Annotated in this window: 84 protein-coding genes, 4 tRNA genes, 2 pseudogenes and 1 riboswitch; of the genes and pseudogenes, 61 read left to right on the forward strand and 29 right to left on the reverse strand. The window is 73.5% G+C overall.

All coding sequences use genetic code 11. The features are described from left to right. Positions 1-136 precede the first annotated feature (136 nt). Genes ACFY2K_RS28120 through ACFY2K_RS28130 form a run of 3 tightly spaced genes read right to left on the reverse strand, consistent with a single transcriptional unit; the run spans position 137 to position 3,476 of the window. Positions 137-1,117 carry an ABC transporter permease gene (locus ACFY2K_RS28120; RefSeq protein ID WP_387715081.1) on the reverse strand — a complete coding sequence of 327 codons (981 nt, stop codon included), beginning with the start codon at positions 1,115-1,117 and terminating at the stop codon, positions 137-139. Beyond that, positions 1,104-2,147 (reverse strand): ABC transporter ATP-binding protein, encoded by a 1,044-nt coding sequence (locus tag ACFY2K_RS28125; RefSeq protein WP_375889061.1) that lies wholly within the window; start codon positions 2,145-2,147, stop codon positions 1,104-1,106. Before ACFY2K_RS28125 ends, ACFY2K_RS28120 begins: the two co-directional genes overlap by 14 nt. A 3-nt stretch (positions 2,148-2,150) precedes the next feature. Further along, positions 2,151-3,476, reverse strand: a complete 1,326-nt coding sequence (locus ACFY2K_RS28130; RefSeq protein WP_380588786.1) for an outer membrane lipoprotein carrier protein LolA — start codon at positions 3,474-3,476, stop codon at positions 2,151-2,153. Between the two features lie 181 nt (positions 3,477-3,657). Here ACFY2K_RS28130 and ACFY2K_RS28135 point away from each other — a divergent pair, with 181 nt between their 5' ends. Together ACFY2K_RS28135 and ACFY2K_RS28140 are read left to right on the forward strand one after the other, a co-directional pair. After that, positions 3,658-6,264 (forward strand): bifunctional FO biosynthesis protein CofGH, encoded by a 2,607-nt coding sequence (locus ACFY2K_RS28135; protein ID WP_387715085.1) that lies wholly within the window; start codon positions 3,658-3,660, stop codon positions 6,262-6,264. A 281-nt stretch (positions 6,265-6,545) separates the two neighbouring features. Beyond that, complete coding sequence (locus ACFY2K_RS28140) at positions 6,546-7,661, forward strand: ADP-ribosylglycohydrolase family protein (protein ID WP_375889069.1); 1,116 nt, start codon at positions 6,546-6,548, stop codon at positions 7,659-7,661. 188 nt (positions 7,662-7,849) lie between these two features. Here ACFY2K_RS28140 and ACFY2K_RS28145 read toward each other — a convergent pair whose 3' ends face one another. The 3 genes from ACFY2K_RS28145 to ACFY2K_RS28155 form a co-directional block, all read right to left on the reverse strand. Further along, complete coding sequence (locus ACFY2K_RS28145) at positions 7,850-8,059, reverse strand: DUF397 domain-containing protein (protein ID WP_350505095.1); 210 nt, start codon at positions 8,057-8,059, stop codon at positions 7,850-7,852. Then, positions 8,056-8,919 (reverse strand): helix-turn-helix domain-containing protein, encoded by an 864-nt coding sequence (locus tag ACFY2K_RS28150; RefSeq protein ID WP_375889071.1) that lies wholly within the window; start codon positions 8,917-8,919, stop codon positions 8,056-8,058. The genes ACFY2K_RS28145 and ACFY2K_RS28150 overlap by 4 nt, the downstream gene beginning before the upstream one ends. 596 nt (positions 8,920-9,515) lie before the next feature. Beyond that, positions 9,516-10,268 carry a GPP34 family phosphoprotein gene (locus ACFY2K_RS28155; protein ID WP_375889073.1) on the reverse strand — a complete coding sequence of 251 codons (753 nt, stop codon included), beginning with the start codon at positions 10,266-10,268 and terminating at the stop codon, positions 9,516-9,518. Between the two features lie 297 nt (positions 10,269-10,565). On the opposite strand from ACFY2K_RS28155, the gene ACFY2K_RS28160 reads away from it, so the two are divergent. Both ACFY2K_RS28160 and ACFY2K_RS28165 read left to right on the forward strand, forming a co-directional pair. Further along, entirely contained in the window at positions 10,566-12,983 is a 2,418-nt protein-coding gene (locus ACFY2K_RS28160; RefSeq protein WP_387715090.1) for a D-alanyl-D-alanine carboxypeptidase family protein, read from the forward strand. A 146-nt stretch (positions 12,984-13,129) separates the two neighbouring features. After that, a tRNA-Arg gene (locus tag ACFY2K_RS28165) sits at positions 13,130-13,202 on the forward strand. Positions 13,203-13,311: 109 nt separating this feature from the next. On the opposite strand, the gene ACFY2K_RS28170 is transcribed toward ACFY2K_RS28165, so the two are convergent. Further along, positions 13,312-14,115, reverse strand: coding sequence for a phosphatase PAP2 family protein (locus ACFY2K_RS28170; protein ID WP_375892772.1), 804 nt, complete (start codon positions 14,113-14,115; stop codon positions 13,312-13,314). Positions 14,116-14,540: 425 nt separating this feature from the next. On the opposite strand from ACFY2K_RS28170, the gene ACFY2K_RS28175 reads away from it, so the two are divergent. After that, positions 14,541-15,527, forward strand: coding sequence for a sigma-70 family RNA polymerase sigma factor (locus tag ACFY2K_RS28175; RefSeq protein ID WP_375892770.1), 987 nt, complete (start codon positions 14,541-14,543; stop codon positions 15,525-15,527). Between the two features lie 136 nt (positions 15,528-15,663). Continuing rightward, positions 15,664-15,993, forward strand: coding sequence for a hypothetical protein (locus ACFY2K_RS28180; RefSeq protein ID WP_387715094.1), 330 nt, complete (start codon positions 15,664-15,666; stop codon positions 15,991-15,993). Positions 15,994-16,001: 8 nt separating this feature from the next. On the opposite strand, the gene mscL is transcribed toward ACFY2K_RS28180, so the two are convergent. The 4 genes from mscL to ACFY2K_RS28200 form a co-directional block, all read right to left on the reverse strand. After that, on the reverse strand, positions 16,002-16,418 hold the full coding sequence (gene mscL, locus ACFY2K_RS28185) for a large conductance mechanosensitive channel protein MscL (RefSeq protein WP_375892768.1): 417 nt from the start codon (positions 16,416-16,418) through the stop codon (positions 16,002-16,004). A 571-nt stretch (positions 16,419-16,989) separates the two neighbouring features. Beyond that, positions 16,990-17,331, reverse strand: coding sequence for an FmdB family zinc ribbon protein (locus ACFY2K_RS28190; protein ID WP_380524055.1), 342 nt, complete (start codon positions 17,329-17,331; stop codon positions 16,990-16,992). A 126-nt stretch (positions 17,332-17,457) separates the two neighbouring features. Further along, on the reverse strand, positions 17,458-18,834 hold the full coding sequence (locus tag ACFY2K_RS28195; protein WP_387715098.1) for an MFS transporter: 1,377 nt from the start codon (positions 18,832-18,834) through the stop codon (positions 17,458-17,460). A gap of 316 nt (positions 18,835-19,150) precedes the next feature. Then, positions 19,151-20,635, reverse strand: coding sequence for a potassium/proton antiporter (locus ACFY2K_RS28200; protein WP_375892764.1), 1,485 nt, complete (start codon positions 20,633-20,635; stop codon positions 19,151-19,153). 357 nt (positions 20,636-20,992) lie between these two features. Here ACFY2K_RS28200 and ACFY2K_RS28205 point away from each other — a divergent pair, with 357 nt between their 5' ends. Then, positions 20,993-23,713: a penicillin acylase family protein gene (locus ACFY2K_RS28205; protein WP_380524051.1), complete on the forward strand. Its 2,721-nt coding sequence runs from the start codon at positions 20,993-20,995 to the stop codon at positions 23,711-23,713. 73 nt (positions 23,714-23,786) lie between these two features. On the opposite strand, the gene ACFY2K_RS28210 is transcribed toward ACFY2K_RS28205, so the two are convergent. Further along, complete coding sequence (locus ACFY2K_RS28210; RefSeq protein WP_380397549.1) at positions 23,787-24,377, reverse strand: 5-formyltetrahydrofolate cyclo-ligase; 591 nt, start codon at positions 24,375-24,377, stop codon at positions 23,787-23,789. Positions 24,378-24,438: 61 nt separating this feature from the next. On the opposite strand from ACFY2K_RS28210, the gene ACFY2K_RS28215 reads away from it, so the two are divergent. The 10 genes from ACFY2K_RS28215 to ACFY2K_RS28260 all read left to right on the forward strand — a co-directional run bounded on the left by ACFY2K_RS28215 (position 24,439) and on the right by ACFY2K_RS28260 (position 34,073). Then, the gene (locus ACFY2K_RS28215) at positions 24,439-25,344 is read left to right on the forward strand and encodes a GGDEF domain-containing protein (protein WP_375892758.1); all 906 of its coding nucleotides are present in this window, start codon (positions 24,439-24,441) and stop codon (positions 25,342-25,344) included. 51 nt (positions 25,345-25,395) lie between these two features. Beyond that, positions 25,396-26,316 carry a UTP--glucose-1-phosphate uridylyltransferase GalU gene (gene galU, locus ACFY2K_RS28220; protein WP_270144670.1) on the forward strand — a complete coding sequence of 307 codons (921 nt, stop codon included), beginning with the start codon at positions 25,396-25,398 and terminating at the stop codon, positions 26,314-26,316. Between the two features lie 27 nt (positions 26,317-26,343). Further along, positions 26,344-27,678, forward strand: a complete 1,335-nt coding sequence (gene glp, locus ACFY2K_RS28225; protein WP_387715104.1) for a gephyrin-like molybdotransferase Glp — start codon at positions 26,344-26,346, stop codon at positions 27,676-27,678. A gap of 161 nt (positions 27,679-27,839) precedes the next feature. Next, entirely contained in the window at positions 27,840-28,280 is a 441-nt protein-coding gene (gene moaC, locus ACFY2K_RS28230) for a cyclic pyranopterin monophosphate synthase MoaC (RefSeq protein WP_380524111.1), read from the forward strand. A gap of 73 nt (positions 28,281-28,353) precedes the next feature. Then, the gene (locus ACFY2K_RS28235) at positions 28,354-28,872 is read left to right on the forward strand and encodes a molybdenum cofactor biosynthesis protein B (RefSeq protein ID WP_375892755.1); all 519 of its coding nucleotides are present in this window, start codon (positions 28,354-28,356) and stop codon (positions 28,870-28,872) included. Positions 28,873-28,910: 38 nt separating this feature from the next. Beyond that, a complete protein-coding gene (locus tag ACFY2K_RS28240) occupies positions 28,911-29,495 on the forward strand; it encodes a GNAT family N-acetyltransferase (RefSeq protein WP_387715108.1) in 585 nt (194 codons plus the stop codon). A gap of 150 nt (positions 29,496-29,645) precedes the next feature. Next, complete coding sequence (locus ACFY2K_RS28245) at positions 29,646-30,650, forward strand: hypothetical protein (RefSeq protein WP_387715111.1); 1,005 nt, start codon at positions 29,646-29,648, stop codon at positions 30,648-30,650. Between the two features lie 72 nt (positions 30,651-30,722). Next, a tRNA-Ala gene (locus ACFY2K_RS28250) sits at positions 30,723-30,796 on the forward strand. Positions 30,797-31,150: 354 nt separating this feature from the next. Next, positions 31,151-32,410 (forward strand): glycosyltransferase 87 family protein, encoded by a 1,260-nt coding sequence (locus tag ACFY2K_RS28255; protein ID WP_387715114.1) that lies wholly within the window; start codon positions 31,151-31,153, stop codon positions 32,408-32,410. A 40-nt stretch (positions 32,411-32,450) separates the two neighbouring features. Beyond that, complete coding sequence (locus ACFY2K_RS28260; RefSeq protein ID WP_380524040.1) at positions 32,451-34,073, forward strand: DUF2079 domain-containing protein; 1,623 nt, start codon at positions 32,451-32,453, stop codon at positions 34,071-34,073. Between the two features lie 11 nt (positions 34,074-34,084). On the opposite strand, the gene ACFY2K_RS28265 is transcribed toward ACFY2K_RS28260, so the two are convergent. From ACFY2K_RS28265 to ACFY2K_RS28275, 3 genes are all read right to left on the reverse strand, one after another. Continuing rightward, on the reverse strand, positions 34,085-34,561 hold the full coding sequence (locus ACFY2K_RS28265; RefSeq protein WP_387715117.1) for a universal stress protein: 477 nt from the start codon (positions 34,559-34,561) through the stop codon (positions 34,085-34,087). 71 nt (positions 34,562-34,632) lie between these two features. Then, positions 34,633-35,502, reverse strand: coding sequence for a peptidase (locus ACFY2K_RS28270; RefSeq protein ID WP_375892745.1), 870 nt, complete (start codon positions 35,500-35,502; stop codon positions 34,633-34,635). Positions 35,503-35,504: 2 nt separating this feature from the next. Next, complete coding sequence (locus tag ACFY2K_RS28275; RefSeq protein WP_380524034.1) at positions 35,505-36,827, reverse strand: VWA domain-containing protein; 1,323 nt, start codon at positions 36,825-36,827, stop codon at positions 35,505-35,507. A 173-nt stretch (positions 36,828-37,000) separates the two neighbouring features. On the opposite strand from ACFY2K_RS28275, the gene ACFY2K_RS28280 reads away from it, so the two are divergent. From ACFY2K_RS28280 to ACFY2K_RS28305, 6 genes are all read left to right on the forward strand, one after another. After that, the gene (locus ACFY2K_RS28280; RefSeq protein WP_387715121.1) at positions 37,001-37,843 is read left to right on the forward strand and encodes an ATP-binding cassette domain-containing protein; all 843 of its coding nucleotides are present in this window, start codon (positions 37,001-37,003) and stop codon (positions 37,841-37,843) included. Further along, the gene (locus ACFY2K_RS28285) at positions 37,843-38,526 is read left to right on the forward strand and encodes an ABC transporter (protein WP_380397567.1); all 684 of its coding nucleotides are present in this window, start codon (positions 37,843-37,845) and stop codon (positions 38,524-38,526) included. The genes ACFY2K_RS28280 and ACFY2K_RS28285 overlap by 1 nt, the downstream gene beginning before the upstream one ends. A 165-nt stretch (positions 38,527-38,691) precedes the next feature. Further along, positions 38,692-40,101: an FtsW/RodA/SpoVE family cell cycle protein gene (locus ACFY2K_RS28290; protein WP_387715124.1), complete on the forward strand. Its 1,410-nt coding sequence runs from the start codon at positions 38,692-38,694 to the stop codon at positions 40,099-40,101. After that, positions 40,101-41,609, forward strand: a complete 1,509-nt coding sequence (locus ACFY2K_RS28295; RefSeq protein WP_380588743.1) for a penicillin-binding transpeptidase domain-containing protein — start codon at positions 40,101-40,103, stop codon at positions 41,607-41,609. The genes ACFY2K_RS28290 and ACFY2K_RS28295 overlap by 1 nt, the downstream gene beginning before the upstream one ends. A 247-nt stretch (positions 41,610-41,856) precedes the next feature. Then, positions 41,857-43,344, forward strand: coding sequence for an amino acid permease (locus tag ACFY2K_RS28300; RefSeq protein WP_380524027.1), 1,488 nt, complete (start codon positions 41,857-41,859; stop codon positions 43,342-43,344). A 143-nt stretch (positions 43,345-43,487) separates the two neighbouring features. Further along, positions 43,488-44,912 carry a glycosyltransferase 87 family protein gene (locus ACFY2K_RS28305; RefSeq protein ID WP_375892736.1) on the forward strand — a complete coding sequence of 475 codons (1,425 nt, stop codon included), beginning with the start codon at positions 43,488-43,490 and terminating at the stop codon, positions 44,910-44,912. 69 nt (positions 44,913-44,981) lie between these two features. Here ACFY2K_RS28305 and ACFY2K_RS28310 read toward each other — a convergent pair whose 3' ends face one another. Both ACFY2K_RS28310 and ACFY2K_RS28315 read right to left on the reverse strand, forming a co-directional pair. Then, positions 44,982-46,748 (reverse strand): penicillin-binding transpeptidase domain-containing protein, encoded by a 1,767-nt coding sequence (locus tag ACFY2K_RS28310; RefSeq protein WP_380524025.1) that lies wholly within the window; start codon positions 46,746-46,748, stop codon positions 44,982-44,984. Positions 46,749-46,955: 207 nt separating this feature from the next. Continuing rightward, positions 46,956-48,761, reverse strand: a complete 1,806-nt coding sequence (locus tag ACFY2K_RS28315; protein WP_387715129.1) for a dolichyl-phosphate-mannose--protein mannosyltransferase — start codon at positions 48,759-48,761, stop codon at positions 46,956-46,958. Between the two features lie 105 nt (positions 48,762-48,866). On the opposite strand from ACFY2K_RS28315, the gene rsmI reads away from it, so the two are divergent. The 8 genes from rsmI to ACFY2K_RS28355 all read left to right on the forward strand — a co-directional run bounded on the left by rsmI (position 48,867) and on the right by ACFY2K_RS28355 (position 57,629). Continuing rightward, complete coding sequence (rsmI, locus tag ACFY2K_RS28320) at positions 48,867-49,736, forward strand: 16S rRNA (cytidine(1402)-2'-O)-methyltransferase (RefSeq protein WP_375892733.1); 870 nt, start codon at positions 48,867-48,869, stop codon at positions 49,734-49,736. A 229-nt stretch (positions 49,737-49,965) separates the two neighbouring features. Next, on the forward strand, positions 49,966-50,397 hold the full coding sequence (locus tag ACFY2K_RS28325; protein WP_387715132.1) for a hypothetical protein: 432 nt from the start codon (positions 49,966-49,968) through the stop codon (positions 50,395-50,397). A gap of 153 nt (positions 50,398-50,550) precedes the next feature. Beyond that, complete coding sequence (metG, locus tag ACFY2K_RS28330; RefSeq protein WP_375892731.1) at positions 50,551-52,170, forward strand: methionine--tRNA ligase; 1,620 nt, start codon at positions 50,551-50,553, stop codon at positions 52,168-52,170. Continuing rightward, positions 52,170-53,048 carry a TatD family hydrolase gene (locus ACFY2K_RS28335; RefSeq protein ID WP_380524016.1) on the forward strand — a complete coding sequence of 293 codons (879 nt, stop codon included), beginning with the start codon at positions 52,170-52,172 and terminating at the stop codon, positions 53,046-53,048. The genes metG and ACFY2K_RS28335 overlap by 1 nt, the downstream gene beginning before the upstream one ends. A 94-nt stretch (positions 53,049-53,142) precedes the next feature. After that, positions 53,143-53,742, forward strand: coding sequence for a Uma2 family endonuclease (locus tag ACFY2K_RS28340; RefSeq protein ID WP_387715136.1), 600 nt, complete (start codon positions 53,143-53,145; stop codon positions 53,740-53,742). A gap of 28 nt (positions 53,743-53,770) precedes the next feature. Then, entirely contained in the window at positions 53,771-54,697 is a 927-nt protein-coding gene (rsmA, locus tag ACFY2K_RS28345; RefSeq protein WP_387715139.1) for a 16S rRNA (adenine(1518)-N(6)/adenine(1519)-N(6))-dimethyltransferase RsmA, read from the forward strand. Further along, complete coding sequence (locus tag ACFY2K_RS28350) at positions 54,694-55,608, forward strand: 4-(cytidine 5'-diphospho)-2-C-methyl-D-erythritol kinase (protein ID WP_375892727.1); 915 nt, start codon at positions 54,694-54,696, stop codon at positions 55,606-55,608. The genes rsmA and ACFY2K_RS28350 overlap by 4 nt, the downstream gene beginning before the upstream one ends. Positions 55,609-55,814: 206 nt before the next feature. Further along, positions 55,815-57,629, forward strand: coding sequence for an ABC-F family ATP-binding cassette domain-containing protein (locus tag ACFY2K_RS28355; protein ID WP_387715142.1), 1,815 nt, complete (start codon positions 55,815-55,817; stop codon positions 57,627-57,629). 115 nt (positions 57,630-57,744) lie between these two features. Here ACFY2K_RS28355 and ACFY2K_RS28360 read toward each other — a convergent pair whose 3' ends face one another. Continuing rightward, positions 57,745-59,601, reverse strand: coding sequence for an FUSC family protein (locus tag ACFY2K_RS28360; RefSeq protein WP_380588731.1), 1,857 nt, complete (start codon positions 59,599-59,601; stop codon positions 57,745-57,747). Between the two features lie 321 nt (positions 59,602-59,922). Here ACFY2K_RS28360 and ACFY2K_RS28365 point away from each other — a divergent pair, with 321 nt between their 5' ends. The 4 genes from ACFY2K_RS28365 (at position 59,923) to ACFY2K_RS28380 (ending at position 65,050) form a co-directional block, all read left to right on the forward strand. Next, positions 59,923-60,495 (forward strand): hypothetical protein, encoded by a 573-nt coding sequence (locus ACFY2K_RS28365; RefSeq protein ID WP_387715145.1) that lies wholly within the window; start codon positions 59,923-59,925, stop codon positions 60,493-60,495. Positions 60,496-60,537: 42 nt separating this feature from the next. After that, positions 60,538-62,184, forward strand: a complete 1,647-nt coding sequence (locus ACFY2K_RS28370) for a WXG100 family type VII secretion target (protein WP_387715148.1) — start codon at positions 60,538-60,540, stop codon at positions 62,182-62,184. Between the two features lie 98 nt (positions 62,185-62,282). Continuing rightward, on the forward strand, positions 62,283-63,578 hold the full coding sequence (locus ACFY2K_RS28375; RefSeq protein WP_387715151.1) for a S8 family serine peptidase: 1,296 nt from the start codon (positions 62,283-62,285) through the stop codon (positions 63,576-63,578). Between the two features lie 137 nt (positions 63,579-63,715). Beyond that, positions 63,716-65,050, forward strand: coding sequence for an MFS transporter (locus ACFY2K_RS28380; RefSeq protein ID WP_387715154.1), 1,335 nt, complete (start codon positions 63,716-63,718; stop codon positions 65,048-65,050). A gap of 80 nt (positions 65,051-65,130) precedes the next feature. Here ACFY2K_RS28380 and ACFY2K_RS28385 read toward each other — a convergent pair whose 3' ends face one another. After that, positions 65,131-65,727: a flavodoxin family protein gene (locus ACFY2K_RS28385; RefSeq protein WP_360231180.1), complete on the reverse strand. Its 597-nt coding sequence runs from the start codon at positions 65,725-65,727 to the stop codon at positions 65,131-65,133. 151 nt (positions 65,728-65,878) lie between these two features. Here ACFY2K_RS28385 and ACFY2K_RS28390 point away from each other — a divergent pair, with 151 nt between their 5' ends. From ACFY2K_RS28390 to ACFY2K_RS28410, 5 genes are all read left to right on the forward strand, one after another. Next, positions 65,879-66,382: a winged helix-turn-helix transcriptional regulator gene (locus ACFY2K_RS28390; protein ID WP_387715157.1), complete on the forward strand. Its 504-nt coding sequence runs from the start codon at positions 65,879-65,881 to the stop codon at positions 66,380-66,382. Positions 66,383-66,480: 98 nt separating this feature from the next. Further along, positions 66,481-66,556: transfer RNA gene (locus tag ACFY2K_RS28395), tRNA-Thr, on the forward strand. Between the two features lie 188 nt (positions 66,557-66,744). Next, complete coding sequence (locus ACFY2K_RS28400; RefSeq protein WP_380397605.1) at positions 66,745-67,431, forward strand: LuxR C-terminal-related transcriptional regulator; 687 nt, start codon at positions 66,745-66,747, stop codon at positions 67,429-67,431. 206 nt (positions 67,432-67,637) lie between these two features. Then, positions 67,638-68,600 carry a UDP-glucose 4-epimerase GalE gene (gene galE, locus ACFY2K_RS28405; protein WP_375892711.1) on the forward strand — a complete coding sequence of 321 codons (963 nt, stop codon included), beginning with the start codon at positions 67,638-67,640 and terminating at the stop codon, positions 68,598-68,600. A gap of 365 nt (positions 68,601-68,965) precedes the next feature. Further along, positions 68,966-69,865: a LuxR C-terminal-related transcriptional regulator gene (locus ACFY2K_RS28410; protein ID WP_380523996.1), complete on the forward strand. Its 900-nt coding sequence runs from the start codon at positions 68,966-68,968 to the stop codon at positions 69,863-69,865. A 48-nt stretch (positions 69,866-69,913) separates the two neighbouring features. Here the strand turns inward: ACFY2K_RS28410 and ACFY2K_RS28415 are convergent, their stop codons facing one another. After that, on the reverse strand, positions 69,914-70,411 hold the full coding sequence (locus ACFY2K_RS28415) for a MarR family transcriptional regulator (RefSeq protein ID WP_360231165.1): 498 nt from the start codon (positions 70,409-70,411) through the stop codon (positions 69,914-69,916). Between the two features lie 110 nt (positions 70,412-70,521). On the opposite strand from ACFY2K_RS28415, the gene ACFY2K_RS28420 reads away from it, so the two are divergent. Then, a complete protein-coding gene (locus ACFY2K_RS28420; protein ID WP_387715162.1) occupies positions 70,522-71,313 on the forward strand; it encodes a methyltransferase domain-containing protein in 792 nt (263 codons plus the stop codon). Positions 71,314-71,368: 55 nt separating this feature from the next. Here ACFY2K_RS28420 and ACFY2K_RS28425 read toward each other — a convergent pair whose 3' ends face one another. Together ACFY2K_RS28425 and ACFY2K_RS28430 are read right to left on the reverse strand one after the other, a co-directional pair. Next, positions 71,369-71,971 (reverse strand): TetR/AcrR family transcriptional regulator, encoded by a 603-nt coding sequence (locus ACFY2K_RS28425; protein WP_375892821.1) that lies wholly within the window; start codon positions 71,969-71,971, stop codon positions 71,369-71,371. 227 nt (positions 71,972-72,198) lie between these two features. Then, positions 72,199-73,191 (reverse strand): acyl-CoA desaturase, encoded by a 993-nt coding sequence (locus tag ACFY2K_RS28430; RefSeq protein ID WP_387715165.1) that lies wholly within the window; start codon positions 73,189-73,191, stop codon positions 72,199-72,201. 267 nt (positions 73,192-73,458) lie between these two features. Here ACFY2K_RS28430 and ACFY2K_RS28435 point away from each other — a divergent pair. From ACFY2K_RS28435 to ACFY2K_RS28460, 6 genes are all read left to right on the forward strand, one after another. Beyond that, positions 73,459-73,529, forward strand: a tRNA-Gln gene (locus tag ACFY2K_RS28435). A gap of 153 nt (positions 73,530-73,682) precedes the next feature. Beyond that, entirely contained in the window at positions 73,683-75,137 is a 1,455-nt protein-coding gene (gene glmU, locus ACFY2K_RS28440) for a bifunctional UDP-N-acetylglucosamine diphosphorylase/glucosamine-1-phosphate N-acetyltransferase GlmU (RefSeq protein ID WP_375892705.1), read from the forward strand. 202 nt (positions 75,138-75,339) lie between these two features. Beyond that, complete coding sequence (locus ACFY2K_RS28445) at positions 75,340-76,317, forward strand: ribose-phosphate diphosphokinase (protein WP_375892703.1); 978 nt, start codon at positions 75,340-75,342, stop codon at positions 76,315-76,317. 346 nt (positions 76,318-76,663) lie between these two features. Continuing rightward, complete coding sequence (locus tag ACFY2K_RS28450) at positions 76,664-77,257, forward strand: 50S ribosomal protein L25/general stress protein Ctc (RefSeq protein WP_375892701.1); 594 nt, start codon at positions 76,664-76,666, stop codon at positions 77,255-77,257. 130 nt (positions 77,258-77,387) lie between these two features. Next, complete coding sequence (pth, locus tag ACFY2K_RS28455; RefSeq protein ID WP_375892700.1) at positions 77,388-77,966, forward strand: aminoacyl-tRNA hydrolase; 579 nt, start codon at positions 77,388-77,390, stop codon at positions 77,964-77,966. 154 nt (positions 77,967-78,120) lie between these two features. Further along, a complete protein-coding gene (locus ACFY2K_RS28460) occupies positions 78,121-78,444 on the forward strand; it encodes a hypothetical protein (RefSeq protein ID WP_375892699.1) in 324 nt (107 codons plus the stop codon). A gap of 63 nt (positions 78,445-78,507) precedes the next feature. Here ACFY2K_RS28460 and ppc read toward each other — a convergent pair whose 3' ends face one another. Beyond that, complete coding sequence (gene ppc / locus ACFY2K_RS28465) at positions 78,508-81,318, reverse strand: phosphoenolpyruvate carboxylase (protein ID WP_380643363.1); 2,811 nt, start codon at positions 81,316-81,318, stop codon at positions 78,508-78,510. Positions 81,319-81,578: 260 nt separating this feature from the next. Between ppc and ACFY2K_RS28470 the strand changes: the two genes are divergently transcribed. Further along, a complete protein-coding gene (locus ACFY2K_RS28470) occupies positions 81,579-82,874 on the forward strand; it encodes a sensor histidine kinase (protein WP_375892695.1) in 1,296 nt (431 codons plus the stop codon). Between the two features lie 15 nt (positions 82,875-82,889). Here ACFY2K_RS28470 and ACFY2K_RS28475 read toward each other — a convergent pair whose 3' ends face one another. Next, a complete protein-coding gene (locus ACFY2K_RS28475) occupies positions 82,890-83,498 on the reverse strand; it encodes an SUKH-3 domain-containing protein (RefSeq protein ID WP_387715198.1) in 609 nt (202 codons plus the stop codon). A gap of 83 nt (positions 83,499-83,581) precedes the next feature. Next, on the reverse strand, positions 83,582-84,043 hold the full coding sequence (locus ACFY2K_RS28480) for a YwqJ-related putative deaminase (RefSeq protein WP_387715173.1): 462 nt from the start codon (positions 84,041-84,043) through the stop codon (positions 83,582-83,584). Between the two features lie 527 nt (positions 84,044-84,570). On the opposite strand from ACFY2K_RS28480, the gene ACFY2K_RS28485 reads away from it, so the two are divergent. The 3 genes from ACFY2K_RS28485 (at position 84,571) to ACFY2K_RS28495 (ending at position 90,013) form a co-directional block, all read left to right on the forward strand. Then, positions 84,571-85,572, forward strand: coding sequence for an SMI1/KNR4 family protein (locus ACFY2K_RS28485; protein ID WP_375892692.1), 1,002 nt, complete (start codon positions 84,571-84,573; stop codon positions 85,570-85,572). Positions 85,573-85,635: 63 nt separating this feature from the next. Continuing rightward, on the forward strand, positions 85,636-88,269 hold the full coding sequence (locus tag ACFY2K_RS28490; protein WP_387715177.1) for an SUKH-4 family immunity protein: 2,634 nt from the start codon (positions 85,636-85,638) through the stop codon (positions 88,267-88,269). 265 nt (positions 88,270-88,534) lie between these two features. After that, complete coding sequence (locus ACFY2K_RS28495) at positions 88,535-90,013, forward strand: hypothetical protein (protein WP_387715180.1); 1,479 nt, start codon at positions 88,535-88,537, stop codon at positions 90,011-90,013. A gap of 3 nt (positions 90,014-90,016) precedes the next feature. Here ACFY2K_RS28495 and ACFY2K_RS28500 read toward each other — a convergent pair whose 3' ends face one another. Beyond that, on the reverse strand, positions 90,017-90,733 hold the full coding sequence (locus ACFY2K_RS28500) for a hypothetical protein (protein WP_387715183.1): 717 nt from the start codon (positions 90,731-90,733) through the stop codon (positions 90,017-90,019). Between the two features lie 353 nt (positions 90,734-91,086). Here ACFY2K_RS28500 and ACFY2K_RS28505 point away from each other — a divergent pair, with 353 nt between their 5' ends. From ACFY2K_RS28505 to ACFY2K_RS28515, 3 genes are all read left to right on the forward strand, one after another. Beyond that, positions 91,087-91,479, forward strand: a complete 393-nt coding sequence (locus ACFY2K_RS28505; RefSeq protein ID WP_380531560.1) for a beta/gamma crystallin domain-containing protein — start codon at positions 91,087-91,089, stop codon at positions 91,477-91,479. A 556-nt stretch (positions 91,480-92,035) separates the two neighbouring features. Continuing rightward, complete coding sequence (gene mfd / locus ACFY2K_RS28510) at positions 92,036-95,665, forward strand: transcription-repair coupling factor (protein WP_387715187.1); 3,630 nt, start codon at positions 92,036-92,038, stop codon at positions 95,663-95,665. Between the two features lie 136 nt (positions 95,666-95,801). Next, positions 95,802-96,839 carry a MazG family protein gene (locus tag ACFY2K_RS28515; protein ID WP_375884502.1) on the forward strand — a complete coding sequence of 346 codons (1,038 nt, stop codon included), beginning with the start codon at positions 95,802-95,804 and terminating at the stop codon, positions 96,837-96,839. 19 nt (positions 96,840-96,858) lie between these two features. Here ACFY2K_RS28515 and ACFY2K_RS28520 read toward each other — a convergent pair whose 3' ends face one another. Further along, positions 96,859-97,284 (reverse strand): SDR family NAD(P)-dependent oxidoreductase, encoded by a 426-nt coding sequence (locus ACFY2K_RS28520; protein ID WP_375884505.1) that lies wholly within the window; start codon positions 97,282-97,284, stop codon positions 96,859-96,861. A 302-nt stretch (positions 97,285-97,586) separates the two neighbouring features. Between ACFY2K_RS28520 and ACFY2K_RS28525 the strand changes: the two genes are divergently transcribed. From ACFY2K_RS28525 to ACFY2K_RS28555, 7 genes and pseudogenes are all read left to right on the forward strand, one after another. Continuing rightward, on the forward strand, positions 97,587-98,888 hold the full coding sequence (locus ACFY2K_RS28525; RefSeq protein WP_387715191.1) for a cytochrome P450: 1,302 nt from the start codon (positions 97,587-97,589) through the stop codon (positions 98,886-98,888). Positions 98,889-99,097: 209 nt separating this feature from the next. Beyond that, positions 99,098-99,268, forward strand: a riboswitch (cyclic di-AMP (ydaO/yuaA leader). 1 nt (position 99,269) lies between these two features. Next, on the forward strand, positions 99,270-100,052 hold the full coding sequence (locus ACFY2K_RS28530) for a transglycosylase family protein (protein ID WP_380588701.1): 783 nt from the start codon (positions 99,270-99,272) through the stop codon (positions 100,050-100,052). Positions 100,053-100,332: 280 nt separating this feature from the next. Beyond that, a complete protein-coding gene (gene eno, locus ACFY2K_RS28535) occupies positions 100,333-101,619 on the forward strand; it encodes a phosphopyruvate hydratase (protein WP_375884514.1) in 1,287 nt (428 codons plus the stop codon). 163 nt (positions 101,620-101,782) lie between these two features. After that, positions 101,783-102,265: a septum formation initiator family protein gene (locus tag ACFY2K_RS28540; RefSeq protein ID WP_375884516.1), complete on the forward strand. Its 483-nt coding sequence runs from the start codon at positions 101,783-101,785 to the stop codon at positions 102,263-102,265. Next, a pseudogene (locus tag ACFY2K_RS28545) lies at positions 102,237-102,773 on the forward strand (DUF501 domain-containing protein); the annotation flags it as partial. The gene ACFY2K_RS28540 and the pseudogene ACFY2K_RS28545, both read left to right, overlap by 29 nt. Before the next feature lie 149 nt (positions 102,774-102,922). Then, positions 102,923-103,864, forward strand: coding sequence for an exopolyphosphatase (locus ACFY2K_RS28550; protein ID WP_380397637.1), 942 nt, complete (start codon positions 102,923-102,925; stop codon positions 103,862-103,864). 428 nt (positions 103,865-104,292) lie between these two features. Beyond that, the gene (locus ACFY2K_RS28555) at positions 104,293-105,660 is read left to right on the forward strand and encodes an NAD(P)/FAD-dependent oxidoreductase (RefSeq protein WP_350509113.1); all 1,368 of its coding nucleotides are present in this window, start codon (positions 104,293-104,295) and stop codon (positions 105,658-105,660) included. Between the two features lie 238 nt (positions 105,661-105,898). Here ACFY2K_RS28555 and ACFY2K_RS28560 read toward each other — a convergent pair whose 3' ends face one another. After that, positions 105,899-108,454 carry an ABC transporter permease gene (locus tag ACFY2K_RS28560; RefSeq protein ID WP_375884521.1) on the reverse strand — a complete coding sequence of 852 codons (2,556 nt, stop codon included), beginning with the start codon at positions 108,452-108,454 and terminating at the stop codon, positions 105,899-105,901. Positions 108,455-108,498: 44 nt separating this feature from the next. Next, positions 108,499-108,590: pseudogene (locus tag ACFY2K_RS28565) on the reverse strand (ABC transporter ATP-binding protein); the annotation flags it as partial.

A 108,590-nucleotide genomic window follows, 5' to 3' on the forward strand; every position in this document is an offset into this window, starting at 1 on the left:
GGCCGCGGCTCTGGGCCCCGGGGGGGGGGGGGGGGGGGCCGCCGGGGGGCGGGGGGGGGGGGGGGGGGGGGGGGGGGGGGGGGGGGGCCCGGGGGCGCCCCCCCCCCCCCCCCGGCGGGGGCGGCGAAGGAACCCGTCAGGCGCTGATGTCGCGGCTGGTGAACCGGGCCCAGGCCGCCGAGCCGAACACGGCGACGTAGGCGGCCTGGAGGCCGAGGTCCTTCCACACGCCGTCCCAGTACATCGGCTCGCGCAGCAGGTCCGAGAAGCTCGTCCAGTAGTGGGTGAACAGGAACGGCCGGACCGCGTCCAGCTGCGGGAAGGCGTCCAGGATCTGCACCGTGATCACCAGCCCGACGGTCGCGGCCATCGCCGCGATGCCGCTGCCGGTGAGGGTGGAGACGAACAGCCCGATCGCCACCAGCCCGGCCAGCGAGGCGGCGACCACCCCGGCCACCAGCACCGCCCGCAGCAGGGCGTCGCCGAAGCCGATGGTGTCCCCGGAGATCAGGGTGACCTCGCCGAGCGGGAACAGGGCGGCGCCGGCGGCCAGCGCCGTCACCGCGACCGCCGCGGTGGCGGCCAGGCAGAACACCAGCGCGGCGGTGAACTTGGCGGCCAGCAGCCTGGTCCGCCCGGCGGGGGCGACCAGCAGGTAGCGCAGCGTCCCGGTGGCCGCCTCGCCCGCCACCGAGTCCCCGGCGACCACGCCGACCGTCATCGGCAGGAAGACCGGCAGCGCCACCGCCAGCGCGGTGAACACCAGGAACAGGCCGTTCTGGGTGGTCTGCGCGATGAAGCTCGGCGCGCCGCCGCCACCGCCGTGCGGACTGTCGGTGTTGAGCTTGACGATCACCCCGATCAGGACCGGCAGCGCCGCCAGGATGCCCAGCAGCACCTTGGTGCGCATCCGGCGGAAGGTCAGGTGCAGTTCGTTGCGGAACAGCGCCAGGAACCCGGACGCGGTCTGCGGCCGCCGCCCGGCCACCAGCACCGTCCCGCCCACCGTCGTCCCGCCCGCCGTCGACCGGCCCGCCGTCGACCCGCCCGCGGCCGCTCCGCCCGTGGCGGCTCCGGCCGTAGCCGTCCCGCCCGCCGAAGCCTCAGCCCGCGACATCGAAACCCTCCCCGGTCAGCGCCACGAAGGCGTCCTCCAACGTGCCCCGCTCCAGCCCGAACCCGTGCACCCGGACCCCGGCCTCCACCAGCGCCGCGCACAGCTTGGGCAGCGCCTCGTCGCCGCTCGCGCCCAGCTCGCCGTCGACCCGGCCCTCGCCGGGCACCAGCGCGCCCACCTGGTGGGCGGCCAGCACCTCGGCGGCCTGCGCCACGTCGGGGGTGCGGACCACCAGCCGGCCCTGGGCCCGGGCGGCCAGCTCGGCCACGGTGCCCTGGACGACCAGCCGGCCCCGGGACATCACGGCCGCGTGGGTGCAGACCTGCTCGATCTCGTCCAGCAGGTGCGAGGAGAGGAACACCGTGGTGCCCTCCGCCGCGACCTCCCGCACCAGCGCCCGGATCTCCCGCATGCCCTGCGGGTCCAGCCCGTTGGTCGGCTCGTCCAGCACCAGCAGCTCGCGCGGCTGCAACAGCGCCGCGGCCAGGCCCAGCCGCTGCTTCATGCCGAGCGAGTAGGCGCGGGCCTTCTTCCCGGCGGCGGCGCTCAGGCCGACCCGCTCCAGCGCCGTCCCGACCCGCTGCCGGCGGGTGCGCGGGTCGGCGGTCGGGTCGGCGGCGTCGAAGCGGACCAGGTTGTCCCGGCCGGAGAGGAAGCCGTACAGCGCCGGGCCCTCGATCAGCGCGCCCACCCGGGGCAGCACGGTGGCGACGGACTGCGGCATCGACTCGCCGAGCACGGTGGCCGTGCCGGAGGTGGGGGCGATCAGGCCCATCAGCATCCGGATGGTGGTGGTCTTGCCGGAGCCGTTGGGGCCGAGGAAGCCGAACACGGAGCCGCGCGGCACGGCCAGGTCCAGGCCGTCGACGGCGAGTTGGCCGCCGCGGAAGCGCTTGGTCAGGCCGCGGGTCCTGATCACGTCGTCGGTACGGGGGGCCTCGGGAGCGGAAGGAACGGGGGCCGGGCGCGACGCGGCGCCCGGACCCCCGGCCGACTCCGTAACGTCCCCCGTTACGGGAGCCTCGGTCATCCGTCAGTTCACCCCGGCGGCGTGCTGGAGGACCGGCAGGGTCACCGCACCGGCGAAGACCCGGCCGTCGTCGGTGAGCAGGACGTTGACGACCTTGGTGCTGATCAGGGTGCCGCCGCCGACCGGCTTGCCGAGCGACTTCACCAGCGCCTGCGGGTTCATCGACCGGCTCTGGTGCTTGCCCTGCTTGCCGTCGCCCTGCTTGCCGTCGCTCTGCGGGCCGCCGAAGGGCGCCCCGGTGCTGCTGGGCAGCTGGGTGGAGACCACGGCCGTCCAGCCCTCGCCGATCACGTTCACGCCGTCGTGGCCCTTGGCCCGCTCGCCCGCCGGGCCCTGCCCGCCGGCGGCGCCCTGGGCGCCCTGGTCGCGGGAGCCGTGCGCGCCCTGGGCCGCCGCGTCCGCCTTCTGCTCCGTCACCTTGGCGCCCTTGGGCACGGTGAAGTCGAAGGTCTTGGCGGCGGGCTTGGCGAAGGACACGTCGGTGAAGTGCACGTCCAGCACGGTGGAGCCGTCGGTGGACTTCACCACCACCGCGAGCGGCACCCCGTTGTCGGCCGCCACCGAGATCCGCACCTCGGAGATCGTCGAGCCGGCCTGGGTCGGCTTGACGCTCAGCCGGTAGGCCTTCTGCCCGGCCACGTCGGCCGTTCCGTCGACGGTGACGGAAGTGGTGCCGGCGCTCCCGGTCAGGAACTGCTTCGCGGCCTCCTGCGGGGTGGTCGGCACCCCGGTGAGCGGGCCCTTCGGCTTCCCGGCGGGATCGGCGTGATCGGCGGGACCGGCGTGCCCGCCCGGACGCCCGGTCAGGTGCAGGGCGGTGTTGGTCGAGCTGTCCCAGGCCCAGCTCTGGTCGCCGTTGCGGACCAGGGTGTAGCCGGCCATGTTCTCCATCAGGTCGACCCGCTGACGGTCCGGGCCGTCCACCGCGACCCGCAGCGTCCGGTCCCCGCCGAGCAGGCCGAGCAGCTTGGCCTGCGGGTCCGCGCCCGCGCCGCCCCCGTCGCTCCCGCCGCCGTGTCCGGCCGCCGCGCCGAGGCCGCCCGCGGCCGCGCCCAGCAGCTGGCTGGGCACCCCGAGGTCGGTGGAGACGGAGACCGTCCCGGACAGGGTCTGGGCGTCCGAGCCGAGCACCTTGGCCACCACCTGCTCGGCGGACAGCTGCGGCAGGTCCGGTGGCGAGTCGGCGGCCAGCGCCGGCACCAGCCCGACCCCGGCGGCGATCGCCGCGACCACCGCCACCGGCACCCCGACCCGCACCAGGGTGCGCCGCCGTGAGCGGTACGGCACCCCGCCGTCCGAACGGTCTTCCCCCGCCGTCCCATTGGTCATGGCGTCCTCAACTCCTCTACGAACCCGTGCGATTGGCCCTGCACCTCCATTAGAGGCCGGTACCGCCGCCACGTCATCGCCCTGCAGGGGCACTTCGAGGTGAACCTGGCGGGTACGCCGACCCTGAGACGGCCTCAGGGTTGGGTCATCCCGTCGTACCACCCTGGCGTAGGGTCGCGCCATGGACGGAACCGCAACGGACGCAAGCAACCCTCCGACCGCGAACGCCATGCGGCGCGCCCTGCGCCGCGCCCGGGACGGCGTGGCCCTCGACCCGACCGAGGCCGCCGTCCTGCTCCAGGCCAGAGGCGAGGACCTGCGCGACCTGTGCGCGAGCGCCGCCCGGGTGCGCGACGCCGGCCTGGAGGCGGCCGGCCGTCCCGGCGTCATCACCTACTCCAAGAGCGTGTTCATCCCGCTCACCCGGCTCTGCCGCGACAAGTGCCACTACTGCACCTTCGCCACCGTCCCCGGCAAGCTGCGCCGGGCCGGGCACGGGATGTTCATGTCCCCGGACGAGGTGCTGGAGGTGGCCCGGCGCGGAGCCGAACTCGGGTGCAAGGAAGCCCTGATCACCCTCGGCGACAAGCCCGAGGACCGCTGGCCCGAGGCCCGCGAGTGGCTGGACGCGCACGGCTACGACGACACCATCGCCTACGTCCGGGCCATGTCCATCCGGATCCTGGAGGAGACCGGCCTGCTGCCGCACCTCAACCCCGGGGTGCTGAGCTGGACGGACTTCCAGCGCCTCAAGCCCGTCTCCGCCTCGATGGGCATGATGCTGGAGACCACCGCCACCCGGCTGTGGAGCGAGCCCGGCGGCCCGCACTTCGGGTCCCCGGACAAGGAACCCGCCGTCCGGCTGCGGGTGCTGGAGGACGCGGGCCGCAGCTCCGTCCCCTTCACCAGCGGCCTGCTGATCGGCATCGGCGAGACCCACCAGGAGCGCGCCGAGGGGCTGTTCGCGCTGCGCAAGGTCTCCCGGGCCTACCACGGCGTCCAGGAACTGATCCTGCAGAACTTCCGGGCCAAGCCGGACACCGCGATGCGCGGCATGCCCGACGCCGAACTGGACGAACTGGTCGCCACGGTGGCCGTCGCCCGGCACCTGCTCGGCCCGACCGCCTGCCTCCAGGCGCCGCCGAACCTGGTCGACGGCGAGTACGAGCGGCTGATCGCCGCGGGCATCGACGACTGGGGCGGCGTCTCCCCGCTCACCCCGGACCACGTCAACCCCGAGCGCCCCTGGCCGCAGATCGACCGCCTCGCCGAGCGCTCCGCCGCGGCCGGCTTCGAACTGCGTGAGCGCCTCGCCGTCTACCCCGAGTACGTGCTGCGCGGCGAACCCTGGCTGGACCCGCGGGTGCTGCCGCACGTCCGCGCCCTGGCCGACCCGGCCACCGGCCTGGCCGACCCGGACGCGGCCGTCCTGGGCCGCCCCTGGCAGGAGCCCGAGGACCTGCCCGAGTCGTACGGCCGGACCGACCTGCACACCGCCGTCGACACCGAGGGCCGCACCGGCGACCGCCGGGCCGACTTCGAGGACGTGTACGGCGACTGGGAGGTGCTGCGCGAGCAGGTGCTGGCCAAGGGCGCGCCCGAGCGCCTCGCCGGGGACCTGCGCGAGGCGCTGGCGGTGGCCGCCGACGACCCGACGAAGCTCACCGACGACCACGCGCTGGCGCTCTTCCACGCCGACGGCCCGGCCCTGGACGCCCTGTGCCGGATCGCCGACGACGTCCGCAAGGCGGCGGTCGGCGAGGAGGTCACCTACTGCGTCACCCGGAACATCAACTTCACCAACGTCTGCTACACCGGCTGCCGCTTCTGCGCCTTCGCCCAGCGCCGCACCGACGCCGACGCCTACACCCTCTCCCTGGAACAGGTCGCCGAACGGGCCGCCCAGGCCTGGGAGGTGGGCGCCACCGAGGTGTGCATGCAGGGCGGCATCCACCCGGACCTGCCCGGCACCGCCTACTTCGACATCGCCCGCGCGGTGAAGGAGCGGGTCCCCGGCATCCACGTGCACGCCTTCTCCCCGATGGAGGTGGTCAACGGGGCCACCAGGACGGGCCTGTCGATCCGCGACTGGCTGCAGCGGGCCAAGGAGTCCGGCCTGGACACCATCCCCGGCACCGCCGCCGAGATCCTCGACGACGAGGTCCGCTGGGTGCTCACCAAGGGCAAGCTGCCGGCCGCGACCTGGGTCGAGGTGGTCAGCACCGCGCACGAGCTGGGCATCCGCTCCTCGTCCACCATGATGTACGGGCACGTGGACACCCCCGCGCACTGGCTCGGGCACCTGCGGCTGCTCGCCGAGATCCAGCAACGCTCGCTCGAATCCAACAGCGGTGGCGGCTTCACCGAGTTCGTCACCCTCCCGTTCATCCACACCAACGCCCCGGTCTACCTGGCCGGCATCGCCCGCCCCGGCCCGACCGCCCGGGACAACCGCGCCGTGGTCGCGATGGCCCGGCTGCTGCTGCACCCGCACATCCCCAACATCCAGACCAGCTGGGTCAAGCTGGGCGCCGAGGGCGCGGCCGAGATGCTCCGCTCCGGTGCCAACGACCTCGGCGGCACGCTGATGGAGGAGACCATCTCGCGGATGGCCGGCTCGGCGTACGGCAGCTACAAGTCGGTGCGCGACCTCCAGGCGATCGCCGAGGCCGCCGGCCGCCCGCACCGCCAGCGCACCACCCTCTACGGCGAGGTGCCCGCCGAGCGGCGGGCGGCGGCGCTCGCCTCGGACGGGCACCTGCCGGAGCTGCTGCCGGTCCTGGACTGAGGCCGGGCGCCGGGAACCCCGACCCCCGGCCGCCGTACGGGCGGCGGCCGGGCGGGACCGTACGGTCGGGGGACCGGGCGCGGCAGGGGCCGTGCGGGTAGGGACCGTACCGGCGGGGGCCGGGCAGTGGCCGGGCGGGGGCCGGGCGGGGCCGGGCAGGGGCGGCGGACTCCGTGGGACGCCGTCCTTCCGTTCGAACCTTCGAAGTACAGTGCCAGGGCGCGTCGGCGGCCGTGGTGTCGCACGCGGCCCCCGACCCCGACGAAAGGCGCCCCGTCGTGATGCCACTGTGGTCACGAGCCCAGCAGCAGGACTTCCGCAGCCGGGTGCGCGGCTGCCTGCTCGGCGGTGCCATCGGTGACGCGCTCGGCGCCGGCGTCGAGTTCGAGCACCTGGAGAAGATCCGGGCCCAGCACGGCCCGCAGGGCGTCACCGGCTACCTCCCCGCCTACGGGCGCACCGGCGCCGTCACCGACGACACCCAGCTCAGCCTGTTCACCGTGGACGGCCTGATCCGCGCCCACATCCGGCGCGACACCGGCAGCTGGCACCCGCCCACCGACCTGCACCTGGCCTACCTGCGCTGGGCCGCCACCCAGCGCGACTGGGGCCCGGACGAGCGCCGCCCCGACCTCGGCTGGCTCGGCCGCGAGGAGTGGCTGTACGCCCAGCGCGCCCCCGGCCAGGGCTGCCTGACCGGCCTCACCGGCCCGGACGGCGAGCGCCTCGGCACCCTGGACCGGCCCAAGAACCCGCACTCCAAGGGCTGCGGCACGGTGGTGCGGGCGGCGCCCTTCGGGCTGCTCACCACCTGGGAGCCGGGCCTGGTGTTCCAACTCGCGGTGGAGTGCTCGGTGCTCACCCACGGCCACCCCACCGGCTACCTCGCGGCGGGCGCCTTCGCGGTGATCGTCCAGGCCGTCGCCCGCGGCGGCACCCTGGAGGAGGGCGTGCACCTGGCACTGGCCCTGCTCTCCGAGCGGCACGCCCACGAGGAGACCACCGCCGCGCTGCGCGCCGCACTGGACGCGGTCCGGGCCGGCGAGCCGTCCGCCGAGCGGGTCGAGGCCCTGGGGGAGGGCTGGGTCGCCGAGGAGGCGCTGGCCATCGGGGTCTACTGCGCGCTGGTCGCCCACGACGTCCGCTCGGGCCTGCTGCTGGCCGTCAACCACTCCGGGGACAGCGACTCCACCGGTTCGATATGCGGCAACCTGCTCGGGGTGCTGCACGGCGACACCGCGCTGCCGCCGGGCCTGGTGGCCGGGCTGGAGGGGCGCGGCGCGATCCTCGAACTCGCCGACGACTTCGCCCTGGAGCTGATGCACGGCACCGAACTGCACGACCGGCAGAGCCCGGAGGGGGCCGACTGGGCGGTCCGCTACCCGGTGGCGCACTGAACGGCGGCGCTCCGGCCGCCGCCTTCGTGTAGGGCGCCTTGGTGAAGGGCGCGTTGGTGAAGGGCGCCTTCGTGAAGGGCGCCTTCGTGAAGGACGGCCCCCGGAACGGCAGTTGCCCGTAGCGCCGACCGCCGCCGCTCGGGGCGACGCACAGCGCTACGGGCAACTGGGCCGAGCACGGATCCCGTTCAGACCTCGCCGAAGGCCCCCGCCGCCGCAGCGGACGCGAAGGCGTTCCAGGCCTGGGTGGAGAAGCGCAGCTGCGGACCGGCCGGGTCCTTGGAGTCCCGGACCGCGACCGCTCCCGCAGCCGGTCCGGCGATCTCCACGCAGGCGCCCTGGCCTCCGCTGTGACTGCTCTTGCGCCAACGGGTTCCGTGCTCGGCGGGGGTGCTCATTCGTGGTATCCCTTTTCGATGTCGGCTATCAGCGACCGGCTCTCCGCGACACCGAGTGCGGCCGCTCTCAGGTAGTCGTACAGACCGGTATAGCGGCGCACATCGGTCTCCTTCTCCAGGTAGAGATCGCTCGTCACACCTTCGAAGTAGACAACCGTGGAATCGGCTGACTCCGGGAACTCCAGCAGGGAGAATGTCCCGGTCATACCGGGGTGGGCGCCGTGCGAGAACGGGATCACCTGGATGGTGATGTTCGGGCGCAGGCTCAGCTCCAGCATCTGCCGCAGCTGGCGGGCCATGATCTCGCGACTGCCGACCTCGCGGCGCAGCGCCGCCTCGTCTATGACGGTCCACAGGCTGCCGAGCTGGTTCTCGCCGTGGACGCGCTCCTGGCGCTTCATCCGCACCTGGACCCGGCGCTGCACCGCGATCGCGTCGGTGTCCGGCTGGGTGCCCTCGACCACCGCCTGCGCGTACTGCTCGGTCTGCAACAGGCCGGGGATGAAGGAGGACTCGTAGGCACGGATCGAGGAGGCCTCGGCCTCCAGCCCGATGTAGACGCTGTACGGGGTCGGCATGTCGTTGAAGTCGTGCCACCAGCCGCGCTGGCGGGACTCCTTGGCCATCTCCATCAGGCTGCCGCGCATCTGCTCGTCGGCCACGTTGTACACGTCGCAGAGGTCGCGCACGTCGCGCTGGCTGATGCTGCGGCGGCCGTTCTCCAGGCGGCTGATCTTCGACTGGGAGACCATCAGGCGGCCGGCCACCTCCTCCGCCGTCATCCCCAGGCCCTCGCGGAGTTTGCGCAGCTCGGAGCCGAGGCGTCGGCGGCGCACGGTGGGATTGATGTTCGCGGACACGTCGACCTCCGGCCGAACCTCTGGTGATCGTTGGAACGGCAGCCCTCGGAACACTTCGGACATTGGGACCAACCCCCCTGACTTGGAGCAGCATGTCACCTTGGGCCAGGTCGGCGCCGGGGAATCACAGCAGCGCGGTAGAACAGATCATCGGAAAAGCGCGTCTGTGAGACAGCGGAAGCCCCCAGGTGGTAATGCGGCTCGGCGACTCGAACCGGTAGTTGCGGCGGGCCCCCACGGGCCTGCGGGAACGGCAGAGGGGCGGTCGCCGGGCGACTTGCGTCGCGGGGCGACCGCCCCTCTGTGCTCCTGGTGCTTCTCGTGCTTCCGGTGTGCCCGATGCCTCCGGCGGTGGCGGTGGTGCGGGTGGAACCGGTCGTCCTGGTGGTGCGGAGAAGTGCGAAAGGTCGTTCAGCGCCGCCGAGGGGCGCGAACGGTGCGCCGTGCGCTGCCGGGCGTTCCCTCGGACCTTCCGTCGGACGTGCCGTCGGACGTGCCGTCGGACGTGCCGTCGGATGTGCCGTCCTCCGGGGCGTCGTCAGGGTCGTCGGACGTGCCGCCCGGGTCGTCGCCCGGTACGGGTCCGGCGGCCCGGGTCAGCGCACCCCGACCCGCGGCGCGGGGACCCGCCCGCCCGGGGACCGGCCCGTGGCACGGGCACCGGAGCGACCGGAAGCGGCCCCGGAACCGGCCCCAGGGCCCTGGGATGAACGGTTCTGCTGCGCCGGCAGGCCGTTCTGCACGTCCATCACGGCATGCGCGACCATCCCGCCCAACGGGTCGTACCGGATCAGGTCGCGCAGCCGCGACCGTGAGGACCGGCCCTCGTTGCCCGGGTACAGGTGCTTGCCCAGCCCCACCGAGTGGGCGAGGGCCGCCAGCGCGGCCGTCCGCGGGTCCGGCGGCACGCCGGTGCGGATCGCGGTGTCCAGCCGCTGCTTGATCGCGGCGTTGGTGCAGTCGTCGGACGCCTGGTACCGGGTCGTCGGCAGCACCCCGCACACCTGCCCCGGCACGGCCGTGACCATGCCGCAGCGCTCCAGGTGCGCCAGGTACGTCTGCCGCAGCCCCAGCCGGGGCCCGCCGATCCAGTGCGCCGCGCGGACCGGACTGCCGCGTCGGCGCAGCAGTTCCAGTGCGTGGTCGAGGGTCGGGTCACCGGTCGGTCGTGCGAGCACGACGGCGATCCGGTCACCCTCCGGTACGATCCGTCCGGCCAGGGACAGCTCGACGAGCTGGGCCCCGGCGAGTCCGAGGTCGAGGGTCTGCGGCTGCGCCGTGGTACCCGTGGTCGGGTCCAAAGCGAGCAGCAAGAGTTCCTCGGGAACAGTTCTGCGGCTCTTGCCCATCCAAGCCTCCCCGCGTGGATGAGAGACAGGGTGACGCCTCTCACACGGGCTTGTCGAGTACGCCTCCGAATCGTGACCTTGCGGTGAAGGCGCGGAACCGGCGGCCTCGGGCCCGGCGTCTGACCCTTGAACAGACCGCGTTGCGGCCGTGCGGCGGCAATAAGCCCCGGTCGGGCGGGGTGTGCGCGGCCGGACGGCCGTCGGTGGCGGAGACTGTACAGGTACACGGGGCGGGGCGTCGGCTTCCCGAAATCGGGTCTGCCGGTGCCCCGCCGGGCGTTGAGGAGGCTGGGATACGTGGGCGAGTCCCCCGACAGGGTGCTGAGGGACGGCGAGCGGGAGCGGGACCGCGAGCGCGAACGGAAGGGCGAACGGGAGGGTGCGGCGGCTGCCGGGGCGTCAGCCGGGGCCGTCCGGTCCTCGGCCGACGCCTCGACCGAGGCCTCGACCGAGGCCGCCGCCGACGCGTCCGCTGACGCCTCGCCCGCCGCTGGCACCGCTGCCGACACCGCCGCCGGCACCTCGGCCGACTCCTCCGTGGACGGGCCGAAGGCGGGCACCAAGGGCGGCCCGACGGTGGAGCTCCGTGTCCGGGATGTGGACAGTCGGACGACCATGCTGCGGCTGCCGACGGACGACCGCACCACCGCCCTGCGGCTGCCGGTGGACAACCGGACCACCGCGCTGCGCCTGCCGGAAGAGCTGCGCAAGCGCGCGGACGAGGGCGGTTCCGGCGGCGGCGCGCAGAAGGAGAAGGACGCGCCGGAGACCGACGGTGAGAAGGGGAGCGCCGAGCGGACGCCCGTCGCCGACCCGCGTCTCGCCATCCGGACCACCGCGGCGGCGGAGCCGGTCGGCAAGGTCGGCAAGGCCGACGAGGCCGGCACGGCGGACGAAGCCGACGAGGCCGACGAAGCCGACGGGCCCGATGAGGCGGCGAAGGCCGAGAAGCCGGCGGAGGCCGAGAAGCCGGAGAAGGCCGACGCGCCCGAGACCCCCGGGGCTTCCGAGACCTCCAAGGCCTCCGAGACCCCCGACGCCACCGCGCCCGTCGCACTGACCGGGAACGGGCAGCCCGGTCAGCGCTCGGGCGGGGCGGGGCAGTCGGGCCGGTCCGAGAATCTGGAGAAGCCCGCCCCGCTCCGCACCCCCGCGGCCCCGGCGGCGCCGCCCGCCGCCGGCAGCGTCCCCGAGCCCCCGGAGCCCGCTCCGCTGCCGGAGCCGGACCCGGCCCCCGAACCGCTGCCCCGGCCGGCCCCGAAGCCGGCCCCCACCCCCGCCCCCGCGCCGACACCGCTGCCCGAGCCGGACCGGCGGCCGGTGCCGCCCGTCCCGCCGCTGCCCCGGCCCGAGCCGCTGCCCTCCCAGCAGGTGCCGCCGCGGCCGGAGCCCCGGCCGACTCCGGAGCCCCAGCCCCAGCCCCAGCCCTCGCCGGAGAACACCGCCGAGGCGATGGAGGTGCTCGCCACCCTCAACGCCCGCCCGGTCTCGCCGCTGCGCCGCGCGCTCAAGCGGGTCACCATCTGGACGGCCTTCCTGGCCGTGGTGCTCGGCGTGCTCGTGGTGGGCCAGCTGCTGCGCCCGCTGCCGGACCCGAAGCTGCGGATGACGACCGCGGGCAGTTTCAGCTTCGCCGGCGACCAGTTGGACCTCGCCTGGCCGGCCAAGGGCCAGTCCGCCGCCGAGGTGGTCGGCGTCGGAAGCCTGGGCACCTCGGGTCAGGAGGCGCCGGCCTCGATCGCCAGCGTCACCAAGGTGATGAACGCCTACCTGATCCTGCAGAAGTTCCCGCTCAAGAAGGGGGAGAGCGGCCCCAAGATCAAGGTGGACAAGCAGGCCGCCCAGGAGTCCGGCAACGCCGACGAGTCCCGCGTGACGCTCGTCGAGAACCAGGAGCTCACCGAGTACCAGGCGCTGGAACTGCTGATGCTGCCGTCCGCCAACAACGTGGCCCGGCTGCTCGCCCGCTTCCACTCCGGCTCCGAGGACGCGTTCGTCAAGCAGATGAACGACACCGCGGCCAAGTTCGGCATGACCAACACCACCTACGCCGACCCGGCGGGCTACAACGCGGACACCAAGTCCACCGCGAAGGACCAGCTCAAGCTGGCCGAGCAGGTCATGCAGGACGACATCTTCCGGCAGATCGTCTCCACCCCGGACACCACGTTCAACAACGTGAAGATCTCCAACACCAACAACCTGATCAACCCGAAGACCGGCGTCATCGGCGTCAAGACCGGTTCCAGCACCCCGGCCGGCGGCTGCCTGATGTGGGCCGCCTACAAGGAGATCGGCGGTGTGAAGCGGCTGATCCTCGGCGTCACCCTGGGCCAGCAGGCCACCAGCCCGAACCCCGGTGACGGCATCCTGCCGACCGTGCTCAAGGTCAGCGGCAAGCAGATCCAGGCCGCCCAGAACGGGCTGACCGGCCAGACCGTGGTGAAGAAGGGCGACGTGGTCGCCAGCGTGGACGACGGCCTCGGCGGCAAGGTCTCGGTCGTCGCCACCAACGACCTCGTGGTGCCCGGCTTCCCGGGCGTCACCGGCACCGTCACCCTGGACCCGTCCGCCCTGGGCCACAACGAGAAGGCGGGCAAGGAGGTCGGCACGCTGCGCGTGGGCGCGGGCGACAGCCGGACGGAGGTCCGGGTGGCCCTCCAGAGCGACCTGAACCCGCCGTCCATCGAGTCCCGCCTGCTGCGCCTGCTCTGACCGTCCCGGCGCGGGGGGAGCCGGCCCGCCCGGCTCCCCCCGCGCTGTCCCCCCGTCAGACCCCGGCACCCCCGCCTCCCGGTCCGCCACCCCCGGCCGACCCCTGATCCGGTACGCTGTGAACGGCCTGGTCACCGACCGGCCACGCCTCAGTAGCTCAGGGGATAGAGCACGGCTCTCCTAAAGCCGGTGTCGCAGGTTCGAATCCTGCCTGGGGCACATTCAGAACCGCAGTTCGCAGGCCCTCCGCCCACCCCGGGCGGAGGGCCTGCGGCGTTCCCGTCCCTCCGCTCCCTCGGTCCTCCGGCACCGCCCCCTCGGGGCCGGGTCAGCGGAGCGGACCGTCCAACTCGCTCTCCTCCAGCGGCTCGTCGGCCCGCGGCATGCGGACGGACGGCACGATGACCCGCTGGACCCTGGGCCTGGTGCGCCAGTTGACCCGTCGGACGTCCCGGGCCAGGGCTCCCGGCCGCCAGAGTTCGATCACGGCCGTCACGACGCCCAGCACGGCGCCGGCGGCCAGCCAGCCGGCCAGTACGTCGCTGGGCCAGTGCACCCCGAGGGCGGTCCTGGTCCAGCCGATGGTCAGCACCGTCACCGCGGCCACCGCGCAGGCGGCGGTCCGGCCGCGTCGGCCGACCCGGTACCAGACCAGGCCGACCAGGACGGCACAGGTGATCGCCGAGGCCATGGCGTGCCCGGAGGGGAAGGCCGGGCCGCCCGCGTGCGACACCGGGTCGGAGAAGGCGGGCCGCTGCCGGCCGACGGCCAGCTTGAGCGCCCACTGGGCCGCCCAGCCCACCAGCGCCTGGGCGGCCACCCAGCCGGCCAGCACCCGGGCACCGATCAGCAGGAGCCAGGCGGCCGCACAGCCCAGCAGGATACGCATCGTGACCGGGCCGCCGATGTCGGAGAGGGTCTGCACCGCGGCGGTCCAGATCCGGTGATCGCGTGCGTAGGAGTGCAGTCCGCCGATCCAGTCCTGGTCGAACTCGTGCAGGGGGTGCCAGCGGCCCGTCACCAGCGCCGCCAGGAGGCCGAACAGCGCGGCGCAGCCCAGCGCGACCGACGCGTCCCGGAGGAGGCGGCGATGACGCACGGTGACGGGTCTCGTGCTGTTGGTCAGGTGCATGCCTGACACCTTCCCAGTGCGCTGTGCCGATCGGGAGCTGGAGTGATAGCGATTCGGCATCTTTTGTGCGGAGGACCTGCGTGCGCCGGGGGGCGGGCGCGGGCGGAAGTCGAGGGCGCGCGGGAACGTCCACAAGCGTTCGCCTGTTCAACCCATGGGCGACGGTTGCGTGTGCGGTCGGTGAAGAGGCGTTCCACGGGCGGTCGCGAACGGGCACCCGAGGTGCCCGGGCGGTCACCGAGTGTCCAGGACCGGGGTGAAAACCGGCAGGATACTGCATCACGAGGAAGAATCTGAACGACTTGGGAATGTTGTCCGGAATCTGTTCGTTGGATCGTTACGTGTGAGCCCCTGGGGGCCCGCACTTCTTGCCCTCCAGGGGGGCAGGCAGGCAGACCTCGGCAACACCAGCAAAGGGAGCAAGCATGGCCACCCGTGCCGTCGTTCGCGACAGGGCCGACCGGACTCGCGCGGCCCGCCCGACCAACCTTGAGGCCGACCGCGACCTGGTCGGTATGTACCTCGACGAGATCGCCAGGACGCCCCTGCTCGATGCCGCCGAGGAGGTCGAGCTCTCGCTGCGGATCGAGGCCGGTGTGTACGCCCAGCACCTGCTGGAGGAGAGCGAACTCCCCGACGGCCGGCTCCCCGACGGCATCACGCGCGAGGAGCTGGAGACGATAGCCGCCGACGCCGAGCGCGCCAAGGACGTCTTCATCCGCTCGAACCTGCGCCTGGTGGTGGCCGTCGCCCGGCGCTACCCGCGCAGCGGCCTGCCCCTGCTGGACCTCATCCAGGAGGGCAACGCCGGTCTGGTGCGCGCCGTCGAGAAGTTCGACTACGCCAAGGGCTTCAAGTTCTCCACCTACGCGACGTGGTGGATCCGGCAGGCGATCACCCGCTCGATCGCCGACCAGTCCCGCACCATCCGGCTGCCCGTGCACCTGGTCGAGGAACTCGGCCGGATCCGCCGGGTGCAGCGGGAGAAGTCCAAGGAGCTGGGCCGTGAGGCGGAGCCGGCCGAGATCGCGGCCGAGCTGGACACCACCGAGGCCCGGATCAAGGACGTGCTGGACTGGGCGCGGGACCCGGTCAGCCTCAACATGTCGGTCGACGACGAGGGCGAGACCCAGTTCGGCGACCTGGTGGAGGACACCGGGGCGACGTCCCCCGAGGACGCCGTGATGGTGATGCTCCGCCGCGAGGAGCTGGACGGCCTGATCGGGCGGCTGGACGACCGCACCGCCTCGATCATCCGCTCCCGCTACGGCATGGAGGACGGCCGCGAGCGCACCCTCACCGAGGTGGGCAAGCAGCACGGCCTCACCCGTGAGCGGATCCGGCAGATCGAGAAGCACGCCCTGGCCGAGCTCAAGAAGATCGCCGACCACGCGGGCTTCGAGGCCGCCTGACGGCCGGCGGCCGAGGCCGACCACCCGGGCCCGGGTGCGGAGTGCTCCGCACCCGGGTCGGCGCGTGTCGTCGGGAGCCTCGCGAGGCTTCTACGCTGAAAGGACAGGTCGGACCGCGAGCAGGGGAGTGGACGAGATGAGCGAGCAGGAACAAGGGCAGGCGCAGGAACCGGGGCGCGAACAGGGCCAGGGCCGGGCGCGGGGGGGCACCCCCGCCCCTCCCTCCCCCTCCCTCCCACCCTCCGCCTCCACCCCACCCTCCGCCTCCACCCCACCCACCACCACCCCTCCCGCCTCCACCACCTCCACCTCCGCCAAGGCCCGCCTGGTCTTCCGCGACCCGCTGGACCAGCAGTCCAGGGACGACACCGACGCCGGCTGGGGCGATCGCCCCGGGGCGGGTGCCGGCGGTGGGCGGGGGCTGGACTGGTACCTGAGCCAGCGCCCGCCGCACCACGGCGACTGAGGGACTTCCTAGCGCGCCACGACCAGCGCGTCGCGGATCTCGGTCAGCAGTTGGACCTCCTTGGCCTCGGCCTCGGCCGCCACCTCGGCGGCGCTCTTCCGCTTGGCCGCCATCCGGTTCATCGGCACGATCAGCACGAAGTAGACGACGGCGGCGGTGATCAGGAACTGCAGGAGGGCGCTGAGCACCGACCCCCACAGGATGAGGATCCCGGACGTGACCTCACCGGTGGCGCTCACCTCGCAGGGCCCCTTGAGGCAGGAACTGTAGGACGCCAGGTCCTTCGTCCCGAACACGCCGACGATCGGATTGATCACGCCTTTGACGAAGGCGTTGACGATGTTGGTGAAGGCCGCGCCGATGACCACGGCGACGGCGAGTTCGACGACATTTCCACGCAGCAGGAATTCCTTGAAGCCTTTCATGCCGCCTCGAACGACGAAGTCGTCGCCGGGTTACGGGTGATCTTCCGGAAGCCCGGATTGACAACCCGTACGGCCCACGCCGCCGCCCGGGGGCGGTGGCAGCCCGGCCCGCGCGGGCCCGGAGGCGAATGCCGCGGCCGCCGCGAGCAGCACCAGCGCGGGCACCCCGCCCCGCCGTCGGACGGCCCGGCGCCAGCGGTGCCACCCGCCGCAGCCGCGCCGGATCGGCGGGAAGCTCGGCACCTCCCGCCGGGGCGGTACGGAGGGGGCGGGCAGCGGGAGGGGCAAGGTCGTGGTCGTCATCGGGACACCTCCGGAATTAGGTGGGTCTTGCTCGGTGTCCCCTACCTTGCGCGGATGCGCCGTGCCCCGGAAGTCGATTCCCACAGCCTGTGGACAAACCCGCCCCTGTGGACAACTTCGTACACCCGCACGAGTTGTTTCGATTCCGGAAGTTGACGGCGGTGCGCGGAAAGGCCCGCCCGGCGCGCGAAAGACCTGCCGCGACACGCGAAAAGGCCCGCCGTCCCCGCGTGGAGCGGGGCCGACGGGCCTTCCCGTGAGACCGGGGTCAGCCGGCGGCCGGAGCCGGGCTGCTGGACGAGCTGGACGAACTCGACGTGCTCGACGTGCTCGAAGAACCGGACGACGAGCCGGCCGAGCCGGAGCCCGACGACGTCGAGGAGCCGGTCGACGAGCCGGAGGACGATCCGGAGCTCACCGAGCTGCTGGAGGACGAACGGCTGTCGGTCCGGTAGAAGCCCGAGCCCTTGAACACGACGCCCACGGCCGAGAAGACCTTGCGGAGCCGTCCCTGGCAGTCGGGGCACGTGGTCAGCGCCTCGTCGGTGAACTTCTGCACCGCCTCCAGGCCGTTGCCGCACTCGGTGCACTGGTACTGGTACGTGGGCACTTGTCTTCCTCCTGGCACTCTCGCCTGATGAGTGCTAACGATGGTCAATGATGCGGTATTCCGTTGGATCAGTCCAGCGAATCCGGTGTGAGATGAGCCGGTACCGAGTCACCGACGACCGCGCGTTCAGCCCTTCGCGGCACCGACCAGCTGTGCCGCGCCGCCGAGGTCGGCCGAGGAGGCCACCACGCGGCCCGCCCCGCCCGGGGCCACCAGCAGGTGCCGCAGCGACACCAGTGCGATCACACCCAGCCCGGCGCCGACCAGCGGCACCAGGAACCCGGCGGACGGCCCGTGGGCGTCGATCAGCCGCCCGGCCACCATCGAGCCGACCGCCAGGCCCAGGCCGATGGCGCCGGTCAGCCAGGTGAAGGCCTCGGTCTTGGCCCCGTCCTCGACCAGGGTCTCGACGAGGGTGTAGCCGCTGATCAGGGTCGGCGCGATGGCCAGGCCGCAGACCAGCGCGGCGATCGAGAGCGTGACCAGGTTCGGCATCGCCCACAGCGTGGAGCAGCCCGCCACCAGCAGCGCGTAGCTGACCACCATCCGCTGCTGGACGGCCCGCCGCCAGGCGATGACGCCGTAGAGCACGCCCGCGACCATCGAGCCGCCGGCGAAGATTCCGTACACGGTGCCGGCCGCGTCGTGCTGGCCGACCGAGTCGGCGAAGGCGTTCACCGAGACCTGCATGCCGCCGAACACGGCCCCGACCCCGAGGATCACCCCGGCCAGCAGCCGGACGCCGGGGGAGGACAGTGCGGAGGCGCGCCGGACGCCGGGCTCCGGGGTGATCCGGGCGGGTGCGGTGCGGCGCTGGGCGGCGAAGACCAGGCCGCCGACGAAGGTCAGCGCGGCCTCGACGACCAGGGCGGTGGCCGGGTTCACCGAGGTGGCGATGTTGGCGGCCAGGATCGGGCCGATCACGAACGTGAACTCGTCCGTCACGGACTCGAAGGCGAAGGCGGTGCTCACCTTGGCCGACGCGGAGGCGGACGCGCCCTCGGCGCCGATGGTGGCGATCCAGCGGGCCCGGACCATCGCGCCGATCTGCGGAACGCTCGCGCCGGCCGGGACGGCGGCCAGGAACAGGCTCCAGGCGGGCGCGTGGCCGAGCGCCAGCGCGATCAGCAGGCCGACCGAGGCCGCGTGCACCACGACGGTCGGGACGAGGACGGCGGCCTGCCCGTACCGGTCGGCGAGCCGTCCGGTCTGCGGGCCGAGCAGGGCCTGGGCGACGGCGGCGATGGCCGTGACGGTGCCCGCGGTGCCGTAGGAGCCGTGGGTGTCCTTGACCAGGAGCAGGATGCCCATGCTGAGCATCGCGTAGGGCATGCGCGCGATGAAGGCGGGGGCCAGGAAGGTCCAGGCTCCGGGCGTGCGCAGCAGCGCGCCGTACCCGACCTTGGCCGGTGTCGCGGCGTCGGTGGTCGCGCTGTTCGGGGTGCTGTCCGCGGTGTCCGGAGCGCTGTCCGCGGTGGTCTCGACCGTTCGGCGGGCCGTCACGGTCGGTCCTTCCTGCTGCCTGGTAGCGCGGCAGGGCATGGGGTGGCCCCGACGGCGCCGAGAGTCGTCCTCTCGCGCGTCGACCGGGGTAGATACCGGGCCGGCCGGGCCTGGTGGGCCGGGGCCGGACCGCGGCCGCCGAGCGGTCGCGCCAACTCTGCGTCAGGCAGATGCTGGGGGTGTTCTAACGGTAGTCATACGGCGTGGTCGTACCACCATACAGTTACGCGCGTAGATCCCGCCAGACCACCCAGGCCACCCGAGCCACCCGGGCCCCTCAGGCCTTTCAGGTCACCCGAGCCACCCCGGCGGCGCCTCAGCGCCCGTTCAGCCACCCCGCCAGCTTGCCGCCCTTGTCCACGGCCCGCAGCCGCCGCTCGGCCGCCTCGCCGACCTCGTCCGTGGTGACCACCAGCAGCTCGTCCCCGCCGCGCAGCATCGTCGCCTTGTCCGGCACGAAGGAGCTGCCGTCCCGTACGACCAGGGTGACCGCCGCCCCCTTGGGCAGCCGCAGCTCGCTGACCTCCACGCCGGACATCTTGGAGGTCGGCGACAGCGTGACCGAGAGCAGGTGCCCGTGCAGCTTCTCCAGTGGCGCGGACTCGATGTCGAGGTCCTGGCCCATGGCGCCCTCGCCGATCCGCAGCCGCTTGGCCATCCAGGGCAGGGTCGGGCCCTGGAGCAGGGTGAAGACCACGACCAGGATGAAGACGATGTTGAACACGTCGTCGGCCTTGTGCGCCCCGGAGACCACCGGGATGGTGGCGAGGACGATGGGCACCGCCCCGCGCAGTCCGGCCCAGCTCAGCAGTGCCTGCTCGCGGACGGGCACCTTGAACGGGGTGAGCGTGAGCACCACGGACAGCGGCCGGGCGAGGAAGACCAGCACCCCGCCGACCACCAGCGCGGGGACCACCGCGTCGCCCATGGTCTCGGGCGAGGCGAGCAGTCCGAGCAGCACGAACATCCCGATCTGCCCGATCCAGGCGAGCCCGTCGGCGAAGCCGCGGACGGCCGGGCCGTGCGGCAGCTTGGAGTTCCCGAGGATCACCGCGCTGATGTAGACGGCGAGGAAGCCGGAGCCGTGCAGCAGCGCGCCGCCGGCGTAGGCGAGCACGGTCAGGGCGACCACGGCGATCGGGTACAGGCCGGAGGACGGCAGGGCGACGTGCTTGACGGCGAACGCGCCGAGCTTGCCGACGGCCAGGCCCACCGCGGCGCCGATCGCCAGTTCGGCGGCGATCGTGGCGAGCAGCATGTACCAGGAGTCCAGCTCGCCGGTGGAGGCGAAGGCGACGACCAGGATGACCACGGGCGCGTCGTTGAAGCCGGACTCGGCCTCCAGCAGGCCGGTGAGCCGGTGCGGCAGCGGGACCATCCGCAGCACCGAGAAGACGGCGGCGGCGTCGGTGGAGGAGACGATCGCGCCGAGCAGCAGCGAGGTGCGCCAGTCCAGGCCGACCAGCCAGTGCGCGCCGGCCGCGGTGACGAAGACGCTGACACCGACGCCGACGGTGGCCAGGACGGTGGCCGCCGGCATGGCGGGTCTGACCTCGCGCCAACTGGTCTTGAGGCCGCCCTCGGCGAGGATCACCACGAGTGCCGCGTAGCCGAGCACCTGGGTCAGTTCGGCGTTGTTGAAGGTGACGCCGATCCCGTTCTGGCCCAGTGCCACGCCGATCCCGAGGTAGATCAGCAGACTGGGCAGCCCTGATCGGGTCGAGAACCGGACGGCGACCACTGCGAAGAGCAGGATCACGGAGGCTTCGAGCAGGAGCTGGTTCAGGTGGGCGACGTTCACGCAGTGGCACCTCGGGCAGGCATGGGCGGGCGGGGTGTCAGGTGGTGCCGGGCCGGGCGGTGCCGGACCGTCGACCCGTTAAGAAGTCGTCAATGCTCCTGTTGCGGATCGTTACTCAGTCTAACATTTTGCCATATCTTTAGTTTCATTGCCTACTTCCTTCCTCGTCGCGCCCGCCGTGCGTGCCCTCGGGGCGCCCACCGGCCCCTTCCGGGCCGCCCGTTGACCGCCTCCGATCCCGCCGGGAGCGTCCCCCGTGCACGCCGGCCGTCCGACTCGGCCTAATGTGGTGCCCTGTCACGGCCCCAGGCCCTGGACACGCCCGCCCGCCCCGAAGTCAGGACCGCAAGGACCCAGATGCCCCGCTCGAAGAAGTTCCGGCGCGCCCGTCTGATCGTGATCGTGCTGGTCGTGCTGCTGGTGGCCGGTGTCGGCTACGGCGGCTACCGCGGGGTCACCGCGGTCCGCGCCTCCTTCCCGGAGGTGGACGGCACGGTCAAGGTGGCGGGCCTGAGCGCGCCGGTCGACGTCAAGCGCGACGCCAACGGCATCCCGCAGCTGTACGCGGACACCAGCGAGGACCTGTTCCGCGCCCAGGGCTACGTCCAGGCCCAGGACCGCTTCTGGGAGATGGACGTCCGGCGGCACATCACCGCGGGCCGGCTGTCCGAGATGTTCGGCGACGGCCAGGTCGACACCGACTCCTTCATCCGCACCATGGGCTGGCGGCAGGTGGCGCAGAAGGAGTACGACACCAAGCTCTCGCCGGAGACCAAGAAGTACCTCCAGGCCTACGCGGACGGCGTGAACGCCTGGCTCGCCGAGCACCCCGGCGGGGAGAAGGCCTCGCTGGAGTACGCCATGCTCGGCGCGGTCAACAGCGGCTACAAGCCCGAGCAGTGGACCCCGGTCGACTCGGTGGCCTGGCTCAAGGCGATGGCCTGGAACCTCTCCGGGAACCTCCAGGAGGAGATCGACCGCTCGCTGCTGGCCCAGGACTTCGGCCCGGACAAGATCGCCGAGCTGTACCCGGACTACCCGTACGCCCGCAACGGCACGATCGTGAAGACCGGCACCGTCAACGGCGACACCTACCGCCCGGCCGACGGCTCGGCCCCGTCCGGCGCCGCCCCCGGCGCGGGCACCGCCCAGGGCGCGGCCACCACCAAGGCGCTGCTGCAGGGCCTCACCGACCGGATCGACGGGATGCCGCAGCTGCTCGGCCGCCCCGGCCAGGGCATCGGTTCCAACTCCTGGGTGGTCGCCGGCTCGCACACCACCACCGGCAAGCCGCTGCTGGCCAACGACCCGCACCTCGGCCCCGGCCTGCCCTCGGTCTGGTACCAGATGGGCCTGCACTGCCGGACCGCCTCGCCGGCCTGCCAGTTCGACGTCACCGGGTTCACCTTCGCCGGCATGCCCGGCGTGGTGATCGGCCACAACAAGGACGTCTCCTGGGGCTTCACCAACCTGGGCGCCGACGTGACCGACCTCTACCTGGAGAAGGTCACCGGCCCGGACACCTACCAGGTGGACGGTAAGGACGAGAAGTTCGACCTCCGCAAGGAGACCATCAAGGTCGCCGGCGGCGAGGACCGCACCATCACCGTCCGCACCACCCGCACCGGCGCCCCGCTCATCTCGGACGTCAGCACCGAGCAGCAGAACGTCGGCAAGTACGCCCCCAACGGCAGCTCCGCCCCCGACCGCGGCACCGGCGGCTACGGCGTCGCCCTGCAGTGGACGGCGCTGAGCCCGGGCAGGACCATGGACGCGGTCTTCGAACTGGACCGGGCCCGCAACTGGGACGAGTTCCGCGCCGCCGCCAAGGACTTCGCCGTCCCCGCGCAGAACCTGATCTACGCCGACAGCAAGAACATCGGCTACCAGGCCCCGGGCGTCATCCCGGTGCGCGGCAAGGGCGACGGCTCGATGCCGGCCCCGGGCTGGGACTCCTCGTACCAGTGGAAGCCGGACCCGGTCCCCTTCACCGCCCTGCCGTACAGCCTCAACCCGGCGGCCGGCTACATCGTCACCGCCAACCAGGCCGTGGTGGACCCGAGCTACAAGTACAGCCTCACCAAGGACTGGGAGTACGGCACCCGGGCCAAGGAGATCACCGACCAGATCGAGGGCCTGCTCAAGAACAACGGCAAGATCTCGCCGGACGACATGCAGACCCTCCAGCTGGACAACACCAGCATCATGGCCAAGACGCTGGTCCCGCTGCTGCTCAAGCAGCGGATCGACGACCCCTACGTGCGCGAGGCCCAGGACCTGCTCAAGGACTGGAACTTCCACCAGGACGCCGACTCGGCCGCCGCCGCCTACTACAACGGCGTCTGGCGCAACCTGCTCAGCCTGGCCTTCGGGCAGAAGTTCCCGGCCGACATCCGGGCCAAGGACAACTGCCTGCTGGTGCGCCAGCAGGACGACCCGACCAAGCCGGACAGCTCCAGCAAGATCGTCACCCAGTGCGGCACCCGCGACCCGAGCAAGGCCCAGCCGGACGGCGGCGACCGCTGGACCGAGGTCGTGCGCACCCAGCTCGACAAGCCCGACAGCTCCTGGTGGACGTACATCGACTCCGACCACAAGGAGCAGAAGGGCCTGGACAACCTGCTCAAGGAGGCGATGAAGAACGCCCGGCAGGACCTGACCTCGCTGCTCGGCAAGGACATCTCCACCTGGAGCTGGGGCCGCCTGCACAAGCTGGAGCTGCGCGAGCAGACCCTCGGCACCGACAACTCCTCGATCGCCTCCGGCCTCGTCCACAAGCTGCTCAACCGCGGCCCGTACCGCCTCTCCGGCGGCTCGGCGGCGGTCGACGCGGCCGGCTGGAACGCGGCGGCGGGCTACCAGGTGGACTGGATCCCGTCGATGCGGATGGTGGTCGACCTGAACGACCTGGACTCCTCGCGCTGGGTCAACGTCGGCGGCGCCTCGGGCCACGCCTTCCACCAGAACTACAACGACCAGACCGACCTCTGGCTCAAGGGCAAGCTGCTGACCTGGGCCTACACGCCGGACGCGGTCGAGAAGGCCACCAAGCACAAGCTGGTGCTCACCACGGGCTGAGGCCCGTCCCGAGCCCGCGCGGCCCCGCCCTCCTCCCCGGGAGAGCGGGGCCGCCGCCGTCCCGGCCGCCGCCTCAGCCGCCGCCGTCCCGGCCGAGCGCCCGCACCCCGGAGGGCGTGACCGCGAGGTCCACCGGCAGGTCGTGCGGCTCGGCCGGCACCCGCTCCAGCAGCTCGTGCTCGTACAGCAGCACCGCCAGGACCGGCCGCGCCCCGGCCCGCTCCAGCCGGGCCAGCACCCGGTCGTAGCTGCCCCCGCCGCGGCCCAGCCGCAGCCCGGCGGCGTCCACCGCCAGGCCCGGCAGCAGCACCACCGAGGCCCCCGTGACGGCCTCCGGCCCGAGCCGCGGCCCGACCGGCTCCAGCAGCCCGCGCCCGGCCGCGGCCAGCGCCGCCGGCCCCGCGTACTCGGCCCAGTCCAGGTCGTTGTCGGGCAGCAGCACCGGCAGCAGCACCCGGACGCCGCTCTCCCGCAGCGCGTCCAGCAGCGGACGCGTCCCGGGCTCCGCGCCCACCGACACGTACGCGGCCACCGTGCTGCCCGGCGCGGCCAGTTCCCGCGCGTGTCCGGCCAGCGCGAGTGCCGCCCGCGCGCGCCCCTCGGCGGTGAGTGCGCGGCGCCGCGTCAACAGCCGTGTCCTCAGGTCGCTCTTCTCGTTGTGCACCGGATCCTCCACGTCCGAAAACCGTGACGCGCAGAGCCTGACACGCGAAAGGGCGCCCCGATTGTCCACCCCGTTGCTGGTCCAGGCCCTGGCCGCGCTGAGCGCCCCCGCGCTGGCCGGCGCCACCGTGCTCGGACTGCGCGCGCGCCGGGAGCGGGCCGGGGCGGCCGCCGACCGGGAACGGCTGACCGGCCGGATCGCCGAACTGGAGGAGCGCTGCGCCGAGCTGGAGCGGACCGCCTCCTGCGACCCGCTCACCGGCGTCTGGAACTACCGCCACCTGCAGCTCACCCTGGACCGGGAGATCGAACGGGCCCGCCGCGCCGAGCACACCGGCCAGGCCGAGGGCCCGCGCCCGCTGGCCGTCCTGCTGCTGGAGATCGCCGGCTTCGACGCGGTGCTCGCCGAGCACGGCCGGGCCCGCGGCAACGCGATACTGCGCGACCTCGCCCAGCGGCTCGCCATGGAGATCCGCCGCGCCGACACCCTGGGCCGCTACAGCGGCGAGGAGTTCCTGGTGGTGCTCCCGGACACCGGCGCCGAGGGCGCCGCGCAGGTCGCCGAGCGGCTGGTCTGGTCGGTGCGCCGGCACCTGCTGCTCGACTGGTCCTCCGGCACCCGGGCGCCCCGTCCGGCAGGGGGCAACGGCCTGACCGCCGCCGTCGGCATCGCCGTGCTCCCCGAGGACGGCGCCCACGCGGCCGTCCTGCTGCGCTCCGCCGACGGGGCCCTGGCCGCCGCCCGCCGCGCCGGCGGCGACTGCTGGCGGCTGGCGCCGGGCCCCGGCCGCCCCGCCGGGCCCCGTGAGCAGCCCGCATCCGGGCCGGAGCGGGCGCCGACTCCCGAACGTGACCGTTCGGAAAAGCCGGGTAGTCTGTCGGCCTGTACCGGAGGGGACCCCCTGGCCCAGCCGGTCGCTTCCCATACGCCCGCCACCGTGGCCGTGCCCCGGGACGTGCTGTCCTAGCCGCCCGACCGCGCTCGGCCGGGCGAAAACGTGCCTGAGTAAGGTAAACGCATGACGACGACCACCTCCCGTATTCCGGTAACCAAGGCCGTGGTACCCGCGGCCGGACTGGGCACCCGCTTCCTCCCGGCGACCAAGGCCACCCCGAAGGAGATGCTGCCCGTCGTCGACAAGCCGGCCATCCAGTACGTCGTCGAGGAGGCCTCCGCCGCCGGCCTCTCCGACATACTGATGGTCACCGGCCGCAACAAGCGCGCGCTGGAGGACCACTTCGACCGCGCCTACGAGCTGGAGGAGCTCCTCGTCCGCAAGGGCGACGAGGACCGCCTGCGCCGGGTCCGCGAGTCCGTCGAGCTGGCCAACATGCACTACGTCCGCCAGGGCGACCCGAAGGGCCTCGGCCACGCCGTCTCCGTCGCGGAGCAGCACGTCGCCGGCCAGCCCTTCGCCGTCCTGCTCGGCGACGACCTGATCGACCCGCGCGACCCGCTGCTCGCCCGCATGATCGAGGTGCAGCAGGAGCTCGGCGGCTCGGTCGTCGCCCTCATGGAGGTCGACCCCTCCCAGATCCACCTCTACGGCTGCGCGGCCGTCAAGGCGAACGGCTTCGGCGAGGACGTCTTCCAGGTGACCGACCTGGTCGAGAAGCCCGAGCCGGGCGAGGCGCCCTCCAACTACGCCGTCATCGGCCGCTACGTCCTCGACCCGCTGGTCTTCGACGTGCTGCGCGAGACCCCGCCCGGCCGCGGCGGCGAGATCCAGCTCACCGACGCCCTGCGCGAGCTGACCACCCGCGACGCCGAGGCCGGCGGCCAGGTGCACGGCGTGCTCTTCAAGGGCCGCCGCTACGACACCGGCGACCGCGCCGACTACCTGCGCGCTATCGTCCGACTGGCCGCCGAACGCGAGGACCTGGGCCCGGAGTTCCGCTCCTGGCTGCGGGAGTTCGTCGGTTCCGAGCTGCAGGACTGATCTCACGACACAGAGAGCGAGCCGCCGATGACCCGGTCCACGGAGCACACCACCACCCCCGCAGCCTGCTGCGACGGGTCCGCGGACCGGGCACCGGCGGCTCCTCGCTTCTGGACGGTGGACGAGCACCGCGCCGACGTCCTGGCCGCGGTCGGCCCGCTGCCCGCGATCGAGCTCCAGCTGCTCGACGCCCAGGGCTGCCGACTGGAGGAGGACGTGGTCGCCGAGGGCGACCTGCCGCCCTTCGACAACAGCTCGATGGACGGCTACGCCGTCCGCACCGCCGACACCCGGGGCGCCACCGAGGCCTACCCCTCGGTGCTCGCCGTGGTCGGCGACATCGCGGCCGGCGCGGGCGACCTGCCCAAGGTCGGCCCCGGCCGGGCCGCCCGGATCATGACCGGCGCCCCGGTGCCGCCCGGCGCCCAGGCGGTCGCCCCGGTCGAGTGGACCGACGGCGGCACCGGCACCGGGACGGCCGCCGCCGCGATGACCGCGCCGGTGCCGGACGAGGAGGTCCGGGTGCTGCGCCCGGTCGCCGAGGGCGCCCACATCCGCCGCCGCGGCAGCGACGTCGCCGCCGGCACCACCGTCCTGGAGGCCGGCACCCGGCTCGGCCCCACCCAGCTCGGCCTGCTCGCCGCGATCGGCCGGGCCACCGTGAAGGTCCGCCCGCGGCCCCGGGTCGTGGTGCTCTCCACCGGCAGCGAGCTGGTCCAGCCCGGCGAGCCGGTCGGGCCCGGGCAGATCTCCGACTCCAACAGCTTCACCCTCACCGCGGCCGCCCAGGAGGCCGGCGCCATCGCCTTCCGGGTCGGTGCCGTCCCCGACGACGCCGACCGGCTGCGCGCCGTGCTGGAGGAGCAGCTCGGCCGGGCCGACCTGATCGTCACCAGCGGCGGGGTCAGCGTCGGCGCGTACGACGTGGTCAAGGAGGTCTTCGAGTCCTACGGGGGAGTCGACTTCCGCAAGCTGCGGATGCAGCCCGGCAAGCCCCAGGGCTTCGGCCGGATCGGCGGCGCGGCCGGGGTGCCGCTGCTCGCCCTGCCGGGCAACCCGGTGAGCGCCTACATCTCCTTCGAGCTCTTCGTCCGCCCGGTGATCCGCACCATGCTGGGCGCGACCGACGTCCACCGCCCGGTGGTGCGCGCGCTCTGCCCGTCCGCGCTGCGCTCCCCGGCCGGGCGCCGGCAGTTCCTGCGCGGCCGGTACGCGGCGGACGGCACCGTGCGGCCGGTGGGCGCCGCCGACTCGCACCTGGTCGGGGCGCTGGCCCGGGCGAACTGCCTGATCACCGTTCCCGAGGAGGTCACCGAGCTGCCCGCCGGCAGCGAGGTCGACGTGGTGCTGCTGGACTCCTGAGCGTTCCGCGGGCGGCGGGTCAGCAGCGCCCCGGGGCGAGCGGGCGGCGGCAGAGCGGTACGGTAGCGCGGTATTCGACCTGCGCGCCCCTGGAGTTACCCGTGACGACACCGAATCCCGGCGACCGCCTCACCCACGTCGACGACCGGGGCGCCGCCCGGATGGTCGACGTCTCCGAGAAGGCCGCCACCGCGCGCACCGCCGTCGCGGCCGGGCGGGTCAGGGTCTCGCCGCGGGTGGTGGCGCTGCTGCGCGGCGAGGGCGTGCCCAAGGGCGACGCCCTCGCGGTGGCCCGGATCGCCGGGATCATGGGCGCCAAGCGGACCCCGGACCTGATCCCGCTCTGCCACCCGATCGCGGTCTCCGGCGTCGAGGTCGACCTCACCGTCGGCGACGACGCGGTCGAGATCACCGCCACCGTGCGCACCGCCGACCGCACCGGTGTCGAGATGGAGGCGCTGACCTCGGTGACGGTCGCCGCGCTGACCGTGATCGACATGGTCAAGGCGGTCGACAAGGGCGCGAGCATCGAGTCCGTCCGGGTGCTCAGCAAGACCGGCGGCAAGAGCGGCGACTGGTTCGCGCCGGAGGTTTCGGCGTGAGCGAGCGGAGCGAGCGAGCCGTCAAGAGGTGCGGATGGGCGAATGCCCCTGCCGAGCGAAGCGAGGTGGGCGCATGAAGGCGCTCGCGGTGACGGTCTCCAACCGGGCCTCGGCCGGGGTGTACGAGGACAAGGGCGGCCCGCTGCTGGTGGCGGGTCTGACCGCGATGGGCTTCACCGTCGACGGCCCGCGGGTCGTCCCGGACGGCGAGCCGGTCGAGGCCGTCCTGCGCGAGGCCGTCGCCGCCGGCTACGACGTGGTGCTGACCACCGGCGGCACCGGCATCTCGCCGATGGACCTCACCCCCGAGATGACCGCCCGGGTGATCGACCGGCAGGTCCCCGGCATCGCCGAGGCCGTCCGCGCGTACGGCCGCGACAAGGTGCCGACCGCGGCGCTCTCCCGCGGGCTGTCCGGGCTCGCCGGACGTACCCTGATCGTCAACCTGCCGGGTTCGACCGGCGGCGTCAAGGACGGTCTGGCCGTCCTGGAGCCGCTGCTCGCGCACGCCGTCGACCAGCTCGGCGGCGGGGACCACCCCCGGCCCGACGCACCGGCTTCCGGGACCGAAGCATCGAGGAGAGGGCACTGAACGCCGGCTGGCCGGTAGAACTCCACGAGGGGGAGGTCGTGCTGCGCCCGATCCGGGCCCGCGACCAGCGCGAGTGGCAGGAGGTGAGCCGCCGCAACCGGGACTGGCTGCGGCGCTGGGAGGCCACCGTGCCGCCCGGCCCGGCCGGCCAGGCCGCCGGGCCCCGCCCGACCTACCGGCAGATGGTCCGCTTCCTGCGCGGCGAGGCCTCGGCGGGCCGGATGCTGCCCTTCGTGGTGCTCCACAAGGGCCAGCTGGTCGGCCAGTTGACCGTCGGCGGGATCACCTGGGGCTCGATGTGCTCGGCCAACGTCGGCTACTGGATCGACGAGGCGGTGGCCGGCCGGGGCATCATGCCGACGGCCGTGGCGCTGTCGGTGGACCACTGCTTCCACACCCTCGGACTGCACCGGATCGAGGTCTGCATCCGCCCGGAGAACGGCCCGAGCCGACGGGTGGTGGAAAAGCTCGGCTTCCGTGCGGAGGGAATGCGCCCGCGCTATCTCCACATCGACGGGGACTGGCGGGACCACCTGGTCTACGCCCTGACCGCCGAGGAGGTCCCGGAGGGGATGCTGGAACGCTGGCGGACGCTCAGTTCCGGCCGCGAGCCGCGTAATTGAATATTTGTTCGAAAGAAATATCGATATGGCATCGACGCGGTGGCGGACCGTCACAAACACCGGCAAAATAGTCGGAGAATCAGCTTGATCACACGACACGCCGCGCCAAATTGCTGCCGGGCCTTCCCCGTCGCCCGTACGGTGTGAATCGTGAGCAGTAGCGGCCTTATCTACGCCGTCATCGTAGGGGCCTGGGCCGCCTATCTGGTGCCCATGTGGCTCCGCAGGCAGGACGAACTCAACGAGGCGCGCCCGACGGAACGCTTCAGCACCGCCATCCGCCTGCTGGCCGGGCGTTCGGCGCTGGAGCGACGGGCAGCCCGGGCCCTGGGTGACGAATCGCGTGACGACGAGCACAGCAGCGACGGCCCCCCCGAGCGGGACGCGGCCGACTCCGGCGACCCCGCCGTGCGGGAGCCCGAACCACCGGTGGAGCGGCCGGCCGAACGGCCGGCCCCGGTGCGGCAGGTCGGGTCCGAGCGCCGGGCGCTGCTGCTGGCCCGTCGGCGCCGGATGGTCACCGCCCTCTTCCTGGCCTTCGCGCTCGGCGCGGTGGTCGCCGCGGTGGCGGGCCTGGCCTTCCTCTGGGTCCCGGCCGTGCCGGCGGTCCTGCTCACCCTCTACATCGGCCACCTGCGCAAGTTGGAGCGCCAGCGGTACGAGGTGAAGCTGGACCGCGACCGGGCCGCCCAGGCGGCCGAGCGGCTGCGCCAGCGCGAGCGGCAGCGCGCCGAGGACCCGGCGGACGACCGGCCGACGGTCGAGGCGCCCGCCCCGGACGACGACGCCCCGCCCGCGCCCGCCGGGCACCGCTCCGGCCGCCGTCCGCACCTGCGGCTGGCCGCCGATCCGGAGCAGGCCACCGTCGCGGTGCCCTCCGCCTCCGCGGTGGCCGAGGCGACCGAGCACGAGGAGTGGGTCGACGGCATGCGCGAGCGCGGTGCGGCCGGCCCCGACTCCTGGGAGCCGGTGCCCGTCCCGCTGCCGACCTACGTCACCGCGCCGGTCGCCCCCCGGGTCTCCCGCGGCCTGGACCTCTCGGCCCCCGGCACCTGGACCGCCGGCCGGCCCGCCGAGTCCCGCACCACCCCGCTGTTCGACCAGTACGCCGAAGCCCCGGCTCCGCAGTCCCGCCCCCGCGCGGCCAACGAATGACCGCCGTGACCGCCCCCGACCAGGGGGGTGGTCACGGACCCCCTCCGAAAGGTGCTAGAGTTTCTTCTCGTTGGGGCTGTGGCGCAGTCCGGTAGCGCACCTCGTTCGCATCGAGGGGGTCAGGGGTTCGAATCCCCTCAGCTCCACCCAACGGACCGGTTCCGACCGGCCCAGCAGATCCCGCCGGGAGTTCAACTCCCGGCGGGATTTCGCGTTTTGACGCCCCGGAAGCCCCGGGCCGTCCGCTCCGTGACCGAGCTCACAGCGCCCCCGCCGGGCGGAATTCGTTGTGCTTCCGGGCCCAGGGGGCTCTCAGAGGGGTCGGTTATGGTGGGTGGGCCCAGACGGTGACGAGGGAACGATCTGGTCTATCTCAACGGGGTGCCATCGCGGTGCGCGAGTTCGGTCTGACACGGTGGACGCGACAGGCGGACCCGGAGGGGCCCGAGGGCGGCCCGGCGAGCGGAAGACCGAATTCCTGGACCATCGCGGCGGCCTGCGTGGCCGTGCTGTCGGTGGCGGCCTTGGTCCTCCAGCGCCACCTGCACGGGGCGAACATGGTCGACATGCTCGTCTACCGGGCCGAGGGCCAGGCCGTGGTCAACGGCGACGACCTGTACGCGATGCGGCTGCCCGGCTGGGACCTCCCGGCCACCTACCCGCCGTTCGCCGCGATGCTGTTCGTGCCGAGCACCTGGTTCGACGTGAGCCCGCTGCGGATCCTGGTGACGCTCGGCAACTACGCGCTGCTCGGCCTGGCCGTGCACCTGTCGCTCAAGCTGGCCGGCTGGCCCGCCCGGCGCTACCGGACGGCGGCCACCGTCCTCGTCGCCGGCCTCGCGGTCTGGCTGGAGCCGGTCTACACCACCTTCCAGTACGGCCAGGTCAACCTGGGCATCCTCTGCCTGGTGCTGTGGGACCTCACCCGTTCGGACCGCAGCCGGTCCAAGGGCGTGGGCATCGGCCTCGCCACCGCGATCAAGATCACCCCGGGGCTGTTCACCGTCTACCTGTTCCTGACCGGCCGGACCAGGGCCGCCCTGGTCTCCATCGCCACCTTCCTGGCGGCCGGCCTGGTCGGCTGGGCCGTGCTGCCGGACGCCTCGTACGGGTTCTGGGCCAAGTACCTGTGGGACCCGAGCCGGGTCGGCGTCACCGTGCTGGTCGACAACCAGTCGCTGCGCGGGGCCGTCTGCCGGCTGCTCGACGTCAACGACCCCGGCACGGTCGGGCTGATCGCCTCCGCGCTGGTCGCCACGCTCGGGCTCGGGGTGGCCGTGCTCGCCGGGCGCTCCGCCCGGGTGCTGCGCCGGGCCGACGCCTGGGGCGGCGTCTGCGCCGCCCTCACCGCGCTGCTGGTCTCGCCGATCAGCTGGACCCACCACTGGGTGTGGTGCCTCCCGCTGATCGCCCTGCTGGCCGCGGAGGCCCGCAGCGCCGGCCGGCGGGTGCTGCTCGGCGTGACGCTGGCGGTGTTCCTCTCCCACGTGATGTGGATCGTGCCGCACCGCTGGGGCCGCGGCGTCGCCTGGTACTGGCAGCTGCCCGGCTCGATCTACCCGCCGCTGGCGGTCGCCGTCCTGGTCGTCATCGGCCTGCGGCTGTACCGGGCCCGGCGGCAGGCCGTGGACGCCTCGGCCGGCGCCTGGGCGCTGCTCGGCGCCAAGCTCGACCACGACCCCGACGCCCGCAAGCACGACGACGCCCGCAAGCACGACGACGACCGCGACCGCGACCCCGCCCTGAGCAACCGGACCTGACGGACCGGACCTCACGGACCAGAGACGGACCAGAGCCGACGTGACCACCCAGACCGCGACCCCGCCGACGACCCGGGCCGCCGTACCCGCCGCCGCCCGCCGGGCCGCGGCCGTCCTGGGCCCGCCCGCCCGGCGCACCGTGCTGCTCAGCCTGCTGTGCTTCGCGGTGATGTGCGCCATCGGGATGCAGGGCTGGCTCTCCGTCTCGCTCGGCGGCTTCGACCTCGGCATCTTCGACCAGGGCGTGCGCGGCTACGCCCACTTCGGGCTGCCGGTCTCGACGCTGAAGTACTACCACCACGAGTTCCCGCCCGGGTTCTCGCTGCTCGGCGACCACTTCTCCCCGGTCCTGGCGCTGCTCGCGCCGCTGTACTGGATCTGGGACGACCCGCGCTCGCTGATCATCGGGCAGGCGCTGCTGTTCGCGCTCGGGGTGCCGCTGATCCGCCGGATCGCCGCGCACTCCTTCGCCGCCGCCGAGCCGCGCACCGCCCGTCGGGCCGCGGACCTGGCCGGGCTGGTCTACGCGCTCGGCTGGCCGCTGCTGGTCGCCTCCCGGGTCGGCTTCCACGAGGTGGCCTTCGCCGTCCCGCTGACCCTGCTGATGCTGGAGCGCGGCCTGGCCCGCCGCTACGGCACGGTGGTGCTCGCCGCGGTGCTGCTGTGCTGCACCAAGGAGGACCTCGGCCTGCTGGTCGGCGCGTACGGGCTGGTGCTGCTGCTGCGCACCCGCCGCACCGGGGACCGCGCGGGGCGCCTGACCGGACTGGGACTGCTGCTCGGCGGCCCCGTCGCCTCGGCGGTGGCGATCAAGTGGCTGATCCCGGCGATGGGCGGCGAGCCGGGCTACTACTGGAACTACAAGGCGCTCGGCGACGACGGCGGCCAGGCGGTCACCCACCTGCTGCACAACCCCTTCCTGCTGGTGCAGACCGCCTTCGACCAGCCGTTGAAGCCGCTGCTGCTGCTCTGGCTGTTCGGCACCGTGTTCCTGCTGCCGCTGCGCTCGGCGACCGTGCTGTGCCTGCTGCCGCTGCTGGCCGAACGGATCCTCTCCAGCAACCCCAACCACTGGTCGATCGCCCGGCACTACGACTCGATGCTCTGGCCGGTCCTGCTGACCGCGAGCCTCGAGGTGCTGGGCCGGCTGAGCGGCACCGGGCGGCCCGAGCGGACCCGGCGACGGGCCCGGCTGCTGGGCCTGGGCACGGTCGGGGTGGCGCTGGTGGCGGCGGTGCCGATCGGGCTGCTGCAACTGGCCGTACCGTCCTCCTGGGAGCCCAGGGCGAGCGAGGCCGCGCTGGTCCGGGCGGCCGCGCTGATCCCGGACGGCGCCTCGGTGGAGGCCGACAACCAGATCGCGCCGCGGCTGACCGCCAGGACGGACGTGGTGCTGGTGGACGGGACACCGCGCGGGCGCGAGTACGTGCTGACCCGCTCCGACAAGCGGTCCTTCCCCTTCAAGACCGACAAGGAGCAGGCCGACCGGATCCAGCTGCTGCTGGCGCACGGGTACCGGCAGCTCTGGGCCGAGGACGGGGTGGTGCTGCTGCACCGCGAGGGCGACCGGCCGATCCCGGGTGAGCACGTGCCGGGTCCGGGCAGCAAGCCGGTCCAGGACGAGGTGCCGTCCGACGTGGGGCACAACCTGTTCAAGGGCTGATCCGCGCGCCGTCACGGGCCGGTCCGCGCACCGTCCGCCCGGACGACGGCCACCGGGCAGGGCGCGTGGTGCAGGCAGTACTGGGCGACGGTGCCCAGCGGGGCGTCCGGCGGGGTGGAGTGGCCGCGGTTGCCGAGGACGAGCAGGGCGGCGCCTGCTGCGGCGGCGACCAGGGCGGGCCCGGGCGGCCCGGCCTTGAGCCGGCGGTCCAGCCGGAGCCCGCAGTCCAGCCGGAGCCCGCAGTCCATCCGGAGCCCGCAGTCGGCGGCCGCCTCGTCGAGGATCTCCGCGGCGCGGCGCTCCGGTTCGAAGCCGTCCAGGGCCGGCGGCACCAGGCCGTGCTCGCCGAACAGGCAGGGGAAGTCCCAGACCGCCACCGCCTCCAGCGGGCCGCCGGTGCGGCGGGCCAGGCGGGCCGCCCAGCGGACCGCGGCGCGGGCGGGGGCGGAGCCGTCCACGCCGACCACGATCCGGCCGCGCGGCTGCACCCTTCGATCGTAGACGCGGTCGAGGGCCGGCCGGAAGGTGTCCGGCCGGCCCTCGACGGGTGGGGCCGGGACTACGGGCGCTCGGCGTAGTGGCCGTGCTGGTGGTGCGAGCCCTGGGGCGGGACGGCGCCGTGGTGGCCGGGGCGGTGGCCGCGCGGGTGCCGGGTCAGGTGGTAGCCGAGGATGCCGGCCAGGGCGGCCAGGAAGCCGCCGCCGATGGTCCAGTACCAGCGGCTGTTCCAGCCGGAGAACCAGCCGGTGTACCAGTGGTCCTGCTCCGCGACCGGGGCCGCGGCCCGGGCCGTGCTCGCGCCGCCGCCGACCGGCGGGACCAGCGGCGCCTTGAGCGCGCCGCCCTCGGGCTGGGCGTTGTCGGCGTTGCCCTTGGCGGCGACGTGCAGCTGGGTGGTGGCGGCCAGGCCGAGGTCGGGCTGCGGGGCGTCGGTGACCGAGAGCCGGACGTAGTAGGTGCCGGGCAGCGGGTCGCCGGACCACGGCTCGGCCCAGGTGCGGACCTCGCGCAGGGTGCAGTTCAGCGCCAGCGAGGTGGTGTTCTGGTCGCCGGTGGCGTTCTGGGTGCCGGCGGTGCAGGCCTGGCGGCGGCGCAGCCCGTCGAAGACCTCGACGCTCCAGGTCTGCGGGCCGTGCCGGTCGGCGGCCGGGGCCAGGTTGACGGTCAGGCTGACCGTCGGGGTCTGGCCCTCGGAGGCGCCGAACGCCCAGTAGAGGTAGTCGCCGGTGGAGACGGCGACATCGGCGTCCTGGCCGGGGGAGAGGTTGACCGCGGTCAGGAAGGAGGTGCCGGCCTTGGTGGCCGGGGCCGGGGTGCCGCTCGCGGTCGCCGTCGGGGACGGCGAGGCGGCGGAGGCGGCCGGGGCGCCCAGCGCGAGGGCGGGCAGCAGGGCGAGGGCGGCGAGGGCGCCGCGGATCGTCGTACGCATGATCAGTTCTCCCGCCAGACGGCGATCCGCCAGCGTGCGATCCAGCCGGCGAGCAGGCCGAGGACCAGGCCGGCCAGGGTGAGGGTGAGCAGCAGGATCCAGCCGCGGCCGAGGCCCATGGCGGCGCCCTCGGGGGCGGGCGAGGCGGAGGCGAGGTCCACGGTCAGCTCCAGCGGCATGCCGGGGTCGGCCTGGACGCCGGACTGCGGGGCCAGCGAGTTGCTGACCACCAGGCAGACGGTGGTGTCCGGCTTGTCCTTCGCGGAGGTGGTGGGGCTCGCGGTGACGTAGCCCTTGGAGTCGTTGGTGGACCAGCGCAGGCCGGTGGAGATCACGTCGGCGCGGGCGCTGCCGGCGTCGGTGCCGCGGACCAGTTCCTGGCCGGCGGCGCTGGTGGCCTGGAGCAGGACGCCGTAGTCCCGGGCCACCGCGCGGTCGAGGCCGACGCTGACCGAGGCGCGCAGTTCCTGGCCGGACTTGACCGGGACCTTGTAGACGCGGTGCTCGGAGAACTTCTCCCGGTCGCTGTAGACGCCGGGGGTGAGCACCGGGGCGCTCTCGCACTTGTCGGTGCCGGCGGTCTTGGACGGGGTCACCGTGTAGGTGTCGTTGGAGCGGTCGACCAGCTGCTTCACCTTGTCGGTGAGCTGCTGGGGGGTGCGGACGTCGGTGTAGGTGCCGCCGGTCGCGTTGGCGATGCAGAGCAGCTGCTGGCGGGTCTTGTCGTCGTGCGCCAGGCCGAGGGTGTCGACCACCAGGTGGATGCCCTGGGAGGCGAGTTCGCGGGCGACGTCGCACGGGTCGGGCGGGGTGCAGGTGTCCTCGCCGTCGGTGATCAGGACGATCCGGCGGGTGGCGTCGCCCTTGCCGAGGTCCTGGGCCGCGCCGCGCAGGGCGAGGCCCATCGGGGTCCAGCCGGTGGGGCGCAGGGTGGCGACCGCGGTCTTGGCCTCGACCTTGTTGGTCTTTCCGACCGGGAAGAGCTGCTTGGTGTCCTGGCAGCCGATGTTCTTGTCGTTGCCGGGGTAGGTGGCGCCGAGGGTGCGGATGCCGAACTCGGTCTCCGCGGGCAGGGCGTCGATCACCTCGTTCAGCGAGTTCTGGGCCACCGAGATGCGGCTCTTGCCCTGGATGTCGGCGGTGTTCATGGAGCCGCTGACGTCCAGGATCAGGTCGACCTTGGGGGCCTCCTTCGGTGCGGGGGAGGCGCCGGCTGATGGTTCGTCGGCGTGGGCGGGCAGGCCGAGGAGCAGCGAGGCGCCCGTTATCGCCAGGGCGGCCAGCAGGCTGCCGAGCCTGGTCTTCGGTCGTCGTCCGGTATTCACCCGGCCGATCCTAGGGATCATCAGTTCGTCAAGGCCAAACGAGACCGGACGGTGCACCCGCCCGCCCCGGCGTGAACTCCGGCGTGCGGGGCAGGGTTTGCCGGACGCGGTGCTGACGTCGGCCTTACCCGCGCTGGATAGCCTTCGGGGGACCGGATGGAGGCGGGGTGCGGATGGAGCTGACCGCGGTCGGCAAGCGGTACGGGCGGGGCGGGCGGTGGGTCCTGCGGGACGTCGGACTGGTCGTGGGGCCGGGGGAGTTGGTGCGGATCTCCGGGGCGAACGGGAGCGGCAAGTCGACGCTGCTGCGGCTGGCGGCCGGGATCGAGCGGCCGAGCACCGGCCGGGTGGTGCGGCCCGGGTCGGCGGCGTACGTGCCGGAGCGGTTCCCGCCGGCGCTGCCGTTCGACGCGGCCTCGTACCTGGTGCGGGTGGGCCGGGTGCACGGGCTGTCGGCGGGGGAGGCGCGGCGGCGGTCGGGGCAGTGGCTGGACCGGTTCGGCATCGCGGACCGGGCGGGCACCCCGTTGAGCCGGCTGTCCAAGGGCACCTGTCAGAAGGTGGCGGTGGTGCAGGCGTTGATCGCCGAGCCTCGGGTGCTGCTGCTGGACGAGGCCTGGACCGGGCTGGACCCGCGGGCGCGGGCGGTGCTGGACGACGCGGCCGCCGAGCGGGCGGCGGCGGGTGGCGCGGTGCTGTTCGTGGACCACGACCCGGCCCGGCTGGCCGGGCGGACCAGCGCCGCCTACCGGGTGGGCGCGGACGGCGGGCTGCGGCCGGTCGGGGAGGCGGTGCCGGTGCTGGACGGGGGGCCGGTGGTGGAGGTCGAGGTGGACCTCGCGGACGGTGCCCCGCTGCCGCGGCGGCTGCCCGGCGCGCCGGTGGTGACCGCGCTGGACGGTACGGCGGTGCGGCTGGAGGTGCCGGCCGGGCACTCGGACGCCCTGCTGCGCGGCCTGCTGCTGAGCCGCCCGGCGCTGCGGGTGCTGGCGGTGCGCCGACGGGAGGAGGGGTGATGGGGCAGGTCGGGGCGCTGACCCGGTACCACCTGGAGCTGCTGGTGCGCTCGCACGCCTGGCTGCCGCCGTTCCTGGCGTTCGCGCTGGTGCTGGTGGTCGGGGTGACGCCGGGTGATCCGCTGCTGGGCGGGCTCGGGTTCGGGGCGGGGCTGCTGGTGCCGGTGAGCGCCTGGTGCGTGCGCGGTGTGCTGACGGCCGAGCCGCCGGCCTCGCGGGCCTGCCTGGTGGCGGTGGCGGGCCCGGTGCGGGTGCACCTGGGGGCGCTGCTGGCGGCGGTGACGGCGGGGCTGCTGCTGGCGGTGGGCGAGGTGGCGGCGCTGTGGTGGGTCGGCGGCGCGGTGGCCGACCCGGGGGCGGGGCGGGAGCCGGGTGTCGGCCGGGCGCTGCTGGCCGGGCTGGTGGCCTCGGTGGTCTGCGTGCTGCTGGGGGCGTCGGCCGGGGTGCTGGGCAACCGTCCGGTGCTGGTCCGCTCGCCGTACGGGATCCTGGCGGCGCTGGGGTCGGCCGCGGCGGCGCTGGTGCTGCCGGGTTCGCCGGCCAACGCGGCGGTGCGCGGGGTGGTGACGGCGGCCCGGACCGGGCGGGTGGCCGTGCCCTGGGGTGAACTGCTTTTCTCCGTCGTGCTGTTGGCCGTGTTCGGGGCGGGGGCGGCGGTGCTGGCCGGGCGGCGGCCGGAGTGAGGGGCGGCGGGCGCGGTCGTGGCAAAGGCGGACACACCGTGGCAAAGAGTCGATATATATGGATAGTGCTCGTTAGGGTGACGAACCGGGGCACCGGTGTCCGGACCCGGTCGGCCCCTTCGACTCCCGCCTCCCCCAGGACGGTCCGTGGCGACACCCTCCGCCGTGACGAGATCCGCGGCCCGGCCGGTCCGGCCGGTGCGGCCCCGGCGCACCACCGAGCTGGTGCTGGTGCTGGCCGCCGTCCTGATCGCCGTGTTCGGCTACGTCGAGGTCGGGGTGAACCTCGACGGGCGGGCGCCCGCCGACGCCGCCCAGTACGGGGCGGCGCTCGGCGTGCTCGCCCTGGCGGCGCACGGCGCGGTCCGCCTGCGGGCCCGGTACGCGGACCCGCTGCTGCTGCCGATCGCGGTGCTGCTGAACGGGATCGGCCTGGTGGTGATCTACCGCCTGGACCGGGCCACCCCCGGCCGGGAGGCCGCCTCCACCCAGCTGCTCTGGTCGGCCCTGGGGGTGGGGCTGTTCACCGCCGTGCTGCTGCTGGTGCGCGACCACCGGCGGCTGCGCCGCTACGCCCACGTCGGGGCGCTGCTGGCGCTGGTCCTGCTGGTGCTGCCGATCCTCTTCCCGCCGGTGTACGGCTCGCGGATCTGGATCGTGGTCGGGCCGCTGTCCTTCCAGTCGGGGGAGTTCGCCAAGATCCTGCTGGCGGTCTTCTTCGCCGCCTACCTCGCGGTGCACCGGGACGCGCTGGCGCTCACCGGCCGCCGGGTCTGGCGCTGGCAGCTGCCGCGCGGGCGGGTGCTCGGGCCGGTGCTGCTGATCTGGGCGGCCTTCGTCGGGGTGCTGGTGCTGGAGACCGACCTCGGGACGGCCCTGCTGTACTTCGGGCTGTTCGTGGTGATGCTCTACGTGGCCACCGCGCGCACCGGCTGGATCGCGATCGGGCTGGGCCTGGCGGCGGTCGGCGCGGTGACGGTGGGCTGGCTCTCGCCGCACGTGCACAGCCGGGTGGTGGACTGGCTGGACCCGCTGGGCTCGATCGCGGCGGGCCGGGGCGCCAACCAGATCGCCCAGTCGCTGTTCGCCTTCGCCTGGGGCGGTGAGCTGGGCACCGGACTGGGCGACGGGCACTCGGTGCTGATCGGTTTCGCCGCCAAGTCGGACTTCATCCTCGCCACCATCGGCGAGGAGCTCGGCCTGACCGGGCTGTTCGCGGTGTTCCTGCTGTACGCGGTGCTGGTCTCGCGCGGCTTCCGGACCGGCATCGCGCTGCGCGACCCGTTCGGGCGGCTGCTGGCGATCGGGCTGGCCGCGATCGTCGGCCTCCAGGTGTTCGTGGTGGCGGGCGGGGTGCTGGCGCTGATCCCGCTGACCGGGATGACGATGCCGTTCATCGCCCAGGGGGGTTCGTCGGTGGTGACCAACTGGATCATCGTGGCGCTGCTGGTGCGGATGAGCGACGACGCCCGGCGGCCGGTCCCCGCGCCCGCGCCGCTCCCCGTGACCGCGCCCGGGACCGCGCCCGTGACCGGTCCGGAGCAGGGGCCCGGCGCCGGGCCGGAGGCGCGGTGATGGCCGGCCTCGGGCCGCGGGGCAACGGGCCGCAGGGGCTGCCCGGGATCTCGGTCACCGGGCGCCGGGCGGCCACCTTCTGCCTGCTGCTGGTCGGGGCGCTGTGCGTGCAGGCCACCCGGGTGCAGGTCTTCGAGGCCCGGGACCTGGACCGCAACAGCGCCAACCAGCGGCTGGTCGTCGAGCGCTACGCCCGCCCGCGCGGGGACGTCCTGGTCGACGGGCAGCCGGTGACCGGCTCCCGGCCCACCGGCGGCCGGTACGCCTACAAGCGCACCTACGCCGACGGGACGACGTACGCCGCCGTCACCGGCTTCTCCTCCCAGGCGTACGGCAACAGCCAGCTGGAGGGCACCGAGGACGGCCTGCTGAACGGCACCGACGGCCGGCTGACCGGCTGGTCGCTCCGGGACGCGCTCACCCGCCGGCGCAGCCCCGGCGGGAACGTCCTCACCACGATCGACCGGGCCGCCCAGCAGGCCGCGGTGCGCGGGCTCGGCGACCAGAAGGGCGCGGTGGTCGCGATCGAGCCGGCCACCGGGCGGATCCTGGCGCTGGCCAGCACCCCCTCCTACGACCCGGGCGACTTCGCCGGCTCGGCGGGGGCCGACCAGACGGCCTGGAACCGGCTGCAGGCCGACCCCGACCAGCCGATGCTCAACCGGGCGCTGCGCCAGACCTACCCGCCGGGCTCGACCTTCAAGGTGGTCACCGCCGCCGCGGCGCTGGCGGCCGGGGTGGTGACCGACCCGGACGCGCCGACCGACGCGCCCTTCCCGTACGTGCTGCCGGGGACGACCACGCCGCTGGTGAACGACAGCGCGGCCTGCGACCGGCCCGGGCTGTCGCTGGACGCGGCGATGACCGCCAGCTGCAACAGCGTGCTGGGCCACCTGGGGGTGCGGACGGGGGTGGAGAGGCTGGTGGCGACGGCCGAGGGCTTCGGCTTCAACGACCCGAAGCTGGACGTGCCGGTGCGCCCGGCCCGGTCGAACGTCGACACCGCGATGGACCCGGCGCAGCTGGCGCTCTCCTCGATCGGGCAGTTCGACACCGCGGCCACCCCGCTGGTGATGGCGATGGTCGCGGCCGGGGTCGCCAACGGCGGGACGGTGATGCGGCCGCGGCTGGTGGACCGGCTGACCAGGAGCGACGGCACCGTGGTCGAGGTGCGCGGGCCGGCCGTGTACCGGCAGGCGCTGACCCCGGCGGTGGCCGGGCAGCTGCGGAAGCTGATGACGGACGTGGTGGAGAACGGCACCGGCGGCAACGCCCGGATCCCCGGGGCGGTGGTCGGCGGCAAGACCGGTACCGCCCAGCACGGGGTGGACAACAGCGGGACGCCGTACGCCTGGTTCATCTCCTGGGCCGCGCCGGCCGGTTCGGCCGCCGTGGCGCCGGTCGCGGTGGCGGTGGTGGTCGCGGACAGTGACGCCACGGACGTCACGGGTGGCGCGCTGGCCGCCCCGATCGCCCGCTCGGTGATGCGGGCGGTGCTCGGCCGCTGACTCGGACAGGAGTGCTGACCTGGTCTTTTATCCGATGCCCGGAAGATCCGCCGCGTGCGAAGTGTCCGGTTTGTGAGCTCTGGTGCGCCGATTCGTACAATGCGCGGATCGGTATTGTTTGTTTGCGACACTGGCGCCTTTGCCGGGTACTGTCCCATGTTTGTTCGGTTGGTCCCCGAAGTCACCCCCCAGTACTCGGAGTGACCGGTCACCAGGACACCCTCCCCCGCCCAGAAGGACAGCAGTTTTGGCCAGCAACACCCTCGGTGCGCGTCTGCTGCGCCGCAAGCCCGTCTCGACCCTGCTCGCCGAGAGCGAGGGCCACGGCCTTCCGGCCGGCGCACCCGAGGAGGGCGGCCGCTCCGGCATCCACCTGCGCCGCTCGATCGGGCTCTGGCAGCTGTCCGCGATCGGCATCGGCGCCACCATCGGCACCGGCATCTTCTTCGTGCTCAACACGGCGGTGCCGTCGGCCGGTCCGGCGGTCATCCTGTCCTTCGTGATCGCCGCGGTCACCGCCGGGCTCACCGCGCTCTGCTACGCCGAGATGGCCTCCGCGATCCCGGTCTCCGGCTCCTCGTACTCCTACGCCTACGCGACCCTCGGCGAGGGCGTCGCCTTCGGCGTCGGGATCTGCCTGCTGATGGAGTACGGCGTCTCCGCCTCGGCGATCGCGGTGACCTGGGCCGAGTACCTGAACAAGTTCTTCGACCTGGCCTTCGGGTTCAAGATCCCCGAGCAGCTGTCCGGCGCGCCGGACAGCACCCACTGGTTCAACCTGCCGGCGCTGCTGCTGGTCGCCATGGTCTGCTTCCTGCTGATCCGCGGGGTCAGCGAGTCGGTGAAGGTCAACGCCGCCATGGTCGCGGTCAAGATCGTGATCCTGCTGCTGTTCATCGGCGTCGCGCTCACCGGCTTCCACTCCGGCAACCTGACCCCGTTCATGCCGCTCGGCATCGGCGGCGTGCAGGTCGCCGCGTCCAGCATCTTCTTCTCCTTCATCGGTCTGGACGCCGTGTCCACCGCCGGTGAGGAGGTCAAGAACCCGCGCCGGACCATGCCGATGGCGATCATCATCTCGCTGGTCGTGGTGACCCTGCTCTACATCCTGGTCGCGCTGGCCGGCATCGGCGCCCAGCCGTGGCAGAAGTTCGACGGCCAGGAGGCCGGGCTCGCCCAGATCCTCCAGGACATCACCGGCCAGAGCTGGCCCGCGATGATCTTCGCGGTCGGCGCGATCGTCTCGATCTTCAGCATCACGCTGGTGGTGATCTACGGGCAGACCCGCATCCTCTACTCGATGGGCCGCGACGGCCTGCTGCCCAGGCGCTTCGCCGAGCTCTCCCCGCGCACTGGCACCCCGGTCTGGAACACCCTGGTGGTCGGGCTCGGCGTGGGCGCGCTGGCCGCGTTCATCCCGCTGAACGTGCTGGCCGACATCACCAGCCTGGGCACCCTGATCGCCTTCTCGGTGGTCTCGATCGGCGTGATCGTGCTGCGCCGCACCCAGCCCGACCTGCCGCGCGGCTTCAAGGTCCCCGGCTACCCGGTCGTCCCGCTGCTCAGCGTCGGCTTCTGCGTCTACCTGATCACCGGCCTGCACGCCGACACCTTCCGGGCCGGGGCGATCGCCCTCGCCGTCGCCCTGGTCGTCTACTTCGGCTACAGCGTCAAGCACTCCCGCCTTGAGCGCGCCGAGCGGCCGGCCGTCCCGAGCGGGACCGGCACCGGCTGACCAGGGCGTCGGCCGCCGGGCCGTTATCCAATCGTGAAGGGCCGCCGCGTGGTACGACACCCGGCGGCCCTACGCGCGTAGCGTCCCGACCGGGGCCCGAGGCGGTGGCGACAGCGCCCGGTTCGCCGCCATAACCTTCCACCATGGTGAGCACCCGCACGCCCGGCTTCTCCCGCCCGCGCGGCCGCTTCACCGGCCGTTCCAGAACGCCGGCCCCGACCATCGACGCCGAACCGCCGCCCAGACCCGGACGGCCGCCGACGGGCTCCACCGGCCGCCCGTTCCCCCGCCAGCGTGGTGAGAGCACCTTCCCGCCCACGCCCGTTCGGTGGAATCCCGCCCGGCTCGCCTCGCTGCGCTGGGTGCAGCTGCTCGGCTGTCTGATCGCGGCCGGCTGGGCCGCGGCCTTCCCGCTCGTCTCCGACCTGGCCAACCAGCGGCTGTGGGGCCTGGTCGCGGCCCCCGCCTACGTGGTGGCCGGGCTGCTCTGCCTCACCCTGCCGCGCCGCTTCGCGGCCGAGGCCGCCGCCGTGGTCGCCCTGCTCGGGGCCGTGCTGGCGCCGCTCGGGCTGCTCGCGGTGACCGGCCGCCACCAGTCCGAGGTGATGGTGGTCGAACGCTCGGCCCACCTGATGCTCACCACCGGCGACGTCTACCTCCCGCACCCGGTGGTGGTCACCGACTACAACCCCTACCTCCCGGCGATGTCCCTGTTCGGACTGCCGCGCCAGCTGCTCGGCAGCTCCACCGCCTTCGCCCGGGTCGCCGGGGACGCCCGGATCTGGTTCGCCCTCACCTTCGTGGTCTGCCTGCTGGCCGCCTGGCGGCTGCTCCGGCCCACCCGGCCCGGCACCGACGGCCATCGCGCGCCGCTGCTGCCGCTGGCCGTCCTCACCGCCTCGCCGCTGATAGCGCTGGCCCTGGTGGTCGGCGGCGTCGACCTGCCGCTGATCGGGGTCTGCTGCCTGGCCATGGCGCTCGCCGAGCGGGACCGCACCGTCGCCGCCGGGCTGGTGCTCGCCCTCGCCTGCAGCCTCAAGTGGACCGCCTGGCCCGCCCTGCCGGTGGCCGTCCTGCTGCTGTGGCGGCTGTACGGCCGGCGGCCCGCCGCCCGCACCGCGCTGATCGGGGCCGGGGTGAGCGCGGCGGTGCTGCTGCCGTCCGTCCTGACCCAGCCGCAGGCGCTGCGCGACCAGGTGGTGCGCTTCCCGCTCGGGATGACCGCGATCCGCACCCCGGCGGGCAGCCCGCTGCCCGGCAAGGTACTGGCCGGCTTCGGGCCGACCGGGCACACCGTCTCCCTCGCGCTGATGACCCTGGCCCTGGTCGGGGTGGCGATCTGGCTGGTGGCCCGGCCGCCGGTCTCCGCGATCGCCGCCGCCGACCTGCTGGCCGCCGGGCTGGCGATCGCCTTCACGCTCGCCCCGGCCGGACGGTTCGGGTACCTGGCGCTGCCCGCCGTCCTGGTGATCTGGCCCCGGCTGGCGGCCCGGCGCTGGAGCAGCCGGCGCCCGGCGGCGCCCAGGCCCGCGCCGGAGGTGCCGCGGCCCGCCCTGCCGAGGAGCTGACCGGGCCCGCACGCACGGGAGCCCGCCACGTCGTCCGTGGCGGGCTCCTCGCGTACCGGACTCAGGTGCTCACTTGTTGCCGGACTTGAGCAGCGAGGCCACGGCCGGGCCGGCCGCGTCCACGCCGTGGCCGCCGCCCTGGACCTCGGCGGCGACCGCGAGGTTGCCGCGGAAGGCGGTGAACCAGCTGTTGGTGGTGGACGCGCCCTGGACCTCGGCGGAGCCGGTCTTGGCCCCCGCGTTGTCGGTGATCCCGGCCATCACCTGGCTGGCCGTGCCGCCGACGGCGGTGGCGTTCATCATCGCGCGCAGCTTGGCGGCGACGTCCGGCGAGATCTGCCGGGCCGCCTGCTGCTGGGGCAGGCCGGCGACCAGGATCGGCTGCTTGAACGCGCCGCTCTGGACGGTCGCCGTGATCGAGGCGATGGCCAGCGGGTTCATCTGGACCTTGCCCTGGCCGATGTAGTTCATCGCCTGCTCGTCCTTGCTGCCCGGGGTCGCCGGGATCTTGCCGTCGGCGTTCGGCAGGCCGGTCTTCCACTCCAGGCCGATGCCGTACACGTCCTTGGCGGTGCCGGACAGCGTCTCGGGCTTGAGGCTGGTCAGGCCCTGGTTGATGAAGGCGGTGTTGCAGGACACCATGAAGTCCTTCTGGAGCGAGTAGTCCGGGAAGGCGCCGGGGAAGTCGTTCGGGATCGCCACCGGGTTGCTGCTCTTCTCCGGGCAGGCCACGTTGCTGTCCGGGGTGAGCCCGGACTCCAGCAGGGCCGTCGAGGTGACGATCTTCATCGTCGAACCGGGGGCGAGCAGGCCGGTGAAGGCCCGGTTCTGGCCGGTGGCCGGGGCGTTGGCGAAGGCCAGCACCTGGCCGGTGCTGGGCTCGACGGCCACGATGGAGCCCTGCTTGCCGCCCAGGTCGGTCATCGCCTTCTCGGCGGCGGCCTGGAGGGTGTTGTCGATGGTCACCTTGAACGGCTTGCCGGGCTTGGGCTCGACGATGGTGAACAGCTTGTCCGCGGCGGTCTTGCCGGCCGGGTCGGTGATCACCACCGCGCTGCCCGCGTCCTGGTCCTTGTTCGGGTCCGGCGGCAGCAGCTTGTGGGCGTTGTCCTGGAGCGTGGCCATCAGCGCCGGGGTGAGCGAGGCGCCCTGCAGCGCCTTGCCGTTGCGGTCCACCACGGTGGACGGCGGGGCGAAGACCTGCTGGGTGGCGATGGTCTCGTTGCCGGACAGGTGCGGGTGGATCACCGAGGGCGCCCAGTGCACGGCCGGGGTGTTGTCGCTCATCTTCACGACGCCGAGGAAGCCGTTGTAGTCCCAGACCCGGCTGGTGCCGGCGAACTCGGCGCGGGCCTTGAAGCCCATCAGCACGCCGGTGGGCCCGGAGGGGGAGGCGGCGGCGGACGGCGAGTCGGTGGCACCGGCGGTGGCACCCGCGGACGGGGTCGCCGAGGCCGCGCCGGTCGGCTTGGCCGGGGCCGGGGTGCCGGTCGCCGAGGCGAAGGCCTGCGGCGTGGCCGGGCCGGCCGGGGACAGGGTCAGCGCGCTCGGCTTCACCTGGTCCCTGAAGGCCGTCAGCGCCGTGGTGGCCGCGGCCGGGTCGTCGGTCAGCGAGGCCGCCTTGGCGATGTCGCCGGAGGTCCAGGCCGCCAGGAAGTCCTTCGCACCGCTCGCCGCCTGGTCGGCCGTGGGCGGCTCGGCGACCACCGTGCGGGGCTTCTTGTCGCCGGACGAGGAGTCCGACCCGCCCATCAGGCTGTAGGCCCCGTAGCCACCGCCCGCGAGGACGGCGATGGACACGCCGGTGATGATGCCGATCTTCGCGCCACTGCGCATGGTGCAAATCCCCCAGGGGTCTCGCGGCCGGGCGCAACCGGCGGGGCCGGAAACGCGGTACTCCCCCCACCCTAGGCAGGGCGGATCGGTGCGCCGACGAAACGCCGGGGACTTGTGACGGATCTGGTACGTGTTGTGGACGGGTTCGGACGGTTGGAGGGGGACCGTGTGCGCGCCCGGACGCTTCCGCCGCTGGTCACGGGGGTCTCAGATCCAGCTGTTGAACCACATCCGGGCGCGCCAGTCGCTCAGCGGGATGGTCTGCCCGGTGAACAGCGGGTAGAAGTACAGGAAGTTCCAGATGATCAGCAGCACCAGCAGCCCGGCCGCGGCCGAGCCGATGATCCGGCGGTCCCGGGAGGCGCCGGCCGGCCCGATCAGCGCGCCGATCAGCATCGTCACGGCGAGCACCAGGAACGGGACGAAGACCACCGCGTAGAAGAGGAAGATCGTCCGCTGCTGGTACAGGAACCACGGCAGGTAGCCGGCGGCCAGGCCGCACAGCAGCGCGCCGGCCCGCCAGTCCCGGCGGAAGGCCCAGAGCCACAGGCAGTAGACCAGCGCCAGCAGGGCCGTCCACCAGAGCAGCGGGGTGCCGATGCCCAGCACCTCACGGGCGCAGTCGGTGACGGTGCAGCCGCTCTGGCCGAGCTTGGGGGACTCGTAGTAGAAGGACACCGGGCGGCCCAGCACCAGCCAGGACCACGGGTTCGACTGGTAGGTGTGCGGGTCGGTCAGGTGGGTGTGGAACTCGTAGACCGTCGAGTGGTAGTGCCACAGGGCCCGCAGGCCCTCGGGTATCCACGGGTAGTCGGTGGAGCGGCCGACCGCCCAGTCCCGGCCCCAGCCGCCCTGGCCGGGCGCGTTGCTGCTGGCGAACCAGCCCCACCAGGACGCCACGTAGACCGCGACCGAGACCACGACGACCGACACGAAGGCGGGCACCACGTCCCGGGCCAGCACCGCCGGGTACGGGCGCGGGGCGCCGGCCAGCCGGCGGGCGCCGACGTCCCACAGCACGGTCATCAGGCCGAACGCGGCCGCGACGTACAGGCCGCTCCACTTGGTGGCGCAGGTCAGGCCGACGCAGACGCCGGCCGCGATCCGGTACGGGCGCCAGCCCAGGTGGAGCCGCTGGGCGAGCACCGCGTCCTCGACCCCGCCGAGCCTGGCCGCGAGCCGGGCCCGGGTGCGGTCCCGGTCCAGGACCAGGAAGCCGAAGGCGGCGAGGATCCAGAACATCACCACCAGGTCGAGCAGGGCGGTGCGGCTGAGCACCAGGTGCAGGCCGTCCACCGAGAGCAGCAGGCCGGCCACGCAGCCCAGCAGGGTGGAGCGGAACATCCGGCGGGCGATCCGGGCCAGCATCAGCACCGACAGGGTGCCGAGCAGGGCCACCGCGAACCGCCAGCCGAAGGGGTTCATGCCGAACAGCTGCTCGCCCGCGCCGATGATCCACTTGCCCACCGGCGGGTGCACCACGTACGACGGCGTCGAGCGGTACGGCACGGCCGCGCCCGGCGTCATGATCGTCGTGTTGGCGTCCTCCGGCCAGTTGATCTCGTAGCCGCCGTGCCAGAGCGCGTAGGCGTCCTTGGCGTAGTACGTCTCGTCGAAGATGATCGCGTGCGGCTGGCCGAGGCCGGTGAACCGCAGCAGCCCGGCGAACACCGCGACCGCGACCGGGCCCAGCCAGCCGGACCAGCGGCACAGGAAGTACCAGAGGCCCTGCGGCAGCCGCAGGCCCAGCCGCAGCAGCAGCGGGGACTGCGCGACGTCGGGCCGGGTCACCCCGGGGCCGTCCGGCATCGGCGGGACGAGGCGCTCGGTGAGCGTGCCGGTCGGGCGGGCCCGGTAGCCGAACCCGGCCAGGCGCTCCCGCCAGGGCGCGGGTGCCAGGGGTGGCTCCGGTGTCAGGGGTGACTCCGGTGAGCGGGGGGACGGCAGGCCGACACCGCCCCGCGCGGAGTGGTCCGTACCCGTGGGCGTCTGCGCCGCCGTGTCGCCGTTCATCCGCCACATCGTAGGGGCGCTCCTCGTACGTGTGACCGGTCCCTCGGAAGCTGACCGAATCGTCACCAAACGCCCCGGCGGCCCGGAGCTGCGAGGATGGGGCCCGTGACAGGAGTACTCGTTCTCGCAGGCACCCCCATCGGCGACGTCTCGGACGCCCCGCCCCGGCTGCTCACCGAGCTGGCCACGGCGGACGTCATCGCGGCGGAGGACACCCGGCGGCTGCGCCGGCTCACCCAGGCCCTCGGGGTGACCCCGGCCGGGCGGGTCGTCTCCTACTTCGAGGGCAACGAGGTCGGCCGCACCCCCGAGCTGGTCGAGGCGCTCCTCGGCGGCGCCCGGGTGCTGCTGGTCACCGACGCCGGGATGCCGTCCGTCTCCGACCCCGGCTACCGGCTGGTGGCCGCCGCCGTCGAGGCCGACGTCAAGGTCACCGCCGTGCCCGGGCCGTCCGCGGTGCTCACCGCGCTCGCGCTGTCCGGCCTGCCGGTCGACCGCTTCACCTTCGAGGGCTTCCTGCCGCGAAAGACCGGCGACCGGGCCCGGCAGCTGGCCACCGTCGCCGCCGAACCGCGCACCATGGTCTTCTTCGAGGCGCCGCACCGGATCGCCGAGGCGCTGGCCGCGATGGCGGAGGCCTTCGGGCCGCAGCGCCCGGCCGCCGTGTGCCGCGAGCTCACCAAGACCTACGAGGAGGTCAAGCGCGGGCCGATCGGCGAGCTGGCGGCCTGGGCCGCGGACGGCGTCAGGGGCGAGATCACCGTCGTGGTCGCGGGCGCCCCGCCGGCCGCGCCCCAGGAGCTGACCCCGGCCGAGCTGGCCCGGCTGGTGGCCGTCCGGGAGGAGGCCGGGGAGCGGCGCAAGGAGGCCATCGCGGCGGTCGCGGTCGAACTGTCCGTGCCCAAGCGGGAGGTCTTCGACGCGGTCGTCGCGGCGAAGCGGGAAGCCGTGGAAGGGGCTTTGAAAAAGGGGTGAATTCCGGGGGTTGCGTGGCGGGCGGGGAGTCGTACCTTGGAGGGAAGGCCCGGCTAAACGCCCGCTGCGATGAAGGTTCGACCCCGGATTCCGGTTCCCGACGCGCCCTTTGTATAGGGCTCGCCAATCCGCATCCAAGTCTTCACAAGAAGGGCGTCAGCCAGGGCGGTACGGGCATTTCCTTGAACGGAAAGACCCAGCCGGGCGAGCGCCCGACGGGCACTGGGAGTTGGCTATGAGCGACACGATCGGTAGCCCCCGCAGTGGCAACGCGCTGAACGCCGCCGGCCTGGCGGGGCGGGCGCACACTCCCGTCGAGACCGTCCGGGAGGCCTACTCCTTCGCCTGCCTGCGCTGCGGGTACGGCTGGGAGCAGGCGTACGACATCGAGCACCACGTGGCCCGGGACGGTCACATCGTGTTCGAGTACCACGCCAACGGTGTCCGGGTGCCGTCCCCGCTGCTCAAGCCGACCTGCCCGGGCTGCGGTGGACACACCGTCCGGATCATGCGCGAGGGCCGGGTGGCCGGCGCCGACCAGCCCTGGCAGCACGCCCCCGGCTACCCCGCGCACGCCGAGCCGGCCCGGCCGGCCCCGGCCGCCGGGCCCGCCCGGCCGCAGGGGCGCTGGGCCCGGTTCTGGTCGCGGCTCCTGGGCTGACCGGGCCGACGGGTCCTGGGCCGACCGGGCCGACGGGTCCGGGGGAGCGCGGCCGGGGCCGCCCGCCGCGAGCAGTGCGGCGGGCGGCCCCGCGGTACGCCCGGGCGATATCCGGTCGAGGGGTGCGTTCGGGCCCGACTAAGCTTTCCGACCATGGCGGCCACTTCAGACCACAGCACCACCGGGACGAGCGCCCCGGCGTACTACGTTTCCACTCCGATCTACTACGTCAACGACCGTCCCCACCTGGGCCACGCGTACACCACCGTGGCGGGCGACGTCCTCACCCGCTGGCACCGCCAGCGCGGCGAGAAGGTGTGGTACCTGACCGGCACCGACGAGCACGGTCAGAAGATCATGCGGACCGCCGAGGCCAACGGCGTCAGCCCGCAGGAGTGGTGCGACAAGCTGGTCGAGGAGGCCTGGAAGCCGCTCTGGCAGCACCTGGAGATCGCCAACGACGACTTCATCCGCACCACCGAGGAGCGGCACACCGCCCGGGTGCAGGAGTTCGTCCAGGACCTGTTCGACAAGGGCGAGATCTACAAGGGCGGCTACTCCGGCCCCTACTGCGTCGGCTGCGAGGAGTTCAAGCTCCCCGCCGAACTGCTCGACGGCGCCACCGAGGACGAGAAGCTCTGCTCCGTCCACAAGAAGCCGGTCGAGTGGCTGGAGGAGGAGAACTACTTCTTCCGCCTCTCCGCCTACGCCGAGCGGCTGCTGGAGTTCTACGCCGCCAACCCCGGCTTCATCCAGCCGGCCTCGGCCCGCAACGAGGTGCTGCGCTTCGTCGAGCAGGACCTCAAGGACCTCTCGATCTCCCGCTCCACCTTCAACTGGGGCGTGCCGCTGCCCTGGGACGAGAAGCACGTCCTCTACGTCTGGGTCGACGCGCTGCAGAACTACATCACCGCGGCCGGCTACGGCAGCGACCCGGAGCGCTTCGCCGAGCTCTGGCCGGCCTCCGTCCACCTGGTCGGCAAGGACATCCTGCGCTTCCACGCGGTGATCTGGCCGGCCATGCTGATGGCCGCGGGCCTGCCGCTGCCCAAGCGGGTCGTCGCCAACGGCTGGCTGATGGTCGGCGGCGAGAAGATGTCCAAGTCCAACCTGACCGGCATCGCGCCCACCGACCTCACCTCGCACTTCGGCGTCGACGCGTACCGCTACTACTTCCTGCGGGCGATCCCGTTCGGCACGGACGGCTCGTTCTCCTGGGAGGACTTCACCGCCCGCTACACCTCCGAGCTCGCCAACGACTTCGGCAACCTGGCCTCCCGGGTCGCCGCGATGGTCGGCAAGTACTTCGGCGGGACGCTGCCGGCCGCCACCGCCGCGGGCGAGGCCGAGCAGGCCGTCGCGGACGGGCTGGCCGCCGCCGTCGCCGCCGCCGACGCCAAGATCGGCGAGGAGCTGGACTTCGCCGGCGGCCTCGCGGCGATCTTCGAGTTCGTCAAGCAGGTCAACGGCTACCTCACCACGCAGGAGCCGTGGAAGGTCGCCAAGGACGAGTCCGAGGAGGGCCAGGCCCGCCTCGCCACCATCCTCTACACCGCCGCCGAGGCGCTGCGCGGCACCGCCGTGCTGCTCAACCCGGTGATGCCGTCCACCGCCGAGAAGCTGTGGGCCTCGCTGGGCGCCGCCGAGGGCCTCGGCGCGCTCGCCGACCAGCGCATCGCCACCACCGGCGACTGGGGCCGGCTGCCCGTCGGCGCCACCGTCACCAAGGGCGAGATCCTGTTCCCGCGCCTCGAAGAGAAGCCGGCCTCCTGATGGCCGGCAAGGACGACGACCGGTCGACCCCGCCGCCGCTGCCGCAACCCCTGGCCGTGGCGGTGGCCGACTCGCACACCCACCTCGACATGCAGGCCGGCACCCCGGCCGAGGGGCTCGCCCGGGCCGCCTCGGTCGGGGTCGCCACGGTCGTCCAGGTGGGCTGCGACGTGCCCGGCTCGCGCTGGGCCGCCGAGCTGGCGGCGCAGTACGAGCAGGTGCACGCGGCCGTCGCCCTGCACCCCAACGAGGCGCCGCGGATCTTCCTCGGCGACGCCGACGGGTGGTCCGGGCAGCAGCGGCTCGCGGGCGGGCAGGCGGCGCTGGACGAGGCGCTCGCCGAGATCGACGCGCTGGCCGCGCTGCCGCAGGTCCGCGCCGTCGGCGAGACCGGGCTGGACTACTTCCGCACCGGGCCGGAGGGCGTGGAGATCCAGAAGGAGTCGTTCCGCCGCCACATCGAGATGGCCAAGCGGCACGGCAAGGCCCTGGTCATCCACGACCGCGACGCCCACGAGGACGTCATCGCCGTCCTGCTGGCCGAGGGCGCCCCGGAGCGGACCGTCTTCCACTGCTACTCCGGCGACGCCGGGATGGCGAAGGTCTGCGCCGAGCACGGCTGGTACCTCTCCTTCGCCGGCCCGGTCACCTTCAAGGCCAACCAGCCGCTGCGCGACGCCCTGCTCGCCACCCCGCTCGACCGGATCCTGGTCGAGACCGACGCCCCCTTCCTCACCCCGCACCCGTACCGGGGGCGGCCGAACGCGCCGTACCTCATCCCGGTCACGGTGCGGTCGATGGCGGCGACCCTGGGGCTGCACGAGGACGAGCTGTCGACGGCGATCGCGGCGAACACGGCACGGGCCTTCGGGTACTGAGCGGGTCGAACGGGTTTCGGGTTTCGAAGGAACGATTCGGCACTCCCGGCTTCTTCCTAGGCTGGTTAGCATGAGTGCAGTGAGGGAGGTGGCAATGACCGCCGAGCCGATCAGCGAACCCGTGGACGATCGCGTCGAATGGTTCCTTCCGCCAGCCCAGGGCTGGACGTACGAGCAGGCTCAGGATTTCGACCTGCCGTTCGAGTGGGATCTGGTGGACGGAGTCATTGTGGTCCGGGGGCAGACGAACTTCTGGCATGACCTGGTGCGTTCGGGGCTGGAGCGAGGGCTGTTCGCTGCGCGCGTCGAGCCCTGTGCGGTCCTGCTGGAGCGGTGCATGCTGCTGGACGAGAGCAACACGGCCAAGCCCGATGTGGTGGTGTTCGACAAGACCGGTCTCGACGTCTTCGAGTTGGACTGTCTGCCGGTCGAGTCCGTGGTTCTGGCCGTCGAGGTGGTGTCGCCCGGGACCCGGGCCAGGGACCGCTTCGGCAAGCCCGGGCAGTTCGCCGAGAAGGGCATCCCCCACTACTGGCGGGTCGAGCGCGGCATCGACGACCTGCCCATCGTCCACGAGTTCCACCGGGACGAGGAGAAGGGCGTCTACTTGCCCGTCGCCCAGCACGAAGGGGTGCTCCGTACCTCGGTCCCGTACCCCGTGGAGATCGACCTCGCCGCGGTGGTCGAACTCTGAGTGCCGCCCGCGCCCGTATCCTTGGCGCGTGAGCAGCACCGACCCCACCCCTGACAGCCACCTGCTGGGCGCCGCCGACATCCGCGAACTGGCGGCCGCGTTCGGCGTGAAGCCGACCAAGCAGCGCGGGCAGAACTTCGTCATCGACGGCAACACCGTGCGGCGGATCGTCCGCGCCGCCGAGGTGACGGAGCAGGACGCGGTGGTGGAGGTCGGGCCGGGGCTCGGCTCCCTCACGCTGGCGCTGCTGGACGTCGCCCGGCACGTCACCGCGGTCGAGATCGACCCGGTGCTCGCCCGGCACCTGCCGGACACCGTCGCGGGCCGGATGCCCCGCAAGGCGGACGCCTTCGCGCTGGTCCTCAGCGACGCCATGGAGGTCACCGAGCTGCCCGGGCCGGCGCCCACCGCGCTGGTCGCCAACCTGCCGTACAACGTGGCCGTGCCCGTCCTGCTGCACATGCTGGCGACCTTCCCCAGCATCGAGCGGACCCTGGTGATGGTGCAGAGCGAGGTCGCCGACCGGCTCGCCGCCAAGCCCGGCAACAAGGTCTACGGCGTCCCCTCGGTCAAGGCCAACTGGTACGCCGACGTGAAGCGGGCCGGCGCGATCGGGCGGAACGTGTTCTGGCCCGCCCCCAACGTCGACTCCGGGCTGGTCTCGCTGATCCGCCGCGAGCCGCCGAGGACCACCGCCACCCGCGAGCAGGTGTTCGCGGTGGTCGACGCCGCGTTCGCCCAGCGCCGCAAGACCCTGCGCGCCGCGCTGGCCGGCTGGGCCGGCTCCGCCGCCGGGGCCGAGCAGGCGCTCGCGGCCGCCGGGATCGACCACAAGCTGCGCGGCGAGATGCTGACGGTGGAGCAGTTCGCCGCGATCGCCGAGCACAAGCCGGTGGAGCAGAAGCCGGTGGAGCACAAGCCCGCCGGACACGAGCCTGCTGAGGACGGCGAGTGATCACCGTACGGGTACCGGCCAAGGTCAACGCCCAGCTCGGGGTCGGCGGACTGCGCGCCGACGGCTTCCACGACCTGGCCAACGTCTTCTTCGCGGTCGCGCTCGGTGACGAGGTCACGGCCACCCCGGCGGACGGCGTGACGCTGTCCTGCTCGGGCCCCGACGCCGACGCCGTCCCGCTCGACGACAGCAACCTCGCCGCCCGCGCCGCCCGGCTGCTCGCCGCCCACCACGGGATCGCCGACCCGGGCGTCCACCTGCACATCGCCAAGGCCATCCCGGTCGCCGGCGGCATGGCCGGCGGCAGCGCCGACGGCGCCGCCGCGCTGGTCGCCTGCGACGCGCTGTGGCAGCTCGACACCCCGCTCCCGGTGCTGCTGGACCTCGCCGCCGAACTGGGCTCCGACGTGCCCTTCGCCCTGCTCGGCGGTGTCGCGCTGGGCCGCGGCCGGGGCGAGATCCTGGAACCGCTGCCGGTCGACGGCACCTTCCACTGGGTCTTCGCGGTCGCCGACGGCGGCCTGTCCACCCCCGCCGTCTTCCGCGAGTGCGACCGGCTCCGCGAGGAGGCCGGCACCGGCTCCAGCGACCTCCAGGTGCCCACCCCCGACGCCGACCGGGCCCTGCTCGCCGCCCTCGCCGACGGCGACGCCGTCGCCCTGGCCGGCGCGCTCACCAACGACCTCCAGGCCGCCGCGCTCTCCCTGCGCCCCGCGCTGGCCGCCACCCTGCGGGCCGGCACCGAGGCCGGTGCGCTCGGCGCCCTGGTCTCCGGCTCCGGACCGACCTGCGCCTTCCTGGCCAAGGACGCCGAGGCGGCGGCCACCGTCGCCCGGGCGCTGCTGGCCTCCGGCACCTGCCGGGCCGCGCACGCCACCTACGGGCCGGTGCCGGGGGCCTCGGTCGTCTGACTCCGACGGGGTGGGGTGGCGCGTCCGGTGCGGTGGGGGCGTCGGTCCTCCGGCGTGCCGGGGGCGTCGCTCGGGCGGCATGGTGGGGGCGCTCGACGCGGTGAGGGCGTCGCGGCCCGCCCATTAGGCTGGGGTGATCGGGTCGTCCCCGAGAGAGGGGCGGGCTGGGCCCGCCCCCGACCGCCGAACCCAGGAGCGCAGCACACGTGGCCGTCAACCTCGCCACCATCGAGTCCGTCACGAAGGTCTACGGCACCCGCACCCTGCTGGACGCGGTCAGCCTGGGCGTGAGCGACGGCGACCGGATCGGCGTCGTCGGCCGCAACGGCGACGGCAAGACCACCCTGATCCGGATGCTCGCCAAGCTGGAGGAGCCCGACGGCGGCCGGATCACCTGGAACGGCAACCTCGAACCGGCCGTCCTCACCCAGCACGACTCGCTCGACCCGAAGGCCACCATCCGGCACGAGGTCATCGCCGACCGCGCCGACCACGAGTGGCTCGGCGACGGCCGGATCCGCGACATCATCGAAGGCCTCTTCGGCGGCCTCGACCTGCCCGGCTTCGCCGACGGCCTCGACACCGTCATCGGCCCGCTCTCCGGCGGCGAGCGCCGCCGGATCGCCCTCGCCAAGCTGCTGCTCGGCTCCCCCGAGCTGATCATCCTCGACGAGCCCACCAACCACCTCGACGTCGAGGGCATCAACTGGCTCGCCCAGCACCTTCAGAAGCGCCGCTCCGCGCTGGTCTGCGTCACCCACGACCGCTGGTTCCTCGACCAGGTCTGCACCCGGATGTGGGACGTCCAGCACGGCGAGGTGCACGAGTACGAGGGCGGCTACTCCGACTACGTCTTCTCCCGCGCCGAGCGCTCCCGGATCGAGGCCGTCGAGGAGCAGAAGCGCCAGAACCTCGCCCGCAAGGAGCTGGCCTGGCTGCGCCGCGGCGCCCCCGCCCGCACCTCCAAGCCGCGCTACCGGATCGAGGCGGCCAACGCCCTGATCGCCGACGTGCCGGACCCCCGGGACAAGAGCGAGCTGATGAAGTTCGCCAACGCCCGGCTCGGCCGCACCGTCTTCGACCTGGAAGGCGTCACCGTCAAGGCCGGCCCCAAGCTGCTGCTGGAGAACCTCACCTGGCAGCTCGGCCCCGGTGACCGGATCGGCCTGCTCGGCGTCAACGGCGCCGGCAAGACCTCGCTGCTGCGCGCCATGCGCGACGCCTACGCCAGCGAGGGCGACGTCCAGCCCACCTCCGGCGTGATCAAGGTCGGCAAGACCGTGCGGCTGGCCTACCTGTCCCAGGAGGTCGCCGAACTGGAGCCGACGACCCGGGTGCTGCAGGCCGTCGAGCAGGTCCGCTCCCGGGTCGACCTCGGCAAGGGCCGGGAGATGAGCGCCGGCCAGCTGTGCGAGCAGTTCGGCTTCGGCAAGGACAAGCAGTGGACGCCGGTCGGCGACCTCTCCGGCGGCGAGCGGCGCCGGCTCCAGCTGCTGCGGCTGCTGATGGACGAGCCCAACGTGCTGTTCCTCGACGAGCCGACCAACGACCTGGACATCGAGACCCTCAACCAGCTGGAGGACCTGCTCGACGGCTGGCCCGGCTCGATGGTCGTCATCAGCCACGACCGGTTCTTCATCGAGCGGACCACCGACGTCGTCCACGCGCTGCTCGGCGACCAGAAGATGCGGATGCTGCCGGGCGGCGTCGACGAGTACCTGGAGCGGCGGGCCCGGATGGCCGCCGCCGCGGCGCAGGCCGCCCCCGTCGCCGCGGCCCCGGCCGCCGACCCCGCCGCCGGGCTCTCCGGCGGGGACCTCCGGGCGGCCAAGAAGGAGATGCAGCGGATCGAGCGCCAGATCTCCAAGCTGGACCAGAAGGAGTCCAAGCTGCACGCCCAACTCGCCGAGCACGCCGCGGACTTCTCCAAGGTCGCCGAACTGGACGGGCAGCTGCGCACCGTCCGGGAGGAGAAGGAGGAGCTGGAGCTGACCTGGCTGGAGCTGGCCGAGCAGGTCTGACCGCCCGCCTTCTCGACTACCGCCGCTTGAGCAGGAGTTCCCACTCGTCACGACCGCCGCTTGAGCAGGAGCTCCCACTCGTCACGACCGCCGCTTGAGCAGGAGCTCCCACTCGTCACGACCGCTGCCTGAGCAGGAGCTCCAACTCGTCCGCCGCACGGCCCAGCGCACTGAGCGCCGGGTCGTGCGGTGCGTCCGGCCGGGCCGCCGGACCGACCGGCGGACGGTGCTCCCGGGCGGCGGCCGTCAGCTCGTCCAGGGCCCGCCGGACCCGCTCGGTCTCCCCCGGATCCGGCACCCGGCCCCCGTACCGGATCTGCGCGGCGAACGCCGCCACCGCCCCGCCCAGCCGCTCCAGCGCCGCCGTGGCCGGCAGCCACTGCTCGGCCAGCCGGCCCGTGGGCGGCGGCTCGGCCAGCCCCTGCCGGACCTCCTGCCGGGCGTCCGCCAACGACCGGTAGGCCGTCCGGCGCAGCCACACCTCTCCGGTCCGGTGCTCCGTCACCGCGTCCAGGTAGGAGCGCAGGGCGGTCGTCGCGGTCACCAGCCGCGGCTCGATCCGGTGCCGCGGGCGCTCCGGCCACAGCAGGTAGCCGAAGAGCAGCACGATCGCGCTCGCCAGGACCGTGTCCAGCACCCGCGGCCAGAACTCGGCCGCGCTGCTCTGCCCGCCGAGTTGGAGCAGCACCAGCGCCATCGGCGTCATCGCCACCGTGGTCAGCCCGTAGTGCGCCGCCGTCGCGTACGGCAGCAGCGCCACGCACAGCGCCGCCACCGCCGTCAGCACCCACTCCTCGGTGGTCGACGCCAGCAGCGCCGCCGTCACCACCACGCCCAGCACCGTGCCGACCGCCCGGCTCACCGCCCGCAGGAACACCGAACCCAGATCCGGCTTCACCACGAACGCGATCGTCATCGGCACCCAGTAGCTCTTGCTCAGCGGGTAGTTGGCCGTCACCGCCGAACCCGCCGCGATGCACAGCGCCACCCGCAGCCCGTACCGCGCCGACGCGGCGGACCACAGCCGCCCCCGGAGCCGCCACGGGTCGGGCGGCGGCGCGGGAACCGCGTCGATCCGGGCCGGCCGGCCCGCGACCGCGTCCGCGGCGGCCCGCAGCGCCACGTCCAGGGCCTGCCGGGCCGGGGTGTCCGGCCGCCACCGCGGCACCACCACCTCGCCGCCGCCCCGCCGCACCGCGGCCGCCAGCTGCCCGGGCACCGCCGCCACCTCCGCCGGCACCGGCCGCCACGCCCACAGCAGGCCCGTCGCCGCCTCGGTCGCCGCCAGCGCCGCCTCGTACACCGGGCGCAGGGCCGTCCGGCCGTGCCCGGGGAACAGGTCCTGCACCTGGTTCAGGCGGGCCGTCAACACCCGGCGGGAACCCGCGCCCCGCGGCGTCCCCAGATCGCCGAGCGTCCGGCCGAGCGCCTCGTACGCCGCCGCCAGCGCCCGGACGCGCGGGTCGGCCGCACGACCGGGCAGACCCAGCAGCACCACGAACGCCGCACCCGCCAGCATCATCGGCGCCGCCGCCCACCACGGCCCCGGCAACGGCATCCCGCTGCCCAACGCCGCCGACACCAGCAGCAGCATCCCCGCCGCCGACCCGCGCGGACCCGTCGCACTCAACGCCCCCGACACGAACGCCGTCAGCGTCAGCCCGGCGCCGAGCACCACCACACCCGCGTGGACGTGCTGCAAGGCCGTGCCGATCAGCATCCCCGCCGCCGAAGCCGCCACCGCCGACCCGATCCGCGCCGTCCGCAGCCCCGCGGGCTCGACCCGGTCGTTCATCGTCGCGTGCATCGCCCCCAGCCCGGCGAACACCCCCAGGTCCAGCCGGTGCGCCCACAACCCCAGCACCAGCGGCACCGCCATCCCCACCGCGGCCCGCACCATCAACACCACCGGCAGCGGCGGCCGCTCCGGCCGCACCGCCCGGGCCCACCAGGGCGTCCTCTGCTCAGGCATGTCGTCACACGTCCGTTCTGCGGCCACGGCTCGCTGCTGAGCGACATTGCACGGCAGATGGGGCGTACCGGGGCAGTCTACCCAGCGGCCCGACCCCGGACTGGACGTGTCAAGTTCGTACCGATCGCGCCCGCGCGGGCCAAGGGCCCTGCCGGGCCGACAGAGGCGGTGGCTACCATGACAGAGGCGGGGGCCGCCCCCAGGGCGGGCGGCCGAACCGACCAGGACGGTACGTCTTGGAAGTTGACGGTGCGTTGCGGCGCGACGGGGCCCGGGACACGCCCGGGACGCGCGGGCCGTACGGGGGAGAGGTGGATTGCTGTGGGAGAGCCGACGACCACGCCGAGCGCGGGAACGACGCCGGCACCGGGGACACCGGGGGCACCGGACGCGACGCCGTTCATGCTGGACGGGCCGACGATCCCGCTGCCGTGGGGGCACGGGATCAAGATCGCCCCCGTGGTCAGCACCGTGCAGACCAACGTCAGCGCCGGCGACCTGGTCGCGGCCTTCGGCAAGCACGACGTCCAGGTCGAGATCAACACCCTCACTGAGTTCGCCAAGAAGGTCGAGGCCCTGCTCGCGGCGATGGAGGGCTCGGAGGCCGCGCCGTACAAGCTCGAGGCGCAGAAGCTGACTCGGGAGAATTTCGTCAGCGGGCAGAATCCGGGGGCGTTCTCGGAAGCAGTAGCCCTGAATTCCGCCTACAACAAGGTCCACAGCCAGCTCGTCAAGCTCCACAAGGACTTCACGGCGCAGATCAAGGCGATGCAGAACGCCGTTGTCCAGTCTGCGGGCTCCTACGGGACCAGCGACGAGAACGCAGCTGCCGCCCAGAACGCAGTGGCGAAGAGTGCAGGCGTCACGGGGCCGAAGGACAAGACGAACCTCTGACGGCGGTGCGGGAGAGGCTCACGGGGAAACGGGGAACAGGTCATGGCAGACGAATACAACGACATGAAGCATGCCGAACTCAAGGCGCTGGTCGACGGCACCGCTCCTGACATGCTGCTGAAGCGAGCCGGAAAGCTCCAGGACGCCGGTCGGGTCCTGACGGAACTCAGCACAGCTCTCCAGGCCCACCTCGGAACGGTCACCTGGGAGGGGCAGGCTGCTGAGAACTTCAAGACCTGGGCCGGGAACCTGTACAAGTCCGCGGAGATCATCGGTCAACACTCCACGACCGCCGGCGGGGCGATGACTCAGGCGGGTGAAGCGCTCAGTACGGCCAAGGTCGCCATGCCCCCGATCCCCCAGCAGGCGATCGACAAGGTTGCCGCTTACGAGAAGCAGACGGTTCCCCTGGACGTGCAGTCGAAGATCTCGACGGTCGGGGGCACCGTCGACGACTACATGAAGGCGAAACTCCAGGACGGTTGGGTCACCAAGAACGAGTACGACGGGTACAAGGCGACGATCCAGAAGGAGCAACAGGAAGCCGCCAAGCAGGTGGGGAACCTGGCCCAGGCATACAGCGCGGCGACGACGACGCTGAACGGGCTTCCCGCCGACGTGACGCTGCCGGGGACACCCGAGACGGACCGGAACCGAGGTGGGGAATCGGAATACACGGGCGCCGGCGGCTACGGTTCTCGCTCGGGAGGCGCTCTCCGCAGCCCCCGTACGAGCGGCGGCAGCGCCGGTGGGGGTTATAGCCCGTCCGGTGGCAGCTACGGTGGTGCCACCATGAGGCCCCGTAATCCGGCAACGAGCTGGCAGGACCCGTCCAATCCGACCCACCCCGGACCGGTTCCCCCGTACGACCGCGGCCAACTGCCTCCGCCGCCGCAGGACCCGGGCACCCCGACCCCGCCGTCCCACCCGTCGGACCCGGTCACCCGTCCGGGCACCGGCCTCGACAGCATCCCGACCCTGCCGGATCAGACCACTCCGGTCGGTCCCGGGGGCGGCCCGGTGCTGCCGAGCGGTCCGGGTGGAACTCCCGGCTACCCCGGCGGTCCCGATGGCCGGGGCGGGCTGCCCGGTACGCCGGGCAGCGGCCCCATCTCCGGCTTCCCGGCGGGCATCGGTGGCGGGTCCGTTCCGACCAAGGGCATCGGCGGCATTCCCGGCAAGGGCGGCGGCTCGGTTCCCCTCCGTACCGGCCCGTTCAGCGGCGGTTCGGTCCCCGGCAAGGCCGGTACCCCGGGACTTCCGAGCGGAACGGTCTTCGGCCGTGAGGGCGCGCCGGGCGGTGGCCGGGTCGGCGGTTCGGCCATGGGTGGCGGAATGGGTGGCATGCACCCGGGCATGGGCGGCGGCCACGGCGTCGTCGGCGGTGCCGGTGGTGCGCGCGGCCGGGGCCTGACCTCGACCCCGGGCGGCACGGTCGGCGGCCGCAAGGGCCCTGCTGCCGGTGGGGAGTTCACCCCTGGTGGCACGGGCCTGCGCAACCGCGCGGCTGCGGCGGAAGCTGCCGAGGGCGGTGCACGGTCCGGGCAGAACGGCATGATGGCCCCGGGTGCGGGCGGACACGGCGGCAAGAAGGACCGCGACCGCCGCAACCGCGCGGACTACCTCCACGAGGACGAGGAGACCTGGACCAGCGGGACACCGCACAGCAATCCGGACGTGATTGAGTAGGTACAAACGACTGCCCGGCCACTTTGCCTTGCTGGTGGCCGGGCAGCTCTGTCACCGGCGCGGATTTCAGCCGACGGAAAGATCGACGAGGAGTTGTGATGGGGCACGTGCACGGGCGTCGACGAGTTTTCGCGGCGGCGCTCCTAGCTGCCGGAGCTGTGATTGGCCCGGTCGCTGCACCTGCGGTCGCCGATGAATCGATCCGTGCCGCGCAATGGCATCTGGATGCGATGCATGCCTCGGAGATGTGGCAGGTTTCGAAGGGGACTGGAATCACCGTTGCGGTGATCGACGGGGGGTTCAAACTGGATCACCCGGACCTGGTGGGTCAGTTCTTGCCGGGCAAGGATTTCAGCGGCAGCCCGGGCGGTGTGGGTTCTTACGGGGACGGGCACGGCACGATGATGGCCAGCCTCATTGCCGGAACGGGGAAGAGCCGTGGGGGGAATGGAGCTTACGGCCTCGCGCCCGGGGTGAAGCTTCTTCCGTTGAAGATCAACAACGGGTCTGTGGGGACGTCGCTGACGAGCGATTTCCTCGACGAGGTCGGACAGGCTGTCGACTATGCTGTCGATCAGGGCGCCAAGGTGATCAGCATCTCGCAAGGCGCGGCTGCGGTGACCGCCTCCCAAGACGACGTAGCCAAGCTGAACAGGATCCTTGCGGCTGCGAGGACGAAGGGTGCTCTGGTGCTCGCGGCTGTGGGAAACGAGGCGCAGTCGGGGAATCCGGTCGATTATCCAGGTGGCCTCCCCAATGTAGTCGGCGTCGGGTCGGTCGATCGGAACGGGACGGTGACGGACGAGTCCGAACACGGGCCGCAAGTCGCGCTTGTCGCGCCGGGCGTGGACACGCTGGCGGCCTGCACGGCGCCGTCCGGATACTGCCAGGGCCACGGTACGTCCGACGCGACCGCGCTGGCGTCCGCTTCGGCGGCGTTGGTGTGGTCGGTGCACAAGGACTGGTCGGCGAACCAGGTCCTACGGGTGCTCATCAACACGGCGGGCAGGGCCAACGGCGGGACCAGCCGTACGGATGGTGCCGGTTGGGGCGCGGTGCGGCCGCGGATCGCGTTGACGGACCCCGGCGACCCCGGGCCGGCGGATGTGTCGCCGCTTCCGGCTGATGCGGTGACGCCTTCGGCTGCGCCTTCGCCGTCGGCGAGTGCGTCCGTGTCCGCGTCGTCGGCGCCGAGTCCGGCCGGGGCTGCGGCCGGTGCGCCGACTGCGGAGCCGAAGGCTGGGGCGTCGTCCGGGTCGGGTGGTGTGCTGCCGGTCGTGGGTGGGGTGGTGGCCGGTCTGCTGGTGGTGGCGGGTGTGGTGTTCGCGGTGGTGCGTCGGCGGAGGGCTGCCGTGCCGCCGGTGCCTCCGGGGGGCAATCCGTACGCGCAGTAGGCGGGTTGGGGCAGGTGGGCCCGGGTGTCGCGGTGGCGGCGCTCGGGCTTTTTGGTGGGCGCTGGGGGTGGGGTGTGCGCCGGGGTCACTCGGGTGGGTGCTGGCGGGGGTGGGGTGGGGGTGGCGAGGGTGGTGGTATGGATGCGGAGGGTGCCCGGCGGGCCGGGCAGTTGAGGCGGGCCGCGGCTGCGGCGTTGATCGGGACGGCGATCGAGTTCTACGACTTCTTCCTGTACGGGACGGCGGCGGCCCTGGTGTTCGGGCCGGTGTTCTTTCCCGGGCTGGGTGGGGCCGGGGCGTTGTTGGCGGCGTTCTCGGTGTACGCGGTGGCGTTCCTGGCCCGGCCGTTGGGGGCGGTGGTGTTCGGGCACTTCGGGGACCGGGTGGGGCGGAAGGCGACGTTGGTGGTGTCGCTGTTGCTGATGGGCCTGGCGACGGTGGCGGTGGGGTTGTTGCCGGGGTTCGCGGTGTGGGGGTGGTGGTCGCCGGCGCTGCTGGTGGTGCTGCGGGTGTGCCAGGGCGTCGGGTTGGGCGGGGAGTGGGGCGGGGCGGCGCTGCTGATCGCGGAGAACGCGCCGACCGGGCGGCGCGGGCGGTACGGCGGGTTCCTGCAGTTGGGGCCGTCGGGCGGGTTCGTGTTGGCGAACGGGGCGTTCCTGGTGCTCCAACTCACCCTGGACGAGGGGTCGTTCCGGGCGTGGGGCTGGCGGGTGCCGTTCCTGGCCTCGTTGGTGCTGGTGGCGGTGGGGCTGTTCGTGCGGCTGCGGCTGGCGGAGACGCCGTTGTTCCGGGCGGACGAGCGGCGGGACCGCCCGCCGGTGGTGGAGGTGCTGCGGGAGCACTGGCGGCCGGTGCTGGCGGGGGGTGGGGCGATCACGCTCGGGTACGCGTTGTTCTACCTGACCACCACGTACGCGCTGGCGTACGCGACGTCCGGCCTGGGGGTGGCGAGCACGGTGGTGCTGGCGATGCTGCTGGTCGGTGCGGTGGGCGGGGCCGTGACGGTGTGGCTGAGCGCGGCGCACAGTGACCGGTGGGGGCGGCGGCGGACGCTGCGCTGGGCGGCGGGCCTGGCGGCGGGCTGGTCGCTGGTGCTGTTCCCGCTGCTGGAGACGGTGCGCCGGCCGTTGATGTTCCTGGCGTTGGCCGGGGCGATGGTGGTGCTGGGGTGCCTGATGGGCCCGGTGGCGGCGTTCCTGCCGGAGCTGTTCCCGACCCGGGTGCGCTACACGGGTGCCGCGTTGACGTACAACCTGGGCGGGGTGGTCGGCGGGGCGCTGACGCCGTTGGTGGCGACGCGGCTGACCGGGGTGTACGGGACGGCGCAGCCGGTCGGCTGGTACCTGGGGGTGCTGGGGCTGGTGGCGCTGGGCTGCCTGTGGTTGCTGCCGGACACCACGGGTGCGGAGTTGGCGGCGGTGGACGGCGGACGCCGCCGGGCGCCCGTGTTGGGGGCGGATCCGGCGGCGTAGCCGTGCGGTGCGGCGGCGAGGCGGTGCGGCGGTGCGGCGGTGCGGCCTCGGTCGGCCAGGGCCCAGCAGTCGGCCAGGGCTCAGCCGGCCAGGGCGGCGCGGCCGGCCAGCACGACGGCGGTGTGCCGGGCGACGCGCTCGCCCAGGTGCTCGGCGGTGGCGATGTCGGCCTTGTGGACGGCCTCGGGGCCGGCGTCGGCGGGCGAGGAGGCGGCGGCGCCGGTGAAGAAGCCGAGGCGGTTGAGGTCGTCCTCGGAGGCGGTGGTGGCGTTCCAGCCGGGCTTGAGGCCGAGGTTGACCCAGTTCATGCCGTGCTGGGCGGCGAGGGTCTGGAAGAAGCCGAGGGTGCCGGCCTTGTCGCCGCTCTTGGAGGCGGAGTTGGTGAAGCCGGCCGCGAGCTTGTCCTTCCAGGCGTCGGCGAACCAGCGCTTGCTGCTGGCCTCGGCGAAGACGTGGAAGGCGCCGGAGGCGGTGCCCATGTAGGTGGGGGAGCCGAAGACGATCGCGTCGGCGGCGTCCAGCTGGGCCCACTGCTCCTCGGTGATGGTGTCGACGGCGATCGTGACGACCTCGGCGCCCGCTGCGGCGGCGCCTCGGGCGACGGCCTCGGCGATCACGGCGGTGTGGCCGTAGCCGGAGTGGTAGGCGAGGGCGACGGTCGGGCGGATGGCGGTCATGCGGGCACTCCTGGGGACGGGACGGCGTGAGCAGGGGAGGGCAAGGAGGACGGAGCGGGGCGGGCCCGCTCCGTCGAACGGTCTCCAATATAGACCAGGTCTCCAGTGGAGACCAGGTGCGGATCGGAGACCGCAGGTCTACCCTGGGCGTATGACGACGGAGGAAGCGGCCCGGGTCGAGGTCGAGCGACGGGCGGAAGACGCCGGGGTCGGGCGGGAGCCGGAAGGCGGAGGCCGGCAGCCGGCAGGCGAAGGCCGGGCGCCGGAGTCGGAGTCGGAGCCGGGGCTGGAGCTGGACGTCTTCGCCCAGCTCTGCCCCAGTCGCGAGCTGTTCGCCGAGCTCGCCGACAAGTGGTCGATGCTGATCCTGATGAGCCTGTCCGCCTGTGGGCCGCAGCGCTTCTCCGAGCTCCAGCGCGGGGTCGGCGGGGTCAGCCGCAAGATGCTCACCCAGTCGCTGCGGAGCCTGGAGCGCAGCGGGCTGGTGCTCCGCACGGTCTTCCCGGAGACGCCGCCGCGGGTGGTCTACGACCTGCTGCCGCTCGGCCGCGAGCTGGCCGCGCTGGTCGCCCCGCTCGGGCGCTGGACGGAGCGCCGCGCCGGGCAGATGCTCGCGGCCCGCGAGGAGTTCGACGCGGCGCACGCCGGGGGCTGAGGGCCCACGGGGCCCGGGGTGGAGCCGATTTCCCTTCCGGGCCGACGGCCGTGTAATGTCTTCCTTGTTCGACCGGCCAGGCGGAAACGCAAGGCCAAGCCCCTATAGCTCAGTCGGTAGAGCGTCTCCATGGTAAGGAGAAGGTCTGCGGTTCGATTCCGCATGGGGGCTCCACTGAAAGACCCCCGCCTCGCGGCGGGGGTCTTTCGCGTTCTGTGCACCGGGCTCCGCCCCGTTCCGCCGCTGGTCCCGCGATCCTCGGTGGCCTAGCGGGTCGGGTACGGAATGCGTTGTGATGGTGCGTCATCGGCCGCCCGCCCGCGGGGTGCGGGCGCGAGCCGGACCCCGACCGGGAGGGCGTCATGGGTGTTCGACTCGTGGTGGTCGACGACCACCGGCTGCTGGCCGAGGCGCTGGCCACCGCGCTGCAACTGCGCGGGCACCGGGTGCTCGCGGTCGGCTCGCCGGCCGGTGTGGCGGCCGATCTGGTGGCCGGGCGGCGGCCCGAGGTGTGTCTGCTGGGGGTGTCCGCGCCGGGCGAGCCGGGGGCTTTCGACGGGCTGCGCCGGATCCGCCGGGAGCGGCCCGAGGTGGCCGTGATCGTGCTCGGGCCGGTGGGTGAACTCCGGGGTGTGGCCTGCGCGTTCGCGGCCGGGGCGGCGGGGTACGTGCCCAGCGACGAGCGGATCGAGGTGGTCGAGCGGGCGATCGGGCGGGCCCGGGCGGGCGAGGCCGCGGTGACGGTGGACGTCCTGCGCGGGGCCTTCGACCAGTTGCTGCGCCCGGTGGCCGAGCCGGACGACGAGGCGGTCCGGCTGCTGCGGCTGCTGACCCGCCGTGAGGTGCAGGTGCTGGCCCGGATCGCGGACGGCGAGGACACCGCGGCGATCGCGGCCGGGATGCGGATCGCCGCGAGCACCGCCCGCACCCACGTGCAGCGGGTGCTGATGAAGCTGGGGGCGCGCACCCGGCTGGAGGCGGCCGCGGTGGCCGCGCGCACCGGCCTGCTGGAGCGGATGGCCGACGGCCGGCGGACCGCCGACGGCTGAGCGGGCTGCCGGGTTGCCGGGTTGCCCGCGGGGCGGCGGCGCGGCAGCGCCGTGGAGGTCGGCTGAGGAGTGGGTGAGAATGCCGGGGAGCGACCGCCCCGGTGGTCCGGAGCACCCCGGCGGGCAGGGACAATTGAGCGCAGTCGTACGCATTCCGTCGATGGCGCCGCCGACCGCGCGGACCATCGCCCGCTGGAGGTCTCATCATGAGTAAGTACCTGGTCACGGGTGGCGCCGGCTACGTCGGCAGCGTGGTGGCCGCGCACCTGCTGGAGGCGGGTCACCAGGTGACCGTCCTGGACGACCTCTCCACCGGCTTCCGCGAGGGCGTCCCGGCCGGCGCCGAGTTCGTCGAGGGCCGGATCCAGGAGGCTGGCCGGGTGCTGGACGGCTCCTTCGACGGCGTGCTGCACTTCGCCGCCTCCTCGCAGGTCGGCGAGTCGGTCGTGGACCCGGAGAAGTACTGGCGCAACAACGTGGCGGGCTCGCTGGAGCTGATCACGGCGATGCGCGCCGCGGGCGTGCGCAAGCTGGTGTTCTCCTCGACCGCGGCCGTCTACGGCGAGCCGGAGGTCGTGCCGATCGCCGAGACCGCCCGGACCTCGCCGACCAACACCTACGGCGCCAGCAAGCTCGCCATGGACCACATGATCACCAGCGAGGCCGTCGCGCACGGCCTGGCCGCCGTCTCGCTGCGCTACTTCAACGTGGCTGGCGCGTACGGCGCCTACGGCGAGCGGCACGACCCCGAGTCGCACCTGATCCCGCTGGTCTTCCAGGCCGCGCTCGGCCGGCGCCCGCACATCGCGGTGTTCGGCGACGACTACCCGACCCCGGACGGCACCTGCATCCGCGACTACATCCACGTCGCGGACCTGGCCGACGCGCACCTGCTGGCGCTGGACGCCGCCAAGCCGGGCGAGCACCTGATCTGCAACCTGGGCAACGGCAGCGGCTTCTCGGTGCGCGAGGTGATCGAGTCGGTCAAGCGCGTCACCGGCCGGGAGATCCCGGTGCAGGTCGTCGGCCGCCGCGCGGGCGACCCGGCCGTGCTGGTGGCCTCGGCCGAGCGGGCCCACCAGGAGCTGGGCTGGACGCCGCGCCGCCCCAACCTGGACGACATCGTCGCCGACGCCTGGAAGTTCACCCTGGAGCAGACCGGCGAGTAGTCCGGCGAGTAGTCGGGCGAGCAGTCCGACGAGTAGGTCGGCGAGCAGACCGGCGGGCAGTCCGGCGACGGCCCCGCCGGCCGGGCCGGAACGGGACGGCTCCCGGGGCGCGCTCCACCGCGAGCGCACCCCCGGGGGCCGTCCGCCCGGTCAAGTCCGGCCCCTCGCGCACCACCTGACGAAACTTCACCGAACCGCCACGGGAGCGTTTCCCGGCCCGTACGCTGAGTGCGGTACCGGTGGGGGCCGGCGTCCTTTCGGCTTCACCGGCCACCGGTGGGCGGGCGGAACGGCGGGTCCGGAACGCGGACGCCGGACCGGCCCCCGTCCCCGGGCTCGGGCGCTCTGAGCAGGGGGTAGTGACGATGGGGCGGATCCGGGTCCTGGTGGTCGACGACCACCGGATCTTCGCCGAGGCACTGGCCGCGGCGCTCGCCGCCGAGCCCGATGTGGAGGTGGGCGCGGCCGGTAGCGCGGCCGCCGCCGAGCGGGCGCTGGAGCGGGCCGCGGCCGAGGGGCGGGCCTACGACGTGGCGCTGATCGACGCCGACCTGGGGGGTGAAGCGGGCGGTCCGGCGGCCCGGGCCCGGCCCGGTCCGGAGGCGGCCGAGGAGGCCCGGCGCCGCCCGGCCCCGGGGGTGCCCGCCGCCCGCAGGCCGGGTGCCGCCCCGCTCGCCCCGCCCGTCCCGGCGACCGCCGCCGCCCGTCCCCCGGACCAGCTCCGCGCCGAGCAGCTGCGGCCCACGGCCCCGCCGCCGGACGGCATCACCCTGCTGGGCCGGCTCCGCCGGGCGCATCCGGGGCTGCGCGGGGTGGTGCTGGCCACCGCGGACGATCCGCACCGCGCCGCCCGGGCGCTGCACGCGGGTGCCACCGGCTGGGTGGCGAAGGAGAGTTCGCTGGCCCGGTTGCTCGCGGTGGTCCGGGGGGTGCTGCGGGACGAGACCCACCTGCCGCCGGCGCTGCTCACCGGGGTGATCCGCGAGCTCACGACGGCCCGGCGGGACCGCACCGAGAGCGAGCGCCTGGTGGACACCCTGACCCCGCGGGAGAAGCAGATCCTGCGCTGCATGGTGGCGGGCCTGGGCCGGCAGGCGGTGGCGGAGCGGCTGTACCTGTCGCCGCACACCGTCCGCACCCACATGCAGAACGTGCTGGGGAAGTTGGGGGTGCACTCCACGCTGGCCGCCGTCGCGGTGGCCCGCCGGGCCGGGGTCAGTCCGGCGGAGCCGGCCGCGCCGCCGTCGATCGCCTCCACGCCGTAGCGGGAAGCCGTAGCGGAGCGCCGTGGCCGGACGCCGCAGCGGTGGTCGTCAGCCCGGGATGTTGTCGAACGGGGCGACCAGCAGCCGCAGCAGGCCGGCGAGTTCGCCCTGCTGGCCGGAGCTGAGCTGGGCCAGCAGTTCGCGCTCGTGGGCGAGCAGACCGGCCAGGGCCTGGTCGGCGCGGTCGCGGCCGTCGTCGGTGAGCCGGACGAGCACGCCGCGCCGGTCGTCGGGGTCGGGCAGGCGCTTGACCAGGCCCTTGCCGGTGAGGCGGTCGATCCGGTTGGTCATGGTGCCGGAGGTGACCAGGGTCTGGGTGAGCAGCTGGCCGGGGGAGAGCTGGTACGGGGAGCCGGCCCGCCGCAGGGCGGTCAGGACGTCGAACTCCCAGGGCTCCAGCCCGTGCTCGGCGAAGGCGGTGCGGCGGGCGCGGTCGAGGTGGCGGGCGAGCCGGCTGACCCGGCTGAGCACCTCCAGCGGCTCCACGTCGAGGTCGGGGCGCTCCCGGCGCCACGCCGCGACCAGCCTGTCGACCTCGTCCTCCATGACGATCAGTGTATCGGTGGATGTGTCGATGTGAAGTCTCTTGACATCGAGAAATGTGCCAGCGAGGCTTTCGGCGATATCTTGATGTCGAGATACCTGCGAGGTGAACCATGACCAGCCCCGTCTGGGACCCGGCGCAGTACCTGCGCTTCGCCGACGAACGCACCCGCCCGCTGCGCGACCTGCTCGCCCGCGTCCCCGCCCTGCCGAACGAGCCCGCCCCGTCGGTCCTCGACATGGGCTGCGGCCCCGGCAACTCCACCGCCGTCCTGCGCGAACGCTGGCCGAAGGCCCGGCTCACCGGCCTCGACAGCTCCGCCCCGATGCTGGAGGCCGCCCGCACCGACGGCGAGCCCACCGCCGACTACCTGCTCGCCGACGCCCGCGACTACGACCCGGCCCCGGCCGCGCCCGACCTGATCGCCTCGAACGCGACCCTCCAGTGGGTGGACGGCCACCTGGCGGTGCTGGCGCGCTGGGCGGACGCCCTGCGGCCCGGCGGGGTGGTCGCCGTCCAGGTGCCCGGCAACTTCGAGGCCCCCAGCCACACCCTGCTCGCCGAACTGCGCCGCAGCGCCCGCTGGCGCGACGCCCTCGGCGCCGACGCCGTCCGGGGCGGCGTCCACCCGCCCGGGCGGTACCTGGACGTCCTCGCCGGGGCCGGCTGCGCCGCCGACGTCTGGGAGACCACCTACAGCACCCTGCTGCCCGGGCCGGACCCGGTGCTGGAGTGGGTCAAGGGGACCGCGCTGCGGCCCGTCCTCGGCCGGCTCGCCGACCCGGCCGACCGGGCCGCCTTCCTCGCCGAGTACGGGCGGCTGCTGCGCGAGGCCTACCCGGCCGGGCCGCACGGGACGGTCTTCCCGTTCCGGCGGATCTTCGCGGTCGGGGTCAGGCGGTAGCCCGTCGCCCGGCGTGAGGACGGACGGCCGGGCGGACGGACGGGCGGACGGGCGGTCAGGTCAGGCGGTCGCCGACCAGCCTCGGGTGCCGCTCCAGGCCCTCCAGCCCGTGCCAGGCGAGGTTCACCAGGTGCGCCGCCACCGTGGCCTTGTCCGGCTTGCGGACCTCCAGCCACCACTGGCCGGTCAGCGCGACCATCCCGACCAGCATCTGCGAGTACATCGGGGCCAGCCGGGCGTCGAAGCCCCGGGACTTGAACTCCAGGCCCAGGATGTCCTCGACCTGGGTCGCGATGTCGCTGATCAGCGAGGCGAAGGTGCCGGTCGACTGGGCCACCGGGGAGTCCCGGACCAGGATCCGGAAGCCGTCCGTCGAGGTGTCGATGTAGTCCATCAGCGCGAAGGCGGCCTGTTCCAGCAGCTCGCGCGAGTGCCCGCCGGTCAGCGCCCCGGTCACCATGTCCAGCAGCAGCTGCATCTCGCGGTCCACCACCACCGCGTAGAGCCCTTCCTTGCCCCCGAAGTGCTCGTACACCACGGGCTTCGACACCCCGGCGCGCTCGGCGATCTCCTCCACCGAGGTGCCGTCGTAGCCGCGCTCCGCGAAGACCGTCCGGCCGATCTCCAGCAGCTGTTCCCGGCGCTGCTTGCCGGTCATCCGGACCCGGCCGCCCCGGCGGCGCGGGGCCGGGGCGGCCGCGGACCGGTCGGCGGCGCCGTCCGCGGTCCGTTCGGCACCGCCGTCGGGGGCCGCGCCCGGCGCCGCAGCGGCCCGCGGACGGGCCGGCGCCGTTCCGGGCGCCGGGTCCGTCCGCGTGCTGTGGTGACCGCCTGTGCTGTCTGCGCTGCTCCCGTTCACCCCTACATCATGCTGGAAGCGCCGCCTCATGCGGCGCGGCGGGCGGCGATCCGCTCCGCGTCCGGCCAGCGGACGTCCCGGACCCAGCCGGCCAGCTCGAACCAGCGGATCAGCCGGGCCGAGGAGTCGATCTGTCCGCGCAGGACGCCGTGCCGGGCCGAGGTCGGGTCGGCGTGGTGCAGGTTGTGCCAGGACTCGCCGCAGGAGAGCACCGCGAGCCACCAGACGTTGCCGGAGCGGTCCCGGGAGCGGAACGGGCGCCGGCCGATGGCGTGGCAGATCGAGTTGATCGACCAGGTGACGTGGTGCAGCAGGGCGACCCGCACCAGCGAGCCCCAGAAGAAGGCGGACAGCGCGCCCTCCCAGGACAGGCTCACCAGACCGCCGACCAGCGCGGGCAGCAGCAGCGAGATGGTGGTCCAGAGCCAGAACAGCCGGGAGATCCGCCGCAGCGCCGGGTCGCCGACCAGGTCCGGGGCGTACTTGAGCTGCGGGGTCTGCTCCTCGTCGAACATCCAGCCCATGTGGGCCCACCACAGGCCCTTGACCAGGGCCGGGACGCTCTCCCCGTAGCGCCACGGCGAGTGAGGGTCGCCGTCCTTGTCGCTGAACCGGTGGTGCTTGCGGTGGTCGGCCACCCAGCGCACCAGCGGTCCCTCGACGGCGAGGCTGCCGACGACGGCGAGGGCCAGCCGCATCGGGCGGGGGGCCTTGAAGGAGCCGTGGGTGAAGTAGCGGTGGTAGCCGACGGTGATGCCGTGACAGGTGAGGAAGTACATGGCGACGGTGACCGCGACGTCGGTCCAGCCGAGCCCCCGGCCCCAGGCCACCGGTACGGCGGCGACCAGCGCGGCGAACGGGACGAGGATGAAGAGGCCGAGCGCGATCCGCTCGGCGGCCCCCTGCTTCTCGCCGCCGCGGGTGGCGGACAGCCGGGTCGCGGCGTCGGCGGAGGGATCGGGGGAGGGGGCGGGGAGGGCGGTGGCCCCCGCGTGCGCCTCGTCGGCCTGGATGGTCATGGGCGTCCCTTCGCGGCGTCCCGGAACGGGACAGAGCGGACCTACGTTGGCGTAACCTACGGCATCGTAGGTTGCGCTCCGTGTCCAGGGGAACACACCCCCGCGCGGCGCTTGAGTGAATTCACCCGACTGGATGGATGAACCCGGAACCCCTCCCGTGCCCGGATCGGACGGGCCAGGAGGGTCGGCATTGGTGGTAGATGTGAGGCGCGCTACCCCGTAGTCTTGGCCCAGCGCGCCGCCGGGCCTCCGGCGGTGGAGCTCCGGTCCCGGATCGTCTAAGGGCAGGACAGCTGGTTTTGGTCCAGCTTATGGGGGTTCGAATCCTCCTCCGGGAGCACTGAGTACGGCCGCGGGCGGGCATGCGCGGGCCGGGCGTCTGGCGTTTCGGCTCGCCGCCCCGCACTATCCTCGAACTGCCAGAGCACATGTGCGGACCGCGTTCTGGCCTGCTCTGCCCTCTCTTTGAACCTAATGAGGAGCCTCCCCGCATGGGTGCCAATTCGCTTGCCGCCGTTGTCGTGCTCGCCGCCGGTGGTGGGACCCGGATGAAGTCGAACAAGGTGCCCAAGGTGCTGCACGAGGTGTGCGGGCGCTCGCTGGTGGGTCACGCGGTTTCGGCGGCCGGGGAACTGACGCCGGGGCAGCTCGTCGTGGTGGTCGGCCACCAGCGCGAGCAGGTCGAGGAGCACCTGGCGACGCACTACCCGGCCGTGCGCCCGGTCGTGCAGGAGGAGCAGAACGGCACCGGCCACGCGGTCCGCACCGCGCTGGAGTCGCTGGCCGCCGACGGCGTGACGCTGGACGGCACCGTGATCGTCACCGCCGGGGACTCGCCGCTGCTCACCGGGGACACCCTGCGCCGGCTGGCCCGCTCGCACGAGGCCCAGCAGAACGGCGTCACCGTGCTGACCGCCGTCGTCCCCGAGCCCTTCGGCTACGGCCGCATCCTGCGCGACGAGGACGGCACCGTCGCCGCGATCGTCGAGGAGCGGGACGCCAGCGACACCCAGCGCGCCATCGCCGAGATCAACTCGGGCGTGTTCGCCTTCGACGCCAAGCTGCTCACCGAGGCGCTGGCCGAGCTGACCACCGACAACTCGCAGGGCGAGGAGTACCTGACCGACACCCTGGAGATCCTGCGCGAGGCCGGGCACCGGGTCGGCGCCGTGGTCGCCGAGGACCACCGGGACATCCTGGGCATCAACGACCGGGTCCAGCTCGCGCAGGCCCGCCGGCTGCTGAACGACCGCCTGCTGGAGCGGGCGATGCGCGCGGGCGTCACCGTGGTCGACCCGGCCAGCACCTGGATGGACGTCCAGGTGACGTACGAGCCGGACGCCGTGGTGCTGCCGAACACCCAGCTGCAGGGCGCGACCCACCTGGGCGAGGACTGCGAGGTGGGCCCGAACTCCACCCTCCGGGACACCCTGGTCGGCGCCGGCGCCCGTGTGAGCAACACCACGGCCGACCGCGCCGAGATCGGCGAGCTCGCCTCCACCGGCCCGTACGCCTACCTGCGGCCGGGGGCGAAGCTGGCCCGCAAGGCGAAGGTCGGCACCTACGTCGAGGTCAAGAACTCCGAGCTGGGCGAGGGCGCCAAGGTGCCGCACCTCTCCTACATCGGCGACGCCACGATCGGCGAGGGCACCAACGTCGGCGCGGCCTCGGTCACCGTGAACTACGACGGGGTGAAGAAGCACCGCACCGTCATCGGGGCGCACTGCCGCACCGGCTCGGACAACATGTTCATCGCCCCGGTGACCGTCGGTGACGGCGCTTACACCGGCGCGGGCTCGGTGATCACCACCGACGTTCCGCCCGGCGCACTCGGCGTGAACCGCGCGCAGCAGCGCAACATCGAGGGCTGGGTGGAGCGCAAGCGCCCGGGCACGGTGTCCGCGCAGGCCGCGCGGGCCGCGACCGACGGCGCGGCCGAGGTCTGACGCGCCCGCCGGGGACCGGTCGGCCGGTCCCCGGGGCGGACGGTTTCTGCGCGGGCGCGTAACCTGGGGGACATACGTGCGCCACTGGGCTTACCGCCCGTGTCCAGGCGTACCGACATTCCCCGATCCCCTCGTGAGTGCGGGCTGCGCCTGCCCTCCTCGGGAGCGGGGTTCAGCGTCCGCAACACGAGGAGACGGTGCAGTGAGCGGGATCACGACGTCGGGTGAGAAGAAGCTCAAGCTCTTCTCCGGCCGTGCCCACCCGGAGCTGGCGAGGGAGGTTGCCGAGGCGCTGGGGACCGAGCTGGTCCCGACCAAGGCCCTGGACTTCGCCAACGGCGAGATCTACGTCCGCTTCCTGGAGTCGGCGCGTGGCGCGGACTGCTTCGTGATGCAGAGCCACACGGCTCCCATCAACCAGTGGATCATGGAACAGCTGATCATGATCGATGCTCTCAAGCGGGCCTCCGCCAAGAGCATCACCGCGATCCTGCCGTTCTACGGGTACGCCCGCCAGGACAAGAAGCACCTCGGCCGCGAGCCCATCTCGGCCCGTCTGGTCGCCGACCTGCTCCGCCAGGCCGGTGCCGACCGCCTGATGGCCGTCGACCTGCACACCGCGCAGATCCAGGGCTTCTTCGACGGCCCGGTGGACCACCTGTTCGCGCTGCCGCTGCTGGCCGACTACATCGGCGAGAAGGTGGACCGCTCCAAGCTGACCGTCGTCTCGCCGGACGCCGGCCGGGTCAAGGTGGCCGACCAGTGGTGCGACCGGCTGGACGCCCCGCTGGCGATCATCCACAAGCGCCGCGACATCACCCAGGCCAACACCATCCTGTCGGCCGACGTGGTCGGTGACGTCGACGGCCGGGTCTGCGTCCTGGTCGACGACATGATCGACACCGCCGGCACCATCTGCGCCGCCGCCGACGCGCTGTTCGAGAACGGCGCCGCGGACGTCCTGGTGGCCGCCACCCACGGCGTGCTCTCCGGCCCGGCCGCGGACCGGCTCAAGAACTCCCGGGTCAGCGAGTTCGTGTTCACCAACACGCTGCCCACCCCGGCCGAGCTCCAGCTGGACAAGATCACCACGCTGTCCATCGCCCCGTCGATCGCCGCCGCGATCCGCGAGGTCTTCGAGGAGGGCTCGGTCACCAGCCTCTTCGAGGGCGTGCACTGACGAAGCCCCGCGCAGGCGGCCCCGGACCACCTCGGTCCGGGGCCGCCGCCGGTTCGGGGCCGCTGCCGGTTCGGCGGGGGGTGCCGGGTTCGGCGGGGGCGTCGGCCGGGGGCCCGATTTCGTCGCAGCGGGCCGGTGCGGTTAGACTCGTGAAACTGCTCGGCGAGGGATGTCGTGTGCCCGCTCGACGGACACCGACTCCGTGATCGACGCGCTGCCGTAACGGATTCCGTCCGTCGGCAGAAGTCGTTGCCGCCGAGTGACCCCCGAACGTACTGAGGGTGTGGTCCCGGCGGTTTTTCGCGTTGCCTGCACCCCCGCGCCATTCTTCACGAGGAGTGCAGTCGTGTCCGAGATCCGCATTGCCGCTGAGACCCGTTCCGAGTTCGGCAAGGGTGCCGCCCGTCGCGCCCGCCGCGCCGGCTTCGTCCCCGGTGTCGTCTACGGCCACGGCCACGCCCCGGTTCACCTGAACCTGCCCGGCCACGACCTGATGATGGCCCTCAAGACCCCGAACGCCCTGCTGGTCGTTCCGATCGAGGGCAAGGACGAGTACGTCCTGCCGAAGGCCGTCCAGCGCGAGGCCATCAAGCGCACCATCGAGCACGTCGACCTGCTGCTGGTCAAGCGCGGCGAGAAGGTCACCGTCGAGATCCCGGTCCACACCGAGGGCGAGCTGGCCCCGGGCGGCAACCTGCTGGAGCACGTCCTCAACGCGCTGCCGGTCGAGGCCGAGGCCACCCACCTGCCCGAGTCCGTCACCGTCTCGGTCGAGGGCCTGGAGGCCGGCGCCTCCATCCACGCCAAGGACATCGCCCTGCCGGCCGGCGTCACCCTGGCCGTCGACGCCGACGCCGTCGTGCTGCAGGTCATCGGCGCCCAGGCCTCGCAGGCCGACGCCGACGCCGAGGCCGCCGAGGCCGAGGGCACCGAGGCCTGAGCCTCCGGTACCCCGTAGCTTTCGAACGCTGCCCCGGTCGCTCCCCTGGAGCGGCCGGGGCAGCGGTGCGTCCAGGATGATCGGGATGACGGCGTCGAGCGCGGAGTCGAGCGCGAGGGAGAAGGGAAACATGGCGGAGGAGTACGACGGGCCCTGGCTCGTGGTGGGGCTGGGCAACCCGGGCGAGCAGTACGCCCGGAACCGGCACAACATCGGTTTCATGGTGGTCGACCTGCTGGCGCAGCGGATGGGTGCCAGGTTCAAGGCGCACAAGAGCCGGGCCCAGGTGGCCGAGGGGCGGTTGGCGGGCAAGCGGGTGGTGCTCGCCAAGCCGATGTCCTTCATGAACCTCTCCGGCGGGCCGGTGACGGCGCTGCGGGACTTCTACAAGGTGCCCGCCTCGGCGCTGATCGCCGTCCACGACGAGCTGGACATCGACTACGCGGCGCTGCGGCTCAAGCTGGGCGGCGGGGACAACGGCCACAACGGGCTGAAGTCGATCACCAAGTCGCTGGGCCCGGACTACCACCGGGTGCGTTGCGGGATCGGCCGGCCGCCGGGCCGGATGGAGGTCGCCGACTTCGTGCTGAAGGACTTCTCCTCGACCGAGCGCAAGGAGCTGGAGTGGTTCGTGGACCGCTCGGCCGACGCGGTGGAGGCGCTGCTGTCCGAGGGGCTGGAGCGGGCGCAGGGCACGTACAACTCCTGAAACGGGCGGCGTCTGACGTGACGTCATGCGCACGGTGTGCCGGGTACACAACAGTCGTACAACGCTTGCCCGGTAAACCTGAATCCGTGTGAGAACCCTGTGCGGGATCGGATAGCGTCGGCCCGGTACGCGAACGGGTCCTGGGGAGTTCTCGATGCGCAGATTGCGTCCGGTCCGCCGACTCCGGCGGCTCCGGGTGGTCCGGCTCAAGCAGTTCGGACGACGGGTCGGCACCGCCGGTGCCCTGGGGGCGGCCGGGATGCTGCTGTCCAGCGGCGCGGTGGCGCACGCCGATCCGGTGGCCGAGCCCGATCCGGCGATCACGCCGGAGCCCGCGGCGGCGCAGTTCGCCCCGCTGCTGGGCGAGTCGGTCGGCCCCGACGCGGGGCTGCTGGCGGTCGGCGGCGGCCTGGTGGTCGTGGCCGGCGGGGCGGCCCTGTGGCTCAAGCGCCGGCGCGCGGGCGAGCCCGCGGAGTAGGAACGTACGCAGGGCCGGTGTCCACAGGAAGTGGACACCGGCCCTGGGGCGTTCGGCCGGGCGTCAGCCGGTGTTGCGCAGGCCGGCGGCGATGCCGTTCACGGTGAGCAGCAGCGCGCGGGCGCGCAGCGGGTCCTCCGGGCGGCCGGTCGCGACCTCCTCGCGCTGGCGGCGCAGCAGCGCGACCTGGAGGTAGGAGATCGGGTCGAGGTAGGCGTCCCGGACGGTGAAGGTCTGCTTCAACACCGGGTTGTGCTCCAGCAGTTCGTTCTCGCCGGTGAGCCGCAGCACCTCGCGCAGGGTGAGGTCGTGCTCGGCGACGATCTGGTCGAAGATGTGCCGCAGCTCGCCGGGCACCAGTTGCTCGACGTAGTGGCGGGCGATCCGCAGGTCGGTCTTGGCCAGCGTCATGGCGACGTTGGACAGGAAGTTGCGGAAGAAGTGCCACTGGCCGTGCATCTCGTCCAGCACGTCGCCGAGGCCGGCCGCGCGGGCGGCGGCGAGGCCGGAGCCGACGCCGTACCAGCCGGGGACGACCTGGCGGGACTGGGTCCAGCCGAACACCCACGGGATGGCCCGCAGGCCGTCCAGGCCGGCGCCGGAGTCGGGGCGGCGGGACGGGCGGGAGCCCAGGTGCAGCGAGGCGAGCTGGTCGACCGGGGTGGAGGCGAAGAAGTACTTCGGCAGGTCCTCCTGGTCGACCAGGGCGCGGTAGGAGGTGTGGGCGGCCTCGGAGACCCGGTCCATCGCGGCGTCCCAGCGGGCCAGTTCCTCGGGGGCCTGGCGCGGGGCGGTGTGCAGCGCGGAGGCGGCGAGGGTGGCGGAGATGGTCAGCTCCAGGTTCTCCCGGGCGAGGGAGGGGAGCAGGTACTTGTCGGAGATGACCTCGCCCTGCTCGGTGACCTTGATCTCGCCCTCCAGGGTGCCCCAGGGCTGGGCCAGGATGGCTTCGTGGGACGGGCCGCCGCCGCGGCCGACGGTGCCGCCGCGGCCGTGGAAGAGGCGCAGCCGGATGCCGTAGCGGTGGGCGACGTCGCGCAGTCGGCGCTGGGCGCGGTGGATCTCCCACTGGGAGGTGGTGATGCCGCCGAACTTGGAGGAGTCGGAGTAGCCGAGCATGACCTCCTGGATGTCGCCGCGCAGCGAGACGAGCAGCCGGTAGGAGGGGTCGGAGAGCATCTCGTCGAGGATGCGGTCGGCCTGCTGGAGTTCGTCGGTGGTCTCCAGCAGCGGCACGATGCCGATCTTGGCGATCCCGGCGTGCAGGTCGATCAGGCCGGCCTCGCGGGCCAGCACGGTGGCGGCGAAGACGTCGTCGGCGCCCTGGCACATCGAGATGATGTAGCTCTCGACGATCTCGTCGCCGAAGCGCTCGAAGCCCTGGCGGATGGTGTTGAAGACGCCGAGGGTCTTGGTGCCGGCCTCGTCCAGCGGGGCCGGGGTGGGGGCCAGCGGGCGGCGCGAGCGGAGCTCCTTGGCGAGCAGCTTCTGCCGGTACTCGCGGGGCATGTCGGCGTAGCGCCAGGCCTCCTCGCCGAGCCGGTCGAAGAGCTGGCCGAGGGCGTGGTGGTGGGCCTCGGCGTGCTCGCGGACGTCCATGGTGGCGAGCTGGAGGCCGAAGGCCTCGATGGTGCGGATGGCGCGGGCCAGCCGGCCGTCGGCGATCAGCTCGCCGCGGTGGGCGCGCAGCGATTCCTGGATCAGCCGCAGGTCGGCGACGAGTTCGCGGGTGCCGAGGTAGTCGCGGCCCTCGACGTGCGGGGTGCCGCCGGCCAGCCGCTCGCGGGTGTTCTCCAGCTTGAGCCGGATGCAGGTGGCCTTGAGGCGGTAGGGCTCCTCGGCGTTCATCCGCTTGTAGCGGGGGCTGAGTTCGGGGAGCCGGTGCAGGTCGGTGTTGAGCGAGGCGAGCAGGTCGACCGAGGCGCCGGCCAGCCGCTCGGAGGTGGAGAGGGTGTTGCGCAGGTCGTCGATGGCGGCGAGGGCGTCCTGGATGCCGTACTCGTGCTGGAGGTTGAGGACGTCCCAGGTGACCTGCGGGGTGACGTTGGGGTTGCCGTCGCGGTCGCCGCCGATCCAGGTGCCGAAGGTCAGCGGGCGCACGCCGTCGGGCAGGTTGAGGCCGACCCGGGCGAGCTCCTCGTGCAGTTCCTCCAGCACCTCGGGGACGGCCTCGCGGTAGAGCTCGTCCAGGTAGTAGACGGCGTTGCGGGCCTCGTCGGTGGGCTCGGGGCGGGCGATGCGCAGTTCGTCGGTCTGCCAGAGCAGGTCGATGACCTCGGCGAGGCGGCGGTCGGCGGAGCGCTTGGCGCTGCTGGTGCGGGCCGGGTCGGCGGCGGCCAGGCCGTTGCTGAGCTCCTCGCGGTGGATCCGGTCGAGGAGTTCGCCGATCCGGCGCAGCTTGTTGAGCACGCTGCGGCGGGCGGCCTCGGTGGGGTGGGCGGTGAAGACCGGGCGGACCGCGAGGTTGGCCAGGGTGTCCTGGAGGTGCTTGGGGTCGGCCTCGGCGAGCTGGTCGGCGGTCTGGGCCAGCAGCGAGCCCTCGCGGGCGCGGCGGGTGGCGAACTCCCGGCCGCGGTGCACCTGTTCGGTGACGTTGGCGAGGTGGAAGTAGGTGGAGAAGGCCCGGACCAGCTTGGCGGCCGTGTCCAGGTCGATGTCGGAGAGGAGTTCGGCGGTGGCCTCGCCGTCGGTGCGGCTGAGCAGGCGGACCTGTTCGACCAGGCCCAGCAGCTGGGGGCCCTCCTGGCGGACCAGCGTCTCGCCGAGCAGGTCGCCGAGGCGGCGGATGTCCGCGCGCAGGGCCGAGTTGTCCTCGGCTGCGCCGGCGGCGAGGACGGTGGGGCTGTCCGCCGGGGTGGGGACCGGAGCGGTCACGGCTGGCTCCCTCTGGTGGTGGGGTTCGGCAACGGCTCATCGTCACAGGTCCACGCGCAGTGTGGCGGGTGTGACGCGTGCGGACCGCGCTGTCCGACGCGACCAGCATAGGTGTCGGGGCGGTCGCTGTCCGCGAGGTGGCCGGATGGCGGACAGGGCTGCCGAAAACCACCTGTGGTCTGGACCACTTGAGGGGGGTAGGGGGTGTGCCGGGCAATCCGGGTGGGGAAGGGCGGGGGTTGCCGCTTAACCTGTCACGCATGAGCAAGTCGCCTGGGGAGCGCGTGCCGGTCCGGTCGTTCTGGTGGTGGAAGCGGCGGCGCAGCGCCCTCCTCGACGTCGGGCTGGCGCTGCTCGCCGCGGTCGAGTGCTCGGCCAGCACGATCGCCTTCCTCTCCGCCCGGATGCACGTGAGCGTCCTCGGCATGGCCGGGATCGCCCTGCTCGGCACGCTGGCCGGCGGTTCGCTGGTGGTGCGCCGGCGGTGGCCGGCCGTGCCGGTGGTGGCGACCCTGCTGGTGCTGCCCGGGATGCTGGGCGTGCTGCTGCTGGTGGTGTCGCTGTACACGCTGGCGGAGACCTGGGAGTGGCCGTCCCGGCGCCGCCGGGTGGTGGCGCTGTCCGGGCTGGCCTTCGCCGAGGCCGGCGCCGTGATGGCGCTCCAGCTGATGACCCCGGACGACTCGGTCGCGGCGGAGCGGACCCCGCTGTGGGGCCTGGTCGTGCTGTCGCTGCTGGTCGCGGTCGGACTGACCGTCGCCCCGGTGGTGACCGGACTGTACGTGGGGGCGCGGCGGCGGCTGATCGAGTCGCTCAAGGACCGTGCGCACGGCCTGGAGACCGAACTGGACCTGCTCGCCGAGCAGGCCCAGGAGCGCGCCCGCCGGGCCCGGTTGGAGGAGCGCACCCGGATCGCCCGGGAGATGCACGACGTGGTCGCCCACCGGGTCTCGCTGATGGTGGTGCACTCCGGGGCGCTGGAGCGAATAGCCGTCAAGGACCCGGAGAAGGCCGCGCAGAGCGCCAGGCTGATGGGCGAGGTGGGCCGGCAGGCGCTGAACGAGCTGCGCGAGATCCTCGGCGTGCTGCGGATGGACGACGAACGGCCGCAGGAGCCGGACTCGCTGGCCGTGCTGCCCCGGCTGGTCGACCAGTCCCGGGCGGCCGGGATGGCCGTGACGCTGACCGTCAGCGGCAGCCGGCAGGAGTTCACCGGCGAGGCCGAGCAGACCGCCTACCGCGTCGTCCAGGAGGGGCTGACCAACGCCCACAAGCACGCGGGCGGGGCGCAGGTGTCGGTGCTGCTGGCGTACGCGCCGAACGGGGTGCGGGTGAGCGTGGTGAACGCCTGCCCGGGCGGGGAGCGGGGGGCGGCGCAGCTGCCCAGCGGGGGCAACGGGCTGGTCGGGATGCGGGAGCGGGTGATCGCGCTGGGCGGCACCTTCTCCTCCGGGCCGGAGGCGGACGGCGGCTTCCGGGTCGAGGCGGTGCTGCCGTCCCGGCTGGCCGTCCGCGCGGACCGGCTCGGCCGGCCGGGCGCCGCGGGTCCGGCCTGATCCACGGGAGGCGCCTCAGCCCGGCGTGGACGGGCCCTGGCCGTACGCGCGGCCGTACTCCTCGGCGGTGCGCAGCCGTTCCGGGGCGGTGCCCAGGACCAGGGTGCTGATCGCCTGGTCGATGCCGTGGCCGAGGAACCACTCGCCGGTGTGGTCCAGGCTGTAGACCCGGGCCTCCTCGTCGACGGCCAGCAGCGCCTGCCCGTAGGCCTCCTCGCCGAGCGGGGCGAGCCGGCTGCCCAGGGCCCGGCCGAGGTCGAACAGGGTGCGCGGCTGGTGCAGCCCGCACATCGGGTCGATCAGGAACGGGGTGCGGGCCAACTGGCGGCCGGGGCCGGAGAGGTCGAAGGCGAGGCCGCCGAACTCCGCCCAGGCCTCGACGGCCGCCGGGAACACCGCGTGCGGGACGCCGCCGGGACCGCCGTGCCCGACCAGGGCGTCGGCCCACTCCTCGGCCTGCCGGATCTGCCAGCGGCCGGGGTGCCAGCCGGCCGCCTTGAGCTCGGCGGCGACGTCGGCGGGGAAGCGCGGGCGGGTCCGCCCGGTGGGGCCGGCCGGGGGCGGGGTGCCCGGGGCGAGGGTGGCCGGCGGGGGCGGGGGCGGGGGCGGGCTGGGCGGGTTCAGGGCGTGCTCCGGGGCTCGGGGACAGGGGGCGTACGAGAGGCGTACGGGAGGCGGGCGGGCGTGGGCGTCCGGCGTGCGGACGCTCAGCGCGCCGGCGGTCCGACGGCGACGCTCTGCACCGCGAAGTGCTCCAGCATCGGTGCGCAGGAGCGGCACGGCGGGGCGTGGGTGCCGTGTGCCGGGTCGCCTTCCTCGCGGATCCGGAGCGTCGTCATCCGGGAGCCCTTGAGCGCCTTGCGGGCTTCCTGCAGGCTCATCGGCTTGCGGGCGGCGCGTTTGGAGCGCTTCCCGTCGACCGTGGTCAGGTACTGGGAGAGCAGGACGGCCTCCGGGCAGCGGCCGGTGAACCGTTCGCGGGCCTCGACCGGCAGGGTGTCCAGGAACTCGCCGACCAGCGGGTGCAGGACCGGGCGCCGGTCGTCCTTGTCGCCCGCCAGGGTGTGCACCTCGCCGCCCTTGGGCGACAGCGCGGCGGCGACGGCGGGCAGCAGGCTGTCGCGGTGGTGGCGCAGCACGGGCGGGCCCGCCGGCTCACCGGTGGTCATGCGGTGTCCTCCTCCTCGTTCCTGGCGGTCCGGTTCCCGTTGGCTCCGGTCGGTCCCGGGGCAAGCCTGTCATTCGGTACCGACAACCGCACAACCGGGGTGCGGGGCGGACCGAACACCCGTACGGCCACCGGCCGGCCGGGCACCCGTCCCACCCGCATCCTGGCCGCCCACCGGCCGGACCCGCACCGCATCGTCATGACTTGTCCGTCGATTTACCGAAACCGCCCCCGGTCCGGACCCCGCCCGGTACGGTTCCGGCAGCGAGCCCCGGGAGGGCCCCGGGCGGGCCCCGGTGGCAACGGCGACGCCGGGGCGGTGCTCACCGACGACGACGAACTCGCCGCCGCCGTACGGCCGATCGGCGGCCACGGCGCCCGCGACGAGTCACACGGGCCCGGCAGGTAGGGGTCGTGGAGGTGTTGCGGCGGGCCCCGGGTGCGAGGGGTCGGCCGGGCGGGTGACCCAATAGGCTGGTGCCCAGCAAGCGCACCGAGCATTTTGCAGCAGCCAGTGGGGGCTCCCAGATGACGACAGGTCGGCCCGGCGTCACCGCCGCACCGAACGCGGCGTACGCAGGTCAGGTGGTGCAGTTCCCGGACCCGGTCCGTGCCGAGCGGCACCCGGCCGGGGTCCGGGTGGACGAGGCCGGCTACCCGGACTTCGGTCCGTACGCCGCCGCGGCGGCCGAGGTCGCCGACCCGCCGCAGGGCTTCGGCGTGGACGAACTGCGGCTGACCGACTACGTCTCGGCCAACGCCGCGCTGTTCACCCAGGGCCACCCGCTCTGGGCCGACCTGGAGACCGCGGTGGCGACCCCGCCCGGCTGGACCTGGCACCACGCGGTCGGCCGGGCCGCCCCCGGCTGGCGCCGGATGGAGCTCGTCCCGGTCGAGGTCAAGTCCCTGCTGCGCCACCACGGCGGCCTGGCCACCTCGCCCGCCGACCACACCCGCCGGGGCACCCGCCCGCTGCAGGAGCGCCGGCCCGTCCACTTCTCGCTGGCCAAGGACGGCGGCGACCCGATCGGCGTCCCCGAGGACCTGGTGCAGCGCGCCGAGGAGCGCCTCGGCTACCAGCTGCCCGGTGCCTACCGCACCTTCCTCAAGCTCGGCGGCGGCCGCGGCCCGGTCGGCGTCGCGCTGGACACCGAGCTCGGCATGCTGCTCGACCAGCCGTTCCTCACCCTCACCGAGGAGTACGGCACCGAGGACGTCGTCTACGCCAACAAGTGCCTGCGCGACCACCTCACCAAGGACTACCTGGGCATCGCCTACGCGCAGGGCGGCCTGATCGCGCTCAAGGTGCGCGGCGACCGGATCGGCTCGGTCTGGTTCCACCTGTACGACGACGCCCGGGACTCCGGCGGGCCGGAGGCCCCCGAGGAGCGCTGCGCCCGGCTGCTGCTGCCTTGCGGGGACGACTTCGACGCCTTCCTGCTGCGGCTGGCCGGCAGCCCGCCGGAGCTGGAGACGGTCGCGGAGCTGATGGTGGACGGCGGGTTCGCCCGGGCCGTCCCGGTGGACTGACGTGAGCGCGGGAACGGCGTTGAGGGAACGAGTGGGGACGACGGGGACAGGGGTGAACCGGGCGTGGTGACGTACGCGCAGGCGCAGGAGCTCGCCGAGGAGTGGGTCAACGGCGGGGTGCCGCACGGGCAGCAGCGCGAGGTGCGGGTCCGGGAGTTCGACCTCGGCTTCGTCTGCTGGGCGGTCTCGCCCGCGGACACGGCGGGTGGGCCCGGTGCCGGTGCCGACGGCGGCGCGGGTGCGGGCGGGGCGCGGCTGGTGATCGCCCGCGACTCGGGCGCCAGCACGCTGTGGCCCGCGCTGCCCGTCAACGAGGTGGTCCGGCAGTTCGAGGAGGTGTACGGGCGGCCGGTCGCGGCCAACCCGGCCGGGGCGGCGAAGCCCGCACCGGGGCCGGTGGAGGCGACCTCCTTCCTGCTCAGCCCGCCGCAGTGGCTGCAGGAGGCGGGGGCGGCGGCGATCGCGGCGGAGGCCGAGAAGCTGGCCGGTGCCGCGGCCCCGGCTCCGACCCCGGCCCCGGCTGCCGCGCCCGTACCGGTCGCCGCGCCCGCGCCTGCCGACGTGCCGCCCGCGCCGCTGCCGCCCGCGCCCGTACCGGTGGCGCCCGCCGTGCTGACCGAGCCGCCGGTCTCCGCGCGGCCCGCCGGGGACGCGCCGACCATGCTCGCGCCGCCGCCGGGCGAGGACCCGTTCGCCGCCCCGCTGCCGCCGAGCGCCTCGACGCCGCCGCCCGCGCCGGTCGCGGCCGAGGCGGCGACCGTGCTGATGCCGGAGGGCCTGCGTACCTCCGGTTCGGACCTGCCCGAGGCGCCCGCCCCGGCCGGGGCCGAGGCCGCGACGATGCTGATGCCCCCGGGCGGCGGCCACGGCCTGCCGCCGGTCGGTGCCCAGCCGCCGGTCGCCCAGGCCCAGGCCCAGGCCCCGGCCCCGGCCGCGCCGCCCGTCGCCCCGCCCGCTCCGGTCCCGGTGCCCGCCCCGGCCGCCGAGCCGGCGCCGACGCTGCTCGCGCCGCCGGACGCCGTGCCGGGCCTGATGGGCCTGCCCGGCGCCCCGGCCGCCCCGGCCGCCCCGCCCGCCGCCCCGGTGGAGCAGGCGCCCACCATGCTGGCCTCGCCCGGCGGGCTGGCCGGCCTGCCCGGCGCCCCCGGCCCGGCCGCCCCGCCCGCGGCCCCGCCGGCCCAGGGCGCCGGTCTCGGCCGCGGCCCGGGTTCGGCCCCGCCGCCGCCCCCGCCGGCCGCGCTGCGCGGCGCTCCGGGCGGACCGTCCGGTGCCTCCGGCTCGGGCGGGCTGGGCCGCAACCCCGCCTCGGCCCCGCCGCCGCCCCCGCCCGCCGGGCTGCGGCAGACCCCGGGGTCGGGCACGCCCGCCGCCGCTGCGGGCGGCCGGTCGGGCGGTTCGGTCCCGCCGCCCCCGCCGCCGGCGGGCCTGCGCTCCGGTGAGGCCCCGGCTCCCGCGCCGCAGGGCGGGCCCGCCCCGGCCGCCGCCGGTGTGGCGTACGAGGCGACCCAGCTGGCGAGCGCGATCGACCCCGCGCTGCTCGGCGGCCCGGCGGACCCGGGCACCCCGCCGTCCGGCGGTCCGGCCGTCCCGCCGCCGCCCGGCGGCCCGGCGGCTCCGGCCGCGCCGGCGGCCGGGTACGGCTACCCGAACGCGGGTGCCGCGCCCGGCGTCGTCCCGCCGACCCCGGTCACCGGCCCGCCGCCGGGCGCGCCGGTGCCGCCCGGGGTGCCCGCGGTGGGCCCGGGCTACTTCGCCGCGCTCAGCTACCGGGGCCCGGACGGCTCGGAGCAGAAGCTGCTGCACCGCAGCGAACCGGGCACCCCGCACCCGGAGTGGAAGATCCTCCAGGACCTGCGGCGGTTGAACGTGCCGCCGGAGCAGGTGCTGGAGCTCTACACCGAGCTGGAGTCGTGTGATCTGCCCGGCGGCTACTGCAACCGCATGATCGCGGCCTCCTGGCCGAACGTGCGGCTGACCCACACCGCCCCGTACGGCCGCGACCACGCCTCCCGGCAGGCCGGGATGGCCGAGCTGCTGGACCACCTGGACGAGCTGCACCAGCTGGCCTCCGGTGCCCAGCGGGTCCGCCCGTTCCGGGTTCCGCTGCCCGCGCCGGGGACGGTCCAGGCGCTGCCGCCGGCGCCGCCCCAGCAGCTCGCCCAGGAGCTGGGGACGGCCTTCGGCCAGAACCTGTTCCGCTACGAGCAGCGCGCCGTCTCCCGCCAGGGCGTGCCGGAGCCGGTGTCGCAGACGCTGACGTGGGCCGGGCTGCCGCGCGACTTCGGGCCGTTCTTCTGGGCCCAGGCGCAGGAGGGCCGGCCGATTCCGACGCTGGCCGAGCTGGCCGCCGAGCGCGGCCTGCAGCAGGGCCCGGACTTCGGCGGCTACCTGGTGCTCGGCAACGACTACGGCCGTCAGCTGTGCGTCCAGTACGGCACCGCGAACGTGGTCGCCGTGGACGTCGACGGAACCGGCCAGCCGCCGCGCTTCGTCAACACCGGTGTACCGGAGTTCGTCCGCGCGCTGGCCCTGCTGGGTCGGATGTGGCGGCTGCGGTACGGGCTGACGCCGGAGCAGGCCGGTCGCTGGACGACCGACTTCCAGGCCCAGCTCGCCGCGATCGACCCGGCGGCCCTGCAGACCGCGGACACTTGGTGGGCCGTGCTGCTGGAGCAGTTCTGGGACGGTCTGCTGTAGCGGACCGTCGCGGATCCTCGCAGGTGGGAGGGGTCGTTCCGGTGTCCGGAACGACCCCTTCGGCGTGCCCCGGCAGCTGTGCCTCGTTGGGGTTTCGTCCGGATCTGCGCAAAATAGGTCAAGAGGATGGGTCTCATCGCCCCGTCCTCGACACATTCCGGTCCGCACGACGACCGGATTCGGCCCCGGTGTCCCAACCGGTTCCGGATCCGTCCAGTCCGTCCGATCATGGGCTCCGCAGCCCGCGAAACGAGGGGAAGAGCCCATGAGCGACGCCGTCCCCCAGTACGGCTTCACCCAGGCCCGGCGCGGCTACGCGCCCGAGCAGGTCGACCGGGCGCTGGTCGCCCTGACCGCACAACGTGACGAGGCCTGGGAGCGGCTGAGCGTCCTGGGAGCCGGGATCCGGCAGATGGAGACCAGGCTCGACGACATCCGCCAGGCCGCCGAGGAGGCCCCGGAGCCGGACTACGAGGTGCTCAGCGAGCAGGCCGCCGGCCTGGCCGAGATGGCCCGGAACGAGGCCCGCGCCGTCAAGGAGAAGGCCGAGCGCTTCGCCGAGGACCTGCGGGACGAGGTCTACGAGGCCGGCCAGGAGGCCGACAAGGCCGCCAAGGAGTACGCCACCACCACCCGCGCCGAGGCCGACGCCGCCGCCCGCCGCACCGACGAGCGCACCCGCGCCGAGGCCGAGGGCATCCGCGCCGACGCCGACCGGGAGAGCCGCGCCGCCCGGGACGGTGCCACCGCCTACGCCGCCAAGGTCCGGGTGGCCGCCGCCGAGGCCAGCGAGCACGCCGAGGCCGAGCTGGCCGCCAGGCGCCGCAAGGCCGACGAGACCTTCGCCGAGGCCCAGGCCAAGGCCGACGCCGAGGACGCGGAGGTCTCCGCGACGGCCGAGCGCCGGGTCAAGGAGGCCGAGCAGCACCGGGAGACGGTGCTGAACCGGATCAAGCAGCTGGAGACCGACGCCCAGGCCAAGGCCGACCAGCTGGTCGAGAAGGCCCGCCGGGAGGCCGAGAAGATCAACGCGGAGAGCGAGCGCGAGCAGCAGGCCTTCGACGCCCGGCTGGAGACGGTGCAGCAGCACCTGGACCACATCAAGGCGACGCTGGCCTCGCTCACCGGCGCGGCGGTCGGGCAGATCGAGCCCGAGCGGCTGGCCGCGGCCGCCGCCGGGGCCGCCGCGGCCGGACCGGCGGACGCGGTGGCGGACAAGGTGGCGGACACCGCGCCGGTCGACTCGGAGGCGGACACCGGGGAGATCCCGCTGCCGGACCTGCGCGGCGCCGCGACCCCGGCCGACGGACCGGCCGACGCTCCCGCCGCTGCCCCGGCGGCTGCCCCCGCCGAGGCTCCCGGAGGTGCCCGGCCCAGCGGTGCGCGGCCCGGTGCGACGGCGCTGCTGCGGCAGCCGGTGGTCGGCGGCGCCGTGGCGGCCAGGACCGCCGATGCCAAGCCCGCCGACGCCAAGCCCGTCGACGCCAAGCCCGTCGAAGCCGAGGTCGGGGGCGCCGGCGACCCGGTGGTGACCGGTCCGGTCGTCCCGGCCGCGGTGCCGCCGAAGCCCGCGACGCCGCCCGGGCCCGTGGCCGACGTGGACGCGGCGGAGGGCGTGAACGGTGCGGCAGGCGCCGCGGGTGCCGCGGGCGCCGAGGAGACCCGGGTCATCCCGAAGATCATCATCGTGGACGACGGCGCCGGTTACGCACCCCCCAACACGGTGTCCTACCGCCGCAAGTAGTCCTCAGCCGCCCTCGCCCGCGATCAGCCGGGTGAGCTTCGCGTCCTTGGCCCTGACCGCCTCCTGCTGGGCGGTCAGGGCCTGTGCGTTGTGGTCGATCAGCTGCCGCTGGTAGCCGGCCAGCACGGCGAACCAGAGGCCGGCCAGGCCGGAGCGGGCGGTGCAGTCCGCGTCGGCGCGGGCGGCGGCCAGCTCGGCCGGGGTGGGGTCCGGCGTGGTCGAGTACCCGTGCGCCAGCTCCTCGGGGGTGGTGGTCCGGAAGCCGGCGGCCGTCATGCAGGCGGTCCACTGCCCGGTGGCCGCCACCACCCGGGCGTCCCGGGCGGTGGCCGTCGTCGACTCCTGGAACAGCCGGTCGACCAGTCGGCTGCCCGCCGCCGGCGGCGAGCCGATCCGTTCGGCGGTCTGCCGGTCGCAGTCCACCCGGGCGCCGTCGTAGGCCTCGCCGGAACCGGCCGGGGCGGGGTCCGGCCGGGGGGCCGACCGCCGGGGCGGGTGGAAGCCCAGGGTGGCGGCGGCCTCCGCGCCGAGGTAGCCCCAGGCGCCGGCCGGCAGTGCGGTCGCGTTGTCCGGCGGCTGGGCGGCCTGCAGCCCGTCCCCGGTGAACCCGGCGAAGCCGGCCCGGTGCATGCACGAGACGGTCAGCGCGTTCCGGGCCTGGATCTCCTTGACCGCGGGCCGGTCGTCGGCCTGATAAGCGGACAGCGGAAGTCCGGTCAATCCGCCCCGGCCGGATTCCGGAGCGGCCGTGGAACCGAGCACCGGCGGGGTCGGCGCGGAATCGGCGGAGGCCTTTCCGGATTCGCTCGAACAACCCGCGGACAATACCGAAAGGGTGGCCGCGAGGGTGGCGGCGGTGAATCGTCCGAATCGGGCGGGAGGTGCCAAGCTTCTGCTCCGATCCTCAAGCACGGCAGGCGTGTTGGGACCATAGCTCATGTCGTCCGGGTACGTTCCCCGGTCGCCGGGCGAATCCCGGCTTGGCCGGAAAACACCTGTGCGGTGCGGGCCCGCCGTGCAAATCTCGGGAACCCGGCCGTTGTCGACGGAGCCGTTGTCGAGGGAGGGGTTACATGATTCGCCGCACCGATCCCCGCTCCACCGTTCGGAACGGAATGGGCAAGGCCCGTCGCGTCGGCGTTCTGGCGGTTCTCACGGCCGCCGCCGCGACCCTGCTGCCGACGACCGCGGCGCGGGCCGTGGAACGGGTCGACTGCGGGAACCGGGACGATTTCGCGAAGGTCTGGAACTACGGCTACAGCGGGCAGCTCTGCTTCGCGAACGACGGCTGGATGTCCCTGCGGGTCTACAACGTCGACCGGATCGACGCGGGCAACAACAAGGTCATCACCTATCTGGGCGGCGGACTCGGCTCCTGGACCGTCTTCACCTGGGAGCGCTACGACTTCAACGCCAACCAGGGCCGCCAGGTGATGATGTACGACATCAACCTGTCCCGCTGGTAGGGCTGGAGCAGGCGGGCGCAACGCGAAGAGGCCGAGACCCGTGGCGCCCTCCAGGAAAGGGCGCCACGGTTCCCGGCGCTTGGGCGGGCGCCCCCACCCAGGGTCGCCCGGCCTCGCACCTCCGACCCCCATCGGGGGTGCGACAGTGCCGCCACAGCCATCCCCCACGGTTGGGTGCGGCGGGCACATTCACCATGGTGCGCGATCTCCATGGACGGCCAGTGACAGGAGTATGTCCAGTTCGTGGCGGATGGCGGAGCCCGGTCGGGGCCGGTGCCCGAGCGGTTCGTCCACCGGTCGGTCCGGTGTTCCGTCCAGTGGTTCGCCTGCGGTCGTGTCCCTGCCAGGAACGCCCCGGCGGCTGCCGGATCATCCCCGCGCGGCCGGTCGCCCGGACGGCGCGGCCCCGCCGGGCTCCTACGCCGCGTGCCCGTCCGTGCCGCGGCGTAGGCTGGAGACCCCCGGCCGCTCGGCGTGCCGGGCCATTCGCGTTGCCCCGGTGGGCCGTTCGCCGCCCGGAGGCAGCACCAGCCACGGCACGAAGAAGAGACCCCAGATGAGTCTGACCGGACTGCTCGATGTCGTCGCGCGGGACGCGGCGCTCGCCGAGGCGATCGAGGCGGCCACCGCCACCGGAGCCGCGGCCGGCGGCCGCCGGCACCTGGACCTGGTCGGACCGCCCGCGGCCCGGCCGTTCGCCGTCGCCGCGCTGGCCCGCGCGCTGGCCGGCCGGGCGGCCGGTGAGCGGGGCCGTCCGGTGCTGGCCGTCACCGCGACCGGGCGGGAGGCCGAGGACCTGGCCGCCTCGCTGCGCTCGCTGCTGCCCGCCGACGCGGTCGCCGAGTACCCCGCCTGGGAGACCCTGCCGCACGAGCGGCTGTCGCCCCGCTCGGACACCGTCGGCCGCCGGCTGGCCGTGCTGCGCCGGATCGCGCACCCGCGGGCGGACGATCCGGCGGCCGGTCCGGTGCAGGTGATCGTCGCCCCGGTCCGCTCGGTGCTCCAGCCGCAGGTGAAGGGGCTGGCCGAGCTGGAGCCGGTGGCCGTCCGGCGCGGGGAGACCCACGACCTGGAGGAGGTCGCCCGCGGGCTCGCCGCGGCCGCCTACGCGCGGGTCGAACTGGTCGAGAAGCGCGGCGAGTTCGCCGTCCGCGGCGGCATCCTGGACGTCTTCCCGCCGACCGAGGAGCACCCGCTGCGGGTGGAGTTCTGGGGCGACGAGGTCGAGGAGATCCGCTACTTCAAGGTCGCCGACCAGCGCTCGCTGGAGATCGCCGAGCACGGCCTGTGGGCGCCGCCCTGCCGGGAGCTGCTGCTGACCGACCAGGTGCGCGCCCGGGCCGCCGAACTGTCGGCCCAGCAGCCCGGGTTGGCGGAGATCCTGGACAGGATCGCGGAGGGCATCGCGGTCGAGGGCATGGAGTCGCTGGCACCCGTGCTGGTGGACGACATGGAGCTGCTGCTCGACGTGCTGCCGCTCGGCTCGGTCACGGTGGTCTGCGACCCGGAGCGGGTCCGGACCAGAGCGGCCGACCTGGTGGCCACCAGCCAGGAGTTCCTCCAGGCCTCCTGGGTCGCGGCGGCCGCCGGCGGCGACCGGCCGATCGACCTGGAGGCCATCGACGTCTCCGCCGCCTCGCTGCGCTCGCTCGCCGAGGTGCGCGAGCACGCCGACGAGATCGGCCTGCCCTGGTGGTCCGTCAGCCCGTTCGCGACCAGCGAGTCGACGGTCGACGGCATCCTGGAGTTCGACGTCAACACGCTGACCCTCGGCATGCACGCCGTCGAGGCCTACCGGGGCGACACCGCCCGGGCGATCGCCGACGCCAAGGAGCGGCTGGCCGCCAACTGGCGGGTCGTCATGGTGACCGAGGGGCACGGCCCGGCCTCCCGGCTGGCCGAGGTGCTCGGCAACGAGGGCATTCCGGCCCGGCTGGTCGCCGACCTCGCCGAGGCGCCCACCCGGGACGTCGTGTACGTCTCCTGCGGCTCCATCGAGCACGGCTTCGTGGACGAGCGGCTCAAGCTCACCGTCATCACCGAGACCGACCTGTCCGGCCAGAAGTCCTCCACCAAGGACATGCGCCGGATGCCGTCCCGGCGCCGCAACGCGATCGACCCGCTGGCCCTGGCGGCCGGCGACTACGTGGTGCACGAGGCGCACGGCGTCGGCCGGTACGTCGAGATGGTGCAGCGCACCGTCCAGGGCGCCACCCGCGAGTACCTGGTGCTGGAGTACGCCCCCGCCAAGCGCGGCCACCCCGGCGACCGGCTGTTCGTGCCGACCGACCAGCTCGACCAGGTCACCAAGTACGTCGGCGGCGAGGCCCCGACGCTGCACCGGCTCGGCGGCGCGGACTGGGCCAAGACCAAGCAGCGGGCCAAGAAGGCGGTCAAGGAGATCGCCGCCGACCTGATCAAGCTGTACTCGGCCCGGATGGCCGCCCCCGGCCACACCTTCGGCCCGGACACCCCGTGGCAGCGCGAGCTGGAGGACGCCTTCCCGTACGCGGAGACGCCGGACCAGCTGACCACCATCGCCGAGGTCAAGTCGGACATGGAGAAGTCCGTCCCGATGGACCGGCTGATCTGCGGCGACGTCGGCTACGGCAAGACCGAGATCGCGGTGCGGGCCGCGTTCAAGGCGGTGCAGGACGGCAAGCAGGTCGCCGTGCTGGTCCCGACCACCCTGCTGGTGCAGCAGCACTTCTCCACCTTCGCCGAGCGGTACGCCAACTTCCCGGTCACCGTGAAGGCGCTGTCCCGCTTCCAGACCGACAGCGAGGCCAAGGCCGTCCTGGAGGGGCTGTTCGAGGGCTCGGTGGACGTCGTCATCGGCACCCACCGGCTGTTCTCCTCGGAGACCAGGTTCAAGGACCTCGGCCTGGTCATCGTCGACGAGGAGCAGCGCTTCGGCGTCGAGCACAAGGAGCAGTTGAAGAAGCTGCGCGCCAACGTGGACGTGCTCACCATGTCCGCGACGCCGATCCCGCGCACCCTGGAGATGGCCGTCACCGGCATCCGCGAGATGTCCACCATCACCACCCCGCCGGAGGAGCGGCACCCGGTGCTGACCTTCGTCGGGCCGTACGACGAGAAGCAGATCTCGGCCGCGATCCGGCGTGAACTCCTGCGCGAGGGACAGGTGTTCTACATCCACAACCGGGTCGAGTCGATCGACAAGGCGGCCGCCCGGCTCAAGGACCTCGTCCCCGAGGCGCGGATCGCCACCGCGCACGGGCAGATGGGGGAGAACCAGCTGGAGAAGGTCGTCGTCGACTTCTGGGAGAAGGAGTTCGACGTCCTGGTGTCGACCACGATCGTGGAGTCCGGCATCGACATCTCCAACGCCAACACCCTGATCGTCGAGCGCGGCGACACCTTCGGCCTGTCGCAGCTGCACCAGCTGCGCGGCCGGGTCGGGCGCGGGCGCGAGCGCGGCTACGCGTACATGCTGTACCCGCCGGAGAAGCCGCTCACCGAGACGGCCCACGAGCGGCTGGCCACCATCGCCCAGCACACCGAGATGGGCGCCGGCATGTACGTCGCCATGAAGGACCTGGAGATCCGCGGCGCCGGCAACCTGCTCGGCGGCGAGCAGTCCGGGCACATCGCGGGCGTCGGCTTCGACCTCTACATGCGGATGGTCGGCGAGGCGGTGGCCGAGTTCCGCGAGTCGCTGGCGAACGGCGGCGAGCCGGAGGAGGAGCCGCTGGAGGTGAAGATCGAGCTGCCGGTCGACGCCCACGTGCCGCACGACTACGCCCCCGGCGAGCGGCTGCGGCTGCAGGCCTACCGCTCGATCGCGGCGGTCAACTCGGAGGCGGACATCCAGCAGGTCCGGGACGAGCTGGCGGACCGCTACGGGAAGCTGCCCGAGCCGGTCGAGAACCTGCTGATGGTCGCCGGCCTGCGGCTGTACGCCCGCCGCTGCGGGATCTCGGACATCACCCTCCAGGGCTCCAACGTCCGCTTCGGCCCGGTGGAGCTGCGGGAGTCCCAGCAGCTGCGGCTGAACCGGCTCTACCCGCGCAGCCAGGTCAAGGCGGCGGCCCAGCAGCTCCTGGTGCCCCGGCCGAGCACCGGCCGGATCGGCGGCAAGCCGCTGGTCGGGCGCGAACTGCTCGGCTGGTGCACCGAGTTCCTGTCGGCCATGTTCGACGACCTGGCGGGGACGAAGAAGTAGCCCCCGGCGGCCGGCGGTGTTCAGGTCGGCGGCCGTCCACGGCGGTTCACGGCGGTTCCGGGCCCGGCCCGGGGCCGCCGTTCGGCCGCCGGCCACCGGCCGGGCCCGGGGTGCCCGCGGCGGGTAGGTTCGAGGGGTGACGACGAATGCTGTGCCGACGGACGCTCCGGGCGCGAAGTTGATCCTGCTGACCACCACCCACCGGGTGGCCCCCGGCCTGCTGGCGTGGCCGGCCTGGGAGGCGCTGCGGTCGGCCGGGCGGGTGCTGGTCGGGGACGAGGGGCACCCGCAGGTGCCGGCGGTGCGGCAGGCCGGGGTGGCGGTGGAGGTGGCGCCGGCCGGGTCGGCGCCGGCGCTGGCGCGGCTGCTGACCGGGCAGCCGGCCGGGGCGGGGGCGACGGTGTGGCTGGGCGGCCCGGACGGGGACCCGGGGCTGACGGACGCGCTGGCCCGGCTCGCGGTGGAGCACGCCGGGGAGGTGCCGGAGATCGAGGTGCTGCCCGGCTCGTACGACCTGCCGGGGGCGCGGCTGCTGGACCTCGCCTCGGTGATGGACCGGCTGCGCTCGCCGGGCGGCTGCCCGTGGGACGCCGAGCAGACCCACGAGAGCCTGGTGAAGTACCTGGTCGAGGAGGCCTACGAGCTGGTCGAGGCGATCGAGGAGGGGGACCGGGACGCGCTGCGCGAGGAGCTGGGCGACGTGCTGTTCCAGGTGTTCTTCCACGCCCGGGTCGCGGAGGAGCACCCGACCGATCCGTTCACGATCGACGACGTGGCCGGGGACATGGTCGAGAAGCTGCTGTACCGGCACCCGCACGTGTTCGGGGACGTCGAGGTGGCGGGCGCCGACGAGGCGGAGGCGAACTGGGAGCAGTTGAAGGCGGCCGAGAAGGCGGACCGGGAGTCCGTCCTGGACGGCGTGCCGGCCGGGCTGCCGGCGCTGGCGTACGCGGCGAAGCTGGTGTCCCGGGTGCGCCGGGCGGGCTTCGCGGGGGTGCCGGACGAGCCGTACGAGCTGCCGCGCGAGCTGACCGCCGAGTCGGCGGGCCGGCTGCTGCTGGCGGTGGCGCAGCGGGCGCACGACGCCGGGGTGGACGTGGACGCGGCGCTGCGCTCGGCCGCGCGCGGCTACCGGGACGCGGTGCGCGCGGCCGAGGGGCTCCGGCCGGAGTAGACCTCGGTGGCGGGGCGGCTCAGGCCGCCGTCGCCGTGCGCTCGGTGGCGCACCGCTGCGGCGGGACGAGCTCGCCGATCGCCTCGCCGATCAGGACGACCAGTTCGGCGAGGCGCTCCAGGTCGAGGTGGGCGGGCAGGTCGGCGAGGGAGACGATCCGCTCGCCCCTCGGCCCCGCCACGCAGAAGAGGTCGATCGGACCGAAGTGCTTCTCGGCGGTGTCGACCAGCGCGGCGACGTCGCTGGGCCGGCGGATGTCGCCGGAGACGCCGACCACGGGGCAGCCCGGCCGGTCGAGTTCGGAGGCGAGGTCCTCGGCGATGCCGACGTGGGTGTCGGCGATCAGCATCCCGGCGGTGCCGGCCGCGGTGAACCGGCGGGCGAGGTCGGCCCCCGAACCGCCCGCGAGTACCGCGATGACGACGACTGCTCCGCTGACCGTCATTGGTCCAGCTCCTCCCTGCGGGCGACACCGCACCGGCGCCCGCGCGTACTTCGGAGGATCGTAGGCAGGTCCTGACCCTCCGCAACAGGGATTACCCCTCAGGTGACCAGGCTCACGCCTGCCGCCCGGCCAAGAGCTGGCCAAGGCCCGTCCACGCACCGTCCACGGGCCGTCCACGGAGTGTCGGCGTTCCGCTCGCGCGCCGGTCACGGACGGTTCGCGCGGCGGTGGCCTCCGGCCGGCCGCGGGGGCGCGTGCGCCGGTGGTCCGGGCCCCTCCGGTCCAGCGGTTACGGTCGACCCATGCCAGCTCAGCCCGAGGGCGCCCAGCCCGCCGTCCAGCCCGACCCGCAGCTCTTCACCTGGGAGTTCGCCGCCGACCCGTACCCCGCCTACGCCTGGCTGCGCGAGCACGCCCCGGTGCACCGCACCACGCTGCCGAGCGGGGTGGAGGCCTGGCTGGTGACGCGCTACGCGGACGCCCGGCAGGCGCTCGCGGACGGCCGGCTCTCGAAGAACCCGGCGCACCACAGCGGGCAGGCGCACCGCACCGGCCGGGTGGGCATCCCGGGGGAGCGGCAGGCGGACCTGATGACCCACCTGCTGAACATCGACCCGCCGGACCACACCCGGCTGCGCCGCCTGGTGTCGAAGGCGTTCACGCCGCGCCGGGTGGCGGAGTTCGAGCCGCGGGTGCAGCAGCTCACCGACCGGCTGATCGACGGCTTCGCGCAGCGCGGTTCGGCGGACCTGATCCACGAGTTCGCGTTCCCGCTCCCCATCTACGCGATCTGCGACATGCTCGGCGTTCCCTCCGAGGACCAGGACGACTTCCGGGACTGGGCCGGAATGATGATCCGGCACGGGGGCGGCCAACGCGGCGGCGTGGGGCGGGCGGTGAAGCGGATGCGGGCGTACCTGCTGGAGCTGATCCACCGCAAGCGGGCGGACCTCGGGGACGACCTGATCTCCGGCCTGATCCGGGCGAGCGACCACGGCGAGCACCTGACCGAGAACGAGGCCGCCGCGATGGCCTTCATCCTCCTCTTCGCCGGGTTCGAGACGACGGTGAACCTGATCGGCAACGGGACGTACGCGCTGCTGCGCAATCCCGGGCAGCGGGCCCTGCTGCAGGAGTCGGTGGCCCGCGGCGAGACCGCGCTGCTGGAGACCGGGATCGAGGAACTCCTGCGCTACGACGGGCCGGTGGAGTTGGCGACCTGGCGGTTCGCGACCGCTCCGCTGACCATCGGCGGGGTGGAGATCCCGGTCGGGGACCCGGTGCTGGTGGTGCTGGCGGCGGCGGACCGCGATCCGGCCAGGTTCTCCGACGAGAACACCCTCGACCTGGCCCGGAGCGACAACCCGCACCTGGGGTTCGGGCACGGCATCCACTACTGCATCGGAGCCCCGCTGGCCCGGCTGGAGGGGCGGTCCGCGCTGGCCACGCTGCTTTCCCGGCTGCCGGATCTGCGGCTGGCCGAAAGCCCGGAGAATCTGCGCTGGCGGGGTGGCCTGATCATGCGTGGATTGCGCGAACTTCCGGTCGAATTCAGTCCGGAGCCCCGGTCGCCGCACAGTCGTCCTGAGGCCACGACACGCTGACGAAGCATCCGGAACCGGCCACCGGCGGTGGTATGAACGCTCATCAAACCGGACAAAGCCCCGCCGTTGGTAGGCGATCGAACACGGGCCGTAATTCTTGTGTGATGTCGGTGATATGAGCTTGTGATTCGTCTGAGGATCTGTCTAGTCTCCGTGGAGTTCGCAGCTGCGGACCTCGTGCGCGGACGCCGAATCCTGCCCGCCGCGTCACGGGAAACCGACCAGAACCCTGGGCAGGGGCGGGGGAACCAGGTTTGTTGCCGTTCCTCCACGGCTCGGGGTGAAGCCGCCCGCGCGGAATCGATTCCGCAGACGGCGGCCGGGCCACCTCCCGGTCCGAACCCGACAGCTCACCTCGCAGGCGTGCGGAGAGGGACCTTCATGCTGTTCGTTGGAACCGGCCGTCATCGCCGTCGCACCCAGGCCGAGAAGGCCATCGCCGTCGCCGGTGTGGCCGGCGTCGGACTCGCACTGCCGCTCCTCTCCGCCACCGGCGCCTCCGCCGCCCCGGCCTCCGTCTGGGACTCCGTCGCCCAGTGCGAGAGCGGCGGCAACTGGAGCATCAACACCGGCAACGGCTTCTCCGGCGGCCTCCAGTTCACCCCCAGCACCTGGAAGGCGTACGGCGGCACCGCGTACGCGGCGCAGGCCAACCAGGCCAGCAAGGGGCAGCAGATCGCCGTCGCCGAGAAGGTCCTCGCCTCGCAGGGCCCCGGCGCCTGGCCGGTCTGCTCCCAGAAGGCGGGCCTGAGCAAGGGCGGCGCCCCGGCCCAGGTGGACACCTCCTCGGACGCCAAGCCGCAGAAGCAGCAGGCCCAGAAGCAGGCACCCAAGCAGCAGGCCCCCAAGGCCGCCGCCAAGCCCGCCCAGCCGAAGCCGGTCCAGCAGTACGCGCCGAAGCACGCCGCGCCGAAGCAGGCCGAGCAGCCCGCCGCCCCGTCGGCGCAGCAGTACGCCCCCAAGCACGCCGCCCCGCGGGCCGCGCAGGCCCCGGCCGCCACGACCGGCCACGACTACACCGTCCGGGACGGTGACACCCTGTCGGGCATCGCCACCGCCCAGGGCGTGTCCGGCGGCTGGCAGGCGCTCTACGACGGCAACCGCACCACGGTCGGCGGCAACCCGGACATGATCGTGCCCGGCCAGGTCCTGCACCTGGGCTGAGCCGGACCGTTCCACGGCGAACGACACGCTGGACACGTAGGGGGCCGCGCCCGGCGGCCCCCTACGTCCGCGTTCGCCCGCCCCGATGGACGCCCCGGTGGGACGCACCGGGACGAGCAGGTGAACTACCGGTGGGTAGCCGGGCCACACGGTGAGACGCAGCCCGGGCCGAGGTGGCCCCGGGAGCCCGGGCGGTTAGGCTCTGGTCGTAACGACTCCGCAATCGTCCGGCCGACAGCACCACCCGCAGCCGGACCCTGCTTCCGCAAGGAGATGCTTCGTGCCGTCCATCGATGTCGTCGTAGCCCGTGAAATCCTCGACTCCCGCGGCAACCCCACGGTCGAGGTCGAGGTCGGCCTCGACGACGGCAGCACGGGTCGTGCCGCTGTTCCGTCGGGTGCCTCGACCGGCGCCTTCGAGGCGCTCGAACTGCGCGACGGCGACAAGAACCGTTACTTCGGCAAGGGCGTGGAGAAGGCCGTCCTGGCCGTCATCGAGCAGATCGGCCCGGAGCTGGTCGGCTACGACGCCACCGAGCAGCGCCTGATCGACCAGGCCATGCTCGACCTGGACGCCACCCCGGACAAGTCCTCGCTCGGCGCCAACGCCATCCTGGGCGTCTCGCTGGCCGTCGCGCACGCCGCCTCCGAGGCCAGCGACCTGCCGCTGTTCCGCTACCTGGGCGGCCCGAACGCCCACGTCCTGCCGGTCCCGATGATGAACATCCTCAACGGCGGCTCGCACGCGGACTCCAACGTCGACATCCAGGAGTTCATGATCGCTCCGATCGGCGCGGAGTCCTTCTCCGAGGCCGTCCGCTGGGGCGTCGAGGTCTACCACACCCTCAAGGGCGTGCTGAAGGAGCGCGGCCTGTCCACCGGCCTCGGCGACGAGGGCGGCTTCGCGCCGAACCTGGACAGCAACCGCGAGGCCCTGGACCTCATCACCGAGGCCATCCAGAAGGCCGGCTACGTGCCCGGCCGCGACATCGCGCTGGCCCTGGACGTCGCCGCCTCCGAGTTCTTCCAGGACGGCGCCTACCAGTTCGAGGGCAAGGCCCTGTCGGCCGCCGAGCTCATCGAGTACTACGCCGAGCTGGTCGCCTCCTACCCGCTGGTCTCCATCGAGGACCCGCTGGACGAGTCGGACTGGGACGGCTGGAAGGCCATGACCGTCAAGCTGGGCGACAAGGTCCAGCTGGTCGGCGACGACCTGTTCGTCACCAACCCGGCCCGCCTGGCCAAGGGCATCGAGACCGGCACCGCCAACGCGCTGCTGGTGAAGGTGAACCAGATCGGCTCGCTGACCGAGACCCTGGACGCCGTCGAGCTGGCCCAGCGCAACGGCTACCGCTGCATGATGTCGCACCGCTCCGGCGAGACCGAGGACGTCACCATCGCCGACCTGGCCGTCGCCACCAACTGCGGCCAGATCAAGACCGGTGCCCCGGCCCGCTCCGAGCGCGTCGCCAAGTACAACCAGCTGCTGCGCATCGAGGAGATCCTCGACGACGCCGCCGAGTACGCCGGCCGCGGCGCCTTCCCGCGGTTCAAGCACGAGGGCTGAGCGCGCCCGGGCCGGGCGGCGTCCGGCCCTGATCCCGGGGGCCCGCGGCCCCCGGTAGCGCACGCCTGACCGGTGCCCCGCCGCTCACCCCGTAGGGTGGACGGCGGGGCACCGTCGCGACCAGGAGGGGATACGGGAGATGGCTGGCTGGAGGATCCCGGGCTTGGCGGCCCGGCCTCGGTTCACGAGCCGGGCGACCGTCCTCGTCCTGGTGCTCTGCTCGCTGGTGGCGATCCTGGCCTACCCCACGCGGCAGTTCATCTCCCAGCGCGCCGAGATCTCCGCCCAGCGGGCGAAGGCCGACCACGCGCGCCAGCAGGTCGACCAGCTGCGCCGGGACAAGGCGCGCTGGCAGGACCCGGAGTACGTCAAGGCGCAGGCCCGCGCCCGGCTGCACTACGCGGTGCCGGGGGAGACCCCGTACATCGCGGTGGACCCGGCCGGGCCGGCCGCCCGGCCCTCCGCGCCGGCCGGTTCGGCCACCGCCGCCGCCGACGCGGCCGCCGGCCCGGCGAAGGCCGACAAGCCCTGGTACACCAGCATCTGGGACTCGGTGGACGCCGCCGACACCGTCGCGCTGGCCCCCGCCGCACCCCGTCCGCTCCCCCCGTCCTCCGTTGGAGACCCCACCCCCCATGACCACTGAGAACCACCCCGCCGTCTCCGACGCCGACGTCGCGGCCATCGCCGCCCAGCTCGGCCGGGTGCCGCGCGGCCTGCGCGGTGTGGCGCACCGCTGCCCCTGCGGCAACCCCGACGTCGTGGAGACGGCCCCCCGGCTGCCGGACGGCACGCCGTTCCCGACGCTGTACTACCTGACCTGCCCCAAGGCCGCCTCGCTGATCGGCACCCTGGAGGCGGAGGGCGTGATGAAGGACCAGACGGCCCGGCTCGCCGAGGACCCGGAGCTGGCCGCCGCCTACCAGAAGGCGCACGAGGACTACATCGCCCGGCGCGACGCGATCGAGGTGCTGGAGGGCTTCCCGAGCGCCGGCGGCATGCCGGACCGGGTGAAGTGCCTGCACGTGCTGGTCGGCCACTCGCTGGCGGCCGGAGAGGGCGTCAACCCGCTCGGCGACGAGGCGATCGGCATGCTGGAGGACTGGTGGGCCAAGGGCCCGTGCGTCTCCCCGGCGGAGGTCGAGGCGGCCGGTGACCGGGTGCTGCGCAACCGCGCCAAGGACCAGGACCACGAGGCCGTGATCGCGGCCAAGCAGCAGAAGACCGCCGAGCGGGCCGCGAAGAAGCGCGCCGCCGAGGACGGCACGGCGGGGCAGGACGCGACGGCGGAGCAGGAGTCCGAGTGAGCACGACCCGTGTGGCCGCGATCGACTGCGGCACCAACTCGATCCGGCTGCTGGTCGCCGACCTGGACCCGGAGACCGGCGAGATCACCGACCTCGACCGCCGCATGATCATCAACCGGCTGGGCCAGGGCGTGGACCGCACCGGCCGGCTGCACCCGGACGCGCTGGAGCGCACCTTCGCCGCCTGCCGCGAGTACCGGGAGGTCATCGCGGGCTTCGGCGTCGGCCCGGAGCGCACCCGCTTCGTCGCCACCAGCGCTTCCCGGGACGCCGAGAACAGCGACGAGTACGTCAAGGGCGTGCGCGACATCCTGGGCGTCGAGCCGGAGGTGGTGAGCGGCGAGGAGGAGGCGCACCTGTCCTTCGTCGGCGCCACCAAGGAGCTGGCCGGCGGGCCCTTCCCCGCCCCCTACCTGGTCTTCGACCTGGGCGGCGGCTCCACCGAGTTCGTGCTCGGCGGGGCGCAGGTCCAGGCGGCGCGCTCGGTGGACATCGGCTGCGTGCGGCTGACCGAGCGGCACTTCGACGGCGCGGAACTGCCCTCGCCGGAGCAGATCGCGCAGGCCCGGGCGCACGTGCGGGCCGAGCTGGACAAGGCCGAGGAGGTCGTCCCGCTGACCGGTGCGGCCACCCTGGTGGGCCTGGCCGGGACGGTCACCACGGTGTCCGCGATCGCCCAGGACCTGCCCGCCTACCAGTCGGAGCGGATCCACCACTCCCGGATCAGCCGCGAGCGGGTCGCCGAGATCGCCCGCGAGCTGCTGGCCGCCACCCACGCCGAGCGCGCGGCCATCCCGTCGATGCATCCGGGCCGGGTGGACGTGATCGCGGCGGGCGCGCTGGAACTGCTGGAGATCATGGACCGCACCGGCGCCGCCGAGGTGGTCGTGAGCGAGCACGACATCCTGGACGGCATCGCCTGGAGTACGGCCTCCTGACCGTCCGCAGGCCTTACTCCACCGGCCCCGGCGCCCCTTTCGGGGTGCCGGGGCCGGGGCGCGCCCGGGTGCGTGCGAGAACCTTCGTGAATTTCTTCACATGGCGATCCAGTCTTTCGTCGCACCCCGTGGCCCGCTACGCCCGAATTGTGAGACCGAAGGCCCTTCGGTCGTACGGCCCCTTGGATCGCAGGTCAGGCCTCGTTCAGGGTTTGAAAATCGAAATCACGAGCGGGAACCCGGGCGCTGTACGGATCGTTGCTGCTCAGCCGGGTAGTGCTCCGGCGCACGTTCACGAGGGGCCCCCGGGGCCCGTGAGCCGGTGCGCCGGGCCGGTTTTTGCGGGCGCGCAGTGTAGCACGGGGTGTCCATGAGCTTGTGACCGGGCTCACGAAGGCTGCTCCGGACGGTGCTGGATACTTTCGGATATGAGCACCACGGAGCGTCCTCGCATCCTCATTGTCGGCGGTGGTTACGTCGGCCTGTATGCCGCGATGCGCATCCTCAAGAAGATGCGCTACGGCGAAGCGACCGTCACGGTCGTCGACCCGCGGTCGTACATGACGTACCTGCCCTTCCTCCCCGAGGCGGCCGGCGGCAACGTCGCGCCCCGCAACCTCGTCGCGCCGCTGCGCAAGACCCTCAAGCAGGCGGAGGTGCTGACCGGGTCCGTCACCGGCATCGACCACGCCCGCAAGGTCGCGACCATCCAGCCGGCGGCCGGCGACAGCTACGAGCTGCCCTTCGAGTACCTGGTCGTCGCGACCGGCTCGGTCTCCCGCACCTTCCCGATCCCGGGTCTGGCGGAGAACGGCATCGGCATGAAGACGGTCGAGGAGGCCATCGGCCTCCGCAACCACGTCATGGCCCAGCTCGACAAGGCCGAGTCCACCTCGGACGAGGAGGTCCGCCGCAAGGCCCTGACCTTCGTCGTCATCGGCGGCGGCTTCGCCGGCATCGAGACGGTCGCCGAGGTCGAGGACATGGCCCGCGACGCGGCCAAGCTGTACAAGACCGTCAGCCGCGACGACATGCGCTTCGTCGTCGTCGAGGCGGCCAACCGCATCCTCCCCGAGATGGGCCCGGACCTCGGTCTGTGGACCAAGGAGAAGCTCGAGGAGCGCGACATCGAGGTCTACATCGAGACCTCGATGGACTCCTGCGTCGACGGCCACGTCGTGCTGAAGAACGGCATGGAGATGGACGCCGCCACCATCGTGTGGACGGCCGGCGTGAAGCCGAACCCGGTGCTGGCCAACTTCGGCCTGCCGCTGGGCCCGCGCGGCCACGTCGACACCGCGCCGACCCTCCAGGTCCAGGGCTTCGACTATGTCTGGTCCGCCGGCGACAACGCCCAGGTCCCGGACCTCGCCGCCGGCGAGGGCGCCTGGTGCCCGCCGAACGCCCAGCACGCCTGCCGCCAGGCCGTCGTCCTCGGTGACAACGTGATCTCCGGCATGCGGGGCTTCCCGCAGAAGGAGTACAAGCACAAGAACCTGGGTGCGGTCGCCGGTCTCGGCCTGCACAAGGGCGTGGCGATCCTCTTCGGCAAGTACAAGCTGAAGGGCCGTCCGGCCTGGTGGTTCCACCGCCTGTACCACGGCGCGATGGTCCCGACCTTCAACCGCAAGGTCCGCGTCTTCACCGACTGGACCCTCGCGATGTTCCTCAAGCGCGAGGCGGTCGGCCTCTCCCAGATGGAGAAGCCGCAGCTTCCGATCCAGGAGGTCACGCCGCCCACCAAGCCCGTCGAGGCCGCCAAGCCGGCCGCCGACAAGGAGCTCGCCAGCAAGTAAGCGACTGGACCCCGGTGTGGGAGCGCCGGGGTATGAGTCGGAGGCCCTCCGCCCGGCAGTGTCGCCGGACCACGACCTCCGTGGTGCTCAGCCGGCCGTGCGACCGGGCGGAGTACAGCAGTAGTGGAGCCCCTGCCGAGAACCCTCCGGCAGGGGCTCCTGCCGTGCCCCCGCGGTGCGTGCGCCCGCCCCCGGCCGCGGGTGCGACCGGGGGCGGGCGGAGCCGGCCGACGGGGCGTCAGTCGGTCTTGATGCTCGACAGGATGTCCAGCTTGGCGGCCCGGCGGGCCGGCCAGATCGCGGCCACCAGGCCGACCAGCCCGGCCAGGCCCAGGAAGAGCGCCAGCTGGCCGTACGGCAGGACGGTGGTCAGCCCGCTCAGGCTGGACTTGAGCGTCCCGTTGATCGCCCAGGCGATGAAGCAGCCGAGCAGCAGGCCGATCCCGGCGCCGAAGAGCGAGATCACCACCGACTCCAGCCGGACCATCCGCTTGATGCCGCTCCGGTCCAGGCCGATCGCCCGCAGCATCCCGATCTCGCGCTTGCGCTCGAAGACCGACATGGCCAGCGTGTTGATCACGCCCAGGACGGCGATCAGGACCGCCATGCCCAGCAGGCCGTACATCAGGTTCAGCGCGAAGGTGATGACCTGGCTGAACTGGTCCCGGACGTCCTGCTTGGACTTGACCTCGATCACCGGGTTGGCGCCCGTGGCGTCCTTGATCGACTGCTTGAGCCCGGCGGTGGCGCCGTCCTTGCCCTTGACCAGGACCTGGGGGACGTACGGCTTCGGCTCGTGCTTGGCGATCTCGCTGTTGGCCAGCAGGACCGGGCCGAGCATGCCGCCCTTCTCGTACACGCCGCCGACGGTGAGCTGACCGGTGGAGCCGTCCGGGTAGGAGACCGCCATCGTCGAGCCGGTGGTGACGTTGAACGTGGTGGCGACGTCCTGGTCCACCAGCAGTCGGCCCTGGCCGAGGCCGGCGGTGGAACCGCTGCTCAGCTTGATGTCGACGACCTGCTCCAGGACGGCCGGGTCGAGGCCGGTGATCTCCTTGTAGGTGCCGTTGAGCTTCCAGTCGGTGGAGGTCATCGGCGAGGAGGCGGCGACCCCGGGGGCCTTGGCGATCTGGGCGGGCACCTGCTCGGAGAGGCCCATCCGGTTGGCGGCCGAGACGAGGTAGTCGGCCTTCATCGACTTGGTGACGGCCCGGTCGATGGTGTCCCCGACCGAGGTGCCGATCACGGTCAGACCGGTGACCAGGGTCAGTCCGATGGTGAGCGCGGCGGCGGTGGCCGCGGTGCGGCGCGGGTTGCGCACCGCGTTCTGCTGGGCGAGCTTGCCGGGAGTGCCGCCCAGCCCCCGCAGCAGCGGGCCGACCAGGGCGACCACCGGGCGCGAGAGCAGCGGAAGCAGCACGAACACGCCGATCAGGGCCAGGAAGGCACCCGCGCCGACCGGCATCCGGCCGCTGTCGTTGCCGGTGGAGGCGCCGTAGGCGATCAGCGCCAGGCCGCCGCCGGCGAGCACCGAACCGATGCTGTTGCGGACCACCAGGCTCTTCTGACTGGTCGGCTGGTCGCCGCTGCTCATCGCCGCCACCGGCGCGATCCGGGCGGCCCGCACGGCCGGCAGCAGGGCGGACAGGACCGTCACCAGGACGCCCACCACGAGGGTCACCACGACGGTCATCGGCTTGATCACCAGCGCGCCGCTCGGCATGTTCTCGTCCAGCGAGCCGATCAGCGACTGCATCCCGGCGCCGATCCCGACCCCGGCCAGCAGGCCGGCCGCCGCCGAGACGGTGCCGATCAGCAGCGCCTCGATCAGCACCGAGCGGGTCACCTGCTTGCGGCTCGCGCCGATCGCCCGCAGCAGCGCGAGCTCCTTGGTGCGCTGGGCGACCAGCATGGTGAAGGTGTTGGCGATGATGAAGATGCCGACGAAGAGCGAGATGAAGGCGAAGACCAGCAGCATGGTGCGCATGCTGTCGGTGCCCTTGGTGATCTGCGCCTGCTCGTCCGCCTGCAGCTTGGCGCCCGTCTCGACGTCGAAGTGCTGGGCGGCCGGGAGCTTCGACTCGACCTGGGCGAGCAGCGCGTCCTGGGAGGTGCCGGGCTTGGCGGTGAGCACGACGCTGCTGTAGCGGCCCGGCTCCAGCAGCGTCTGCTGGGCGGTGGCCCGGTCGAACAGGGTGAGGGTGCCGCCGGTGTTGACCACCGGGTCGTCGGTGGTGAAGACACCGGTGAGCTTCGCCTCGATCACCGGACCGTTGGCGGCCACCCGGACGGTGTCGCCGACCTTGTAGCCCGCCTTGTCGGCGGTCCTGCGGTCGAGGGCGACCTCCTTGGCGTTCTTCGGCCCCTGACCCTCGGTCATCGGGTAGCGCGGGTCCCGGCCGTCCTGGCCCGGGGCGAAGTTGGCGCCCTTGGCCGACCAGACCTGGCCGATCAGGTTGCCCTTCTTGTCGGCGACCCCGGTGAAGCCGCCGGCCACGCCGCGCGCGCTCGCCGTGCCGGGCAGTGCGGCCAACTGCTGGACGGTGTCGTCGGTGAGGCCGGCGCCGGCCTCGCTCTTCTGCTTGGCCGAGGCGCCGGAGCCGGCCGCGCGGTCCACGACCTGGACGGCGACGTCCGAGTAGCTCTTGGAGTTGCTGTCCCGCAGGGCCTTGCCGAAGGTGTCGGAGAAGACCATGGTGCCGGCGACGAAGGCGGTGCCGAGCATGACGGCCAGCGCCGTCATCAGCAGTCGGCCCTTGTGGGCCAGCACATTGCGCAGTGCGGTGCGATACATGAGGTGTCCTGGGGAGGTTCGAGGGCTTCGGTCGGCTCGCTGGCTCAGCTGGTGCGGCCCTTGGCGTCGAAGCGGCGCATGCGGTCCAGGACGGTGTCGGCGGTGGGGTTGTGGAGTTCGTCGACGATCTTGCCGT

This window comes from Kitasatospora sp. NPDC001309 (assembly GCF_042896295.1).
In the GTDB taxonomy this organism is placed as follows: domain Bacteria; phylum Actinomycetota; class Actinomycetes; order Streptomycetales; family Streptomycetaceae; genus Kitasatospora.

Coding starts and splice junctions, on each gene's coding strand:
- ACFY2K_RS28125 (WP_375889061.1), bottom strand. CDS start 2,147: ATGACCGAGGCTCCCGTAACGGGGGACGTTACGGAGTCGGCCGGGGGT.
- ACFY2K_RS28205 (WP_380524051.1), top strand. CDS start 20,993: ATGCCCCGCTCGAAGAAGTTCCGGCGCGCCCGTCTGATCGTGATCGTG.
- ACFY2K_RS28305 (WP_375892736.1), top strand. CDS start 43,488: ATGGTGAGCACCCGCACGCCCGGCTTCTCCCGCCCGCGCGGCCGCTTC.
- ACFY2K_RS28280 (WP_387715121.1), top strand. CDS start 37,001: ATGGAGCTGACCGCGGTCGGCAAGCGGTACGGGCGGGGCGGGCGGTGG.
- ACFY2K_RS28555 (WP_350509113.1), top strand. CDS start 104,293: ATGAGCACCACGGAGCGTCCTCGCATCCTCATTGTCGGCGGTGGTTAC.
- mscL (WP_375892768.1), bottom strand. CDS start 16,418: ATGAAAGGCTTCAAGGAATTCCTGCTGCGTGGAAATGTCGTCGAACTC.
- mfd (WP_387715187.1), top strand. CDS start 92,036: ATGAGTCTGACCGGACTGCTCGATGTCGTCGCGCGGGACGCGGCGCTC.
- ACFY2K_RS28145 (WP_350505095.1), bottom strand. CDS start 8,059: ATGAGCACCCCCGCCGAGCACGGAACCCGTTGGCGCAAGAGCAGTCAC.
- ACFY2K_RS28335 (WP_380524016.1), top strand. CDS start 52,170: ATGGCCGGCAAGGACGACGACCGGTCGACCCCGCCGCCGCTGCCGCAA.
- pth (WP_375892700.1), top strand. CDS start 77,388: ATGGCGGAGGAGTACGACGGGCCCTGGCTCGTGGTGGGGCTGGGCAAC.
- ACFY2K_RS28130 (WP_380588786.1), bottom strand. CDS start 3,476: ATGACCAATGGGACGGCGGGGGAAGACCGTTCGGACGGCGGGGTGCCG.
- ACFY2K_RS28420 (WP_387715162.1), top strand. CDS start 70,522: ATGACCAGCCCCGTCTGGGACCCGGCGCAGTACCTGCGCTTCGCCGAC.
- galU (WP_270144670.1), top strand. CDS start 25,396: ATGACGACGACCACCTCCCGTATTCCGGTAACCAAGGCCGTGGTACCC.
- glmU (WP_375892705.1), top strand. CDS start 73,683: ATGGGTGCCAATTCGCTTGCCGCCGTTGTCGTGCTCGCCGCCGGTGGT.
- ACFY2K_RS28470 (WP_375892695.1), top strand. CDS start 81,579: ATGAGCAAGTCGCCTGGGGAGCGCGTGCCGGTCCGGTCGTTCTGGTGG.
- glp (WP_387715104.1), top strand. CDS start 26,344: ATGACCCGGTCCACGGAGCACACCACCACCCCCGCAGCCTGCTGCGAC.
- ACFY2K_RS28370 (WP_387715148.1), top strand. CDS start 60,538: ATGGCAGACGAATACAACGACATGAAGCATGCCGAACTCAAGGCGCTG.
- metG (WP_375892731.1), top strand. CDS start 50,551: ATGGCGGCCACTTCAGACCACAGCACCACCGGGACGAGCGCCCCGGCG.
- ACFY2K_RS28140 (WP_375889069.1), top strand. CDS start 6,546: ATGCCACTGTGGTCACGAGCCCAGCAGCAGGACTTCCGCAGCCGGGTG.
- ACFY2K_RS28415 (WP_360231165.1), bottom strand. CDS start 70,411: ATGGAGGACGAGGTCGACAGGCTGGTCGCGGCGTGGCGCCGGGAGCGC.
- ACFY2K_RS28360 (WP_380588731.1), bottom strand. CDS start 59,601: ATGCCTGAGCAGAGGACGCCCTGGTGGGCCCGGGCGGTGCGGCCGGAG.
- ACFY2K_RS28400 (WP_380397605.1), top strand. CDS start 66,745: ATGGGTGTTCGACTCGTGGTGGTCGACGACCACCGGCTGCTGGCCGAG.
- ACFY2K_RS28380 (WP_387715154.1), top strand. CDS start 63,716: ATGGATGCGGAGGGTGCCCGGCGGGCCGGGCAGTTGAGGCGGGCCGCG.
- ACFY2K_RS28175 (WP_375892770.1), top strand. CDS start 14,541: ATGGCCACCCGTGCCGTCGTTCGCGACAGGGCCGACCGGACTCGCGCG.
- ACFY2K_RS28485 (WP_375892692.1), top strand. CDS start 84,571: ATGACGACAGGTCGGCCCGGCGTCACCGCCGCACCGAACGCGGCGTAC.
- ACFY2K_RS28235 (WP_375892755.1), top strand. CDS start 28,354: ATGAAGGCGCTCGCGGTGACGGTCTCCAACCGGGCCTCGGCCGGGGTG.
- moaC (WP_380524111.1), top strand. CDS start 27,840: ATGGTCGACGTCTCCGAGAAGGCCGCCACCGCGCGCACCGCCGTCGCG.
- ACFY2K_RS28155 (WP_375889073.1), bottom strand. CDS start 10,268: ATGGGCAAGAGCCGCAGAACTGTTCCCGAGGAACTCTTGCTGCTCGCT.
- ACFY2K_RS28315 (WP_387715129.1), bottom strand. CDS start 48,761: ATGAACGGCGACACGGCGGCGCAGACGCCCACGGGTACGGACCACTCC.
- ACFY2K_RS28480 (WP_387715173.1), bottom strand. CDS start 84,043: ATGACCACCGGTGAGCCGGCGGGCCCGCCCGTGCTGCGCCACCACCGC.
- ACFY2K_RS28505 (WP_380531560.1), top strand. CDS start 91,087: ATGATTCGCCGCACCGATCCCCGCTCCACCGTTCGGAACGGAATGGGC.
- ACFY2K_RS28285 (WP_380397567.1), top strand. CDS start 37,843: ATGGGGCAGGTCGGGGCGCTGACCCGGTACCACCTGGAGCTGCTGGTG.
- ACFY2K_RS28295 (WP_380588743.1), top strand. CDS start 40,101: ATGGCCGGCCTCGGGCCGCGGGGCAACGGGCCGCAGGGGCTGCCCGGG.
- ACFY2K_RS28170 (WP_375892772.1), bottom strand. CDS start 14,115: ATGCACCTGACCAACAGCACGAGACCCGTCACCGTGCGTCATCGCCGC.
- ACFY2K_RS28430 (WP_387715165.1), bottom strand. CDS start 73,191: ATGACCATCCAGGCCGACGAGGCGCACGCGGGGGCCACCGCCCTCCCC.
- ACFY2K_RS28310 (WP_380524025.1), bottom strand. CDS start 46,748: ATGCGCAGTGGCGCGAAGATCGGCATCATCACCGGCGTGTCCATCGCC.
- ACFY2K_RS28495 (WP_387715180.1), top strand. CDS start 88,535: ATGAGCGACGCCGTCCCCCAGTACGGCTTCACCCAGGCCCGGCGCGGC.
- ACFY2K_RS28410 (WP_380523996.1), top strand. CDS start 68,966: ATGGGGCGGATCCGGGTCCTGGTGGTCGACGACCACCGGATCTTCGCC.
- galE (WP_375892711.1), top strand. CDS start 67,638: ATGAGTAAGTACCTGGTCACGGGTGGCGCCGGCTACGTCGGCAGCGTG.
- ACFY2K_RS28340 (WP_387715136.1), top strand. CDS start 53,143: ATGACCGCCGAGCCGATCAGCGAACCCGTGGACGATCGCGTCGAATGG.
- ACFY2K_RS28560 (WP_375884521.1), bottom strand. CDS start 108,454: ATGTATCGCACCGCACTGCGCAATGTGCTGGCCCACAAGGGCCGACTG.
- ACFY2K_RS28460 (WP_375892699.1), top strand. CDS start 78,121: ATGCGCAGATTGCGTCCGGTCCGCCGACTCCGGCGGCTCCGGGTGGTC.
- ACFY2K_RS28520 (WP_375884505.1), bottom strand. CDS start 97,284: ATGACGGTCAGCGGAGCAGTCGTCGTCATCGCGGTACTCGCGGGCGGT.
- ACFY2K_RS28270 (WP_375892745.1), bottom strand. CDS start 35,502: ATGCGTACGACGATCCGCGGCGCCCTCGCCGCCCTCGCCCTGCTGCCC.
- ACFY2K_RS28180 (WP_387715094.1), top strand. CDS start 15,664: ATGAGCGAGCAGGAACAAGGGCAGGCGCAGGAACCGGGGCGCGAACAG.
- ACFY2K_RS28425 (WP_375892821.1), bottom strand. CDS start 71,971: ATGACCGGCAAGCAGCGCCGGGAACAGCTGCTGGAGATCGGCCGGACG.
- ACFY2K_RS28135 (WP_387715085.1), top strand. CDS start 3,658: ATGGACGGAACCGCAACGGACGCAAGCAACCCTCCGACCGCGAACGCC.
- ACFY2K_RS28120 (WP_387715081.1), bottom strand. CDS start 1,117: ATGTCGCGGGCTGAGGCTTCGGCGGGCGGGACGGCTACGGCCGGAGCC.
- ACFY2K_RS28530 (WP_380588701.1), top strand. CDS start 99,270: ATGCTGTTCGTTGGAACCGGCCGTCATCGCCGTCGCACCCAGGCCGAG.
- ACFY2K_RS28525 (WP_387715191.1), top strand. CDS start 97,587: ATGCCAGCTCAGCCCGAGGGCGCCCAGCCCGCCGTCCAGCCCGACCCG.
- ACFY2K_RS28385 (WP_360231180.1), bottom strand. CDS start 65,727: ATGACCGCCATCCGCCCGACCGTCGCCCTCGCCTACCACTCCGGCTAC.
- ACFY2K_RS28375 (WP_387715151.1), top strand. CDS start 62,283: ATGGGGCACGTGCACGGGCGTCGACGAGTTTTCGCGGCGGCGCTCCTA.
- ACFY2K_RS28390 (WP_387715157.1), top strand. CDS start 65,879: ATGACGACGGAGGAAGCGGCCCGGGTCGAGGTCGAGCGACGGGCGGAA.